This window comes from Bradyrhizobium sp. Rc2d, assembly GCF_900099855.1.
Lineage (GTDB): Bacteria > Pseudomonadota > Alphaproteobacteria > Rhizobiales > Xanthobacteraceae > Bradyrhizobium.
On the sequence record NZ_FNCU01000001.1, the window covers coordinates 800952 to 913979 of the forward strand.

The 113028-nt window shown below is 64.3% G+C and carries 112 protein-coding genes and 1 pseudogene (1 of these 113 cut by a window edge); 25 read left to right on the forward strand and 88 right to left on the reverse strand.

Translation table 11 applies throughout. The annotated features are described in order from the left end of the window. Positions 1–423: the 3' portion of a TetR/AcrR family transcriptional regulator gene (locus BLV07_RS03700; RefSeq protein WP_091880367.1), read on the forward strand. It extends 228 nt beyond the left edge of the window; 423 of the gene's 651 nt are visible here — the last part of the coding sequence; its start codon lies off the left edge, out of view; the stop codon is at positions 421–423. Positions 424–593: 170 nt separating this feature from the next. Here BLV07_RS03700 and BLV07_RS03705 read toward each other — a convergent pair whose 3' ends face one another. From BLV07_RS03705 to BLV07_RS03735, 6 genes are all read right to left on the reverse strand, one after another. Then, positions 594–1379, reverse strand: a complete 786-nt coding sequence (locus tag BLV07_RS03705; RefSeq protein WP_091879773.1) for an ABC transporter permease — start codon at positions 1377–1379, stop codon at positions 594–596. After that, on the reverse strand, positions 1376–2188 hold the full coding sequence (locus tag BLV07_RS03710) for an ABC transporter permease (protein WP_091880370.1): 813 nt from the start codon (positions 2186–2188) through the stop codon (positions 1376–1378). Before BLV07_RS03710 ends, BLV07_RS03705 begins: the two co-directional genes overlap by 4 nt. Positions 2189–2446: 258 nt before the next feature. Then, the gene (locus tag BLV07_RS03720; protein WP_176945320.1) at positions 2447–3493 is read right to left on the reverse strand and encodes an ABC transporter substrate-binding protein; all 1047 of its coding nucleotides are present in this window, start codon (positions 3491–3493) and stop codon (positions 2447–2449) included. A gap of 22 nt (positions 3494–3515) precedes the next feature. Next, positions 3516–4823 (reverse strand): NAD(P)/FAD-dependent oxidoreductase, encoded by a 1308-nt coding sequence (locus BLV07_RS03725; protein WP_176945321.1) that lies wholly within the window; start codon positions 4821–4823, stop codon positions 3516–3518. A 16-nt stretch (positions 4824–4839) separates the two neighbouring features. Further along, positions 4840–5556 (reverse strand): HAD family hydrolase, encoded by a 717-nt coding sequence (locus tag BLV07_RS03730; protein WP_091879782.1) that lies wholly within the window; start codon positions 5554–5556, stop codon positions 4840–4842. A gap of 32 nt (positions 5557–5588) precedes the next feature. Next, positions 5589–6668: an ABC transporter ATP-binding protein gene (locus BLV07_RS03735; RefSeq protein WP_091879785.1), complete on the reverse strand. Its 1080-nt coding sequence runs from the start codon at positions 6666–6668 to the stop codon at positions 5589–5591. A 213-nt stretch (positions 6669–6881) separates the two neighbouring features. Here BLV07_RS03735 and BLV07_RS03740 point away from each other — a divergent pair, with 213 nt between their 5' ends. Beyond that, entirely contained in the window at positions 6882–7820 is a 939-nt protein-coding gene (locus BLV07_RS03740; RefSeq protein WP_091879789.1) for a LysR family transcriptional regulator, read from the forward strand. A gap of 132 nt (positions 7821–7952) precedes the next feature. Here the strand turns inward: BLV07_RS03740 and uxuA are convergent, their stop codons facing one another. The 6 genes from uxuA to BLV07_RS03770 form a co-directional block, all read right to left on the reverse strand. Next, positions 7953–9143, reverse strand: a complete 1191-nt coding sequence (gene uxuA / locus BLV07_RS03745; RefSeq protein ID WP_091879793.1) for a mannonate dehydratase — start codon at positions 9141–9143, stop codon at positions 7953–7955. A gap of 13 nt (positions 9144–9156) precedes the next feature. Beyond that, on the reverse strand, positions 9157–10206 hold the full coding sequence (locus BLV07_RS03750; protein ID WP_091879796.1) for an L-idonate 5-dehydrogenase: 1050 nt from the start codon (positions 10204–10206) through the stop codon (positions 9157–9159). Continuing rightward, the gene (locus BLV07_RS03755; protein WP_091879798.1) at positions 10203–11609 is read right to left on the reverse strand and encodes a TRAP transporter large permease; all 1407 of its coding nucleotides are present in this window, start codon (positions 11607–11609) and stop codon (positions 10203–10205) included. Before BLV07_RS03755 ends, BLV07_RS03750 begins: the two co-directional genes overlap by 4 nt. A 4-nt stretch (positions 11610–11613) precedes the next feature. Continuing rightward, positions 11614–12192, reverse strand: coding sequence for a TRAP transporter small permease (locus BLV07_RS03760; RefSeq protein WP_091879801.1), 579 nt, complete (start codon positions 12190–12192; stop codon positions 11614–11616). Positions 12193–12308: 116 nt separating this feature from the next. Further along, a complete protein-coding gene (locus BLV07_RS03765) occupies positions 12309–13286 on the reverse strand; it encodes a sialic acid TRAP transporter substrate-binding protein SiaP (RefSeq protein WP_176945322.1) in 978 nt (325 codons plus the stop codon). A gap of 70 nt (positions 13287–13356) precedes the next feature. After that, entirely contained in the window at positions 13357–14169 is an 813-nt protein-coding gene (locus tag BLV07_RS03770) for a FadR/GntR family transcriptional regulator (RefSeq protein ID WP_091879807.1), read from the reverse strand. 145 nt (positions 14170–14314) lie between these two features. On the opposite strand from BLV07_RS03770, the gene BLV07_RS03775 reads away from it, so the two are divergent. Then, positions 14315–15799 carry a mannitol dehydrogenase family protein gene (locus BLV07_RS03775; protein ID WP_091880373.1) on the forward strand — a complete coding sequence of 495 codons (1485 nt, stop codon included), beginning with the start codon at positions 14315–14317 and terminating at the stop codon, positions 15797–15799. A gap of 86 nt (positions 15800–15885) precedes the next feature. Next, positions 15886–16293, forward strand: coding sequence for a nuclear transport factor 2 family protein (locus BLV07_RS03780; RefSeq protein WP_091879810.1), 408 nt, complete (start codon positions 15886–15888; stop codon positions 16291–16293). Between the two features lie 71 nt (positions 16294–16364). Here BLV07_RS03780 and BLV07_RS03785 read toward each other — a convergent pair. After that, positions 16365–17075 (reverse strand): annotated as a pseudogene (locus tag BLV07_RS03785) (HAD family hydrolase); the annotation flags it as partial. A 149-nt stretch (positions 17076–17224) separates the two neighbouring features. On the opposite strand from BLV07_RS03785, the gene BLV07_RS03790 reads away from it, so the two are divergent. Continuing rightward, positions 17225–18073 carry an SDR family oxidoreductase gene (locus BLV07_RS03790; RefSeq protein ID WP_091879819.1) on the forward strand — a complete coding sequence of 283 codons (849 nt, stop codon included), beginning with the start codon at positions 17225–17227 and terminating at the stop codon, positions 18071–18073. Between the two features lie 511 nt (positions 18074–18584). Further along, the gene (locus tag BLV07_RS03795) at positions 18585–19163 is read left to right on the forward strand and encodes a MarR family winged helix-turn-helix transcriptional regulator (RefSeq protein WP_091879823.1); all 579 of its coding nucleotides are present in this window, start codon (positions 18585–18587) and stop codon (positions 19161–19163) included. Positions 19164–19176: 13 nt separating this feature from the next. Here the strand turns inward: BLV07_RS03795 and BLV07_RS03800 are convergent, their stop codons facing one another. Continuing rightward, entirely contained in the window at positions 19177–20127 is a 951-nt protein-coding gene (locus BLV07_RS03800) for a hypothetical protein (protein WP_091879827.1), read from the reverse strand. An 823-nt stretch (positions 20128–20950) separates the two neighbouring features. Here BLV07_RS03800 and BLV07_RS03810 point away from each other — a divergent pair. Next, positions 20951–21721 (forward strand): response regulator transcription factor, encoded by a 771-nt coding sequence (locus tag BLV07_RS03810; protein WP_164934354.1) that lies wholly within the window; start codon positions 20951–20953, stop codon positions 21719–21721. A gap of 119 nt (positions 21722–21840) precedes the next feature. On the opposite strand, the gene BLV07_RS03815 is transcribed toward BLV07_RS03810, so the two are convergent. The 37 genes from BLV07_RS03815 to motA form a co-directional block, all read right to left on the reverse strand. Continuing rightward, on the reverse strand, positions 21841–22299 hold the full coding sequence (locus BLV07_RS03815) for a hypothetical protein (RefSeq protein ID WP_091879832.1): 459 nt from the start codon (positions 22297–22299) through the stop codon (positions 21841–21843). Beyond that, positions 22296–22805, reverse strand: a complete 510-nt coding sequence (locus BLV07_RS03820; RefSeq protein ID WP_091879835.1) for a flagellar biosynthesis protein FlgN — start codon at positions 22803–22805, stop codon at positions 22296–22298. Before BLV07_RS03820 ends, BLV07_RS03815 begins: the two co-directional genes overlap by 4 nt. A 42-nt stretch (positions 22806–22847) precedes the next feature. After that, positions 22848–23327 (reverse strand): rod-binding protein, encoded by a 480-nt coding sequence (locus tag BLV07_RS03825; RefSeq protein ID WP_091879838.1) that lies wholly within the window; start codon positions 23325–23327, stop codon positions 22848–22850. Then, complete coding sequence (locus BLV07_RS03830) at positions 23324–23743, reverse strand: hypothetical protein (RefSeq protein WP_091880375.1); 420 nt, start codon at positions 23741–23743, stop codon at positions 23324–23326. The genes BLV07_RS03825 and BLV07_RS03830 overlap by 4 nt, the downstream gene beginning before the upstream one ends. A 5-nt stretch (positions 23744–23748) precedes the next feature. Beyond that, complete coding sequence (fliR, locus tag BLV07_RS03835) at positions 23749–24501, reverse strand: flagellar biosynthesis protein FliR (RefSeq protein ID WP_091879841.1); 753 nt, start codon at positions 24499–24501, stop codon at positions 23749–23751. Beyond that, complete coding sequence (flhA, locus tag BLV07_RS03840; RefSeq protein ID WP_091879844.1) at positions 24498–26579, reverse strand: flagellar biosynthesis protein FlhA; 2082 nt, start codon at positions 26577–26579, stop codon at positions 24498–24500. The genes fliR and flhA overlap by 4 nt, the downstream gene beginning before the upstream one ends. A 69-nt stretch (positions 26580–26648) precedes the next feature. Next, positions 26649–26915 carry a flagellar biosynthesis protein FliQ gene (fliQ, locus tag BLV07_RS03845; RefSeq protein ID WP_027572776.1) on the reverse strand — a complete coding sequence of 89 codons (267 nt, stop codon included), beginning with the start codon at positions 26913–26915 and terminating at the stop codon, positions 26649–26651. Next, positions 26912–27334 carry a flagellar hook assembly protein FlgD gene (flgD, locus tag BLV07_RS03850; protein WP_091879847.1) on the reverse strand — a complete coding sequence of 141 codons (423 nt, stop codon included), beginning with the start codon at positions 27332–27334 and terminating at the stop codon, positions 26912–26914. The genes fliQ and flgD overlap by 4 nt, the downstream gene beginning before the upstream one ends. A gap of 15 nt (positions 27335–27349) precedes the next feature. Next, the gene (flbT, locus tag BLV07_RS03855) at positions 27350–27760 is read right to left on the reverse strand and encodes a flagellar biosynthesis repressor FlbT (protein WP_091879850.1); all 411 of its coding nucleotides are present in this window, start codon (positions 27758–27760) and stop codon (positions 27350–27352) included. Beyond that, on the reverse strand, positions 27760–28104 hold the full coding sequence (gene flaF, locus BLV07_RS03860; protein ID WP_128956043.1) for a flagellar biosynthesis regulator FlaF: 345 nt from the start codon (positions 28102–28104) through the stop codon (positions 27760–27762). The genes flbT and flaF overlap by 1 nt, the downstream gene beginning before the upstream one ends. 67 nt (positions 28105–28171) lie before the next feature. Continuing rightward, positions 28172–29218 (reverse strand): flagellar hook-associated family protein, encoded by a 1047-nt coding sequence (locus BLV07_RS03865; protein WP_091879856.1) that lies wholly within the window; start codon positions 29216–29218, stop codon positions 28172–28174. Between the two features lie 3 nt (positions 29219–29221). Beyond that, positions 29222–30697 carry a flagellar hook-associated protein FlgK gene (gene flgK / locus BLV07_RS03870; protein WP_091879859.1) on the reverse strand — a complete coding sequence of 492 codons (1476 nt, stop codon included), beginning with the start codon at positions 30695–30697 and terminating at the stop codon, positions 29222–29224. A gap of 34 nt (positions 30698–30731) precedes the next feature. Next, positions 30732–31964, reverse strand: a complete 1233-nt coding sequence (locus BLV07_RS03875; protein ID WP_091879862.1) for a flagellar hook protein FlgE — start codon at positions 31962–31964, stop codon at positions 30732–30734. Between the two features lie 90 nt (positions 31965–32054). Next, complete coding sequence (locus BLV07_RS03880) at positions 32055–32636, reverse strand: transglycosylase SLT domain-containing protein (protein ID WP_091879865.1); 582 nt, start codon at positions 32634–32636, stop codon at positions 32055–32057. Further along, positions 32587–33909, reverse strand: coding sequence for a flagellar hook-length control protein FliK (gene fliK, locus BLV07_RS03885; RefSeq protein WP_091879868.1), 1323 nt, complete (start codon positions 33907–33909; stop codon positions 32587–32589). The genes BLV07_RS03880 and fliK overlap by 50 nt, the downstream gene beginning before the upstream one ends. Next, a complete protein-coding gene (locus tag BLV07_RS03890; protein WP_091879871.1) occupies positions 33906–35096 on the reverse strand; it encodes a chemotaxis protein in 1191 nt (396 codons plus the stop codon). Before BLV07_RS03890 ends, fliK begins: the two co-directional genes overlap by 4 nt. Then, a complete protein-coding gene (locus tag BLV07_RS03895; RefSeq protein ID WP_091879874.1) occupies positions 35093–36403 on the reverse strand; it encodes a MotB family protein in 1311 nt (436 codons plus the stop codon). The genes BLV07_RS03890 and BLV07_RS03895 overlap by 4 nt, the downstream gene beginning before the upstream one ends. Before the next feature lie 6 nt (positions 36404–36409). Next, complete coding sequence (locus BLV07_RS03900) at positions 36410–37108, reverse strand: hypothetical protein (RefSeq protein ID WP_091879877.1); 699 nt, start codon at positions 37106–37108, stop codon at positions 36410–36412. Then, positions 37105–38730, reverse strand: coding sequence for a flagellar basal-body MS-ring/collar protein FliF (gene fliF / locus BLV07_RS03905; RefSeq protein ID WP_176945323.1), 1626 nt, complete (start codon positions 38728–38730; stop codon positions 37105–37107). The genes BLV07_RS03900 and fliF overlap by 4 nt, the downstream gene beginning before the upstream one ends. A gap of 295 nt (positions 38731–39025) precedes the next feature. After that, on the reverse strand, positions 39026–39937 hold the full coding sequence (locus BLV07_RS03910; RefSeq protein WP_091879883.1) for a flagellin N-terminal helical domain-containing protein: 912 nt from the start codon (positions 39935–39937) through the stop codon (positions 39026–39028). A 265-nt stretch (positions 39938–40202) separates the two neighbouring features. Continuing rightward, the gene (locus BLV07_RS03915; RefSeq protein ID WP_091879886.1) at positions 40203–41111 is read right to left on the reverse strand and encodes a flagellin N-terminal helical domain-containing protein; all 909 of its coding nucleotides are present in this window, start codon (positions 41109–41111) and stop codon (positions 40203–40205) included. A gap of 240 nt (positions 41112–41351) precedes the next feature. Further along, positions 41352–42092: a flagellar type III secretion system pore protein FliP gene (gene fliP, locus BLV07_RS03920; protein ID WP_091879889.1), complete on the reverse strand. Its 741-nt coding sequence runs from the start codon at positions 42090–42092 to the stop codon at positions 41352–41354. Continuing rightward, positions 42089–42532: a flagellar basal body-associated FliL family protein gene (locus BLV07_RS03925; RefSeq protein ID WP_176945324.1), complete on the reverse strand. Its 444-nt coding sequence runs from the start codon at positions 42530–42532 to the stop codon at positions 42089–42091. The genes fliP and BLV07_RS03925 overlap by 4 nt, the downstream gene beginning before the upstream one ends. Before the next feature lie 42 nt (positions 42533–42574). Then, on the reverse strand, positions 42575–43282 hold the full coding sequence (gene flgH / locus BLV07_RS03930) for a flagellar basal body L-ring protein FlgH (protein ID WP_091880379.1): 708 nt from the start codon (positions 43280–43282) through the stop codon (positions 42575–42577). Next, on the reverse strand, positions 43282–44037 hold the full coding sequence (locus BLV07_RS03935; RefSeq protein WP_176945325.1) for a MotE family protein: 756 nt from the start codon (positions 44035–44037) through the stop codon (positions 43282–43284). The genes flgH and BLV07_RS03935 overlap by 1 nt, the downstream gene beginning before the upstream one ends. 67 nt (positions 44038–44104) lie before the next feature. Then, on the reverse strand, positions 44105–45235 hold the full coding sequence (gene flgI, locus BLV07_RS03940) for a flagellar basal body P-ring protein FlgI (protein ID WP_091879897.1): 1131 nt from the start codon (positions 45233–45235) through the stop codon (positions 44105–44107). Next, positions 45232–45708, reverse strand: a complete 477-nt coding sequence (gene flgA, locus BLV07_RS03945; protein WP_176945326.1) for a flagellar basal body P-ring formation chaperone FlgA — start codon at positions 45706–45708, stop codon at positions 45232–45234. The genes flgI and flgA overlap by 4 nt, the downstream gene beginning before the upstream one ends. A gap of 13 nt (positions 45709–45721) precedes the next feature. Beyond that, complete coding sequence (gene flgG / locus BLV07_RS03950) at positions 45722–46510, reverse strand: flagellar basal-body rod protein FlgG (protein WP_091880382.1); 789 nt, start codon at positions 46508–46510, stop codon at positions 45722–45724. Positions 46511–46528: 18 nt separating this feature from the next. Then, positions 46529–46855 carry a flagellar hook-basal body complex protein FliE gene (gene fliE, locus BLV07_RS03955; protein ID WP_091879903.1) on the reverse strand — a complete coding sequence of 109 codons (327 nt, stop codon included), beginning with the start codon at positions 46853–46855 and terminating at the stop codon, positions 46529–46531. A gap of 2 nt (positions 46856–46857) precedes the next feature. After that, positions 46858–47274, reverse strand: a complete 417-nt coding sequence (gene flgC, locus BLV07_RS03960; RefSeq protein WP_060735083.1) for a flagellar basal body rod protein FlgC — start codon at positions 47272–47274, stop codon at positions 46858–46860. Positions 47275–47285: 11 nt separating this feature from the next. Beyond that, positions 47286–47687: a flagellar basal body rod protein FlgB gene (flgB, locus tag BLV07_RS03965; RefSeq protein ID WP_091879906.1), complete on the reverse strand. Its 402-nt coding sequence runs from the start codon at positions 47685–47687 to the stop codon at positions 47286–47288. 64 nt (positions 47688–47751) lie between these two features. Then, positions 47752–48837, reverse strand: a complete 1086-nt coding sequence (gene flhB, locus BLV07_RS03970; RefSeq protein WP_091879909.1) for a flagellar biosynthesis protein FlhB — start codon at positions 48835–48837, stop codon at positions 47752–47754. Between the two features lie 13 nt (positions 48838–48850). Further along, positions 48851–49891: a flagellar motor switch protein FliG gene (locus tag BLV07_RS03975; RefSeq protein ID WP_091879912.1), complete on the reverse strand. Its 1041-nt coding sequence runs from the start codon at positions 49889–49891 to the stop codon at positions 48851–48853. Positions 49892–49893: 2 nt separating this feature from the next. Further along, on the reverse strand, positions 49894–50283 hold the full coding sequence (fliN, locus tag BLV07_RS03980; RefSeq protein ID WP_091879914.1) for a flagellar motor switch protein FliN: 390 nt from the start codon (positions 50281–50283) through the stop codon (positions 49894–49896). Between the two features lie 76 nt (positions 50284–50359). Then, positions 50360–50674, reverse strand: a complete 315-nt coding sequence (locus BLV07_RS03985) for a hypothetical protein (protein ID WP_091879917.1) — start codon at positions 50672–50674, stop codon at positions 50360–50362. Then, positions 50655–51596 (reverse strand): flagellar motor switch protein FliM, encoded by a 942-nt coding sequence (locus BLV07_RS03990; RefSeq protein WP_091879920.1) that lies wholly within the window; start codon positions 51594–51596, stop codon positions 50655–50657. The genes BLV07_RS03985 and BLV07_RS03990 overlap by 20 nt, the downstream gene beginning before the upstream one ends. Then, positions 51593–52489 (reverse strand): flagellar motor stator protein MotA, encoded by an 897-nt coding sequence (gene motA / locus BLV07_RS03995; RefSeq protein ID WP_176945327.1) that lies wholly within the window; start codon positions 52487–52489, stop codon positions 51593–51595. The genes BLV07_RS03990 and motA overlap by 4 nt, the downstream gene beginning before the upstream one ends. Positions 52490–52631: 142 nt before the next feature. On the opposite strand from motA, the gene BLV07_RS04000 reads away from it, so the two are divergent. From BLV07_RS04000 to BLV07_RS04035, 7 genes are all read left to right on the forward strand, one after another. After that, positions 52632–53420, forward strand: coding sequence for a DUF1217 domain-containing protein (locus tag BLV07_RS04000; protein WP_091880387.1), 789 nt, complete (start codon positions 52632–52634; stop codon positions 53418–53420). A 3-nt stretch (positions 53421–53423) separates the two neighbouring features. Continuing rightward, on the forward strand, positions 53424–54152 hold the full coding sequence (flgF, locus tag BLV07_RS04005; protein ID WP_091879923.1) for a flagellar basal-body rod protein FlgF: 729 nt from the start codon (positions 53424–53426) through the stop codon (positions 54150–54152). A 36-nt stretch (positions 54153–54188) separates the two neighbouring features. Next, positions 54189–55514: a flagellar protein export ATPase FliI gene (fliI, locus tag BLV07_RS04010; protein ID WP_091879926.1), complete on the forward strand. Its 1326-nt coding sequence runs from the start codon at positions 54189–54191 to the stop codon at positions 55512–55514. 844 nt (positions 55515–56358) lie between these two features. Next, the gene (locus BLV07_RS04015; RefSeq protein WP_091879929.1) at positions 56359–56994 is read left to right on the forward strand and encodes a MarR family winged helix-turn-helix transcriptional regulator; all 636 of its coding nucleotides are present in this window, start codon (positions 56359–56361) and stop codon (positions 56992–56994) included. 1022 nt (positions 56995–58016) lie between these two features. After that, positions 58017–59081 carry a ketopantoate reductase family protein gene (locus BLV07_RS04025; protein ID WP_091879932.1) on the forward strand — a complete coding sequence of 355 codons (1065 nt, stop codon included), beginning with the start codon at positions 58017–58019 and terminating at the stop codon, positions 59079–59081. 587 nt (positions 59082–59668) lie between these two features. Next, a complete protein-coding gene (locus BLV07_RS04030; protein WP_091879935.1) occupies positions 59669–60487 on the forward strand; it encodes a YkgJ family cysteine cluster protein in 819 nt (272 codons plus the stop codon). Between the two features lie 104 nt (positions 60488–60591). After that, positions 60592–62103 (forward strand): helicase HerA domain-containing protein, encoded by a 1512-nt coding sequence (locus BLV07_RS04035; protein WP_091879938.1) that lies wholly within the window; start codon positions 60592–60594, stop codon positions 62101–62103. Between the two features lie 28 nt (positions 62104–62131). On the opposite strand, the gene BLV07_RS04040 is transcribed toward BLV07_RS04035, so the two are convergent. The 9 genes from BLV07_RS04040 to BLV07_RS04080 form a co-directional block, all read right to left on the reverse strand. Further along, entirely contained in the window at positions 62132–63208 is a 1077-nt protein-coding gene (locus BLV07_RS04040) for a HoxN/HupN/NixA family nickel/cobalt transporter (protein ID WP_091879942.1), read from the reverse strand. Between the two features lie 185 nt (positions 63209–63393). Next, positions 63394–64134 (reverse strand): ABC transporter ATP-binding protein, encoded by a 741-nt coding sequence (locus BLV07_RS04045; RefSeq protein WP_091879944.1) that lies wholly within the window; start codon positions 64132–64134, stop codon positions 63394–63396. Then, positions 64131–64979: an ABC transporter ATP-binding protein gene (locus BLV07_RS04050; RefSeq protein WP_176945328.1), complete on the reverse strand. Its 849-nt coding sequence runs from the start codon at positions 64977–64979 to the stop codon at positions 64131–64133. Before BLV07_RS04050 ends, BLV07_RS04045 begins: the two co-directional genes overlap by 4 nt. Further along, positions 64979–66802, reverse strand: a complete 1824-nt coding sequence (locus BLV07_RS04055; protein ID WP_091879950.1) for an ABC transporter permease — start codon at positions 66800–66802, stop codon at positions 64979–64981. The genes BLV07_RS04050 and BLV07_RS04055 overlap by 1 nt, the downstream gene beginning before the upstream one ends. Positions 66803–66855: 53 nt before the next feature. Next, on the reverse strand, positions 66856–68013 hold the full coding sequence (locus tag BLV07_RS04060; protein WP_091880390.1) for an ABC transporter substrate-binding protein: 1158 nt from the start codon (positions 68011–68013) through the stop codon (positions 66856–66858). 62 nt (positions 68014–68075) lie between these two features. Beyond that, entirely contained in the window at positions 68076–68660 is a 585-nt protein-coding gene (locus BLV07_RS04065) for an alkylhydroperoxidase domain protein (RefSeq protein ID WP_091879953.1), read from the reverse strand. Between the two features lie 12 nt (positions 68661–68672). Beyond that, positions 68673–69290, reverse strand: coding sequence for a CMD domain protein (locus tag BLV07_RS04070; protein ID WP_176945341.1), 618 nt, complete (start codon positions 69288–69290; stop codon positions 68673–68675). A gap of 38 nt (positions 69291–69328) precedes the next feature. Further along, positions 69329–70363: a putative FMN-dependent luciferase-like monooxygenase gene (locus BLV07_RS04075; protein WP_091879959.1), complete on the reverse strand. Its 1035-nt coding sequence runs from the start codon at positions 70361–70363 to the stop codon at positions 69329–69331. A 120-nt stretch (positions 70364–70483) separates the two neighbouring features. Continuing rightward, a complete protein-coding gene (locus tag BLV07_RS04080) occupies positions 70484–71266 on the reverse strand; it encodes a MetQ/NlpA family ABC transporter substrate-binding protein (protein ID WP_091879962.1) in 783 nt (260 codons plus the stop codon). 539 nt (positions 71267–71805) lie between these two features. On the opposite strand from BLV07_RS04080, the gene BLV07_RS04085 reads away from it, so the two are divergent. Further along, positions 71806–73593: a peptide ABC transporter substrate-binding protein gene (locus BLV07_RS04085; protein WP_091879965.1), complete on the forward strand. Its 1788-nt coding sequence runs from the start codon at positions 71806–71808 to the stop codon at positions 73591–73593. A gap of 296 nt (positions 73594–73889) precedes the next feature. Here BLV07_RS04085 and BLV07_RS04090 read toward each other — a convergent pair whose 3' ends face one another. The 3 genes from BLV07_RS04090 to BLV07_RS04105 all read right to left on the reverse strand — a co-directional run bounded on the left by BLV07_RS04090 (position 73890) and on the right by BLV07_RS04105 (position 76144). Continuing rightward, entirely contained in the window at positions 73890–74192 is a 303-nt protein-coding gene (locus BLV07_RS04090) for a DUF2934 domain-containing protein (protein WP_244550948.1), read from the reverse strand. A 386-nt stretch (positions 74193–74578) separates the two neighbouring features. After that, entirely contained in the window at positions 74579–74740 is a 162-nt protein-coding gene (locus BLV07_RS04100; protein ID WP_091879971.1) for a DUF2934 domain-containing protein, read from the reverse strand. Between the two features lie 327 nt (positions 74741–75067). Beyond that, the gene (locus BLV07_RS04105) at positions 75068–76144 is read right to left on the reverse strand and encodes a lactonase family protein (RefSeq protein WP_091879974.1); all 1077 of its coding nucleotides are present in this window, start codon (positions 76142–76144) and stop codon (positions 75068–75070) included. Positions 76145–76449: 305 nt separating this feature from the next. Here BLV07_RS04105 and BLV07_RS04110 point away from each other — a divergent pair, with 305 nt between their 5' ends. The 3 genes from BLV07_RS04110 to acnA all read left to right on the forward strand — a co-directional run bounded on the left by BLV07_RS04110 (position 76450) and on the right by acnA (position 81427). Then, the gene (locus BLV07_RS04110; protein ID WP_091879977.1) at positions 76450–77334 is read left to right on the forward strand and encodes a GntR family transcriptional regulator; all 885 of its coding nucleotides are present in this window, start codon (positions 76450–76452) and stop codon (positions 77332–77334) included. 118 nt (positions 77335–77452) lie between these two features. Next, positions 77453–78772, forward strand: a complete 1320-nt coding sequence (locus BLV07_RS04115; RefSeq protein ID WP_091879980.1) for an MFS transporter — start codon at positions 77453–77455, stop codon at positions 78770–78772. Between the two features lie 21 nt (positions 78773–78793). Beyond that, entirely contained in the window at positions 78794–81427 is a 2634-nt protein-coding gene (acnA, locus tag BLV07_RS04120) for an aconitate hydratase AcnA (RefSeq protein WP_091879982.1), read from the forward strand. Positions 81428–81436: 9 nt separating this feature from the next. On the opposite strand, the gene BLV07_RS04125 is transcribed toward acnA, so the two are convergent. From BLV07_RS04125 to BLV07_RS04140, 4 genes are all read right to left on the reverse strand, one after another. Continuing rightward, positions 81437–82216 carry a crotonase/enoyl-CoA hydratase family protein gene (locus tag BLV07_RS04125; RefSeq protein WP_091879985.1) on the reverse strand — a complete coding sequence of 260 codons (780 nt, stop codon included), beginning with the start codon at positions 82214–82216 and terminating at the stop codon, positions 81437–81439. 16 nt (positions 82217–82232) lie between these two features. Beyond that, on the reverse strand, positions 82233–82664 hold the full coding sequence (locus tag BLV07_RS04130; RefSeq protein ID WP_210187780.1) for a tautomerase enzyme: 432 nt from the start codon (positions 82662–82664) through the stop codon (positions 82233–82235). A gap of 111 nt (positions 82665–82775) precedes the next feature. After that, positions 82776–83561, reverse strand: coding sequence for a 2-keto-4-pentenoate hydratase (locus tag BLV07_RS04135; RefSeq protein WP_091879988.1), 786 nt, complete (start codon positions 83559–83561; stop codon positions 82776–82778). A gap of 5 nt (positions 83562–83566) precedes the next feature. Next, positions 83567–85318: an acyl-CoA dehydrogenase family protein gene (locus tag BLV07_RS04140; protein WP_244550949.1), complete on the reverse strand. Its 1752-nt coding sequence runs from the start codon at positions 85316–85318 to the stop codon at positions 83567–83569. 149 nt (positions 85319–85467) lie between these two features. Between BLV07_RS04140 and BLV07_RS04145 the strand changes: the two genes are divergently transcribed. The 3 genes from BLV07_RS04145 (at position 85468) to BLV07_RS04155 (ending at position 88197) form a co-directional block, all read left to right on the forward strand. Beyond that, a complete protein-coding gene (locus tag BLV07_RS04145; protein ID WP_091879992.1) occupies positions 85468–86397 on the forward strand; it encodes a LysR substrate-binding domain-containing protein in 930 nt (309 codons plus the stop codon). A gap of 98 nt (positions 86398–86495) precedes the next feature. Beyond that, positions 86496–87707, forward strand: coding sequence for an ABC transporter substrate-binding protein (locus BLV07_RS04150; protein ID WP_210187781.1), 1212 nt, complete (start codon positions 86496–86498; stop codon positions 87705–87707). Positions 87708–87747: 40 nt separating this feature from the next. Continuing rightward, complete coding sequence (locus BLV07_RS04155) at positions 87748–88197, forward strand: VOC family protein (RefSeq protein ID WP_091879997.1); 450 nt, start codon at positions 87748–87750, stop codon at positions 88195–88197. A 198-nt stretch (positions 88198–88395) separates the two neighbouring features. Here BLV07_RS04155 and BLV07_RS04160 read toward each other — a convergent pair whose 3' ends face one another. Beyond that, a complete protein-coding gene (locus BLV07_RS04160) occupies positions 88396–92742 on the reverse strand; it encodes a translocation/assembly module TamB domain-containing protein (protein WP_091879999.1) in 4347 nt (1448 codons plus the stop codon). After that, positions 92742–94763, reverse strand: coding sequence for an autotransporter assembly complex protein TamA (locus BLV07_RS04165; protein WP_244550950.1), 2022 nt, complete (start codon positions 94761–94763; stop codon positions 92742–92744). Before BLV07_RS04165 ends, BLV07_RS04160 begins: the two co-directional genes overlap by 1 nt. Before the next feature lie 426 nt (positions 94764–95189). On the opposite strand from BLV07_RS04165, the gene BLV07_RS04170 reads away from it, so the two are divergent. Further along, complete coding sequence (locus BLV07_RS04170) at positions 95190–95417, forward strand: hypothetical protein (protein WP_091880001.1); 228 nt, start codon at positions 95190–95192, stop codon at positions 95415–95417. Positions 95418–96111: 694 nt separating this feature from the next. Then, positions 96112–97680, forward strand: coding sequence for a site-specific integrase (locus tag BLV07_RS04175; protein WP_091880004.1), 1569 nt, complete (start codon positions 96112–96114; stop codon positions 97678–97680). Here the strand turns inward: BLV07_RS04175 and BLV07_RS04180 are convergent. From BLV07_RS04180 to BLV07_RS04225, 10 genes are all read right to left on the reverse strand, one after another. Further along, positions 97634–97927, reverse strand: a complete 294-nt coding sequence (locus BLV07_RS04180) for a hypothetical protein (RefSeq protein WP_091880007.1) — start codon at positions 97925–97927, stop codon at positions 97634–97636. The genes BLV07_RS04175 and BLV07_RS04180 overlap by 47 nt on opposite strands. A 13-nt stretch (positions 97928–97940) precedes the next feature. After that, positions 97941–98357 carry a hypothetical protein gene (locus tag BLV07_RS04185; RefSeq protein ID WP_091880010.1) on the reverse strand — a complete coding sequence of 139 codons (417 nt, stop codon included), beginning with the start codon at positions 98355–98357 and terminating at the stop codon, positions 97941–97943. 89 nt (positions 98358–98446) lie between these two features. Then, entirely contained in the window at positions 98447–98704 is a 258-nt protein-coding gene (locus tag BLV07_RS04190; RefSeq protein ID WP_091880013.1) for a hypothetical protein, read from the reverse strand. Between the two features lie 815 nt (positions 98705–99519). Then, positions 99520–100194, reverse strand: coding sequence for a DUF8336 domain-containing protein (locus tag BLV07_RS04195; protein WP_091880016.1), 675 nt, complete (start codon positions 100192–100194; stop codon positions 99520–99522). A gap of 1 nt (position 100195) precedes the next feature. Continuing rightward, positions 100196–100465, reverse strand: a complete 270-nt coding sequence (locus tag BLV07_RS04200; RefSeq protein WP_091880019.1) for a hypothetical protein — start codon at positions 100463–100465, stop codon at positions 100196–100198. Positions 100466–100467: 2 nt separating this feature from the next. Beyond that, positions 100468–100857 (reverse strand): hypothetical protein, encoded by a 390-nt coding sequence (locus tag BLV07_RS04205; protein WP_091880022.1) that lies wholly within the window; start codon positions 100855–100857, stop codon positions 100468–100470. A 97-nt stretch (positions 100858–100954) separates the two neighbouring features. Next, entirely contained in the window at positions 100955–101287 is a 333-nt protein-coding gene (locus BLV07_RS04210) for a hypothetical protein (RefSeq protein WP_091880025.1), read from the reverse strand. A 456-nt stretch (positions 101288–101743) separates the two neighbouring features. Beyond that, the gene (locus BLV07_RS04215; protein WP_091880026.1) at positions 101744–102097 is read right to left on the reverse strand and encodes a hypothetical protein; all 354 of its coding nucleotides are present in this window, start codon (positions 102095–102097) and stop codon (positions 101744–101746) included. 49 nt (positions 102098–102146) lie between these two features. Continuing rightward, complete coding sequence (locus BLV07_RS04220; protein ID WP_091880029.1) at positions 102147–103235, reverse strand: ImmA/IrrE family metallo-endopeptidase; 1089 nt, start codon at positions 103233–103235, stop codon at positions 102147–102149. A 63-nt stretch (positions 103236–103298) separates the two neighbouring features. Continuing rightward, entirely contained in the window at positions 103299–103883 is a 585-nt protein-coding gene (locus BLV07_RS04225; RefSeq protein WP_176945329.1) for a hypothetical protein, read from the reverse strand. Positions 103884–104149: 266 nt separating this feature from the next. Here BLV07_RS04225 and ligD point away from each other — a divergent pair, with 266 nt between their 5' ends. Continuing rightward, complete coding sequence (gene ligD, locus BLV07_RS04230; protein WP_244550951.1) at positions 104150–105031, forward strand: non-homologous end-joining DNA ligase; 882 nt, start codon at positions 104150–104152, stop codon at positions 105029–105031. 299 nt (positions 105032–105330) lie between these two features. Here the strand turns inward: ligD and BLV07_RS04235 are convergent, their stop codons facing one another. The 7 genes from BLV07_RS04235 to BLV07_RS04265 all read right to left on the reverse strand — a co-directional run bounded on the left by BLV07_RS04235 (position 105331) and on the right by BLV07_RS04265 (position 109199). Further along, on the reverse strand, positions 105331–105765 hold the full coding sequence (locus BLV07_RS04235) for a hypothetical protein (protein WP_091880035.1): 435 nt from the start codon (positions 105763–105765) through the stop codon (positions 105331–105333). A gap of 90 nt (positions 105766–105855) precedes the next feature. Beyond that, positions 105856–106116: a hypothetical protein gene (locus tag BLV07_RS04240; protein WP_091880037.1), complete on the reverse strand. Its 261-nt coding sequence runs from the start codon at positions 106114–106116 to the stop codon at positions 105856–105858. A gap of 98 nt (positions 106117–106214) precedes the next feature. Next, complete coding sequence (locus BLV07_RS04245; protein WP_091880040.1) at positions 106215–106472, reverse strand: hypothetical protein; 258 nt, start codon at positions 106470–106472, stop codon at positions 106215–106217. A gap of 110 nt (positions 106473–106582) precedes the next feature. Continuing rightward, positions 106583–107098, reverse strand: a complete 516-nt coding sequence (locus BLV07_RS04250) for a class I SAM-dependent methyltransferase (RefSeq protein ID WP_143035341.1) — start codon at positions 107096–107098, stop codon at positions 106583–106585. Between the two features lie 108 nt (positions 107099–107206). Continuing rightward, on the reverse strand, positions 107207–107512 hold the full coding sequence (locus BLV07_RS04255) for a hypothetical protein (RefSeq protein WP_091880046.1): 306 nt from the start codon (positions 107510–107512) through the stop codon (positions 107207–107209). A 739-nt stretch (positions 107513–108251) separates the two neighbouring features. Further along, complete coding sequence (locus BLV07_RS04260; protein ID WP_091880049.1) at positions 108252–108476, reverse strand: hypothetical protein; 225 nt, start codon at positions 108474–108476, stop codon at positions 108252–108254. 81 nt (positions 108477–108557) lie between these two features. Further along, positions 108558–109199 (reverse strand): hypothetical protein, encoded by a 642-nt coding sequence (locus BLV07_RS04265; RefSeq protein ID WP_091880052.1) that lies wholly within the window; start codon positions 109197–109199, stop codon positions 108558–108560. Positions 109200–109901: 702 nt separating this feature from the next. On the opposite strand from BLV07_RS04265, the gene BLV07_RS04270 reads away from it, so the two are divergent. Beyond that, complete coding sequence (locus tag BLV07_RS04270) at positions 109902–110216, forward strand: DUF8317 domain-containing protein (protein ID WP_143035342.1); 315 nt, start codon at positions 109902–109904, stop codon at positions 110214–110216. 270 nt (positions 110217–110486) lie between these two features. Here BLV07_RS04270 and BLV07_RS04275 read toward each other — a convergent pair whose 3' ends face one another. After that, positions 110487–110678 (reverse strand): hypothetical protein, encoded by a 192-nt coding sequence (locus BLV07_RS04275; RefSeq protein ID WP_091880058.1) that lies wholly within the window; start codon positions 110676–110678, stop codon positions 110487–110489. A 463-nt stretch (positions 110679–111141) separates the two neighbouring features. Continuing rightward, complete coding sequence (locus BLV07_RS04280) at positions 111142–112320, reverse strand: hypothetical protein (RefSeq protein ID WP_143035343.1); 1179 nt, start codon at positions 112318–112320, stop codon at positions 111142–111144. Between the last annotated feature and the right edge of the window lie 708 nt (positions 112321–113028).

A 113028-nucleotide genomic window follows, 5' to 3' on the forward strand; every position in this document is an offset into this window, starting at 1 on the left:
CGCGCGCTGGAGGATCAGCTCGACATCGCAAGCTGCGACGCCCGCGAGGGATTGCGCCGCCTGATCGAGGCCACCTTCGACCATGACGAACGCAATCCGGACTTCATCCGCCTCGTCAGCATCGAGAACATCCACCATGGCAAGCATCTGAAGCAAAACCCGCAGCTGCGGCAGCTCAACGCCAGCGTGATCGCGACGCTCGACGGCATCCTGAAGCGCGGCCGCGACGAAGGTGTCTTCCGCGACGACGTCGACGCCATCGACCTGCACCTCGCCATCTCCTCCTATTGCTTCTTCCGCGTCGCCAACCGCGACACCTTCGGTGCGCTGTTCGACCGCGACCTCAGCGAACCCGGGGTGCTGGCGAAGAGCCGCACCCAGATCGTGGAGATGATCCTGGCGTGGCTGGGGGCGAAGGGGTGAGGTTCGGGGTGCGGCGCGCCGCAAACTCAGCTGTCGTCCTGGCGAAGGCCAGGACCCATACCGCGAGGTCTGTCGGTTGCGGGTGGTACTACCCCCGAACGACCAATCTTCGCCAAAACACTCCCTGGGGTAATGGGTCCTGGCCTTCGCCAGGACGACAATAACTCGCCTCACCCACCCTTCTTCTGCCGCGTGCTCGCCAGTAGCACCAGCATGAAGGAAGCCGCCGTCATCAGCGTCGAAATCGCGGCGATGGTCGGGTCGATCTCGTCGCGAAGCGCGGTGAACATGCGCTTGGTCAGCGGCTGGAACTGGCCACCGGAGATGAACAGCGCGACGATGGTCTCGTCCATCGCCGAGATGAAGGCGAAGATGCCGCCGGCGAGCACGCTGGACTTGATCTGCGGCAGCGTCACCGCGAAGAAGCTGCGCAGGCGGTTCATGCCGAGGCTGCGCGCCACCATCTCCTGCGCGGGGTCGAAGCTCTGCAGGCCAGCGAGCACCGAGATGACGACGTAGGGCAATCCCAGCATCACGTTCGCGAGCACGAGGCCGGGCATGGTCGCGACCAGGCCGACCTTGGCATAGACGAAGAAGATGCCGACCGCGGTGATGATGATCGGCACCACCAGCGGCAGCAGCAGCGCCATGTGGATGATGCGCATGATGCGCAGCTTCGACTGGCTGATGGCATAGGCGGCGGACACGCCGAGCGGGGTCGCGATCACGACGGTCAATAGCGCGACCGTCAGCGTCACCCGCGTCGCCTGCATCCAGGCGGAGTTGGCGAAATATTGCTGGTACCAGCGCAGCGAGAAGGACGGCGGCGGGAAAGTCAGGAAGCGCGCGCTGGAGAACGAGATCGGCGCGATGATCAGGACGGGAAGGATCAGATAGACCAGCACCAGCGCGCTGATCACGTAGAGAGCAATCCGTGCGGGCGAGGCGCGCATCATTTCTGCCCCAACACGCGATCGAGCGAGATGAAGCGGCTGACGACGAAGAAGATCAGGAGCACGCTCAGGAGCAGCACCACCGCGACCGCGCTGGCCGCCCCGAACTGGTTGTAGAGCTCGACATTGCGGCTCACCAGCATCGACACCATCACGGTGCGGCCGCCGCCGAGCAGCTCCGGCGTGATGTAGAAGCCGAGGCAGAGCACGAATACCATGGTGCAGCCAGCGAGCACGCCCGGCAGCGACAGCGGCAGGAACACACGGAAAAATGTGAGCGACGGGCTCGCACCCAGGCTGGCGCCGGCCTGCATGAGATCGCCGGGGATCTTCTGCATGGTGGCATAGAGCGGCAGCACCATGAACGGCAGCAGGATGTGCACGGTCGCAACCACCGTGCCGAACGTGTTGTGGACCAACGCAAGCGGCTCGGAGATCACGTCCAGATAGCGCAGGAACTGGTTGATCACGCCGGTGCGCTGCAGCAGCGCCAGCCACGCATAGGCCCTGACCAGCACGCTGGTCCAAAACGGCAGCACGACCAGCGACAGGATCAGGATGCTCCAGCCTTTTGGCACCGAGTTGGCGAGATAGGCCACGGGATAGCCGAGCAGCAGCGCGATTCCCGTGACCGCGAGACTGATCTCGAAGGTCAGCGCAAAGCTGCGCCAATAGACATCCTCGGTGAACACGCGGCGATAATTCTCCAGCGTAAAGCCGTCGTGGTAGACCGACTGCCAGGCGAGCCAGCCGACCGGCAGCACGATCAGAGCCAAGATCACCAGCAGTGCCGGCGACACCAGCGCCAGCATCAGGCCGTGCTCGCGGCGCTGATGCTTCTGCGATGGATCTGACACGGATGTCGTCAAGGCCACCTCGCTCATCTCGGGTGCTGCACCTCTCCCGCTTGCGGGAGAGGTCGACGCGCTCGAAGAGCGCGGCGGGTGAGGGCTTTCTCCTCTTGGGGAGCGTTCATTGCGGAGACACCCTCTCCCCAACCCTCCCCCGCAAGCGGGGGAGGGAGCGCAGCGTCTATGCCGATGCTCCTGCGGTTCATCTCTTCTCTCGTCTCACTTCTGCATGAACGACGCCCAGCGCTTCTCGGCCGCTTCGCCTGCGGGCGAGGACCACCAGGCATAGGACATCAGCGCCTGCTTGGCCGCGTTGGCCGGCTCGCTCGGCAATTGCGCGGCGCGCTCGGGCTTGATCACGCTGGTCTCGAATGCCTTCGGATTACCGGGGCCGTAGTCGATGTGGAGCGGCAGGTTGGCCTGGTGCACGGGATCGACGGCCTCGTTGAGGAACTTCACCGCGGTCTCAAGATTCGGCGCGCCCTTGAGGATGCAGAGCGAAGTGCTCTGCAGGATGCCCTGGTTGTAGGTGAAGGCCACCTTGGCGCCTTCCTTGGCGACCGCGCTGACGCGGCCATTCCAGGCCATCTCCATGTCGACCTCGCCGTCATTGAGCAGCTGCGCCGATTGCGCGCCCGAGGTCCACCACACCGTGATGTGCGGCTTGATCTCTTCCAGCTTCTTGAAGGCGCAGTCGACGTCGAGCGGATAGAGCTTGTCGGGCGCGACGCCGTCCGCCATCAGCGCCGCCTCGAGCGTAGCGATCGGGTGGTTGCGCAGCGCCCGGCGGCCGGGGAATTTCTTGACGTCCCAGAAATCGGCCCAGCTGTTCGGCGCATCCTTCGGGAACGTCTTCTGGCTGTAGGCCAGCACGCTGGAATAGAATTCGTAGGACACCGAATAGGGACTGCGATAGGCCTCGGGCATCGCCGCCGCGTTCGGGATCTTGGAGAAGTCGAGCTTCTCGATCAGCCCCTGCTCGCCGCCGCGCAGGCAATAGCCGGTCGGGGTGTCGACGACATCCCAGATCGGCTTGCCGCTGCCGACCTGGGTCTTGATCGCGGGCCAGGCGTCGGGGATGGAGTCCTGGTTGATGGTGATGCCGAGCTTCTTGGCGGAGGGATCGAGGATCGCCACCGTCTGGGCCTGCTGATAGGCGCCGCCCTGCGAGACGAAGGTGATCTGCTCGGCGGCACTGGCAGCCGTGGTAAATCCGATTGCACCAAGCAATGCGCAGCCAAATCCAAATTTCTGCTTCGTCGTCATCCTCACCTCCTCCAAATAGATCTCACTGACCGATCGCATCGAGAAACTGGTACCAGCCGGCGACCATGCGCACGGCGGGCTCACGCAGCGGATAGAACGGAATCGCCTTCATGCGCCTGATATCGAGCAGGCCGACCTCGGGCGTCTCGCCGCGCACGAAGGCGGCGAGATAGCGGCCCATCAGGCTCGACATTGCGACACCGGCGCCATTGTAGCCCATCGAGACCAACGTGCGGTCGTCGAGCCGGCCGATATGCGGCACCTGGTCCAGCGTCATCGCGACGAGGCCCGACCATTTGTAGGCGAGCGGGATATCGGCGAGATCCGGAAAAATGCCGACCATCGCCTTGCGCAACGCATCAAACGCCGGTTCGGAGTCCTGCTTGCCGAAGGCGCCGCGGCCGCCGAAGATCACGCGATTGTCGACCATGCGGAACCAGCGCATCATGCGCTTGGTCTCGGTATAGGTTCGCCCAGTCGGCATCAGCTTTCCGGCGAGATTGCGCGGCAGCCTGTCGGTGGCGATGATGGCGCTGCGGAACGGGATCAGCGTGCGCTGCATCTGCGCGGTGGCATCGGTCAGATCCGAATAGCTGTTGGTGGCGATGATCGCCTGCTTCGCCCGCACCGCGCCTTTCGGCGTCTCGGCGACGATGCCGCCGTTCTCCCGCCGGAGTTTGAGCACCGGCGACTCCTGGAAGATGGGAACGCCGCGGCGCGCGACGCCGTCGGCAAGGCCGCGCAGATAGTTCAGCGGATGAATGCCGCCCGAACCGGGATTGAGCACGCCGCCGACAAAGATGTCGGAGCCGGTCTCCTCGCGCACGCCGCGCTTGTCGAGGATGCGAACCGCGGCCGAGCCCATCTCGCGCGTCATCCAGTTGGCTTCGTCGATCGCGGCCTTCAGTGTCGTCTCGTTATGCGCCGCCTTGACCTGGCCGGTGCGCGTGAGCTGAGCGCTGGTGATGCCGAACTCGGAGACGAGCTCTTCGACCATGTCGGTCGATTCATGCGCGATCTCGTACATGCGCCGCGCCATGGCGCGGCCGTGCACGGCATCGATCTCGCGGAACGAGAGGCGGAATTTCGCGGTGATCACCCCACCATTGCGGCCGCTCGCGCCCCAGCCGGGGCGGTTGGCCTCTAACACGACCGGCGCGAGCCCGCTTCTGGCGATGTGGTGCGCGGCGGAGAGGCCGGTGTAGCCCGCGCCGATGATCACCACATCCGCCTGTCGCTCGCCCGACAGGACCGGAAACTCGCGCGCCGGCTCGGCCGTGGCGGCCCACAGCGAATTGGCTGACGGCAGCGCGCTCCAGTCCCGTGTCATGCCCGCGCTCACGGACTCAGGCCGCCGGGCCGATGGCGGCGTCGGCGAGCGCCTTCAGCGTCGGATAATGGAAGTCCGGCTTGGTCAGCGTCTCCACCGCCGGCGTGCCGCCGAAGCCGGCAATGCCCTGGCGGCGCTCGATCCAGCACACCTTGTAGCCGAGCTTCCGCGCGATCCCGATGTCGTGGTACTGGCTCTGCGCGACGTGCAGGATGTCGGACTGCTTGTAGCCGAAGGCGGACTGGCGACCCTTGTTGTAGGCGAAGAATTCCGGGTTCGGCTTGGCCACGCCGGTCTCGTCGGCGCAGACCGTGTCGTCGAAGGGATTGCCGAGCGCATGCGCGTAACAAGAGAGCGCAACGCGGTCGGCATTGGTCATCGCGACCAGCCGGAATTTGGTGCGCAGGCGCTTGAGCGCCTCGACCGAGTCCGGAAACGGTCCCCAGCGCAGCACGGCGAGCTGGAACATGTCGCAGGACGCATCGTCGGCCGGCAGCCCGAGCTCCTTGGCGAGATAGCGGTAGACGTGGAACATCACCTCGCTCGAGCGCTCGTAATGCTTGTCACGACCGCGCTTGTAGGATTCGAAGATCTGGTCGTCGCTGAGCTCGGCTGGCGTCTTGCCGGAGATCCTGCGCACCGCGGCGAGCACGCCAGTCTCGAAATCGATCAAGGTGCCGACGACGTCGAAGGTGAGAACCTTGAAATTGCTGAACGCGGCTTGGGTCGACATATCAGTTTCTTCTCTCAGGTTGCAACAAGGCTTCAGTCCACCCTGGGCACCACGATGGTGTCCTCGGGGTGAAGGGTGACGGTGAGACTGCCGCCGAGCGGCGGAATGCGGCTGTAGGCCTGATGGTAGCTCGGCTGGCGCAGGCTGAGCGCGATGCCGCCTTCCAGCGCCAGGAAGACACGCAGGCTCTCGCCCTGATAGACGATGTCGGTGACCGTGCCGGTCAGCCGGTTGCAGGCGGCATCCTGTACGCCGTCGTCGATCAGCAATTTTTCGCTGTGCACGGCGAGCATCAGCGCATCGCCATCCGGAATGGCGCGGGCGCTGCGCAGCAGCGCGTTACCGAGCGCGACGCAGGCCGCATCGACGCGGCGAACGGGCAGCATCGTCGCTTCCCCGATGAAACTCGCGACAAAGGAATTTGCGGGATGATCGTGCAACCGCTCGGGCACGTCGATCTGGATCAGCCTGCCGTCCTTCATCACGGCGACCCGATCGCTCATGGTCAGCGCCTCACGCTGGTCATGAGTGACGTAGATGATGGTGGCGCCGATGCGCTTGTGCAGCGCGCGCAGCTCGATCTGCATGGATTCGCGCAGCTGCTTGTCGAGCGCGGAGAGCGGCTCGTCCATCAGGATCAGCCGCGGCTCGAAGATCATGGCGCGGGCCAGCGCCACGCGCTGGCGCTGGCCGCCGGAAAGCTGCGCGATGCCGCGCGCCTCATAGCCGGCGAGGCCGACCATCGCGAGCGCCGCGCGCACCTTGTCGGGCCAGCTCGCTTTCGGCAGCCGGCGCGCGCGCAAAGGAAAGGCGACGTTCTCGCCGACGCTCATATGCGGGAACAGCGCGTAGTTCTGGAACACGACGCCGAGATCGCGCTTGTGCGGCGGCATCCAGGTGACGTCGCGGCCGCCGAAGAGAATTGTTCCGCTCGATGGCAGGATGAAGCCGCCCAAAATGCCGAGCAGTGTGGTCTTGCCGGAACCGGAGGGACCGAGCAGCGAGACGAACTCGCCCGCGCCGACATTGAGGGACACGTCATCGAGGGCGCGAACCGCGCCGTACGTCTTGCTCGCGGACCTGATCTCGACGCTTTCCGCTCGCTTGTCCAACGATCGACCCTCGCCACGTCCGTGTGATGGCGTGCCTCACTGCGCGCCATAAGCCTGCTTTATAGACAGGGATTCCGAGCACTCACGGACGAAGCGTGCACCGCACCAAATCTTCCTCCGCAGGCCCTGTCTTTTGGGCTGTCATGCCAATGACACCAGACTTGGCAAAACTCGGCAATTGCCAAATTCTCACGCGGCTCATAACATGACGTTATGCCCGAGCTGCGCCGCATGCTGCCGTCCAGCAACGCCCTGTTCGTCTTTGACGCGGCGGCGCGCAATGGCAGCTTCACCGCGGCGGCCGCAGAATTGAACGTTACGCAGCCGGCGGTGAGCCGGATGCTCGGCCAGCTCGAGGAGCATCTCGGCGTTCGCCTGTTCGATCGCACGGCCGGACGCGCGGTGCTCACCGAAGAAGGCGAACTGCTGTATCGCCGCGTGCTCGAAGGCTTCCGCAGCATCGAGAGCGGCCTCGTGGAAATCGAACGGCGGCGCAAGGGCACCGAGACGGTGACGCTGTCGGTCTCCTCCGCCTTCACCACGCATTGGCTGATGCCGCGCATCGACAAGCTCCAGAAGCAGTTTCCGCAGGTCGATCTCCGCTTCCAGCTGATCTCCGGCGCGCTGCGCGGGCCGGTGGACAATGTCGATCTCGGCATGCGCTTTCGCGATCGCGACGAGCCGTCGTCCGGCGGCACGCTGATCATGAAGGAAGTCATGCTGCCGATGTGCAGCCCCGGCTATCTCGGCGAGACCGATCCCGCTGAAGGCAACACCATCATCCGCCTTGCCGAGACGCCGGGCGACTGGGCCGCCGATTATGCATCGCTCCTCACCGGGCGCCGCGGCGCGGCCAAGGCGCTGAGCTTCACCGACTATGCCGTGGTGGTGCAGGCCGCGCTGCTCGGCCAGGGCATCGCGCTCGGCTGGCTGACGGTGGCCTCGCACTGGCTTCTCACCGGCGCGCTGGTGCCGGCCTCCGACACCCTCACCACCACGCGCCGCGTCTGCGAATTCCTGCCGCCGCGCAACCGGCCGATGCGCCCCATCGCCGTCGAGATCCGCGACTGGATCATCGCCCAGATGAAAAGCGAGATCGCGGCGATTGACCGGCTCTATCCGAAACTCGGCGCGATGGCAGCGTGCTATTGAGGACGCGTTGGGGTGAGGCACCACTCCCTCCACGTCATTGCGAGCGCAGCGAAGCAATCCAGAGCCTTTCCGCGGAGCGATTCTGGATTGCTTCGCTACGCTCGCAATGACGATGTGGATAGAGCTTTGGTCCTACCGATGCTCGATCGCGCGGATGGCGCCGCGGAGTTCGGCTAGGCCGCGCAGGCGACCGATCGCGGTGTAGCCGGGATTGGTGCGCTTGGTGGCGGCGAGATCGTCGAGCATGCGGTGGCCGTGATCGGGACGGAATACGATCCTTTTGTCTCGTGAACGCCGCGCGTTCTCCTTTAGCAGCGCCTTGAGCACTGCGACCATGTCGACGTCGCCGTCGAGATGATCGGACTCGTAGAACGACAGGCCGTCGGCCTCGCGCTTGGTCGCGCGCAGATGGGCAAAGGCGATGCGAGGGCCAAAGCGCTCTGCCATTTCAGGCAGATTGTTCTCAGGCCGCACGCCGAGTGAGCCCGTGCACAGGCAGATGCCGTTGGCCTTGGACGGCACGGCGTCGAACAGCGCCTGATAGTCCTCGGCGGTCGAGGCAACGCGCGGCAGGCCGAACAGCGGGCGCGGCGGATCATCCGGATGCAGCGTCAGCGATACGCCGAGCTGCTCGGCGACCGGCGCGACACGGCCCAGGAATTCGGCGAGATGCTGCCGCAGGATCGCCGGCGTGATGTCGCGATAGGTTTCCAGCCGGTCGCGGAATTGCGGGATGGTCATCGGCTCGGTGGTCGAGCCCGGCAGCGCGCTGGCGATGACCATCACGAGATAGTCGATGTCGGCCTGGCTCATCTGATCGAACAGCTTTTTCGCGCGGGCCTGCTGCTCCGGCGAATACTCCTGCACGGCGGCAGGTCGCTTGAGGATATGCAGCTCGAAGGCGGCAAAGCGGTCCTGGTCGAAGCGCATGGCACGGGCGCCGTTCGGCAGCTCCCATTCCAGATCGGTGCGGCACCAGTCGACGACAGGCATGAAATTGTAGCAGATGATCTTGATGCCGGCGCTAGCGACAGCCTCCAGACTTGCGATCCACGCCTCGATCGACTTCGTCGCCTTGCCCCCGAGCCGCTTGACGTCGTCGGGGATCGGAATCGATTCCACCACCGACCAGGTCAGTGGCGAGCGGCCGGGCTGACCCTTCTCGATGAAATTCTTGCGCTCCTCGACCGCCTTGCGCGTCCAGGCTTCGCCGATCGGCACCTGATGCAGCGCGGAGACAATGTCCGTCGCGCCGGCCTGCCTGACATCGTCGAGCGACACGGGATCATCGGGCCCGTACCAGCGCCATCCCTCCAGCATCATGCCAGTTCTCCAATCAGTTCGCGGTCAGCACGACCTTGACGCTCTGCGAGCGGTCGAGTGCCAGCCTGAGTGCGTCGGGCGCGGTCGACAGCGGCCGTTCGGCGGTGACCAGCGACAGCACGTCGACGCTGCCGGCCGCGATCAGTTCCACCGCCGTCATGAACTCGAAGCCAAAGCGGAACGAGCCGCGCAGGTCGATCTCCTTCGCCATCACCGCGTTCGATGGCGTCGGGATCTGCCCGCCCGGCAGATTGCCGATCTGCACCACGACGCCGCCGCGCCGCACGATGCCGATCGCGCTCGCAAGACCCGCGGCCGTGCCGGAGACCTCGAACGCAACGTCATAGGGACGCGAAGCGGCCTGCGCCTTCAGACCCTCCTCCCCGCCCGAGACGTTCTCGACATGCGAGGCGCCGAGCCGGGTTGCGAAAGCCAGCGGCGCCGGCGCGATGTCGGCCACCGTGACATCAGTCATGCCGGCGCGATGTGCGGCGAGCATGGTCAGAAGCCCGATCGGGCCGGCGCCGAAGATGATGCCGCGCTTGCCCTCGATGTTGCCGGCGCGCGCGACCGCATGCAGGCAGACCGCGAGCGGCTCGGCCAGCGCCGCAGCCTGATAGGACACGTGATCCGGGATCTTCACGCACTGCGCCGGGATCGCATCGAAGTAATTGGCGAAGCCGCCCTGCATGTGCGGCGTCTTCGAGGCCGAGCCCATGAAGTAGATGTTCTCGCAGAGGTTCGGCCGGCCTTCGCGGCAGGCGACGCAATGGCCGCACCAGCGCGACGGATTGACCGCGACGCGGTCACCGACCTTCAGGTTCGCCGTGGCACCGGAGATCTCCACGACCTCACCGGAAATCTCGTGGCCCAGCACCAGCGGCGACTTCACCACGAAATCGCCGGTGCGGGCGTGACGGAAATAATGCATGTCCGAACCGCAGATGCCGCCGGCGCCGAAGCGGATGCGCACCATGCCGTCTGCGAGCTTGTCGAGCGGATGCTCGATCATGCGCAGGTCTTCGGGACCGAACAGGGTTGCGGCGAGAGCAGTGGAGGTCATTTGGAGAGTCCCATGTATTTTGGCAGCCAGAGGGTCAGGTCGGGAATGTAGGTGATCGCGATCAGCGCGAGCATCAGCGGTACCAGCCAAGGCAGGATCGCCACCGTCGTGCGCTCGACCGAGAGCCTTGCCACGCGGGCAAGCACGAACAGCACCATGCCGAGCGGCGGGTGCAGCAGGCCGATCATCAGGTTCAGCGTCATGATCAGGCCGAAGTGAATGGGATCGATGCCGAGCTTGAGCACAATCGGCAGCAGGATCGGCACCAAAATGGTGATCGCCGCCGTGGTGTCGATGAAGCAGCCGACGAACAGGATCAGGACGTTGGCGAGTGCCAGGAACACCCATTTGTTGTGGGTGACGCTGAGCATCCAGTCCGACAACGTCTGCGCGGCCTGTGACACCGTCAGCAGCCAGGCGAAGATCGAGGCTGCCGTGACGATAAACAGCACCGAGGCCGTGGTCTCGATGGTGTCGAAGGTCGCCTTCGCCACCGTTTGCAGCGTCATGGTGCGGTAGCGGATGAGGCCGAGGAACAGCGACCAGATCACGGCGGCGACCGCGGCTTCCGTCGGCGTGAACCAGCCGAGCGTCATGCCGCCGATCAGGATCACCGGCGCCATCAGCGCCATCACCGCCGAGAAGTCGAAATACCAGTCGATCACGAGCAGCGTGCCGAGACCGATGACCACGGCCAAGTTGACCGAAAGACCGGCCAGCACCATCAGCCAGATCGCGAGGGGGAACGAGAGCACGATGACGATCTCGAGCCCGGCCGAGCCGAGCTGCGGCCAGGAGAACGGCGTATCGCTGCCCCATTTGTTCTTGTGCGCGAAATAGGTGACGGTGGCCATCATGAACAGGGTCAGGACGATGCCGGGAATGACGCCGCCGAGAAACAGCGCGCCGATCGAGACGTTCGCCATCATGCCGTAGATCACGAAGGGCAGCGACGGCGGGATGATCGGCCCGAGCGTCGCCGAGGCTGCGGTGACGCCGACCGAGAACTCGGTGGAATAACCGTGGTCCTTCATCGCCTTGATCTCGATGGTGCCGAGACCGGCGGCGTCCGCGATCGCGGTGCCGGACATGCCGGAGAAGATCACCGAGCCGATGATGTTGACGTGACCGAGACCGCCGCGCATCCACCCGACCAGCGCGACGGCGAATTTGTAAATGCGCCCGGTGACGCCGGCAATGTTCATGAGGTTGCCGGCCAGGATGAAGAACGGCACGGCAAGCAGCGGAAAGCTCTCGACGCCGGCGATCATGCGCTGCGCCAGCGTGACATCAGGCGTCACGCCGCTGACCAGGATGTAGAGCAGCGACGACGCGGCCATGGCAATCGCCACGGGAACGCCGAGCAGCATCAGGATGAGAAAGCCTCCGAGCAACAGCAGCATGATGTTATATCTCCGATCCGTCGTAGGCACCGGGACGTTCGAGGACCGAATAACCCTGCCGCCAGTGTTGCAGCGCCGCCTGCACCGCGCGAAGGAACATCAGCACGAAACCGAGCAGCACGGCGTAATAGACATAGTTCTTGGGGAAGTTGATCGTGGTCATCTGCTCGTCGCCGATGATCTGGATGTAGACCCAGACCAGCTTGGTGGCGTAGCCGAAGAAGGCGATCCGGATCAGGTCGATCAGCGTCGACAGCGCACGGCCCACGGGCCGCGGCAGATAGCGATAGACGAGATCGACCTGGATGTGCCGCGACAGCCGCACGCACATCGCGGCGCCGATGAAGACCACGCCGATCAGGCAATAGGTCGCGATCTCCTCGGTCCAGGCGTAGCTGTCGTTGAGCACATACCGGGTGAAGAACTGGAGGAAGACGGCGAGCGCCATCACCCAGAAGATCGCCAGCGCCACCCAATCCTCGAACGCGTAGATGCCGAGATCGACCTTCGGTGTCGCCTCCTCCTCGAAGGTGTGGGCGATCTCGTCCGCGGTGATCTGCCGGTGTATTTCGGCGGTCGACATGGGGTTGCTCCTCAAACGTCTCAATCGTCATTCCGGGCGGCTCGAAGAGCCGAACCCGGAATCTCGAAGTTTCCGGATTCGACGCTTACGCGTCGCTCCGGAACGACGGGCATCGGTTACTTGACCGCCTGAATCCGCTCCCAGTCGGCCTTGCGATAACCAAAGGTCTCGAACGCGACGTTCTTCAGCACGGTGTCGCGGAACTCGTTCTTGTCGACCTCGGTCACGCTCAAGCCCTTCTCCTTGAAGAAGGCGACCAGCTTGGCCTCGTTCTGCTTGATCTCTCCGGTGGCCTTGGCGGCGGCTTCCTGCGCCACGTCGGTGAAGATCTTCTTGTCCTCGTCGGAGAGCTTCTTCCACAGCGCGCCGGCCACCACCGTGTTGAGGTGATCGACGATATGGCCAGTCAGCACGATGTGCTTCTGCACCTCGTAGAACTTCTTGGCCTCGATCGTCGTCAGCGGATTCTCCTGCGCCTCGACGGTGCCGTTCTGGAGCGCGAGATAGACTTCGGCGAACGCGATCGGCGCGGTGTTGGCGCCGCAGGCGCGCGGCATTGCCAGATAGGCCGGCACGTCGGGCACGCGGATCTTCAGGCCCTTCATGTCGGCGCAGGTCTTGATTGGCTTGTTCGACGAGGTCTGGCGCACGCCGTAATAGGTCACCGCGACGATGTGGTGGCCGCTCTTGTCCTCATAGCCCTTGGCGAGCTCCTTGAAGATGTCGCTCTTGGTATAGGCGAGCAGATGATCGGCGTCGCGGAAGGTGTAGGGATAGTAGGTCACGCCGATCGGGGGGAAGCTCTTGGCCGCGAAGCTCGAGCCGGAGATGATGATGTCGACCGAGCCGAGTGACAGGCCCTGGTTGATGTCGGCCTCCTTGCCGAGCTGGGAGGCCGGATAGACCTCGATCTGATAGCGCCCGTTGGTGCGCTTGCCGATCTCCTGCGCAGCCCAGACCGAGGCGGTGTGGAACGGCTCCGAGGTCTCATAGACATGGGCCCATTTGAGCTTGGTCTGCGCCATGCCTGCATTGGTCGCAGCCAGCAGCGCAGCGGCGGAGAGTGCCGCGGCAATCGTCATCTTCTTCAACATCGACTTTTCCTCCATCGTTCAAGTCTGCTTCTTGTTCGCCCGCGCCGACAGGGATGCGGGCCGCCCAATCTCATCGCCGCCGCGCGTGGCTGCTCGCAGTCCGCGTCTTCGGCGCATGTTTCGGTTTCGACGGTTTTGCCGCAGGTCGCACCGTGCTGCCGCGTCCGGACGACGATCCTGCCGCGTTCTCGGCGCCAAAATTCTGCGCAAAGCGTTCCTGTGAGCGCGCCAGATGAACGCGCATGGCATCGCGCGCGGCGTCCGGATCATGCGCGACGATCGCGTCGCGCACGGCGCGATGCTCGTCGAGCGCCGTGCGCCACGTGCCCGGGCTCTCGAAATAATGCGCAAGCTGCGCGAAATAGGGATTGAGGCGCTGGTCGAACAGCTCGCCGACCACGCGCACCAGAACGGCGTTGCCAAGACTGCCGGCGATCGCGACGTGAAATGCGCGGTCGTAGACCATCGAGGCTTCGCCGGGATGCTCGACATTCTCCATCGCGACAAGGGACGCATCGATGCGGGCGATATCGTCCTTTGTCGCCACGCGCGCGGCCTGTTCGGCGATGGCGCTTTCCAGGAATTCGCGGGCGCGCAGCAGCTCGAACGGGCCTTCGATGACGGAAGCGGGTGCCGGTGCCGCAACGGCAGCGGGCTCGATCACGTAGATGCCGGACCCGACGCGGATGCGGAGGCGGCCTTCGACCTCGAGCGCGATCAGGGCTTCGCGCACCGTCGGCCGCGACACCTTGAGCTGCTCGGCGAGCTCACGCTCGGTCGGCAAGCGGCTGCCGACCGCGTACTCGCCGCTGTCGATCAGGCCTCGCAATTGATCGGCGACTTGGCGATAGAGCCGTCTCGCCTCCACAGCTTCCAGCGGCACGCTGGTCCTCCCGAAAGGATCGCGCGACGCACCTCAAGCACCCCGCGACCGGCCAATTTTGGAAAATTGGTCTTACCAATTGACCGGAGCATTGACCGAGGACGGGCGCCATGTCAAGCAGCGGCAAAGCAAAGGGGAGACGTCCATGCGCCTTAATTCGACGCGCCTTGGCCGCGCCAATCTCGACCGGCTGCCACCTCGCATCCGCCGCCCGGCCTATGACCGCTCGCGCGTCACGCCCGGAATCGTGCATCTTGGTCTCGGCGCATTTCATCGCGCGCATCAGGCCGTCGTCATCGACGATTGCCTTGCGGCAGGCAGCGCGTCTTGGGGCATCGTCGGCGCGAGCCTGCGCAGCCCGGATACGCGCGATGCCCTCGCCCCACAGGACCACCTCTACACCGTCGCCATACGGTCGGCCGAAGGCACCGAGCACCGCGTCATCGGCGCGCTGCTCGACAGTGTCGTCGCGCGCGAAAATCCTTCGCGGCTGGTCGGGCGGATGGGCGATCCCGCCATTCGCATCGTCTCCCTGACCGTCACCGAGAAGGGCTATTGCCACACGCCGCAGACCGGCGATCTCGACGAGCGGCATCCCGACATCGTGCATGATCTCAACAATTTCGACGCGCCGCGCTCGGCGCCCGGCTTCATCGTGGCTGCGCTGGCGCGCCGGCGCGCACAGGGTCTTTCGCCCTTCACCGTGCTGTGCTGCGACAACCTCGCCGCCAACGGTCACACCGTGCAGCGGATCGTGACGCAGTTCGCCGCGCTGCGGTCGAAGGAGCTCGGCAAGTGGATCGCGGATGCGGTCGCTTTCCCCTCGACCATGGTCGACCGCATCGTGCCGGAAACCACGGATGCCGACCGGGAAGCGGTGTCATCCGCGCTGGGCTTTCACGACGCCTGGCCTGTGATGACCGAGCCGTTTACGCAATGGGTGGTCGAGGACCGCTTCACGGCGGGCCGGCCCGATCTCGCCGCCGCGGGCGTCGAGCTCGTCAGCGACGTCAAGCCGTTCGAGCTGATGAAGCTGCGGCTGCTCAACGCCAGCCATTCGGCACTGGCCTATCTCGGCTATCTCTCGGGCTACGAGACCATCGCCGACACCATGCAGGACCCGCATTTCGCGCGCCTCGCCGCGCAGGTGATGGAAGAAGCCGCGGTGACGCTGACAATGCCTTCAGGTACCGACCTTGCCGCCTATCGCGCCTCGCTGCTCAAGCGCTTCGCCAATCCTGCACTTCACCACCGCACCTGGCAGATCGCGATGGACGGCTCGCAAAAGCTGCCGCAGCGCCTGCTCGGCGCGATGCAGGATCGCCTGCGCCAGGATTTGCCGATCGCAACCCATGCGCTCGCAGTGGCCGGCTGGATGCGCTACGTCACCGGCCTCGACGAGCAGGGCCGCGCCATCGACGTGCGCGATCCCCTTGCCGCCGAGTTTGCAGCGCTGGCGCGCGAGGCGGGTCCCGTCGCCGAACGGCTCGCACCCGCATTGCTCGCCGTCGCGAAGGTGTTCGGGCCGCTTGGCGCCGAGCCGCGCCTGCGCGAGGCGGTGACCGCGGCGCTCGGCCGTCTCTATAAGGATGGCGCACGGCGGGCGGTGGCGACGCACGCCTCGGCGTGACTGGCGAAACCGGTCATGCTGCACTGCGGTCAAAATTGACGGAAGTCGCGCTTGATTTTTGCCTGTCCTTGGCCCACCCGAGAGCCATGGCAAAGGACAGCAAGGTCATCGCCGCGAACGCGGCCTTCTACGCCGCCTTTTCGACCGGCAATTTCGACGAAATGGAGCGGATGTGGGCTGATGATGACGCCATTTCCTGCATCCATCCCGGCTGGCCAGCCATTATCGGGCGGGCCACCGTGATCGGAAGCTGGCGCGACATCCTGCAGAACCCGGAGCGGCCGCAGATCGTCTGCGCCGAGCCGCAGGCGATCATCGACGGCGACAGCGCGCGGGTGCTCTGCATCGAGATCGTCGACGGCACCGCCTTGGCCGCGTCGAACCATTTCCGCCGCGTCGGCGACGGCTGGCGCCTGGTGCATCACCAGTCGAGCCCGATCGCGCAGATTGTCGAGCAGGCTGAAGAGGATAGCCCGAGCCACCGGGTCCACTGAAGACGGCGATCACGCCGGCGTGATCTACTGTGCATGGGGTTGTTTTGCGACTTTTTGTTTGGCGCCTCATCCAAGCCCCGACAATCGTCCAGCACCACCCGCGCATCGCTGAAATCATCGTCCCGGAAGAACATGCTGCGCGTGATCAGAACCGGTATGCCGGCACGTGAGGCCGCGATCAGGCCATTGGCGGAATCTTCGATCGCAACGCAGTCGTGCGCAGTCAGCTTCAGTCGCGCCAGGACCTCGAGATAGACGTCCGGCGCAGGCTTCTTATGCCGCACGTCGTCGCCGGCAACGATCGCGTCGAAATCCCCGGCCCAGCCCGTCCCCAGCGCCTGCGAGAGCAGCGCATCGATATTGCCGTGCGAAGTGGTGGTCGCGATCGCGAGCCGCTGGCCGCGCTCCCTCGCCGCGGCGAGCAGCTCCGCCACGCCGGGCCGTAAGGGGCAGCAGCCGGCCTCGACCAGCTCGGCATAGTGGGCGGTCTTGATGCGGTGAAGCTCCGCGATGTCCGCGTCCGCCAATGGCCGGGCGATCCATAGCCTTGCGTGGTAGGCGCGCATGCGTTCCTTGCCCCCAGTCACCCGCAGCAGGTCTTTGTAGACGGCGCGGTCCCACTCCCAGCCGAGCCCGTGGCGCGAGAAGGCATGATTGAAGGCCTGCCGATGCAGCTCCTCGGTTTCGGCCAGCGTGCCGTCGACATCGAAGATCAGCGCGGCGGCGCGCCGGATCAGCTCGGCGGCCTCGCATGCTAACGCGGCGGGTGCTTCTGCCTGCACGATCGATGATCTCCCCTGACGCCCGGGTGACCATCGCCCGAGGCCGCAGGTGAGACAAATCGCAATATCTTTTGCTGGCCCCAAAAATCTCTTATGAGCGGGGACGCGCGCGGCGGCGCGACGGGAACTCCGACCAGCACGGCAGACGCATGCGGCTCTTCATTCTTGGCTTCGGCTATAGCGCCAGGCACTTCGTCCGCAGGTTCGGCGGCGCCTTCTCGCATATCGCCGGCACCGTACGCGATCCCGCCCAGCGGCATGATCTCGCCGGCATCGAGCTGCATCCCTTTTCCGGGCGTGATCCGGATCGCACCACGGCCGAACGCATCAGCGACGCCGACGTCCTTCTCGTCTCGATCCCGCCCAGCAGCGCCGGCGATCCCGCGCTGGCGGCGTTCGGCAACGTGCTGGCGGCGGGCCGCCGCAAGGTCGTTTATCTCTCCACAATTGGCGTATATGGCGATCACGCAGGCGGGTGGGTCGACGAGAACACGCCGCCGCAGGCTGCGCTCGAGCGCACGCAAATGCGGATCGCAGCGGAGCAAGCCTGGACGGATGCGTCAGGCGGCGACGTCGCGATCCTGCGACTTGCCGGCATCTACGGTCCCGGCCGCAACGCGCTCGTGACGCTACGGGCAGGAACGGCCCGGCGCATCATCAAGCCGGGACAGGTCTTCAACCGCATCCACGTCGACGACATCGCGACCGCGATCATGGCCGCGATTCATCACCAGGGCGAAGGTACGTGGAACGTGTGCGACGACGAGCCCGCGCCGCCGCAGGACGTGATCGCCTACGCCGCGCAGCTGATGGGCGTTGCTCCGCCGAAGGAAGAAGCGTTCGCGACCGCCGAGATGTCGGCGATGGCCCGCAGCTTCTATGCCAGCAGCGCCCGGGTCTCCAACGCGAAACTGAAGCGCGAGCTCGACGTCACGCTCGCCTGTCCGACCTATCGGCACGGCCTCGATGCGCTGTGGCGCGCCGGCGAAGGACGATAGGGCTCCTGAGCGACGGGAATCCCGTATCGGCTCGCCAGGCTTTTCCGGATCTGATCGTGTGCCGGATTTAACTGCTTGGACGCGTTGCGGCGCAATATCCATTAACCGAAAACTGCGGTTCTTCCGCCGCAGTCCATCCGGGAGAGGCCGCCAACGATCCGCGCGCCCGCGCAAATCGACGCGCTCCGTTGCAACAAATGGGCGTCATCATGGCCGGAGCGACACATCATGTTGCTCAGTCATCGCACATCATCGTCAATCCAAGCGCGAGCCGTCGGCATTTGAATGAAATTTTCAGAGGAGTTGAGCCGAGCGATTTACTCGAACTTTCTTTGTGACGCCCTAGTTCCACGGCCGGAAGTTCCATCTCCGGAAACCGGAGAAGGGTCTTCCCTGGCGCGAACTGCCGTCCGGCCAGGACGAAGGAGCGCCCGAGTGCATCATCTCGTCCACCCAGATTGCGCTTGCTCAGGGCTCAATTGAATAAAGCTTTATCCGACCTGGAATTGAAATGAATTTGGCTCGCGAATCGATTGAACTGTTGGAGCAGGTCGCGCGAATCCTGTGGTTCGAAGGCACCAAGCACGGATTGCGCGACCGCGAGTGGATGGCGCTGCGCTTCCTCTCTCGCGCCAACCCGTTCTCCCGGACGCCTTCGGCGCTGGCGAGTTACGTCGGCACCACGCGCGGCACCGCCTCATTCATCATCGGCGAGCTGGAGCGGCTCGGCTATCTCGAGCGGAAGCGCTCGGCCAAGGACAAGCGCTCGGTGATGCTGAGCGTGACGCAGCAGGGCAAGAAGTTCCTGGTGCGCGACCCCGTCACCGTTCTCGTCGAGGCGATTGCCGTCCTCGACGACGACGTCAAGATCCGCTTTCGCGACACGTTGCGGCACGTGCTGGATCAGTCGGACGCAGCCGAGCAGCGGCACCACACCGATGTTTGCAGGCGATGCATCTTCCTCCGGGAAGATCGCACCGCCACGGACAGCAAGACAACGGTGGAGTTCAGCTGTCGCCTGTTTCGCGCACCGATCGCGGAGGCGGAAGTCGATCTGCTATGCACCAGCTTCGAGCATCACCGCCAATAGAAGACTCCATCGATCAGGGCGTTGCCTTGCGCGACGAATAGACGAGGCCTCCGCTTGACTCCACCACCAGACGCCCGTTCTCGTTCCTGATGTCTTCGATACGGCCGAGCCCGGGTACCTGCTGTCCCAGCACAGCCTCGATGACGCCGTTCGGGCTTTGCAGGATCGCAATTCCCTCATAGGCCTGGCGGACCGACCAGCCCTTGATCACCTTGCGCGGCGCCGACGGAGCAACCGAGCCTGTGACCTCGGGCGCAGCGACCGAGGCCATCATCGGCATTGCCTGCGATGACGGCGGCTGCGATGCCACAGTTGCCGGAGCCTGGGCCTGTACCTGAGCCTGTCCTTGGGCGAGCTTGTCGAGCTTCACTGTGGAGGACGAGCTCACCCGCTCGATGCGGTCGAGGTTCTCAGCAAACCTGCCGAAGCGGTCATTGGTCGCCTTGCTCGATTGATCGACCGCGGTACGCAGGCCGTCGAGATTTTCGGACACGCCCGACACCTGCTTGCGCAGTTGCGCGACCGTCTCGCGCAGATTCCTGATCTCCGTATTGGCCGCAACGTTGTTCTGGACGGGCTGAGTGGTGGTGAGATAGGCGATCACGCCGGTGCAGGCGCAGACCACCAGAATGGCGGCGACCGCCAGTGTTGCGAGCGGCGCGACCCATGTCGGGCGCGGCGGCGGTGGCTTGGCCACGATCACGGCCGGCTTGATCACGGTCGGGGCCGGTTTCGGTATCGCCATCTTGTCGAGGCGCGCCTTGGCGCGAATACGCTTCAGCCCCTCGAGCGCTTCTTTCGCCAGAGCTTCATCGCTCGCCGCAGCCGAGACACGCTTTGCGTTCGCTGCGGGCTTGGTTGTTCGTGCCGCATTGTCCTTTGTATCGCGCGCCTCCGGCGCCGGCTTCGCCGCCGCGGAAACATCAGCGCTCGCGTTGGGACGAGCTTGTCCATCGGACAACATTTTGGAAATGCTCCGTTCGGTTCGATCTGTCGAACGGCAACGTTATGTGTCGAAGCTTGCCTGAACCGTGCGCACCGAAAAACTTTTCATGGCGCGCGATGCGACGTCAGATGAGTCGAAGACGCCATGCACGTGGCAAGAGTGCGACTCGAAAGACACACCCTCGCCAAGATTTCGCCAAGCTGGAGTCTCGCCGCTGTACATGAGTCGAATTGTCGCATGTGGAAACAGGGTGGTGGGAGTCAATCCCGGGTTGAAAACCCCTCAATTTGCCTGACGAGCAGCATCACCCAAAACGGCTGTAATTATACGGGGATGCGGAACTTTAGGAATGCCACGGTGCAAAACTAGTTCAACAACCAAATCAACTGATGCGTTTGAATATATCAAGAAACAACTCGAAACGAACCAACAGCATCAAGCACACGTAGCAATCGCTTTGTGGCGCACGCTTGATCGGAAATGGGCAATCGTTACGGTCCTAGTCAAGTGATTCTCGTCAGTTGGCGAGGAGATCGACACAGTTCAGTAGTGTTCGGACGCGATGAGCAACTTGGCGCAACTGTACTAGGTCGTTTCTCAATCCGCTCCGGGAGGTGATCCGTAAGACACCCGCCGGGCCTCACGCAGTAAGCGTTCAGTATCGAGTCGAAGTAGCAGGCCTGCGAGACGCAGGCACTGAATGCGTAGGGCTGCCCGCGAACATCGGAACCATAACAACGATACGCGGGAAGGAATGTCGTCAAACAGCATCGTTGCCGAGCCGGGGCATCACAATAACCAACCGGGCGCGCAACAAGTGCGAAGCAGGGGCGAAAGACTGATGTATATTATCGTTGATGATCGCGAGAGCGTCGCGAACAGCTACGTCGGAGGGCTCGTTCGCGAAGGTGTATCGTCGATCGGCTTCTCCTCCGGAGAATTCTGGGACTGGCTGCAATCTGCGAGTGAATCGGATCTGGCGGCGGTGGACGCCTTCCTGCTCGGGGACTGCGATGCCCGCGGAAGCCTGCCGCGGGCGATGCGCAAGCGCTCCTCTGCTCCCATCATCGCCATGAGCGGCCAGAAGATGCTCAAGAATACGCTGGAGCTGTTCGAGTCCGGCGTCGACGACGTCGTGCACGTGCCGATCCACCTGCGCGAAATCCTCGCGCGAACGGCAGCGATCGCGCGCCGCCGGGTAGGCGAACTGCCAAGGCCCTGCGAGACCAGGATCCAGGTCTTCTTCAACGGTCGCGACCCCGAGATCGCGGGCCACGCCCTCACCTTGCCCCGCCGCGAACTGCGCATTCTCGAATATATGGTAAGCAACCACGGCAAGTGGATCACCAAGACGCAGATCTTCAACGCGGTCTATGGCATCTTCGAGTCGACCTTCGACGAGAGCGTGATCGAGAGCCACGTCAGCAAGCTGCGCAAGAAGCTCCGCGACCGCCTCGGCTTCGACGCGATCGTGGCCCGGCGCTACGTCGGGTATCGCCTCAACATCCCGGCCGGCGAGACGATCGACGTACCGATGCAGGAGCTCGACGAGGTCGGCATCCTCCTGAACAGGGCGCACGCCGCCCCGGCAGCGTATTCGGCAGGTAACTAGCGCGGCAAGACAGCGATACGAAGGCGGCCTTCGCGGAGATATCCCCGCGGAGGCCGGAGTGTTCTGAAGGCTGACGGAAGCGGCAGGAATGCCGCCGAAGCGCAGCAGCGAAGAGCGACCTACGGCTTCTGCTGGAATTCTTCCTTCGACACGTAGTTGAAGTCCTCGACCAGGACGTCCTGGACCACGTCGGCCTGCATCCGCTCGTTGACGCGCTGCTTGATGGCCGTCGTGAGGACGGAGAGGTCGTAGCGGGCGAGCTTCCTGAAATCGAGCCGGTCGTCGGCATAGATCCTGCGGAAGGCCTCGTCGACGACGAACGGCTCCGGCGGAACGCTGAGCTGGTGCATGGTCCGCGCCTCAACCGTGTAGACGAAGCGCGCGACGATGTAGCCCTGCACGTTGCCGTTCTCGACCATGGGCACGCTCAGCGCCCGCGTCTTCTGATATTGCAGCCCATCGAGATATTCGTCTTTCGCCGGCAGCAGGCTGCCGTTTTCCTTCCAATAGGCCACGGCATAGCTCGTGCCTGCGGTGAGGATGCATACCCAGAGCCCGGCCAGCACCAGTCTGATCATTTTCCATCCTGTGTTGCGCGACCGGTATAGGTGCCGTCCGACTCAGCATCCTTGATCGCCTTGACGATGACGGTCGCGACCTCGCGCACCGCGTCGTAATGCATTTCGAGGACGGAGCGATTCCGCTCCAACTTCTCGCGCAACCGCTGGATCTCCTCGGTGATCTCGATCTCGCTGCCGAGATGCATCCGGGCCCGCATCAGGCGGACGAATTCGAGCATGCTCCGGCTCTTGCGGGCGCTGAAATCGTCGAAATCGATCTTCTTTCCGGCCGCGAGCGCAGCCGTCTCCTCCTCGACGATGCTTTCGAGCCGGCGGATCGCCGCTAGGAGGCCGCGCATCTCGTCCGATCTCGCCGCGTCGGTGCCCTCGATCGCCGCGTCGCCGCCGGGATTCGGTAGGAGCACGGGCAGCAGCGCATCGCCTGCTGCTGCTTCCGTCGTCGCCTCGATGTCCGCGACCGCCTGTTCCATCACCAGGGCCGCCGCGCCTTGTTGTGCCTGCATAGGAAATTCACCCTTCAACTTCTGTCACCCATTCCCGGATCGTCATCCGGCCTTCCCCGTAACGTCCGGTCCTGCCGGATGCGCGGCAGCGAGCTGCCTGGCGATGCCAATGCCCTTGCCCTTGGCCAGCTGGCTACCGAGCTGCTCCGCCAGCATCGACTTCCAGACGCCGCCGGCCGTGCCCTTGCCGAAGACCTCCTCCGACTCCTTCGGCAACATCGTCTCGACGAAGGTCTGGAGGATGAAGGCCTCGAACTTCCGGTACACCTCGCCGGAGGCCGGCGCCTTGATCACCTGCACCGGAGCGCCGCTCACTGCGCCCGACTGTGCTTCGGACATCTTCGTCGCGGATTGATCGCCAGCAGCAGCCTTGGCCTTGCCGACCTCCGCCTCCATCGTGGCGGCGAAATCGGCGTCCGATGATTTCAGCGCATCGAGCTTCGCGGTGGCCGCGCGCTGCGCCACGGGGTCGGCGGCTTCGAGGACGTCGAGAACGAGGTCGGGTGTCGCTGTCACGATCATGTCTTGTTCCGGCTAACTGGCCGCGGCGTCCACTCGCGCACGGCTGGGCTTGTGCCCGTCATTTCCTCGAGCGAGCGCTTCTCCGCGTCGCGAAGCTTGTCGGCGAGCGCCGCTTTCGCAACCTGCTCGAGCTGTTTCACACGGCGGCTCTCCGAGCGAACCAGGTCGAGCTGCTGCGATGCCTGCGCCTGAACCGCGCGGGCGCCGACGCTCGTCCTGTTGAGGCGTCGCGCGATCGATTCGCTTGATGATCCCGCCGGCGGCTTCCCTTCGTTCAGGGCCCCGACCAGCCATTCCTGCTCGTCCTGCAGGACGCGCCCCTGCTGGCGCAATTGCGCAAGCTGCCATTCGGACAGCCGGAGCTGGAGCTTCACCAGCGAGACCATCCGACCGAGCTTGTCCGCGCGCGACGTCATGACCATCACTCCGCCAGCCATGACGAGACGCCGAGCATGAACTGCGTCAGCAGCTCGTCGCTGGTGAGATAGAGCAGCAGGAAGCCGCCGAACAGCACGAAGGGCACCGAGATGAAATAGACCGGTATGGCCGGCGTCAGCTTGTTGATCAGGCCGACCGCCAGGTTGACGATGACCGAATAGACGATGAAGGGGCTGGTGATCCGCAGCGTCAGCACGAACGCTTCCGAGAGGCGGCCGACGAGCTGGTCGAGCGCCATGCTGCCGCCGAGCCTGTTCCCGGGATGCCAGAGGTCGTAGGAGTTCATCAGCCCGCGCAGCACCTGCCAGTGCTGGTCGGTCATGAAGAACAGCGTGGTGACGGCCGCCATGATCAGCGGCACCAGGGCCGGCGCCGGATCGGTATCGCCGACCGGCGTGCCCGGGATGTTGCTCAGTCCGATCGCGCTCGCCATCACGGTCGCCATGGTCTGGAGCGCGAGGAAGAACACACGCCCACCGAGGCCGATGACGCTGCCGACCACGAGCTCGGAGCAGATCAGGAGCGCGAGCGTCAGCGGCGCCGCGTTGTCCGTGAGCGGTTTCAGGACCGCGATCAGGATCGGCGTCAACGCGAACGTCGTGACGAGCGCGACGAACAGGCGGACCTGGGCCGGAACATTGACGCTGGAATAGCCGGGCACCAGCATCAGGCAGGCGCCGATGCGGCAGAACACGATGAACGTCACCAGCACGCTGTCGGCGAGGCCGCGGATCACGAGACGGCTCCGAGCGCCCTGATCTCTGCGCTGCGCGCGACTTCGACATGCGACAGGATCGGCAAGGTCGGGAACACCCGCTCCAGGATCATCCGGACATAGGGACGGGCTTCGGGGGTCACCGCCAGCACCACGCTAGTGCCGTTCTCGGTGAACTTGCGGATCGCCGCGCTGGCTTCGGTCGCGAACTGCTCGATCAGGCGTGGATCGGCGTCGAACTCGACGACATCGCCCTTGCCGTCGCGCTTCAGGCTCTGATGGAACGCCAAGTCCCAACGATTGCCGAGGCGGACCACGTTCAGCACGCCGTTGTCGGAGAGATCGCCGCAGATCTGCTGGGCTAGACGCGTCCGCACATGCTCTGCGACCTGCTCGGAGCGCCGAACATGCGGCGCGATCTCGGCGATCGCCTCGAGAATGAGGTGCAGGTTGCGGATCGACACGCGCTCGGCCAGTAGAATCTTCAGGATGGCCAGCAGTCCCGAATAGGAGATCTGCGACGGGCAGAGATCCTCGATCAGGCGCTTGTATTCCGGATCGAGCCGGTCGAGCAAGGCGCGCATGTCCTTGTAGGACAGGAGCTGGGCGAGATTCGCCCGGATCACCTCGCTGAGATGCGTGAGCAGCACCGACAGATTGTCGACCGGCTTGCAGCCCTGACGCTTGACTTCGTCGGTGAAGGCCTCCGTCACCCACAGCGCCTTCATGCCGAAGGCGGGCTCGATCACCTCTTCGCCGGGCACGTCGGGCTTTCCGTCCTTGTCGACCAGCACCAGCACCTCGCCGAGCCTGAGCTCGCCGTGCGCGACGCGCGTGTCATGGATCCGGATCTGGTATCCCTTGGGATCGATCGACAGATTGTCGCTGAGCTTGATCTCCGGAATGACGAAGCCGTACTGCTTGGCGAACTTCTTGCGGATCTTGGCGACGCGGTGCGCAAGCTCGGTGCGCGAGCCAAGGAGATGGACCGAAAGATGGCCGCCGAGCGCCAGCTCGATCTCCGCGGTCTTGAGCTGCTCCTTGACGGATTCCTTGGCGTCGGCCTGCGCACGTTCGTCGGCCTTGCGCGCATCTTCCTTCTGCTTCAGCGCTGCCTGCCGCTTCGGCAGCGAATAGCCGACGAAGGCCATGACGCCGCCGAGCAGCACGAACGGCGCCATCGGCAGCCCCGGCATCAAGGCGAGCACGAACATCATCAGCGCGGCGGCGGATACCGCGCGCGGATAGCTGCCGAGCTGCCGCAGCACAGCCTGCTCCGCCGACCCCCTGGTGCCGCCCTTGGAAACCAGGAGGCCTGCCGACAGCGACACGATCAATGCCGGCATCTGCGACACCAGGCCGTCGCCGACGGAGAGTTTCGTATAGACGTCGGCGGCGCGCGACAGCGTCAGCCCGTGATGGGTGACGCCGATGATAATGCCGCCGAAGATGTTGATTGCGGTGATGATCAGGCCGGCGATGGCGTCACCACGGACGAATTTCGAGGCACCGTCCATGGCGCCGAAGAACGCGCTCTCCTCTTCGAGCTCGCGGCGCCGGCGCTGGGCCTCCTTGTCGTCGATCAGGCCCGCCGACAGATCCGCGTCGATCGCCATCTGCTTGCCGGGGATGGCGTCCAGGGTGAAGCGGGCGCCGACTTCGGCGATACGCGTCGCGCCCTTGGTGATCACGACGAAATTCACCGTCACCAGAATCGCGAAGATGATCAGGCCGATGACGAAGTCGCCGCCCATGACGAACTTCGAGAATCCGGCGACGACGTAGCCCGCGGCCTGTTCGCCCTCCCCGCCCCGCGACAGGATCAGGCGCGTCGTCGCGACGTTCAGTGCGAGGCGCAGGATCGTCGCGATCAGCAGCACGGTCGGGAAGGCCGAGAAGTCGAGCGGCCGCTGGATCCACAGCGCGACCATCAGGATCAGCGCCGAGAGCGCGATGGAGAAGGCGAGGCCAAGATCGATCAGGATCGGCGGTATGGGCAGGAACAGGATCGTGAGCATGGTCACGATACCGCCCGCGAAGAAGGCGTCCGCCCCGAGGCGGCGCGGGCTTGGCAGGCTAGCAGCTAACGTATCGGCCATGGGTCACCGGCAGAGGATCCGCCCGGTAATCTGCCGTGCAAAGCTTACGCGAGGGTGGTGCCCCGGGGATCAGAAGCCGTGCTCGATCCGCGAATAGACCATCTCGGTGAAGGTGGAGAGATGCGCCCCGATGAACGAGCCGGAGACGGCGACGACCAGGAGAATGACGATGATCTTCGGGACGAAAGTCAGCGTCACCTCCTGGATCTGGGTCAGGGCCTGGATCAGGGCAATGACGGTGCCGACGAGCATTGCGGCACCGACCGCGGGCCCGGAGGCGACGATGATGGTCCAGATCGCGGCCTGGACGATGTCGAGGGCGTCCCGCTCGTTCATGATTGGCTGATCGTGAGCCCGGGCCCGACGGCGACCTTCGTGCCGTTCTCGAGGGTCGCGATGGAGCCGTCGCTGTTGATGGAAACCGAAGCGACCTTGCCGCTGAAGCTGGCGCCGGTCGAGTCGGTAAAGCTGACGGTCTTTCCGATCAGCCCGTTGGCCTGCGACAACGACTGTGAGGACAGCAGCGCATCCAGCTTCGTATTGGTCTGCATGGCCTGCTCGACCGTCGAGAGCTGCGCGAACTGGCTCATATATTGCGAGGTGTCCATCGGATTGGTCGGATCCTGATTCTTCATCTCGGCGACGAGCAGCTGAAGGAAGGTGTTGTAGTCGACGCTGTTGCTCGACGTGGCCGTGGTGGAACTGGTCGAACTGGAGGACTTGCCGGTCGTGTCGGTCGCGCTGGTGACGTTCATCTAGCTTCTCCGCTGTCAGGCAGCCTCGAATGGGGTATGGGTCGTGGCGCCGGCCAGGATGGCCTGCTCCACCGGGAACAGCGCCCGGATCCGCTTGAGCGCCTCGAAGTAACGGGTCGTCTCGACCAGCTCGTCGACCGCGGCAAGTCCGTCGAGCATCTCGCCGTTCTCGCACACCGAAAGCAGGGCCGCGTGATGCTGCGCGTAGAGCGCCGACGCATCCCGGACGTCGGTCGGGTTCATCAGCATGAGCTGCACGATGAAATAAAGCTGCCGCATCGCCGTGGTGGCGTCGGACGCCTGCATGACCTGCCCTTCGAGCAGGAACATCACGTCGTTGACGAGCTCGACGGAGACCTTGCGGTCCACGCGCAGCACCGCGCCGTTGATGTAGATCCGTTCGCCCGCCCGCAAGGAGATCTTCATCAAAGAGCGTCTCGGATCAGGCGGTTGATTTCAATGAGCTGCATCACGTCGTTCGATTTCTCTTCGCGAAGGCGGTCGGCTTCCTTGACGACCCACAGGCCGATCGAGATGATGTCGGCCCGCAGCTTGTCCGGCAGTCCGTTCTCCGGATGCGAGAGGTCCTCGATGAAGATCGTCCACAGCCGCCGGACATAGAGCAGGCTCTCGACCAGATCCTCGAGGCGGAATCCGCCTCGCTGAATCCGCTCGAGCCGGTCGATGCCGAGGCTGAGCGCCTGCCGCTCGCGACCCCGCGCCTCATGGCCACTCTCGTCGACGACCGCTTCATAGGCTTCAAACGTCATCAGAACCACTCTGCACGGGAGACCGAATAACAAGACAAGGTTGCGAGCGTTAGCAGCGAACTTTAGCTCAGAGATAGTTGATGAGGCTGATCTTCTGGAGCTGCGAGGTGAGCGCGAGCGCCGTCTGGATCTGGGTCTGCAAAGTGTTGACCCGGACCGACGCCTCGGTCGGGTCGACCGCCTCCATCTTGACGATCTGGTCGTTGAGGATGTCCTTCTGGATCTTCAGCTTCTCGGTCGCGCCGGTGACGCGTTGCTGGATCGAGCCGACCGTGCCCCCGAGCACGGCGAGATCGTTGATGGCACCGCTGACGAGGCTGATGGCCTTGTCGACGACGACCTGGAACGTATCCTTGCTCAGGCTCGTGTTTCCGAGATCGGTGAGCATGGTGTAGGCCTCGGCCAGCTTGCGGAAGCCGGGTTGGTTGGCGCTGACGGAACTGTCGACGACCTCGGTCGTGGAGATGCGGCTCGACAGCGTCTGGTCGGTCGCCGACGACCAGTTGGTGTTCCAGGCCGGGCTCGCGAACTCGGTGTCGAGGGTGTTGTCGAGGAAGTTCTGCATCTGCGCCGGAGTGATGGTGCTCACGCTGGCCGAAGACTGCGCGAAGCCGAAGCTCGCGAGGAAGTCCGCGTCGACCTGGTTCTTGCTGGCCGAGCCGGCGGTGTAATTCGTGACCGGCTGGGTCTGCGTATTGATGCCGCCGAACAGGTACGAGCCGTTATAGGAGACGTTGAGCGCGCCGATGAGATCCTGGAGATTGGCGGATGCGCTCGGCAGGATGATCCGCGCACCGCTGTCGGCGTCGCGGGCGGCGATCAGGTTCTTGAGGAAGTCCGACGCGGTCGAGCCGAGCTGGGTGATCCGGTTCTGCGTCACGTCAAGCCGACCCGCGACGAGCTCGTTGGTATCGACGAGCTGGTCGGCGAAGTTGAATTCGGCGCGCAAGCTCACGTCGCGACCCGTCCCCGTGCCGAGCTCGAGGCCGACGTCCGCGAAGCGACCCGTGGTCGCCTCCTTCGAAGCCTTGCTCAGCGCGCTCTGATTGTTGGTGATCGATGACCTCAAGGACGACGACAGCATCAAGGTCGAGATGTAGTTCGCGCTCATCATGACTTAATTCCCCACGGCGGCCAGCAGGCTCTGCAACATCTCATCGACGGTGGAAATGATCTTCGACGATGCCGAATAGGTGCGCTCGACCTGGAGCATCAGCGACATCTCGTCGTCCATGTTAACGCCGTTGACGTTGGACAGCGCCGCGGTGCTGCGGTCGAGCAACGTGTTCTGGTACTGGACGCTGTCGTCCGCGGCCTTGCGCTGGCTTTCGATCCAGCTCGCCGAGGAGGACGCGAATTCGATCACGCTGCCGCTTGGCTTGCCCTGCGCCGTGGTATCGAACGGCTGCGGCGCGTCCATCTCGTTGATGAGCTGCTGGAGCCGCGCCGAGAAGCCGGCGTTGCCGGTGGTGTTGTAATTATAGGCGGCGTTGCCGCTGATCGCGCCGTCGCGCAGCAGATTCGGGTTGCCGCCTGCGGCCGGATCGACCGACGCGGCAACACTGATCGTGCCGGCAAGGCCGACCGAAATGGTGGCGCTCGCGGGCATCGCGGGCGCGCCGGGATAGGTGAAGAGGCCGGGCACGTCGGGCAGCGCGGCGCCGGACTGATCGACTTCCTTGAAGGCGTCGATCAGACCGCGCGCGACTTCGTCGAGCTGGCTCTGATAGGTGACCGTGGCGTTGTCGCGCAATTCGGCGAGCCCCGCGAGCTTGCCTGTCTTGAGCGGCATCACGGAATTGGCACCGGTGACCGGGACGCCGTCGATATAGACCGCATTGCCCGTGGTGCCCGGCGTATAGACATTGGTCGCCGTGAAGCTCACCGTTCGCGCCGTCTTGTCGAACAGCACGACGCCGCTGTCGGTGTAGAGCGCCGCATCGCCGTTGGCGCGGAGCGACATCGAGACGCCGACCTCCTGCGACAGCTTCGAGACGATGCTGTCGCGCTGGTCGAGATAGTCGGTGACGTCGTCACCGGTGATCGTCCCTCGCACGATCGCGGTGTTGACCTTGTCGAACTGGGTGAGGAGCTGATTGATGTTGGCGACCGACGTCGCCATGTCGGCGTCCGCGCCTTCGCGGACCGACTGCACGGTCTTGGTGGCCTGGTTGAGCGCGGTCGCCATGTCCTTGGCGGAGGTCACCGCGGCCTGCGCCAACGTCGCGTTGTCCGTCGAGTTGGCGTATTGCTGGAGCGCCTGCTTCAGCTTGTTGAGCTGAGCAGTCGGCGATTGATCGAGCTCGGGATCGTCCACCGTCGAGGTCGCGATCTTCTGGAGACCGTCATAGATCGCGCTCTGCTTGGCGGACGCCGACGTCGCGGTCAAGACGTTGGTGAACAGGCCGCCGCTGGCGGCGCGCTGGATCGCCGCGACATAAACACCGGCATTGGGAAGATTGTCCAGCACGGCGATCTTGCGCGAATAGCCGGCCGTGCTGGCACCGGCGATGTTGCGCGAGATCGTCGACGACTGGATGCCCGACGCCATGAGCGAAGCGCGAGCGGAGTCGAGAGCGGCGGTAAGGGACATGATCTGCTCTTCCCCGGGATCAGCGCTCGAGGATTCAGCGCTTCAGGTTGACGACGACGTCGAGCAGATCGGCGCCGGTCTGGAACGATTTCGAGTTCGCGGTGAAGCCGCGCTGCGCCTCGATCATCCCGGTGAGCTCGTCCGCGAGATCGACGTTGGAGTCTTCCAAAGCGCCGGACTGGATCGTGCCGAGCCCGCCAGTGCCGGCATTTCCGGCCTGCGCGTTGCCGGAGTTCATGTTGGTCGAATAGACGTTACCGGGCTCGGGCGTCAGATTGTCGGGGCTCGCGACGTCGGCAAGCATGATCGTGTAAAGCGTCAGCTGCTGGCCGTTCTTGAGGACCGCCGTCACATGGCCTGCCTCGTCGACGTTGACCTTGTCGATGGCCGAAGGGGCACTGCCATTGACGGTCGCCTTGAAGCTGAAGTCCGTGCCGGCTTGCGTCATGTTCGACAGATCCATGGTCAGCGCCGCACCGCCCGGGACAGTCACGGTGAGACCCGTCGGACTTGCCGCAGCCAGGGCGCCCTTGCCGACCGCGGTGGTGTCGAAGGTAAAGGTGGTGGCGGGGGCGAGCGAGGTCCCGGTCGCGGAATCGTAGACCTGGATCTGCCAGGTGTCCGAGCCAGCCGCCGTCGCGGTGTGAGACATATAGACGTCAAGCGTAACGGGCTGGCCGATATTGTTGTAGGCTACGATCGAGCTTTTCGATGAATATGATGCCGGGCCAGGCGGACCGGCAATAACAGCCGCATTCGGATCCAGATTGCCGGCCGTCAGCGTTCCCGCCGTCGAGGGCACGGGCACCTGCGAGACCTGGGAGATGTTCACGATCTGCATGCCGGCCAGACTGTTCTGCGAGAAATTGGTCACGAGGCCAGGCTGACCGAGAAGATAGTAGCCGGCCGCGTTGACCAGGTTGCCCTGGCTGTCCGGCACGAACGAGCCTGCTCGCGTCAGAAACTGCTGCGTGTTGGTGGCGTTCGACACCACGAAGAAGCCATTGCCTTGAACGGCAAGGTCCGTCGTCGATGTGGTGAATTGGGTATGCCCGGCGTCGCTGATGGCGTAGCGGACGGTGGTCTCGACGGCGCCGGAGTCGTAATTGCCCGAGCCGCTCTTCAGGATCAGCGAGGAGAATTCGGTCGAAGCCCGCTTGTAACCGGTGGTGTTGACGTTCGCGATGTTGTCCGAGACCGTCGACAGCTTGTTGGATTGCGCGCTCATCCCGGAAACGCCGGTGCGCATAACGCCGTAGAGGCTCATGGATTGGGCTCCTGTGGTAGGTTGAAGTTACAATGAGGGTTCTTGCTTGCGCGGGGCTGATGATGAGGAACCGTGCACAACTTGATGTCGTCAGGTCGTCTTCGGCTGACAGAACGATCGCGCCTTGTCGGTCCACGCGCCGAAGCCGCTGGAGACGAGATGGGCGACGATGTGACAGACGTAGCGCTTCTGCGCCGGCTGATTGTTGGGCCCTGCATTGTAGCGGGCGACCGCCATGGTCCAACTGCCCTCGCGCTGCTTCAACTCTTTCAGGAAGAGCGCGGCATATTCGACGTTCTTGGCCGGATCGAACATCGCACGCACCGAGGCGAACTTGTCGCCGTGATAATAGTGATTGATCTGCATGCAGCCGAGGTCGATCAGCTTGATGCCCTTGCTTCGCATGGTTTCGAAATTCGCGATCGCATCGTTCATGTCCTTGGCGAACACGGTCTGGCCGTCGGCGCCGAGCGCGTAGGGATGGAGCGCGCCGCGCCGCCCGGTCTCGGTGAGGCCGACCGCATAGAGGATGCCGAGCGGAATCCCGTGCTGCCTGGCCGCACGCGCCATCTCGCGCTCGCAGGGGCGCACGCTGTCGGCAGCCGCCTCCGCAGCGCCGGCGTTACAGATAAACAGGGCCGCGACGAATCTGCGGCGCCACGTCCTGGTCATGACGCGTCTCCTGGTTGGGCTGGCGCTCCTGCCGGGCCTGCCTCGCGTCGCCGTCGGACTGCCCCGACGACGTGCTGGCACCACCGAACGAGCCTTGCGACTGCGATGGCGGCTGCTGCTGGCTCGAAAGCTGCGACTGCGACTGGCCGGAGCCGCTCTGGAATCCATCCAGCGAGCCGTGCTGGACCGGCGCGACGTCCGCGACATAACCGGCCGACTGCATGAGATCGCGGATCGAGTCGCGCTGCTGGTCCAGCATCTGGCTGGTGTCCTTGCGTTCGGCCGCGAGGTGGACCGACACTTCGGTGCCGACGAGACGCAGGCGCACGGTGACGTTGCCGAGCGCCGGCGGCTCCAGATTGATGGTCAGGATCTTGAGCGGCTGATCCGGCGCGTTGGTCTGGGACGCTGCGGGATCGGCGGTCGCAGAGGTCGTCGCGGATTCCTTCAGCTCGGCGACGACAGCGTTGGCGACCTGTTGCGGCGCGTTGAACTGCGCCGGTGGCAGATGGGTCTCCTGCTGCACCACGGTGACCTTGGTCGTCTCGGGCAATGCATCCCGCGCCGAGGCTTTGACGGCGCGTTCCACATTGGCCGTGACGGCCTCGAAGCCGGGTGCCGCCGGCATTGCCTTTGGCGATGTCTCGCTGAATTGCTGTGCGGCCGGGGGCGCCGCATCCTGAGAACGCGTGCCAGCCGAAGCGAGAGCGGACGGCGCGGACTCGGTTGTAGCGATCTTCGCCGAGCCGGCGGCCTGAACCTCACGCTTCGTGGACATGCGCTCGTCGCGTGCAGACGCGTCTTGCTTGTCAACCGTCGCCGGCTGCGGCTTCGCGGCCGGCACGGCGGCGAGCTCGTGTCCGACGATCGCGGGGATGCCCGGCCCATTCGAAACGTCCGGCTTTGCGGTCGGGTCGACCAGATCTTCCGTCTCCGATGATTCGCCCGTCTTCCGGTCGCCGGTCTTGTGACTGGACTTGGGCTCGTCAGCCGCTGAGATGCGGTCGGGCGTCGCCTCGTCCTTCGCCGTGTCTTTCCCCATCGGGTGCGTCAGACGCGAGCGCAGTGCTCCGGCTTTCGCGCTCGTGTCGCTGCCCTGATCGTCGAGCGCGCGCTTGGCGAGATTGGAGACGGTGTGGAGCAGATCGTTGAACGACGAGTCTGCCGACGATTTCGCCCCTGCGCTCTTGCCGGAGCGCGACGTGCTGCGCATGTTGAGGCTTTCCGCGAGGCCCGAGAATGGCTGTCCGGAGGTTCCGCTGAGCTTGGTCATGGACGGCGATCCCGGGTGAGGAGTTCAAGTTCGCCGAGCTGCTTCCGCGCACGCGCGATGGTCGCGGTCGATGACGCGAGGTCGAGGCGCGCCGGCGTTGCCGGAGGCTTGTCGGCTGCGGCCGCGGATCCGCCGGCGAACGGCTTGCGGACGTCGAGCGCGAGCTGCAGCGTCGCATTCAGAAGGGGAACGTCGCGCTCGGGCAGCTTCGAGCGGTCGAGTGCCTTCAGCTCGGCGAGACCGCCATCATACTCGTCGGTGAGCGTCCGCGAGGCGCCACGGAAGAAATGCGCACGCTCGCGATCCGCTGACGCATCGGCGCTGAGCGTCAGCGCACGCTCGCCGGCGAGCCGGGTCACGGCCAGCTGTCCGCGCACCATCGCCGCGCGCGCGATCACGAGATAGAGCTTGAGGCGGCTTGCGCGATCGATCTGCTCCAGCAGGGTTGTGATCCGTGCAAAGCGGCGCTCGTCGAGCGCGAGGCTCGATTGCGTAAGGCCCGTGGAGAAGCGCTGCCAGAAATCGCCGGCATAGATCGAGTTGCGGTAATGGCGGATATAGGCCAGCGTCAGGAACTCGAACTTGTCGAATTCCTCGGCCTGCCCAACCAGCAAGATCTCGCGCCGCAGCGCCGCCTCCTCTACGAGCGTACCGGGCAGGAGCAAGCGCGCGTCGTCGAGGCGCTCGATCGCGAGCGAGGCCTCGGCACGTGCGAAGAGCGCGCCCTGAACCAGCGCGACCTGCCCGCCCAGACCCGACGGAAGCGTGCGCGGCTTGACGTCCTTGAGCAGCTCGCGCGCTTCGTCCTGGCGGCCCTCGACATAGGCCAGCGCACCATCGAACAGTCGCTCGTCGACGTTCAGCTTGTCGCGCGGCAGCTTGCGGACCACCTGCGGCGCGCCGCCGCTGAGCAGATAGATGACGACGGCCTGGCCGTTCCGCGCATTGCTCCACACGCCCGCGTCGGCGGCGAGAAATTTCTCGCCGACCTGCCGGATCAACGCGATGTGGCTGCCATGCGCCGCAGTGTCACCATTGGCGATGCCATCCTGCACAGCCTGCAATGCGCGCACGAGTTCATACGGCTCCCCCGCTGTCGATACCGGGGCTGGCGCAGGCTCGGCCAATGCGCCTGCCATCGTGAACGGCAGCAGCAGCAAGACGGTGCGGAGGAGCGGCCGGATCAAGGGCGCTTCTCCCGGATCAGGATCTCGATCCGGCGATTCTGCGCGGCCGCCGGATCGTTCGGCAGTTTCGGCCGCCGGTCGGCGTAACCTTCCACATGCTCGATCCGCTGCGCATCGACGCCGGAGCGGACCAGCATGTAATAGGCCATCTGCGCACGGGCGGTCGACAGCCGCCAATTGTCGTAGGTCTCCGACTTATACGGCCGATTGTCGGTGTGACCGCGGACGATGATCATGCCGGGCCGCTTCGTCAACAGCGGTCCGATCTTGTCGATCACGCGAACGAGCTCGGGCCGCGGCTCCGCCGAGCCGACCGCGAACATGCCGAAGCTCGCATCGTCGGTCAGGCTGATCAGAAGGCCTTCCTCGACCTGACGAACCTCGGCCGCCGGTCCGGCGCCGGCCTTGACGTCCGACAGCGCGTCCGCGATCGCAGACTGAAGCTGCTTGACGGTCGGCTGCTGCGTTTGCGCCGCATCGCGCGGCTCGTTGTCCTTCGTCGTATCATTGGGCCGCGCCTGCGCGGCAGCATTGGCCTGAGCGGTCGCTTGGGCGCTGCCCTCGCGCGAGGATTGCGACGGCGCAGGCCCGGGCGGCAACAGGAGCGACAGGCTTGCGGACGGGCTATCCGCGTTTGGCGCCACGCTTCCGCCGGCATCATCCACGTTGGCGCGGCGCGCCTGCGGTTCGCCCTGACCCGTGCCGGACGCATCGCGCGCGGAGGCATTCGGCTTCGGCTCGCTCTCGATGATGCGATCCGCGTCCTTCGACACCTGCGGCGCCAGCTTCCAATAGCCGGGATCGAAGGGATCGCGGTAAGCGTCGCCGCCCTTGAGGCCGTCCTCTTCGGCCGATGTCAGGGCGCCGGCGCGCCGCTGGCCCGAAGCCTGGTTCGCACTGTTGGCGATCTCGGCAAGCGTCGCATAGGGATCGCGGAACAGGACCTTCTCTTCGTAGAAGGGCGGCTTCTCCGCCGTCGGCGAGTCGCCGCGACGTTCTTCGTTCGGCCCCGCCGGCTTACGCCTGCCGTCCTGGCCTTCGAATGACGACGGCTCCTTCCTGGAGAGGTCCTTCAGACCCTTCGGAGCAGGTGCATTCTCCGCGAGCTTGATCGGATTGAAATAGCTCGCGACCACCTGCTTCTGGTCCTGATTGAGCGCGTTGAGCAGCCACATGACGAGGAAGAACGCCATCATCGCGGTCATGAAATCCGCATAGGCGATCTTCCAGACGCCGCCGTGCGGCTTCTCGTCGTCGAAGGCGCTGCGCCGGCGGATGATCACGAGCTCTGGCTTGACCTCATTCATGGCGGACTACCGGCGCGCCTCCTTGAGGCGTTGGCTCCAGGCCGAGATCTGGGTCTCGATCACGGTCTGGTCGGCCACGACGCGGACCTCGAAGGTGTCGGCGGCCTCATAAGCGATGCCCGTCCGCCGGGCCTTCTCGAGCTGCGCCTTCACCAGGTCCAGCAACTCGCTCGGGCCGGTGACCTTGAACACCGGCACCGGCGAATTGCCGGTCAACGCCGCGATCTGCTCCACCAGCGACTCGATCGCTTTGTCGCGGACCGCCTCCGTGAGGAACGGTAGCAATATCCGCGCAACCGAGCTCGCGATATTGGTCTCAATCTCGCGGCAAGCCGTCTCGAAGCCGTTGACGATGGTGGCCGCCTGCTGGTCGGACCATTTGGCCCGCTCCTCGCCGAGCCGGATCGCGCTGCGGACGCGTTCCTCCGCAAGCCTGGCCTCGCCTTCCGCGACGCCGGCCGCATGACCGCGACGATAGGCATCGTCGAGAAGGTTGACCGGCGGGGCTTCCGCTGCCGGAGACGGCGGCTGAAGCTGCTGCTGCGAATGGGTCTGTGGCTGCGGCTGAGGCTGAGGTTGCGGCTCGCGCCGAACCTCCCTCGGCCTTGTCAGCACGTCCTGGATCTTGGACGACGGAGGCGGCGGCGACTTGGCCCGGCCGTTCGCGTCGAACTGCGTCAGGAGCTTTCCGATTGCTGCGTTCATGCCGCCTCCTCGCGTCGCATCCAGTCTTTAAGGATCGCGGCCGCCTGCATCTGATCGAGCCGGACGATCTGCTCCAGCCGCTTTTGCGGCGTTCGCTGCATCTTGCCTTCGAGATCTTCGACGAGGTTGAGCTCGGCCTCCTCGCTGTCAGGCAACGCAAGGGTCGCGGCCTCGAGGGCGGCAGCCTCCGCTGCCTCGGTCTGCTCCTGTTCGGCGCGATGGGTGAGAATACCGTTGACCGCCGGCCGAAGCCCGAACCAGACCAGCATCGAGGCAACGGCGAGGATGGTCACCGCGTTGATGACGCTGCCGAGCTGCTTGTTGATCATCTCGACGAAACTGATCGGCGGCACCGGCGCCAGCTCGCGCGAGCCCTCAATGAAGTCGACGGCCGTCACCTGGATCTGGTCGCCACGCTGCTTGTCCAGTCCGCCTGCGGTGGCCGCGAGCTGGCTGATCTCGGCGAGCTTGCTGTCGATGATGGCCTGGTTGTTCTTGTCGCCGAGATCGGCGACGAGGCGCGCGCGGTTGACCAGGACCGCGATGAAGAGCTTCTTGACCGAGTAGCCGTCGCTCACCGTCGTCGTGGTCTTGGACGACACCTCGAAATTGGTGACGTCCTCGCGGCGGGTCTTGTCCTCGCTGGAGTTCTTGCTGCCGCCCGCGTTCACCTGCTGGTCGGGGAGGTTCTGCTGCACAGTTGTCGGCGTCGACCGGTCCGCGTTCTGCGAGGACTCCTTCTCGCGCACGTTCCGCACCGAACGCTCGGCGCGGCTCTCGGGATCGTAGACGGTTTCATTGATCTGCCGCTTGTCGGTGGAGAGCTGCGGTGCGACGCTCACCTCGAAATTGTCGAGACCCAGATAAGGCGTCAGCGCCTTGCGGATGTTCTCCTGCACCATGCCGCCGACCGTCTTCTGGAGGCTTGCCATCTTGGTCGGCGCGGCGCTGGCCTCATCCTCTTCGGCGAGCAGCATGGAGCCGTCGGCGTCCAGCACCGTTACCTTGTCGCGGCTCATGCCCGGAATGGCGGCCGCAACGAGATGACGGATCGATTGCGCCGTGCGCGCCTCGATCGCGCCGTCGGTGCGCAGCACGACCGATGCCGAGGGCGGCAGCTGCGTCGCGCGGAACGAGCCGCGTACGGGCATGACGATATGCACCCGCGCGGCCTTCACGCCCTTCATCAGCTGCACCGTGCGCGCAATCTCGCCTTCCAGCGCCCGGAGCTTAGTGACCTCCTGCATGAATGAGGTCAGGCCGAGCGAGCCGATCTTGTCGAACAGCTCGTAGCCGGAATTGGCACTGGTCGGCAGGCCCTTCTCGGCAAGCAGCATCCGCGCCTGCATGGTCTGGCTCGGGCGCACCGAGACGGCGTCGCCGGCCGTATTGACATCGAAAGCGATGTTCTGCTCGCGCAGCGCGGCGCCCATGCGCGTCACGTCTTCGCGGGTGAGGCCGGTATAGAGCGTCTCGAACTCCGGCCGGCTCAGATAATAGGCACCGCCGACGACGGTCACGAGAACGGCAAAGCCGATCAGTCCCAAGGCCATCAGCCGTCGTGGCCCAAGCTCCAGCAGATTGTTGAGCAGTTGCTGTACCTGCGCACGACTGAGCAGCATATGACCTCGTACCAATGCGAACGTATGAGACACTCCGCCGCCAACCTTGTCTGAAGGTTGCGCGCGGGCGCGAATGTGTCGGTTCGCTGGCGAGACGTTGCAATTTTACAAATGCGGTAGCGCAATCGACATCGGCCATGGACGGCCGGACGCATTGCCGCCCGAGCGGCCGCGACATGTCGCATGAAATCTGACGTCGGAAGGTCGATTTCGGGCACGTCTTGTGCCGTCACGTCCGCCGATCTCGGCGGGGACCGTGCTCCGCGGGGAGCACGGTCGTTTTCGAAAGCGCCGCTTAGCTGCGGAACAGCGACAGGATGCTCTGGCTGTTCTGGTTGGCGATCGAGAGCGCCTGAACGCCGAGCTGCTGCTGGGTCTGGAGCGCCTGAAGGCGGGTCGATTCCGCGTTCATGTCGGCGTCGACGAGCTGGCCGATACCGCGATCCACCGAGTCCATCAGCGACTTCACGAACTCCGTGTTGTTCGAGATGCGGTTCTTGATGGCGCCGAGGTTCGCGGCGGACTGGCTGACGGTGTTGATCGCGGCGGTGACCTGCGCGATGTAGCCGTCGAGCGTGGTCTGGTCGGTCGCCGAGTCGGTCAGCGCAGCGATGCTGATCGTGTCGACCGATGCGGTGCCGCTCACCGTGTCCAGGATGCCGGCCGTGGCCGAGGTGTAGAGCGAGTAGTTGGCAACCGTCACCGTGATGGTGTTGATCGTGGGCGTGCCGCCGACGCGCGAGAACGACGACACCAGGTTCACCGTCGCCGGGGTGGTGGCGTTGGTGCTCAGCCAGTTCACGCCGTTGAACGTCGCCGCGTTGGCTACGTTCTTCATGTCCTGCTGGATCTGGGTGATTTCGGCCTGGATCTTGGTGCGGTCGATGCCGGCGGTCTTGGCTTCGACCAGCAGCGCCTGGAGCTTGGTGAGGCCGGAATTGCTGTCGCCGATGACCTTGTTCAGAGCCGTGTATTCGGTGTCGACGGTCGCAGCCGACAGACCGAGCGAGTCGGAGACGGCGGAGAGCGCGGCGTTGTCGGCGCGCATCGAGGTCGCGATCGACCAATAGGCCGAGTTGTCCGAAGCGGTCGCGACGCGCTGGCCGGTCGAGATCCGGTTTTCGGTCGTCTGCAGGCTGGCGCTGACATTCCGCAGGGTCTGGAGCGCAGTCATTGCAGCGGAGTTGGTAAGCAGGCTGGAAGCCATCTTTGATGTCCCTTTGAAAGCAGATTGGATTTTGGGGACATACCGGGCTTGCACCGGTACGACAGGGCGGCATCATGCCTTTGGGGTGCGGAAATGCACGTGGACCCAACCCGTCGTAGCGGCGAGACTAGCCAGCGAAGCTTGTGCGAGGCTTGCGGCTCTGTGATCCCTCGGCAACAGGGTAGCCGGAATCATGGCGCGCGGCATCACGCCAAACGAAAGGGCCGCGCTTCGCGAAGCGCGGCCCTCCCAGCTCTTTTGTGGCTTAGCCGCGGAACAGCGACAGGATGCTCTGGCTGTTGTTGTTGGCGATCGAGAGCGCCTGAACACCGAGCTGCTGCTGGACCTGGAGGGCCGCCAGGCGGGTGGACTCCTGGTTCATGTCGGCGTCGACGAGCTGGCCGATACCGCGATCAACCGAGTCCATCAGCGACTTCACGAACTCCGAGTTGTTCGAGATGCGGTTCTTGATGGCGCCGAGGTTGGCGGCACCCGAGGAAACCGTGCCGATCGCCGCGGTGACCTGCGCGATGTAGCCATCGAGCGTGGTCTGGTCAGCCGCCGAGTCGGTCAGCGCACCGATGTTGATGGTGTCGACCGATGCGCTGCCGCTCACCGTGTCCAAGATGCCGCTCGTGGTCGAGGTGTAGAGCGAGTAGTTGGCGACGGTAACGGTGATCGAGCCGGTGGTCGGCGTGGCGCCGACGCGCGAGAACGACGACACGAGATTGACGGTCGCCGGCGTGGTGGCCGTGGTGCTCAGCCAGTTGACGCCGTTGAACGTCGCCGCGCTGGCCACGTTCTTCATGTCCTGCTGGATCTGGGTGATTTCCGACTGGATCTTGCTGCGATCGATACCGGCGGTCTTGGCTTCGACCAGCAGCGACTGGAGTTTGGTCAGGCCCGAGTTGCTGTCACCGAGAACCTTGTTCAGAGCGGTATATTCGGTGTCGACGGTCGCGGCCGACAGACCGAGCGAGTCGGAGACGGCGGAGAGCGCGGCGTTGTCGGCGCGCATCGAGGTCGCGATCGACCAGTAGGCGGCGTTGTCGGAGGCGGTTGCCACGCGCTGGCCGGTGGAGATCCGGGTCTGCGTGGTGGAGAGTTGCGAGCTGACAGACCGCAGGGTCTGGAGCGCGGTCATGGCGGACGAGTTCGTGAGCAGGCTTGACATTGCGAATGTCCCTTTATGTACGCGTTACATTTTCACTTTGGGACATACCGGGCTTTCACCGGTACGGAGGGGCGGCATCATGCCTTTGGACTGATGTGGGTGGGGTCCAACCCGCCGTGACGCCTTGCTAGCACACCGAATCTTGCCGCCGGATTAAAATCGCCTTGAATATCATCGCTGTAGCGGCGGTATAGGGTTACCATCCGCTAACCATGATGACGCGGTCCGAGCCGCGCTCTTTCAGGAGAACGACCGCACCAGTCCGGAGGCGAGCAGGTTCCAGCCGTCGATCAGCACGAAGAACAACATCTTGAACGGCAGCGCGAGGATCGTCGGCGGCATCATCATCATGCCCATCGACATGGTCAGCGTCGCCACGATCATGTCGATGACGAGGAACGGCAGGATGATGAGGAATCCGATCTCGAACGAACGCCTGAGTTCGGAGATCATGAAGGCCGGAATGATGACGCGCATGTCGATGCGCTTATCGTCGAACTTCTTGCGAAAGCTTTCCGCGGCGAGCGCCTCGAAGGTCTGGAGATCCTTGTCGCGAACGTGGGCCAGCATGAACTCGCGGAAGGGATCGGTGATCTTCAGATAGGCCTCTTCCTCCGAGATCTCGTTCTTCATCAGCGGCTGGACGCCGGTCTCCCAGGCGCGGTCGAATGTCGGTGCCATCACGTAGAAGGTCATAAACAGCGCGAGGCTGATCAGCACCAGGTTGGCCGGCGTGGTCTGGAGGCCGAGACCGGCGCGCAGGAACGACAGCGCCACCGCAAATCGCGTGAAACTCGTCACCATGATGAGCAACCCTGGCGCCACCGACAGCACCGTGATCAGCGCCATCAGCTGGATGATGCGGCCGCTGGTCGAGCCATTGCCGGGTGGCAGCAGCGAGTTGAGGTCCGGAATCTGGGCCAGCGCCACTTCGGGCAGCACGACCAGGATCAACGCGAGCAGCAGGACTTTCACTCTCACTGGATCACCAACGTCTCAATGATCAATTCGCGGACCTTGCCCGACGAGCGGATATTGGCGCGCTCGGTCAGGTCGTCGCGCAGGTGCTGGAGCCCGCGCGATCCCTCGAACTGGCCAACCGACGCCGACCGCAGATAGGTGATGATGTCCTCGCTGATGTGGGCGGCCAGGATGCCGGCATCCTCGTCGCTCATGCTCTCCGTCACCATGGAGGCCTCGACGCGGGCCCAGTTGTTGGCCGGTGCGGCGAGATTGGTCACGATCGGGGACAGTTTTCGAAGCCGCGCGCTGCCGGCGTAGCTCGACGCAAGGGGCGGCGGCGTGGCGCTCTTCTTCGCGTCGGCCACGCGCTCGGCGGCCGCAAACAGATGCAGGCCGGCAAGCGCGCCCGCACCGATCGCGACAAGGGTCAGCACGACAATGGCCGCAATCAGGCGCATCACGTCCCCTGCCCTCGCGACGCGGCCCGGCCGGTGCGAATCTCAGAATGGTGCCACGGCGTCATAGATCCGGTGTCCCCATCCAGGCTGCTGCACGTCAGACAGATTTCCACGGCCACCATAGGACACGCGCGCCTCGGCGATCTTGTCGTAGGAGATCGTGTTGGCCCGCGAGATGTCGCGCGGACGCACGATGCCGCCGACATTGAGCACGCGCATCTCGGTGTTGACGCGGAATTCCTGCGAGCCGCTGATCATCATATTGCCGTTCGGCAACACGTCGGTGACGATGGCGGCGATCGAGAGCTTGATATCCTCGGTGCGGTCGATCTGGCCATTGCCCTTGATCTGGGTGTTGGTGCTGAGATTGGCGTTGGCCTGGCCCTTGTCGCTCCATCCTGCGACGTCCATCAGCCAGTCGAGTCCGAACTTGACCTGCGAATCGCGCGAGCGGCCGGTCTTGTTGTCGAGCTTGGCCTTGTCCTGCATCGAGATGATCACCGTCACGACGTCGCCGGTACGCCGGGCGCGGGGATCGCGGTAGAGATCGGTGCCGTCGTCCCAGGTCGATCGATAGCTGACGGGCGTACGCATGCGCGGCGTCACCGGGATCGGATCGGCCTGGGTCCTCAAGCCGCTGCCGACCGGCGACATTTGCGGGCCGGTCAGAACCTCGGCCGGATCATGGAAGCATCCGGCCAGGAACACGGACGCCAGTACGAGCGGGAGGATGAGGATCGGCTTCTTCATCATTTGGTCTTTCCGTCATCCACACGGCGCATCCCGCCGAGCAGGTCGGCGAGGTGCGCCGCACGGGCCGTATCCATCTCGTTGAAGATTGCGCTCGAACTCCTCGGGCTGAGCTTGGCGAGCACGGCGGCGGCGGTCTCGTCGGCCATGCCGGCAATCTGGGTCGCCGCAGCCTCCGGCTTCATGCGCGAATAGATCTCGACGACGCTGGCTTCGGCCTTCTTCAGGAAGTCGTCGCGCAGCGCCATCCACTTCTCGTATTCGGCACGCTTGGCCTCGACCTCGGCGATCCGTTCGCGGAGCAGGTTCTCTGCCTTCTCCAGCTCCTTGAGCTGCCAGGCCAGCCTTGCATCGGCGGCGGGGTCGGCCACGTTGCTGCAGAACAACGCGACGTCATTGTCGGCGGACACGGCGGCCTGTGGAGGTGTGGGCTTCGGCGGCGCCGTGACGCTGCCGGGTTTGGCTGCACGTACAGGTGCCGGCGCCGGCGACTCGGAAGCCGGCACTGCGCCCGTGATGGCCGGACCTGAATCTTCCGCCGCCCACGCCGTGGCACGGACGGAGGCGCTTGCGCCCGGAATCGGGGTGGCCGGCGTGCCCGGCTTCTGCGGTCCGGACGCGCGGGCACGCGCGAAGGAGAGCAGGTTGAGCGGCTTCGTCGGTTTCGCCTCGTCCAGCGCCAGCACGGGCGAAGCGCCCGCAAGCGTCCACACCGCGACGAGGAGGAGTTTGGCTTTGTGATCCAGCTTCAGCATCGGGCCGCGTGCGATTCTCAGTCGAGACCAGAGCATTGAGCGACCAAGCTTGCACGACGCTTGTGCATCATTGCACGATGACATCGGCCTGGAGCGCGCCGGCCGTCTTGATCGCCTGGAGGATGGCGATGATGCCTGATGGTTTCAGGCCGATCTGATTCAGCCCGCGTACCAGGCGCTGGAGATCGACGCCGCTCAGGATCGCCACCTGCGCGCCGGCCTCGTTGGCCTCGACCACAGTCTGCGGAACGACCACCGTCTGACCTCGCGAGAACGGCGCCGGCTGCGACACCACGGGAAGCTCGGTGACGCGCACCGTCAGATTGCCGTGCGTCACGGCAACGGTCGATATCCGCACGTCGCGCCCGATCACCACCGTGCCCGTGCGCTCGTTGATCACCACCCGCGCGGGCGTGTCCGGCTCGACCGTCAGCTCGCCGATTTCGGCCAGGAATCGGACCGGGCCGATGTTGCGCGGCTTCGACAGCACGATCGTGCGATAGTCGCGCTCGAAGGCGATCTGCGCGCGATAGCGGCCGCCGGCGTAGCGGTTGATAGCATCGAGAATGCGCGTTGCGGTGACGAAGTCCGGATTCTTGAGTTCCAGCACCAGGAATTCCATTTCATGGAGGCTTCCCTGCACTTCGCGCTCGACCAGCGCGCCGTTCGGAATGCGCCCCGCGGTCGGCGTGCCCTGGCTGACGTTCTGCGCCTGGCCGCCGACGCTGTAGCCGGCGACCGTGATCGCGCCCTGCGCAACGGCATAGACCGCACCATCCGCCGCTCGCAGCGACGTCATCACCAGCGTGCCGCCGAGCAGCGAGGTCGCATCGCCGAGCGAGGACACGGTCACGTCCATCCGCTCGCCGGCTCCGATCGAGGGCGGCAGGTCCGCGGTCACCATCACGGCCGCGACGTTGCGCGTGCGCAGCGTCGTCGGACGCGTGGGATTGTTGGTGCTCGTGGTCTCGTTCCTGACATTGATGCCCATGTTCTCGAGCATCGATTGCAGGGACTGTTCCGTGAACGGCGCATTGCGGAGCGTGTCGCCGGTGCCGTTCAGGCCGATGACGAGGCCATAGCCGACGATCTGGTTCTCGCGCAGTCCCTTGATGTCCGCGATGTCCTTGATGCGGACCGCGGCCTGAGCGCTGGCGGTAGCGAGGAGGAGGACGAGCGCAAGCAGGACTCTGGTCATGACCCATCCACGACCTTGACCGTGCCGTCCGGCTGGACGATGCCCCTGATGATCACGCCGGTGTCGGTGTTTCGCACCGGGATGAGCGCGCCGGCCGCGCCCGATTGCATCGCCGAGCCGTAGGTGACGATGGACAGGCCGCTGTCTTCCACCACGACCTTGACCATGGCGCCGCGGGCGACCGTCCAGGGATCTTCCACCGAATTGGTCGGGATCGGCTGGCCCGGCAGCAGCGTGCGCCGCGCCATGCGACCGACCAGGACCTGACGTCCTTCGATGAACATGGCGACGCCGAGCAGGCTCGGCGCGAAGGCGCGCTCGGTGATCATGTCGTCCCGGATCAGCTCGCCCGCGCGGATCGAGACGGCCGGCACGGGAAGCCGCTTCTCTTCGGCCGCCGCGAGGCGCGCCGAGACGAGAACCAGCAGCACGGCGGCCAACCCGCGCATGATCAGGCCCACCCTGTTCAACATCGAGCCACCCGAACTAGCGCATGCCCTTCGAGACAGTCGAGGCCATTTCATCCGAGGCCTGGATGACCTTGGCGTTCATTTCGTAGGCACGCTGCGCCGAGATCAACTCGGTGATTTCCTTGACGGGATCGACGTTGGAGGCTTCGAGATATTTCTGGTTGATCTTGCCGTAGCCGGAATCGCCCGGCAGCCCGACGACCGGCGTGCCGGACGCGGTGGTCTCGCGATAGAGATTGCTACCGAGCGGCTCGAGGCCCGCCTCGTTGACGAAATTGGCGAGGTTGAGCTGGCCGATCTGCCGCGGATTTATTTCCGTGTCCAGCTTGGCGAACACCTGTCCGGTCTGGTTGACCGTGACTTCGACCGTTCCCTGCGGCACCGTGATCGCGGGGTCCAGCAGATAGCCGTCGATCGTGACGAGCTGGCCGTTGGCATTGGTGTTGAACGAGCCGGCGCGGGTGTATTGCACCTCGTTGTTGGGGCCCAGTACCTGAAACCAGCCGCGACCGTTGATCGCGAGATCGTAGGGGTTGCCGGTCTGCGTCAGCGCGCCCTGGATGTGCAGCTTGCGGATCGCCGCCGACTTGACGCCGAGGCCGAGATTGGCACCCTCCGGAATCGGCGAGGAGCCGTTGACATTGGCGACGCCCTGCATGCGGTCCATCTGGTAGAACAGATCGGTGAATTCCGCGCGCGCCCGCTTGTACGACGTCGAGTTGATGTTGGCGATGTTGTTGGCGATGACCTCGATGTTGGTCTGCTGGGCGTTCATGCCAGTGGCCGCAATGGCGAGCGATTTCACGATCGTCACTCCTTCAGATCAAATCGACATCCGAACGACTTCTTGGTAGGCCTGCACGACCTTGTCGCGAACCGCGACCGCCGTCTGCAAGGCCTGTTCGGCCGACATCAGCGCCTCCACGACGCGCCGCGTCGATTCCTTGCCCTGCATCGCCGAGATCGACGCCGCTTCGCCCGCCTTCAGCGTTCCGATCGCGTCCGTCGTCACCTGCTTCATCACCGATTCGAAGCCGACATCGTCACCGGCCTGGATCGCGGTCGCCGCCGGCGAGATGGCCTGCGTCTCGGTCGCGCGGCTCGCCGCCTGACCGGCGGAGATCGCCGTGGATGAAATTGCCTCAAGCATTATCAGCTCCTCAAGAGGTCGATGGTCATGCCCAGCATCGACCTCACCTGCTTCACGACCTGGAGATTGGCTTCATAGGACCGGTTGACCTCTCGCATGTCGGCCATCTCGATCATCATGTTGACGTTCGGCAGCTTGACGTAGCCGGCCTTGTCGGCGGCGGGATGCCCCGGGTCGTACTCGACGCGGTACGGCGTGGTGTCGACCCCGATCTCCTTGACTTTCGCAAGCTGCGCACCCGAGGCACGGTCCATGGCGGCATCGAAGGTGATGGTCTTGCGCTGATACGGATCAGCCCCGGCGGTGCGCCCAGTCGACGTCGCGTTGGCGAGGTTCTCCGAGACGATGCGCATGCGCGTCGATTGCGCTTCGAGCCCGGAACTTGCGACCGTCAATGACGACTGTAGAGAGTCCAGCATATCAATTCACCTCAGGCCTTCGCACTCGACAGGACCATGCGGTGAAACGACCGCACGATCGCCGAGTTCATCGAATAGTCGCGATTGACGTCGTTGCCCTTGATCATTTCCTGCTCGAGACTGACCGAATTGCCGGAGTGAACCACTTCCCAGCTGTCCTTCTTGGCGATCTTGCGCGTGTCGGTCTCGGCGGCGGACAACTGCATGTGCGAGGGCGACGTCGTCGCGAGCCTGACCGGCATGCCGTCGAGCACCTTGTTGAAGGGCTCGACATCGCGCGCCTTGAAGCCCGGCGTGTTGGCGTTGGCGACGTTGGTGGCGATGGTCGACTGGCGGAGCTCGAGGTAGCGCGCCTGCGACGATGCGAGTTCGAAGAGATAAAGCGGTCCCACGACAGCCCCGTTCTGGTCCATTCGGGAGAACCCTAGGGCGTTAAGCTTTCGTCAAGCTGTTGCGCGAAGCACCATCCTCGGAAATCTACTGGACCTTCTCGGGCCGTGCCGCCTGCTTGGACTGGAGGAAGTAGATGATCTCGGCGACGGGGCGGAAGAATTCCGCCGGAATCACCTGGTCGACCTGCACCGCCTCGTAGAGCGCGCGCGCCAGCGCCCTGTTCTCGATCACGGGAATCCGATTCTGCTCGGCGACTTCGCGGATCTTCAGCGCGATCACGTCCATGCCCTTGGCGACCACCAGCGGCGCCGCATTCTCCTCGCGCTTATAGCGCAGTGCGATTGCGAAATGCGTCGGGTTCGCGATCACCAGCGTCGCGCGCGCGGCGGATGCGATCATGCGCTGGCGCGAGCGGTCGCGCGCCAGCGAGCGCAGGCGCGCCTTGATCAGCGGATCGCCCTCGGCCTGCTTGTGCTCGTCCTTGATCTCCTGCCTGGTCATGCGCAGCTCGCGCCGCCAGTGGAAGCGCGACCAGGCGAGATCGATCGCGACCAGGACGATGGTGGCGATGCAGATCGCCGAGACGATCCGCATCGCGATGTTGAGGATCATCTCCGGCAGCGCAACCGGATCGGTGTACATCGCCTCGAACGCCTTCGCCTCGGACGAGCGCAGCACGAAGGCGACGACGGCGGTCACCGAGGCGAGCTTGAACAACGACTTGGCGAACTCGACGAGTCCTTGCGTGCCGAACAGCCGGCTCCAGCCGCTGACCGGGGAGATGCGCGACACGTCCGGCTTGATGCGCTCCAGCACCAGGCGCGGCGCATTTTGCAGCAGCGAGGCGGCGAGGCCGAATACCATCATGATGACGACCAGCGGCACCAGAAATCGCAGCGAATGAAGTCCCACCACGGTGAGCAGGTTCTGCGCGTCCGCCGCGGTGCTGAGGGGAAAGCCCTCGGGATCGTCGAGAAAGCTCTTCAGCATCGGCGTCAATTGCTGCACGCCCTGGCCGATCAGGAAGGCCTGGATCACCATCAGCGCAGCCATCGAGGCGAAGATGGACGCCTCCCGGGAGACCGGGATTTTGCCCTGTTCGAGCGCATCTCGGACTTTCTTCTCGGTCGGCTCTTCTGTCTTGCTCTCCTGATCGGATGTTTCTGCCATGCCCGTTCAGCGGTCAGCGGAAGACCAGCTCATCCTCCTGCTCGGGGTTGAGCTCGATTTCACCCTTCTCCGCGAGCTCCAGCGCGAGATCGGTGATCACGCGGCGCGCCTCGAGCACATCGCGCTGGTTCGACGGCTCGCCGATGGCGAGCTCGTGTTCGACGACGCGGCGGACGCGCGAGGCGACCGAGGACAGGATCAGCTCGCGGAAGCTCTTGTCGGTCCCCTTCAGCGCGACGACGATGCGATCGGTCGGCACCTGGTCGAAGATCATGGTGCGCGCCTTCGGCGTCAGGTTGATGACGTCGTCGAACGTGAACAGCAGCTCCTTCAGCACTTCGGCCGACTTCGGCCGCTTCTCCGACAAGCTCTTCAGCATGTCCTCGATATGGCCGCGCTCCATCTTGTTGATGATGTCGGCGACGCGGGCGTAGGTGTCGGCGCCGAGATTGCGGGCGAAGTTGAGCGTCAGGTCCTCGTGCAGCGTCTTCTCGATGATGCGCATGGCGTCGTCGACGATCGGCTTGAGGCTCAGCACGCGCCGCATCAGCTCGTTGCGCAGGCTGGATGGCAGCTGGCTCATGACCTTGGCGGCACAGGCCGGCTTGACCTTGGACAGGATGAGCGCCGCGGTCTGCGGGTGCTCCTTGGAGAGATAGCTCGCGAGCGAGTTCTCCGACACCGAGGAGACGCGATCCCAGACCGACCGGCTCGAATTGCCGAGCAGGTCCGACATGATCTGCGAGACCTGGTCGGCCGGCAGCACGTCGCCGAGCACGGCCTCCAGGCCGCCGAGCGTGCCGAGGATGTTGGCGCCCATCGAGAATTGCTGGGCGAACTCCTCGACGATTCCCTCCAGCTCCTGCGCCGTGATCGGCCGCAGCTCCGCCGCGGCCTTGGTGACGATGCGGATCTCCTGCGGCTCGAACTGCTGAAGCACGCTCGCGGCCGCCTGCCGGCCCATGGCCAGGAGGAGCGCCGCGACCTTTTCCGTTCCGCCCAGCGTGGCGACGCCTCGCTGCTTGACGGGAGCGATGCCGACCTGTGCCGCCATGGTCAGGTATCACCCTGCCCCAGCGGACCGACGATCTCCGTCAGCGAGACGCCGAAGCGGGAATTGTCTTCTTCGACCACGACCACCTCGCCGCGGGCGACGATGCGGCCGTTGACGACGACATCGACAGGTTCGCCGACCCGATGATCGAGCGGCACCACGGCGCCGCGCCCGAGCTTCATCAGGTTCGCCACCGGAATGGTCGCCGATCCCAGCACCACCTGCATGGTGACGGGAATGCGCAGGATGGCATCGACATTGGCGAACTTGCCGGTCTCCTCCGCCGTGCGCGCGGCAATCTCCGCCAGCCGCTCCAGTGGAGATGCGTCGGTGTGCCCCTCGTCGGATGCCGATGCGCGAGTGGCAGACTCATAGTCAAAGGATTGCGCCATTTGGTATCGCCTCTTGGTATTTCCGCTCCCGGAGCACCGCCGCGCTCCGACCGTATCGTTTTCGCCGGCTTCGGCTTCAATGCTTGTTCACGTCGGCACCGCCTGCAGTCGCGACGGGCGCGAGCCCGGTCCTTGCATCGAGCGCCGCGATCGCTTCGTGGGCCTGATCGATCTTCGTGCTCAGCACGTTGGCGAGCCGTCCGAGATTTGCGGTGGAATCGTGCGCCGCGTTGATGACCGTGTCGAAGGCGCCCGCCGTCTCGTGGACGATGGTCGAGAATTCACCCTGGTAGCTGCGCAGTCGCGCCAGTTCACGGTGCATCCGGGTCACCCGCATGCTGGTGAAGGCGAGCGCAATCAGCAACACGGCATCAACGAGATAGGATATCATCGACGAACTCCCGTTTCTGATCGACGGGATCTGCCACCTGCATGGCGTAATAGCCATCAAGCTGGCCGATCTGACACCAGAACAGCACCTGGTTGTTGCTTTCGAGCCGGGCGAGCGTGCGCGGCGTGGCTTCGAGCTCGAGCACCTGCCCGACCTGGAACTTCACGACGTCGCCGAGTGATATCATCTTCTCGTCGAGCACCGCGCTCAGCGTCACCTCGGTGCGGTGAACCTCGCTCTCCATCTGCTCGCGCCAGCGCGGATCGGCCGCGCGGCCGTCGCTGACGACGACGTGCGCGAGCTTCTGCCTGAGCGGGTTGAGCGCGGAGTGCGGAATGATGAGGAACATCTGGCCGCCGCGATAGAGCGCCTGCAACATGATGTTCGCGCAGATCGACATGTTGCCGCTGCGTCCGATCGCCAGCGAGGCCATGGCGGTCTCCACCCGCTCCACGCGGAAGGTGACGTTCGAGGTGCCGGCAAAGGCGGATTGCAGCGCCTTGGCGAACCGCTCGAACAGCGCCTGGACCAGGCGGATTTCGATGTTCGAGAACGCGCGCTCAACGTCGAGCGGCGGTTCGGCGCCGTCGGAGCCGAACATCGCCTCGACCATGGTGAACACGAAATCGCGGTCGAGCATGATGATGACACGGGAGTCCCACTGCTCGGCATAGAGCACCGCCGCGACCGCGTTGGCCTCATAGTCCTTGATGATGTCGCCGACGCGGTCATTGGTGATGCCGTTGACCGAGAAATAGCACGGCGTTCCGGCCATCGGCTGCAGGCTGTCGGTGCACGATGCAGCCATGCGATCGAAGATCACATTGAGCATCGGCATGCGTTCGATCGATATGCCGGCGGCGTCCAGCAGGTAGTTCGGCAGCTGCTTGCGCTGATCGACGTCGACGTCTTCCATCATCATGCGCGGGCAGCCTTCGGTTCAGCCTCGGTGACGACGGCCTTGGGACCTGCAATCGTCTCGTTCTCGACGACGTCGATCGACGGCCGTTCGGTGCTGGCGATCATCTTGCGGCCGTGCTCGACGGCGATCTGCGGCATGGCGCCGTTCATGAATGCCAGCAGCGTCTGCTTGACGATGATGTAGGGCCGGCACTTCTTCTCGCGCGTCATCTTGATCTTCAGCGCGAAGGGCGAAATGATGCCGTAGGACAGGAAGATGCCGGCGAAGGTGCCGACGAGGGCCGCGCCGATGAAGCCGCCCAGCAACTTCGGCGACTGGTCGAGCGCCCCCATGGCCTTGATAACGCCGAGCACCGCGGCGACGATGCCAAGCGCCGGCAGCGCCTCGGACACCACCACCAGCGCATGGTACGGCGTCAGCTTGCTCTTCACGATGGTGTGTATCTCCTCGTCCATCAGCGCCTCGATCTCGTGCGTGCGCGCATTCCCCATGATGATGAGGCGGACATAGTCGCAGATGAACTGGAGCAGTGCGGAGTCGGAGAGCACGCTCGGAAACGCCTTGAAGATCTCCGAGGAGGAGGGATCATCGATGTGCGCCTCGACCTCGTTGCGGCCCTTGCCCCGCAGCTCGCGCATCAGGGCATGGAGCGCGCCGAGCAGATCGAGATAATAGCGCTCACCGGGCACAGCGCCGGTGATGGCCTGCATGCAGGCAACGCCGGTGTCCACGACCGTCTTCCACGGATTGGCCACGATGAAGGTGCCGACGGCGGTGCCCATGATGATCACGAACTCCCACGGCTGCATGAGCACGGCCAGATGCCCGCCCATGGCGGCAAATCCGCCGAGCAGTGCCGCCACCGTGATGAAAATCCCCACGAAACTGCCCAACGCGCCGCTCCATCGCCGATCCCAGCGGGAATATCTAGTCGGCGACGCTTGCGCGAAGCTGGCTTCGCAACCGCCAGCCCCGCGCAAGCAATTCGCGGCAGCTTGAGACGATCTCGCAAGAGCGGCCAGAGGGACGCGTGTCATGCTATCCACCATCGCGGATTACACCAGACTGACCAAGGACATGGGCAAGTCGCTGACACAGGTCGCGAAACAGCCGGACGTCAGCCGCGAGACCGATTATTTCCTCAGCCATATCGGCAACGTGAAGACCATCGACGATTTCCTGAAGGACTACCGGCTCTACTCCTATGCGATGAAGGCCTATGGCCTCAGCGACATGACCTATGCCAAGGCGTTCATGCGCAAGGTGCTGACCGAAGGTGTCGCCAACAAGAACACCTTCGCCAACAAGCTCACCGACGTCCGCTATCGTGAATTCGCCACGGCGTTCAACTTCGCCGCCCTCGGCAGCAACGCCACCCAGACCACCCAAGCCACGACCGGGACGGCGACCCAATATGTCAGGCAGACGATGGAGCAGAAGGCCGGCGACCAGAACGAGGGCCTGCGGCTGGCGCTGTATTTCACCCGCAAGGCCTCCACCGTCACCACGGCCTACCAGATCCTCGCCGACAAGGCGCTGACGCAGGTGGTTCAGACCGCGCTCGGCCTGCCGTCGACGATCAGCTCGGCCGACATCGACGCCCAGGCCAAGATGATCACGGACAAGATCAAGCTCACCGATTTCCAGGACCCGGCCAAGGTCACTAAATTCGTGCAGCGCTTTGCCGCGATGTGGGATGCGGCCCAGGCCCAGAGCGACAACTCGACCAACCCCGCGCTGGTCCTGATCGGCGGCGCGTCGTCGATGGCCAGCATGGATACCGACATGCTCTCGAAACTTCAGTCCATCCGCTTCGGAAAGTAAGTCATGCAATCGGCCCTCTATGTGGGATTGTCGGCGCAGGTCGCCCTTGAAAAGCGCCTTCAGACGATCGCCAACAACGTCGCCAACGTCAACACGGCGGCGTTCCGCACCGACGTGGTGAAGTTCGAGACCGTGCTGTCCAAGGCGGGCGCGAACCCGGTCGCCTTCTCCTCGCCCGGCGACAACATCATCTCCCGCGAGATGGGCAACATCACCGAGAGCGGCAACCCGCTCGACGTCGCCGTGGTCGGACAGGGCTGGATCGCCTTCGCCGGTCCGAACGGCACGGTCTATACCCGTGACGGCCGCCTCCAGATCGCCCCCAACGGCGACCTTCAGACCGTGTCCGGCTTTCCCGTGATCGATTCCGGCGGCGCGCAGATCACGCTCGATCCCAACGGCGGACCGATCTCGATCGCGCGCAGCGGCGCCATCACCCAGGACAACAACGAGATCGGCACCATCGGCCTGTTCAACATTCCCGCTGACGCCAATCTCGAGCGCTACGGCAATTCCGGCGTCACGCCCGATCGTCCCGCGACCGCGATCGCCGATTTCTCCCGCGACGGCTTCAAGCAAGGCTACGTCGAAGGCTCCGGCGCCAATCCGATGATGGAATTGACCAAGCTGATCGCGGCCTCGCGCGCCTTCGACGGCACCAATTCGATGATCGAGGGCACCGAGAGCTCGCTCCAAAATGCAATCCGGACGCTGGGCGAACCCGGCAAATAGGCTGCGCCTCGCGCGCAATGAGGTTGGACGGTTTCCTTGAACGCTCTTCGGCAACTCGAGTGGGCGCTGCTGGAGCTTCAGCAGAGCACGCCCCTGGCAAGCGTCAGCGGCGCGATCTCCGAGATCGCGCCGACGCATTTCCGCGTCTCCGGCCTGTCGCGCTTCGTGAGGCTCGGCGAGCTCATCGGCGTCAATTCGGCCGGCAGGCCCCAGATCGGCGAAGTGGTGCGGATCGACAGCGAGGGCATCATCGCCAAGCCGTTCGATCGCCAATTCGCCGGCGGGCTGGGCTCGGTCGCATACCGGATGCCGCCGCTGTCCTTTGCGCCCGATCCGAGCTGGAAGGGCCGCGTCATCAATGCGCTCGGCGCGCCGCTGGATGGCCAGGGGCCCCTCACGCCGGGATCGCGTGCGGTCTCGGCGGAAGCCGAGGCACCTTCGGCCATGAAGCGCGCACGCGTGCACAAGCCGCTGCGCACCGGCGTGCGCGTCATCGACCTGTTCTCGCCGATCTGCGCCGGCCAGCGCGTCGGCATCTTTGCCGGCTCCGGCGTCGGCAAATCGACGCTGCTGGCGATGCTCGCCCGCAGCCAGGCTTTTGACACGGTCGTGCTGGCGCTGGTCGGCGAGCGCGGCCGCGAGGTGCGCGAGTTCATCGAGGACGTGCTGGGCACCGACCGTCACCGCGCCGTCACAATCGTGTCGACGGGAGACGAGAGCCCGATGATGCGGCGGCTGGCGCCGAAGACGGCGATGGCGGTCGCCGAATATTTCCGCGACCGCGGCGAATCGGTGCTGCTGATGGTCGATTCGATCACCCGCTTCGCTCATGCCGCCCGCGAGGTTGCACTCGCTGCAGGCGAGCCCGCGGTCGCGCGCGGCTACGCGCCGACGGTCTTCACCGATCTGCCGCGGCTTCTGGAGCGCGCCGGCCCCGGCGAGGAGGGATCTGGCACGATCACTGGAATTTTCTCCGTGCTGGTCGACGGCGACGATCACAACGAGCCGATCGCCGACACCATCCGGAGCACGCTCGATGGGCACATCGTGCTCTCCAGGCACATCGCCGACCAGGCGCGCTATCCGGCCGTGGACGTTCTGGCCTCGGTCTCCCGCCTCGCCCATAACGTCTGGGACCCCGAAGAGCGCGAATTGGTGAGCAAGCTGCGCGCCATGATCGCCAAGTACGAGGACACGCGCGACCTTCGCCTGATGGGCGGATATCAGTCGGGGCGTGATTCGGGTCTCGACCAGGCGGTCGACATGGTTCCGAGAATCTACAGCGCGATGCGGCAGGACGCGTCGGCCCCACCGAGCGCCGATCCATTCCGCGAACTCCGGGACATGCTCAGGGGCGAGTAGCAGGTTGCGCGGTGAGATGGCGCGCGACGCCGTCGTGCCCTGCCCGTTGTTTTCGACAGCCGATTGCGCATGCGGCCACGCTTCCAGCGCATGCGCACGCGCAGCCATGACCGACTTCCGTCGCGGGAACGTCAGTCGATCGGACGAGAGGAATCGAGCGGAAGCGACGAACGGGCCATTTCTGCGACCGCGACCGCAACAACCGCCGCGTGCAATTCCTGTGAGTTCCCTCAAGTGATTCCCCGACGGATCGTACAAGTTGTGGATGACATGCCGACGCACATCGTCGTCATGCACAAGCTTCGATCAACTTGCATCAACGACAGACAGCAACGTGGCGTGCACAAACCGACGTATAGTTGCGTGCATGCTGCTCATCGGGCAGCGTATTGCGTTCACTATCATGTGTCCCGACGAGCGAGATTGTCTTGAACGTTACATTCGCCTGCAACGACATCCAGTCTTGGAGAGCGTCTGTACTTGATTTTGTTGAGAAGCTCATTCATCGTTTCGATGGATACAAGAAACGTCTGCTTGCGACTTGAACTTTAGGGGCCTCGGTTGAACTACTCCGATCCATCGTCTGCTGGCGACGGCAACTCGGGCTCCCGTGCGACGACGACGCTATTGGTATGCCCGCAGCGACGCAGGCTTGCGCTTCGAACGACGCGACGCCCATCGGTCCGGGTCGGGCGCGTTGCAGTCCGTGCCTTCGCGCGAGAGTTGGACACGACGTGCTCGTCGGGCACCTCCAGCGGTCTGACGCCTCACGACGGATTCGCAAGCCAGGGCGCGAGGCGGCTTCGGAACGCCACACACGAAGTTCCGGGGACGAGGTAGATTCATGCCATTGGCGCGAGAAGCCGTCGAGCTGCTGGTTCAGGCGGCGCGGGCTTGGTATTTCGAAGGCAATCAGCATGGATTGCGCGATCGCGAATGGATGGCGCTGCGCTTTCTCGGCCGCGCCAACAGGTTCTCGCGCACGCCGTCCGCACTTGCCGGCTTTATCGGCGCCACCAGGGCCACGGCATCGCAGATCGTGAAGACGCTCGAGGGCAAGTCCTTCCTGGTGCGAAAGCCATCGCACGAGGACAAGCGTTCGGTCGTGCTTCACGTCACCGCGCAAGGCGAGAAATGCCTGAGCCAGCACGACCCGATCAATCACGTGCTGAACGCAGTCACCTCGCTCGGCACTGACGAGTGCATCAGACTGCGTGACTCGCTGCGGGAGATCCTCAATCATCTCGATGCAGCCCATCAGCGCCTCGACGCCAGCATCTGCCGGGACTGCATGTTTCTTGCCGAACGCGGCCCGGGGACCGGCAAGGGACGCGCGACCGCCGAGTTCATGTGCCGGCTGTATCGCGCCCCTGTTTCGCTCGAGGAGACCGAGCTGCTCTGCACCAGTTTCGAGCGCACCCGCGACCGCCCGAAGATCGAGGCACATCTCGACCGCGCGCGGGTGGCGAGCCAGGGGTGAGCGCAGCGCGATGGGCCGCCCCGCGAGAGCGTAATGCGCGCGTATACTCTCTCCACATCGTCATTGTGAGCCGCCGGGTCCGCGCGAAGCGCGGCCCGATGACAGGCTCCGCGAAGCAATCCAGAATCTTTCCGAGGCGGGATTCTGGATTGCTTCGTCGCAAGGGCTCCTCGCAATGACGGAGCAAGGGGCAATGGCGTCGCTCTCCAATTCGCATCTGCGTTGCAAACACACCTTCCCGTTCTCGCGGCGCATTTCGCCCGAGTTTTGCTGCGTCGCTCCACCCTCCAAAGCCAAGAGGGCGCAGGGAAGGCCGGGTGCCGGCGGCACCCGCGGTCCGCTGCGCGAAACGCACACGCAGAGAAGACCGCACAGCAGCATACAGGTGAAGCCCAACACACGGCCTTCCCTGCGCAGTGGTTGGACGGCTTATGCCGCGCTCTCCCGGGAGCCGAATTCCTTCTGGCCTCCCTCGCCCTCGTAGAAGTCACGGCACCCGCGCCGGTTGACGCCAATGCCGCATCCGCCAGGGCTTGACCGTAGCAACGACGGTCAGGACCACACGGTTTTGCCGTACGCGCGGTTCGCCTGCGCCACAGGGTTCGACGGCGTTGTGCACGTTGCCATCGAAATGCTGGCGCGACGAACCTGACAGCGCCGTCCGTCCGCGCGAAGCCTTAGGGCTCACGGAGAGCAATCCGCCCTGCCCGCAGCTCTCGCGCCCGACGCTGCCGCGTCCACCGCTCCCCGGCTCTGCGATCATCACGACATATGATCGCCCCTCAAGGGTGAGCCGGGATGAGCGACACATACGACAAATCCGAATTTCGGTAAAGTGGAATATTTTCGCACGATGGGATTGACGGGGAGGCGACACAGGCGCGGATGGGATGGGGTATCGGCACTTCCTTGTATGCATTATCCCAGTTGCCATCCCCGCGCAGTTCGCTTTAGATGCCGGCAACTCACCCGCGGTGACGGCCGGGGCTCAAAAATCACACACATTGTCAAAGGGACGGAGCATGGCGCGCAACATATTGATTCTCGGAGCTTCTTACGGCTCCCTGCTGGGCACGAAGCTGCTGATGGCAGGCCACAACGTGACCCTGGTCTGCCGCGCCAAGACCGCGGAGCTGATCAACCGGGACGGTACCGAGGTGCGCATCAAGTTGCGCGACGAGGCGGTGCACCGGGCGATCTTCTCGCGCGACCTGCCCGGCAAGCTCGACGCCGTGACACCGGCCAATGTCGACCTCTCCCGTTACGATCTGGTCGGGCTCGCGATGCAGGAGCCGCAATACACCAACCACACCGTGCGCGTTCTCATGGTCAAGATCGCCGCGGCGAAGCTGCCGTGCCTGTCGATCATGAACATGCCGCCGCTACCCTATCTGAAGCGGATTCCGGCGCTCGCGGACATGGATCTCGAGGAGGCCTACACCAATGCGCAGGTGTGGGAGCGATTCGAGCCAGGGCTGGTGACGCTGTGCTCGCCCGACCCGCAGGCGTTCCGTCCGCCGGAAGAGGCGGCGAACGTGCTCCATGTCGGCCTGCCCACGAACTTCAAGGCATCGGTGTTCGCAGACGAGAAGCACAACAAGCTGCTGCGCGAGCTCGAAGCCGACATCGACGCGGTGACACTCGACGGCCACGACGTGCCGGTGAAGCTGAAGGTGTTCGACTCGTTATTCGTGCCGCTGGCGAAATGGTCGATGCTGCTGACCGGCAATTACCGCTGCATCACGCCGAATGAGCCGCAGTCGATCCGCGACGCCGTGCACGGCGACCTCACGCGCTCGCAGACGATCTACGACCATGTCGATGCCATCGCCCGCCGCCTCGGCGCCGACCCGCAGGACCAGGTGCCGTTCGCGAAATATGCCAAGGCCGCTGAAAGCCTGCTCAAGCCGTCGTCGGCCGCCCGCGCGGTCGCGAGCGGCGCGCCCTTCATCGAGCGCGTCGACTTGCTGGTGAAGCTGATCTCGCATCAGCTCGGCGTGCCCAATGCCGAGATCGACCGCACCGTCGACACCGTGGACCAGAAGCTGAACGAGAAGATCGTGCAGGGCGGATCGGGCGCGCAGTAGCGCGCCGTTTCCAGCGACGTCGGCCCTCGCGCATTCCAGAGCGATTGAATCCGGATCACGCCGGTCATGGCGACCGGCGTGACCGCGCCGGTGCGCGTGACCATGTCGGGCAGCCCGAGCTGGCAGACGCCGCGGCCAAGCGTTGCGCCCAACGTCACCCACGCCGCGCCGCTGTGACGATCTGAACCAGCGCTCACTGCAGGTCCGGCGTACGGCACTGTTCCCGGTGTGGCGCAAACTCAACGACAGTCGTCGCGCCCCGTTGGTCACGCGATCGGGTCGCCCTCGCATCGCGCCCACGCGCGGTCCGCTGATATCACGACTGCGTGAGACGACGGCATGCCGCCCGTCATATCCCGGCGCTACGCAAGCAAAGCGAGCCGATTCGACGCGAATGGGCTCCCCTCACGTTCAGGCCCTTCATTCGCGCAAACGTTGCATGCGCGCAGAACGGGTCCGGCTTCTTGCCCAGCCGGCAGAGAGGTGAGCAACATATCTTTTTAGGTCAGGTGTCTATGACCTGTTTTGCCGGGTCGGTTGTTCCGGCGAAATCGCAATGCACGGCCGAGAGAACAAGAACAACAACAATGGATCAGGCGATGCTGAGCGTCGTCCGCGCGGTCGAGGCAGGCGCGACGACGATGAAGAGCGTGATCGACGCCACCGGACTGTCCCGTCTCAAGATCGAGCGCGCGTTGACCGCACTGGAGAAGCAGAAGCTGCTGGTGCGCGACGGCCAGGGTTTTCGTGCGACCGGCCTGCCGAAGGCGGCCCGCCCGGTCCGGCAATGCGGCTCATGCAACGCCTGCTGCGATATCCTCGAAGTGGCCGGCCTCGACAAGCCGGTGAACCAGCTCTGCAAACATTGGCAGGCCGGCATGGGATGCACCATCTACGATCGCCGCCCGCAGATGTGCCGGTCGTTCGTCTGTGCCTGGCTGCAGGGCCATCTCGACGACGACTGGTTTCCGGCGAAGTCGGGCATCGTGGTGCATTTCAGCCAGGACGCCGTCAACGTCACGGTCGACGATGATTGTCCCGACCGCTGGCGCGAGGAGCCGTATTTCAGCAAGCTTGCCGAATGGTCGCTGAATGGGATCAGGCGGATCGGAAACCGCGGCTATGCGACCCTTGTCGTGTCCGGCACCGAGCGGTTCCTGCTACTGGGACACACCGTCGTTCCCGATCCGACGCTGTTCGGCACCGCATTCCTGCCGCTCACCGCCGACACCTTCCGGTTCTGGCGGGCGACGTCGCCCGAGCATTTGCAGCGGCTGCATGAGCGCATCGCCGAGATCGAACGGATCAGGCAGGAATTCGGATCCTGCGCCATCCCCGAGATCGAGGACGACGATCCGCAACCGCCCTATCGGCCCGCGCTTCTACGGTTGTCGCATCACGCCTGAACTCCGCCGTGGGCAACACGGCCTGATTCGCGCGGTAGCGCTCGACGCGCCCCGGCCGGGTTGATAAGCCCCTGTCCGCGAATGACGGGACTTGAGTCGGGGACATGACGGTTGCGATCGAGATGGGGCAGACCACGGCGGGTGCCGCGGCGGCCATGGACCTCGAGGAACTGCTGGCGACCCGCCTCCTGGTTCAGGGCAATTCGGGCTCCGGCAAATCGCATCTGCTGCGGCGGCTCCTGGAACAGAGCGCGCCCTGGGTGCAGCAGGCCATCATCGACCCCGAAGGCGACTTCGTCACGCTGGCCGAGCGCTTCGGCCATCTGGTGATCGAGGCCGAGGATCACACCGAGCGCGGCCTTCAGGTCGCCGGCGAGCGCGCGCGGCTGCATCGCGTCTCCACCGTGCTCAATCTCGAAGGGCTCGACGCCGAGAACCAGATGCGGCGCGCCGCGGCGTTCCTCGGCGGGATGTTCGACGTGGACCGCGATCATTGGTACCCGATGCTGGTGGTCGTCGACGAGGCGCAGCTGTTTGCGCCGGCGGTGGCGGGCGAAGTCTCGGACGAGGCGCGAAAACTGTCGCTCGGCGCCATGACCAATCTGATGTGCCGCGGCCGCAAGCGCGGGCTCGCCGGCATCATCGCGACCCAGCGTCTGGCCAAGCTCGCCAAGAACGTCGCAGCGGAAGCCTCCAACTTCCTGATGGGCCGGACCTTCCTCGACATCGACATGGCGCGCGCCGCCGACCTGCTCGGCATGGAGCGGCGGCAGGCCGAAGCTTTTCGCGATCTCGAGCGTGGCCAATTCATGGCGCTGGGACCGGCGCTGTCGCGGCGTCCCCTGCGTTTGAACATCGGCCCGACCGACACGAGCCCGCGCAATTCCACGCCGCGGCTGATGCCGCTGCCGGAAGCGACGCTGGAAGATGCGCGCGCCGTGATCCTGGCGGCGCCGCCGCCCGATGCCAGCCGCCCGCAACGCCGACCCGCGCCGGATCTGCTCGAGCAGCTGCGCGCCGCAAAGGCGGCTGCACCGGAAGCGCGCGCGGAACCGATTGAGCTGCCGGTCAGCGCCGAAGAGCTCGCGGAGCGGCGCGAGCGCGTGGATCGTACCCTTCGTGCCGTGCTCGCGGAGCCCGACGCCGGCTTCCGCGCCATCGGCGTGCTCTATCAGGAGTTCGTGGTCCGCTGCCGCATCGAGGGGCTCGGCGCGGCCGTGCCTGATCTCAACGAATTCCGCCGCATGCTGACGCATGCGCGGGCCGGGCTCGGCACTGACCTCGCCGACGACGACGCCTGGCAGGATGTGTCGCTGCGCGCCTCGATCCTGCCCGACGACATGCAGGGCGTGTTCATGATGATCGCGCGCGCGGCGAAGGAGGGCTGGCCGTGTCCCGGCGATGCCGCGATCGCCCGCGCCTATGGCTCGCACTCGCTGCGCCGCGCGCAGCGCCTGCTCAGCTATATGGAGGAGCAGGGCCTGATCGTCTGCCAGCTCGACGGCGGCGGCCGCCGGATCGTGACGCTGGTGGAGCTGGCCTGGGCGACGGCGCCGGGCGATCCCAATGGCGATGATTTGCCGGCGGAGCCCGCGCAAAGCGCGGCCGCGCTCTGAGCCGGCGGATTCAGGGGCGTCTCCTCACTTACGCCGCCTCGGTCGCATCGAAGCCGCGGGCCGCATCCGGCGAGCGTCGCGCGTCATCCGAGAACATGCGGCGATAGAGTACGACCGAGACGAGCCAGGTGATCGCGAACAGCGCGATCACGACGAAGCCGACATTCGCCAGCGATTCGTTAAGGCCGTCGACCACCGCCCACGGGCCGCCGGAGAGATCGAGCCGATCGCTGATCAGGCCGAGCGCCTCGATGCCGCCGATGAAGAGCGCCACTGCGACCGAAGCCCCGGTGATCGTGAGGTTGTACCAGAGTTTTCGCAGGGGATCGACGAAGGCCCAGCGATAGGCGCTCACCATCAACGCGGAGTCGGCGGTATCGACGAGCGCCATGCCTGATGCAAACAGCGCCGGAAAGACCAGAACATCGGCGAGCGACGAACCCCGCGCGGCTTCGCTGGCGGAGATGCTGAGCAGGCCGATCTCGGTCGCAGTATCGAAACCAAGCCCGAACAGGAAGCCGAGCGGATACATATGCCCCGGCTTCGTCACCAGGCGGAACATCGGCCCGAGCAGGCCCGCCAGGACGCCGCGATTGGCGAGCAGCGCATCGAGGCCTGCGGCGTCGTGAACGCCCTGCTCTCGCGCCGCGCGAAACGTCCGCCACAGGCCGGCGAAGATGGCGAGGTTGATGGCCGCGATCACGAGCAGGAACAGCGCCGAGACCGATGTGCCGATCAGCCCGCCGATCTCCTTGAGCAGGCTGTCGCCGCCAAGACTCACGACGCCGAGCGCGAGCAGCATGGTCGCGACCACCACGACAGTGGAATGGCCGAGCGCGAAATAGAGGCCGACGCTGCGCGGCGCGCCGCCCGCCTGCATCAGCTTGCGCACGACGTTGTCGATGGCGGCGATGTGGTCGGCATCGACGGCGTGGCGGAGGCCGAAGACCCAGGCCAGCAGCGCGGTCGCCATCACCGTCGGCCGGTCACCGAACCGCGCGAAGGCCCACGCCCAGGCGGCGATGTTGGCGGCGATGAGCGCGCCGAACAACAGCGCCGCTCCGGGCTCGACCGCCCGTAAAGACCATCTCGTCACCACAATCATTCCGTTGCACGCCCCGTCGCACCCAGCGGTATGATTTTTTCATAGAATCATCACACTGACTAGCCCCGGAGAAAGTCGTCATGCCCGGGCTTGTCCCGGGCATCCACGTTCTTCGTGCCGCAAGACGTGGATGGCCGGGACGAGCCCGGCCATGACGATGGGGAGACGACGGCGCGCTCGAATTACTACGCAGCCTCGGAGCCGCCGAGATAGGCGTCGCGGATGCGGGGATCGTCTTTCAGTGTCCGCGCCGGGCCGGAGAGCACGATCTTGCCGGTCTGGAGCACATAGGCTTCATGCGCGATCTCGAGCGCGAGGCTGGCATTCTGCTCGACCATGAACACCGAGACGTCGTCCTGATTGATGGTGCGGATCAACTCGAGCACGCGATCGACATAAAGCGGCGACAGGCCCATGGTCGGCTCGTCCATCACGATCATGCGGGGACGGCTCATCAGCGCGCGCGCCATCGCCACCATCTGCTGCTCGCCGCCGGAGAGCGAGCCGGCGCGCTGCGACAGCCGCTGGCCGAGCTTTGGGAACAGCGTGAGCATCCTGTCGAGATCCTGGGCGATCGTCTCGCGATCGTTGCGCACGAAGGCGCCCATCAGGATGTTCTCGCGGACGCTCATGTCCGCGAACAGCCGCCGCGCCTCCGGCACCGAGGCGATGCCGCGGCGGACGATCTGCGGCGTGGTCAGCCCGATCAGCGAGGCGCCGTCGAAGGTCACCTCGCCCGAGCGTGGTTTCACCAGGCCAAGGATGATCTTCATGGTCGTCGACTTGCCGCTGGCATTGCCGCCGAGCAGGCAGACGATGTGGCCGCGTGCGACCGATATCGACAGGTCGAAATGCACCTGGGCCTGGCCATAGAAGGTGTTGACATCAGACAGCGCCAGCAGCGGTGCGGGAGAAAGGTTCGTCATGCCGCACTCTCCTGCTCCGCCGTTGCGGAGAGGCCGTGGCCGAGATAGGCCTCGATCACCTTGGGATCGCTCCGCACCACTTCGCCCGGCCCTTCTGCGATCTTCTTGCCCTCGTCCATGACGATGACGCGGTCGGACAGGCGCATCACCATTTCCAGCTTGTGCTCGATCAGGAGGATGGTCAGCCCCTCCGCCTTCAGCTCGGCGACGAGAGCCTGCATCTCCGCGGTCTCGGTCGGGTTCATGCCGGCGGTCGGCTCGTCCAGCAGCAGCAGGCGCGGCTTCAGCGCCAGCGCACGTGCAATCTCGACGCGGCGGCGGTTGGCGTAGGAGAGGCTATAGGCGGGCTGGTCGATCCGCGGCAGCAGCCGCTCGCCGAAGCGAGCGAGGATCGATTTCACCTCCTCGCGCAGCCGCTCCTCCTCCGTCTTGACGCTGGCGGGACGCACCAGCGCCAGCCCCAATTCCAGCAGCGGACCGATCACCGGCACGACCGGCTTCACCGCGCGCAACCGCGTGTGGGCACCGATCAGGACGTTGTCCATGACGCTGAGATTGCCGAAGACGCGGCCGAGCTGGAAGGTGCGCGCGATACCTGCGGCGGCCAGCCGTTCCGGCGAGAGACCCGTGATGTCCTGCCCTGCGAAGCGGACAGTGCCGGCATCGGGCCGGTCGAGACCGGTCACGAGATTGAACAGCGTCGTCTTGCCGGCGCCGTTCGGGCCGATGATGCTGATCAGTTCGCCCCTGGCGAGATCGAGATCGATGGCATCGACCGCGGTGAGACCGCCGAAGCGGCGCGTCAGCCCGCGCAGGGACAACATGGGGATGTGCTGCTCGGACATCAGATCGTCCCCAACAGGCCCTGCGGCCTGAACCGCACGAGCAGCAAGAGCACGATGCCGTAGATCAGGATGCGATACTCCGCCGCGATCCGGAACATCTCAGGCAGGCCGACCAGCGCCACCGATCCGAGAATCGCGCCGACGACGTTGCCGAGGCCGCCGAGGATGACGACGGTCAGCGCCAGGATCGACTGCTGCGTATTGAAGGTCTCGTGGTTGATGTAGGAATAAAGATGCGCGGCGATGCCGCCGCTGACGCCGGCGGCGAAGCCGCCGAAGATGAAGGCCAGCGATTTGTAGCGGTTCAGGCTGAGGCCATAGGCGCGCGCGGCGATGTCGTCGTCGCGGATGGCACGAAAGCTGCGGCCGAGATGCGAGGCAAGCAACCGCCCTTGAAGCAGCGCCAGCACGACCATCACCGCAAGGCTGAACCAGTAGACCGACGCCGGGCTGATCAGGTCGTAGCCGAACAGCGACAGCGGCGGGATGCCGGAGATGCCGATCGGGCCACGCGTGACGCTCTCCCAGTTCAGGATCACCAGCGACACGATCTCGCCGATGGCAAGCGTTGCGATCGACACGTAATGCCCGCGCAAACGGAACGACGGCGAGATCAGGAGCGTGCCGAGCGCGGCGCTCATCAGGCCGCCGCCGATGATGGCGAGGCCGACCGGAACGGAGAACGCCAGCGACAGCAGCGCGGCGGTGTAGGCGCCGATCGCGAGCAGCGCGGCATGGCCGAGCGAGACCTGGCCCACCGTGCCCGCAACCAGCGTGAGGCTGAGCGCGAGCATGCCGAGCAGCCAGGCGTTGATCAGGGTCTGGAGCACGTAGAAAGACACCGGAAACAGCGGCAGGATCGCGAACCCACCGACTGCAACCAGCAACGCCCAGCGCGGAATGCGCACCGGGCGGCTCGGCGCGATGAAGGTGCCGGTGAGCGGCTCCGGCGGCGCCTGCCGGGCGCTGGCGAACAGGCCGTTCGGGCGCAGCACGAGCACGGCGACCAAGAGCAGGAAGGCGAACAGATTGCGGTAGCTGGTGCCGAACGCGGCGACGCCGTAGCTCTCGACCAATCCGAGCAGCAGGCTGCCGACCACCGCGCCCGGCACGTTGCCGGCGCCGCCGACGACTTCCGCGACGACGCCCTTGAGCGTCGCCTGAAGGCTCATCGCGGTGTCGATCTGGTTGTAGTACATGCCGACCAGCATGCCGGAGACGCCGCCGAGCGCGGCCGCAATGCCGAACACGGCCTGATTGACGCGGTTGACGTCGACGCCCATCTGCATCGCGGCGTCGCGGTCCTGCGCGGTGGCGCGCACCGCCCAGCCGAGCTTGGTGTAGCGCAGGAACACGAACAGCAGCAGCGCGCTGGTGATGCCGACGCCGGCGATGAGCAGATCAAGCGGCCCGATCGTGCCGTTCCCGACCTGGAAGCGGACGTCCGGCAACTGGCTCGGCAGCGCGCGCGGATTGGGCGAGAACGTCAGCATCACCAGCTGATCGAGCACGAAACTGATGCCGATCGTCGCCAAGAGCGGCGCGATACGCACCGAATTCTGCAGCGGACGGAGGCCGAACCGCTCGATGATCAACCCGACGATCGCGGCAGCAACCGCGACCACGATGATGGTGAGCGGCAGCGGTGTATGCAGCTGCACCACCGCGACCCAACCGATATAGGCGCCGACGAGATAGATCGAGCCTTGGGCAAAGTTGATCAGCCGGCTGACGCCGAAGATCAGCGCGAGCCCGACCGCAACGAGGGCATAGACATTGCCGACGATCAGTCCGTTGATCGTGTAGTCGAGCCAGGAAGCCACGCGATGGTCCCAAGTTGAGAGAAGCGGCCGGAGCGGATGCTCCGGCCATCGTGTCAGGTCGGCTTGCCGTCCCAGAGCGCAAACTGACCCTTGCGCACGACGAGCTCGGCGTTCATGGCGCCCTTGACGCGGCGGCTCGCGACGTCGAACGTCGCCGAACCGAAGATGACGCTGGAGACGTCCTTCACCTTGGCGAAGGCATCGCGGATGGCGCGGCGGTCGGTGCCGCCGATCTTGAGGACGGCAGCGGCCATGTTCATCGCGTCGTACGAATAGGCGTTGAAGGCGTCGGGCTCCTGCCCACCATATTTCGTCTTGAAGCCCGCGATGAATTTCTTCACCTCGGGCCGCGGGTCTTCGGGAAAATAGCGCGTGCCGAGATGGACGTCCTCGACCGCCTCGCCGCCGAGCTCCAGGAATTTCGGCGAGTAGACCGAGCTTGCCGCGCAGATGGTCTGCTTCAGGCCGACCTGGCGCGCTTGGCGGGCGATCAGCGCGCCATCGGAATAATAGGAGATCAGGATCAACCCGTCGGGATTGGCGTCGCGCACGCGCACCAGGGTGGAGCGAAAATCGCGCTCCTCCGCGATGTAGCCTTCGGTCACCGCGATTTCGGCGCCGTATTCCTTGGCCGCCTTGACGAAATGGTCGCGGCTGGTGCGGCCCCAATCGGTGTTGAGGTGCAGCACCGCGAGCTTCTTCAGGCCGAGGCGCCTGACGGCGTAGGACGCCAGCAATGGCTGCTCGTCGGCCTGGCTCACGGACGTGCTCCACATGAAGTCGCCGCCTTTGGTGAAATCGGGATGCGAATTGGTGAAGCCGAACTGAACGAGGCCGCCGCGCTGATAGATCGGCGAGGCCGCCATCGAGGCGGGACTCGAGAAGTCGCCGAGCTCCATGACGATGCGGGGATCGGAGACGAATTTCTGGGCGATCGCCACCGACTGGCGCGGATCGCTCTGGCTGTCCTCGAATTGGTAGGCGAGCTTGCGGCCGTTGATGCCGCCGGCAGCCATGATCTCGTCGAGCGCGAGATCAAAGCCCTGCTTCCACTGCGCGCCATATTGCGCGTTCGGGCCGGTCAAGGGACCGCTGACGCCGAGCAGGATCGGCTCGGAGGATTGCGCGAAGGCCGCGCGCGAGAAGGCGGCTCCCGCCATCATGGTGGCGAGCGAGCCCTTGACCAGGGACCGACGATCGATGTTGCTCATGCACGGCTCCATCCATTCAGGTGTTACGAACAAGCGGCAATTTCTGTGCCAGTGAACCCAGCCTATTTCGAGGGCTCACCCAGCGACAGCATCAGTCGGTTGGCCCAGTTGAAGAACGACGCGCCGTTGATGACGTCGACGATCTCGGCATCATCGAGACCGGCGCGGCGCAGCTCCTCGACATTATCGGGGCCGAACGCGATCGGCGTTGCGGCCAGCGCCACCGACGCCTTGACGACGGCATTCCAGCGCTCGCCGAGATCAGCCTTGACGCCCTCGTCAAGCAGACGCTGCACGTCGTCGCGGCGCTTGGAATAGGTGCTGGCGAAGCGCGCATGCACGGAGGCACAATAGATGCAGCCGTTGTAGCGCGAGGTCGCGGCCGCCGCGAGCTCGCGCTCCGCGCGCGGCAGGCCGTCGGCGACGCTGTAGAAGATGTCCTTGTCGGTCTTGGTGCGGGCTTCCAGCACCTCGGGATCGCGCACCAGGAGGCGGAAATATTCCGACTTGGCGCGGGCGCGATCGACGAGGCCGGCGAAATGACGCTCGGTCAATTCGGCCTCGGGCAGCGGATCGATCCACGACACCCAGCCGAGCTCGTCCTGGGTGAAGACGACGGGCGGATTGACTTTGTTTGCAGCGCTCATGATGCGATCTCCTTACGCGCCGGCCGCGGTGCGCCCGGGTGAGGCGCCGAGCACGCGCAGGCCAGTGACGACGCGCACCTGGAACGACAGGAACGCAACGAGCTGGGAGAAAGTGACGATGCCGGTGCTCGACCAGCCGGCGGCGAGCAGCGCCTTCATGTCGGCGGAGGCGGCATCGCGGGGCCGGAACACTAGGAGATGCGCATGCTCGAGCGCCGCAACAAGCCGGGCGCCGAGATCGGGCTTACGCTCCGCGCTCACGCGATAGATCAGGCCGGCCTTGTTCTCGATCGACAACGGGCCGGCCGGAAAGGCGCCGTACGGGCCAGAGGTCTGGCCGCGCTCGATCTCGACCTGGATCGCCGCGAGAAGCGCCGCTCCATCCACATTCGCTGCAAGCTTCTCGCGGTAGAAGGCCGCGACGGGAGACTCGCCATGGAGCCCGGTCACGAAGGCCGCGACCGCCGCGCGCTCCACAAGCGAGAACTCACTGACGTCGATCGGCTCGAACAGTGAAAGATAGCTCTTCTGGGCGTTCTCGCGCGCCTGAAGGCGGCGTGCGCGGATGGCATCCAGGGCCGATCCCGGTTCGATCCCGGCAAGCGTGTCGATGATATCTTTTGTTGCCATCATTCAGCCTCGTGCAACGCCATCCTGTCGGTTCCGGGTTAGCCTGCCAATGCCACACCAGGCGCCGTCCGAGTCCAACCCAGCGCCGGCGCGACCTTGTCCGCGACCAGCTCGATCGAACGCAGGATATAGGGATGCGGCGCATCGACCGAATGCGCCTGGAACACCAGATCGGTCACCCGTTCCAACGTGGCATCGGTGCGGAGCGAAGCGATGACGTCGTCGGCCGCGCCGACATGGGTGTCGAACGCGGTGATCATCTCCTCCAGCGTCTCGCCGGGCCTGGCGTGGCCGCCCTTGAGGAATTGCGGCAGCGCGCGCCGCAGCCCGATGTCGGCAAGGCGCATCGCCTCAGCCCGGTCGTCGGCGACGAAGACGCTGCGCGAGGCCATGATGCGCGGCTCGCGTCCCCGTGGAAGCGCGTCCAGATAGGCGTCGATGATCGGATTCTGGATCTCGGCCAGTGTTGCACGCGGCGCCTCCTTGGCCCGCGGCTGGGTGCGCGACAGCAACAAGCCATCGCCGGCCTTGCCGGCCCGGGCACCGCCCGCGACCGAGAATGTCGCCTGCCAGATCCGCTCGCACAATTGCGGCCGCTGCGGATAGAGCGTGTCGCCACCATCAAGCGGCTTGCCGGCCAGCGCGATGCGGACGAGGTCGAGATTGCGGGCAAAGATCTCGTTGCGCTGCGCACTATCGAGACCGAAGGCGGCGAACGCCGACGGGTTGCCGCCGGTGCCGACGCCGAGCTCGAAACGGCCATTGCAGAGCAGATCGAGCACCGCGGCATCCTCCGCCACTCTCACGGCACTCTCGAGCGGCAAGGTAACGATGCCGGTGCCGAGCCGGATGCGCGAGGTCTGCGCGGCGACGTAGCCGAGGAAGGCGAAGGGCGACGGCAAGCCGCCTTCGCGCTCGTGGAAATGGTGCTGCGCGATCCAGGCGGAATCGAGCCCCGCCTTTTCCGCGCGCACGATCTGCTCGGCCGCGAAGCGATATCGCTCGGCTGGGGGAGCCTCGTCGAGCAGCCGCGTGAAAAATCCCAGTCGTTTCAGGTTTGCAAAGCGTTTCATACGACCCCTGCCGGGCGAGGATGGGCCCCGATGATGTCGGTTGCCGCAGCTCCAGACAAGCGGGCATTGCGCAGGGCTGCCCGTCGGCATCGCCCCTGCGCTGAAGCCCGGGCAGACTGCCTACCAGCTCGGCAGCACCGCGCCCTTGAACTTGGTCAGGACGAACTCCTTGACCTCGGGCGTGTGGTAGCTGTCGACGAGGGTCTTGACCCAGGGCTTGTCCTTGTCCGCGCTGCGAACGGCGATCAGGTTGACATAGGGCCCCTTCGGGTCCTCGCGCAGGATCGGATCCTTGACGGGATCGAGTCCCGCCTGAGTTGCATAATTGGTGTTGATCGCGGCAGCGTCGACATCGTCGAGCGCGCGCGGCGCCTGCGCCGCATCGACCTCGATGAATTTCAGCTTCTTGGGATTCTCGGTGATATCGAGCACCGTCGGCTTGAAGCCGGTGCCCTCCTTCAGCTTGATCACGCCCTTGTCGCGCAGCAGCAGCAGCACGCGACCACCGTTGGTTGGATCGTTCGGAATCGAGACCTTGCCGCCCTCGGGAATATCGGCGAAGGCCTTGTGCTTCTTCGAATACACGCCGATCGGGAAGTTCACGGTGAGCGCGACGGCCTCGATCTTGTAGCCGCGGTCGGCCTTCTGGTTGTCCAGGTAAGGCTGGTTCTGGAATGAATTGGCCTGGATCTCGCCGGCATCGAGCGCCGCGTTCGGCACGACATAGTCGGAGAACTCGATCAGCTGGATGTCGAGGCCCTGCTTGGCGGCGATCGGCTTCACCGCTTCCAGGATCTGCGCGTGCGGTCCCGGCGTCACGCCGATCTTGATGGTCTCGGCGGTGGCTGCGGCCGACCAGGCAGCGAGCACGGTCGCGAGGATCAGGGGAAGGCGAAACGACATCTTGGTCTCCGTAGGTCTTCGGCAATGATGGAACCGTATTCGCTTCTCTGCCGCGCGAAATCAATGAAATTGAAATCCATATTGGCAGGCGGTGGCGGGCGCACTTTCTCCATTCGGCACCAAACAGGAAACGAAATCACGGCGGCGACGGCGCCTTCCGCAGGGTGTGCGGCGCGTCACGGTGCTGGCGATTGGCGCTGTCAGCATCCGCTAAGGCCAGCGCTCCGAGGGGTCATGTGTGGCAATTTCCTGGCGGCTGCAATGAATCTCCGGCTGGGGCAACATCACGAAACTTGATGCGCCAGCAGTGACCGGGTTAGCGTTTCGGCGCGGCCTTAGAACTTCCCCAAGTTCACGTAAGTTCGCACTGGATCGCCGCCTGGGTGCTCTCGGGCGGCGATCCGGGTCGTCACCCGCAGGGGTGCTCCACATCGTCATTTCGTCGCAGGGCCTTGCGGCCTTGCCGGCATTGCCGCCTTGTGCATCATGCAACATGATGGCTGCTGGCGACGATTTGTCTTCGAGGTGGAGGTCATCCGATGAACGAGAACGAAATCCGCAATCTGGTCGCGGAAGTGAAGCAAGGCACGCTGTCGCGACGCTCGTTCATCCAAAAGGTGGCTGCGATCGGAATCGCAGCGCCGATCGCGAGCCAGATCCTGGTCTGGAACGATGTGGCGATGGCGGACGCCACGTTGCCCTACAAGCCGGCCAAGGCCGGCGGCGGCGGCCCGCTCAAGCTCCTGTTCTGGCAGGCCCCGACCCTGCTCAATCCACATTTCGCGATCGGCACCAAGGACCAGATGGCCTCGCGCGTCTTCTTCGAGCCGCTCGCCGGCTGGGACAAGGAGGGCAATTTGATCCCCTGCCTCGCCGCCGAGGTCCCGACCAAGGCGAACGGCAGCCTTGCGGCCGACGGCACGAGCGTGATCTGGAAGTTGAAGCAGGGCGTCAAATGGCACGACGGCAAGCCCTTCACCGCCGACGACGTCGTCTTCACCTGGCAGTACGCCGCGGATCTCGCAACTGCGGCCTACACCACGGGATCCTACAAGGACATCAAGGTCGAGAAGATCGACGACCACACCATCAAGGTGATCTTCAAGGCGCCAACGCCGTTCTGGGCCGATCCCTTCGTCGGCTCGGTCGGCCAGATCCTGCCAAAGCATCATTTCGGCGACTATACCGGCGCCAAGTCGCGCGAGGCACCGGCCAATCTGAAGCCGGTCGGCACCGGCCCGTACAAATTCGTCGAGTTCAAGCCCGGTGACCTGATCCGCGCCGAACGCAACCTCGACTATCACGTCAAGAACCAGCCGCATTTCGACACGCTCGAGATCAAGGGTGGCGGCGATGCGGTGTCGGCGGCGCGCGCGGTGCTGCAGACCGGCGAATATGACTTCGCCTGGAACATGCAGGTGGAGGAGGAGGTCCTCAAGCGCATGGAGGCGAGCGGCAAGGGCAAGCTCGACATCACACCGTCCGGCAATGTCGAGTTCATCATCCTCAACACAACCGACCCGTGGACCGAGGTCGACGGCGAGCGTTCGAACGCCAAGACCAAGCATCCGACGCTGTCCGATCCGGCCGTGCGCCGGGCGATCAACCTCCTGCTCGACCGCGATTCGATCCAGAAATTCATCTACGGCCGCGGCGGTGTCGCCACCGCGAGCTTCGTCAACGCGCCCAAGCAGTTCAAGTCGCCCAAGCTCAAATACGAGTTCAGCATCGACAAGGCCAGCAAGATCCTCGACGAGGCCGGCTGGAAGAAGGGCGCGGACGGCATCCGCGAGAAGGACGGCAAGAAGCTCAAATACGTCTTCCAGACCTCGACCAACGCCCCGCGCCAGAAGACGCAGGCCATCATCAAGCAGGCCTGCGAGAAGGCCGGCATCGAGATCGAGATCAAGGCGGTCACCGCATCGGTGTTCTTCTCCTCGGATGTGGGCAACCCCGACACTTACTCGAAATTCTACGCCGACATGGAGATGTACAACACCACGCAGCCGCAGCCCGATCCGGAGCGTTTCCTGAACCAGTGCGTCTCCTGGGAGATCGCCAGCAAGGACAACAAGTGGCTCGGCCGCAACATCTCCCGCTATTCCGATCCCGAAGCCGACAAGGCCTACAAGGCCGCGCAGAACGAGCTCGACCCGGTCAAGCGCGCCGCACTGCTGATCAAGGTCGACGAGACCTTTTGCGAGGCCAACGTCTTCCTGCCGCTGCTCTCCCGCAACGTCGTCAACGCCAACGTCAACAACCTCATGGTCGACATGTCGGGCTGGGACGTCACGACGTGGAATTTAGCGAGCTGGTATCGCACCTGACGCCGCAGGCCAGCGAGGGCGCCACGGACACCTTGCATCCGGCCCCCATCATCTTCCCACTGTGTGATTCAGGTCACAGCAGAATCAATCGCCCTCGCCTACAACAATCGTGCATGGCCGCAAACAAGGTAACGGCGGTACGCACGGGGCTGGGGAGGCGATCAACAGCTACGAACTTTCGAAGCCGCCATGGTGAAGACCTCGGCGGCTTTTTTCTATGGCAGGGCGGCCGGCGCCAGCGCCATGCGGCCAATGCGGGACATCACCAGCGCCAGCGGCGATCGTCGCTATGACGGTCAAAAGCCTTTCTTTTGTTCGCGCTCTTCCTCCACCTGCCGCTCAGCTTCGAGCCAAAAGTCCAAGTCGCGGTTGGCCGGACGGCCGGCCTGCTCCCAGAGCTCATAGGCGCGTGCCCGCACCTTGCCGCGCCGCATCATGCGGAGGAGCTTTTGCGTCAGCTCCTCGGCAAAGCTCCTGAATCGCGTGACAGTGGTTTCGTCCTTGGCGAGCACCGCCGCTCGCGTTGCGAGCTCGATCTGGTGCTCTATCTTTTGCTGCTCGTCCACGGTGAACACCGCGCCCTGCGAACGGACCCGCACCACAGCTCATGCTGCTTAGAGCCTCAATTCATTCTCGAGAGTTCCGTTCCGCGTGCAGTGCAGACGCAGACCACCATTTCGAAGTGAGCCGGCCGTGACGGTTCTAAAGCGCGATGAGATTTGGATGAATCGTCATCGCGCTTCAGGTTTCTGTTTACGCATGATTTTTCCGGAAAACCGCTTCGCACTTTTCCGGATCATGCTTTAATGCCACGTCGTATCCGCTTCGACGATCACGGCCCTTGTTTCGGGATCTTCGGTCGTGTTGCAGGTGCAGGGCATCCCCTCACCGCACCGGCAGCCGCCCAGCTTCTCACTCCAAGGCCGGAGCGGATGGTTTTCGCAGACCCATCCCAGACCGTGGCAGAAGGGACATTTCTTGCGAGTCACAGCGTATCCGGCGTCCGCGTGGTGTTCGACTTGTCCTCGTTGCGCAACTGCTGCTCGGCCGCCTGCCAAAACTCGTCCTCACGGCCTTCGGGCTTGCCAGCTTGCTCCCACAGTCGGTGCGCGCGCTCTCTGATGTCCTGCTCGGTCGGCTCAGGCATGGGCACCTCCTGCTATAAAGCACGGCCCCATCCTTGGGGAGTATGGGGGCTTGGAGGCGGGGCCGTGCAGACCAGCAATCGGCGGCGACGCTGGCCCGCGGATTCAAGCCGCGATCATGCGCAAGAGTTCCTTTCCTCCCGCGAACTCGACCACGCGGCGTGGACTTGGCCAGAAGTCGATCGATGATGCGCTTTGAAGTCGTCGGTAGCGGGGGAGGGATCCGCCACCACATTCAAAAAAAGGAAATCCCTAGTAACTCCAGAAGCTTGGTTGCATGAGGAGCGAAGCTGCGCGGGCTGGCTTGAATATTTGAGATGAGCTCCAGATCAACCTGGCCTGACGAGAATGCAAACGGAACTTCCAATATGGATGGCCTGCTCTGTAGCAACGAGGCCGCCGCTGGTATGGTCGCGCTTGAACAGCTTGATCGTGTCGGTGTCCTCGTTCGCCGCGAACAGGAATTTGTCCGACAGTGCCAGCGCAAAGAACCGAGGCGTCTTGCCGCCAGTCGCGGTCCAGCCGATCGGCGATAGCCTGCCGCTCGCCGGCTCGATCGCGAACGTTGCGATGCTGTCGTCGCCGCGATTTGACGCGTAGACAAAACGTCCATCTGCCGACACCGCGATCTCTGCCGCCCGGCTATTTCCCGTGTAGGCATCAGGCACCGCCGACACGATCTGGAACGGTGCAAGCGTGCCGGTTGCAGGATCGAAATGATAGGCCGTAACGGTCGAGTCGAGCTCGTTGACGACATAGGCGAGCCGGCCGCCGGGATGAAACGCCACGTGGCGCGGGCCTGCCCCTTCACGCGCCCGCGCCGGCTTGCCGACGAGCACGAGCTTTCCTTGTTCGCCGTCGATCCTGTAGGTGAAGACGAGGTCGAGCCCCTTGTCGGGCACCACGATAAACTTTCCCGACGGATCGAACTCGACTTGGTGCGGCTTGGCGAAAGGCTGCTCAACACGATGTGGCCCGATCTTGCCCTCGAGCTTGACCAGATCGATCACGGCGCCGAGCGACCCATCCTCGTGCCGGGACAGCAGAGCAAGCGTGGAGGTGATGTGGTTGGCGACCACCACAAACCGGTTGCTCGGGTCGATCGCGAGGTGGACCGGGTTCTTGCCTTCCGTGCTCTGACGGTTGATCACGGCAAGCTTGCCGCTCGCGGGATCGATCGCCATTGCCGTGATGTCGCTGAGATCGCCATGCACCGTGTAGAGGAAGCGGCGTGTCCGATCGAAGGCGAGGAACGACGGATTGACGAAATCGCCGAGAAGCTGGACGTGCCGCCAGGCGCCGGTCGCGTTGTCCATCTCATAGACGTTGAGCCCGTCGCCGCGGGCGTTGCGCTCCTTGGTGGTGCGCGCGCCGACATAGACGAAAGAGCGAGAGCCTTCGAGCATGTTGTCCTCCTGGTGGGACGTCTGTGTTCGGGATGACGCGGATGCGCCGGGCCACGCTGCGCTCACCGCGCCTGCAGCGACGAGACGTGCGAACAAGCGTCGCGACAGGAGTGCGCCGTCAGCTTGGAGTGGCGACGCGGGGCGTGCAATCGACTTGCTGGGCGTCATGCCTCTCCCCAATATTGCTTTTTATTTTTTAAAACACAATTATGGTCCCGACGCAAGGACCGGCCCTACGTCCCGCTTGTGCCGCCCGCGCCGGTAAGCGACATCTCCTTGAGAGGATCAACCCGAGTCGCCGCCCCATGCCCCGCCCCAATCTCGCGACCCAGATGACCGCGCGGATCCTCGACTACATCCGCGCCAATGGCTTGCAGGCCGAGCAGCATCTGCCGAGCCAAACGCTGGCCGATGCCCTCCGGGTCTCGCGCGCCCCGATCAACGCGGCCCTGCAAATGCTCGAAGAGATGAAGGTCGTTCGCTCCGAGCCCAATCGCGGCTTCTTCCTGGTCAAAAGCGCAGCCGAGCTTCCCGACCTGCCGGATGCGGAGGAGGCCGAGCCGGAGCGCGAGGACGAGTGGTACTTTGCCATTGCCGAAGACCGGCTTGCAGGAAAGCTCCCGGATAAGGTCAGCGAGAACGAGCTGATGCGCCGCTATGGCCTCTCGCGCACGCGGCTCCTAAAGATTCTCACGAAAATAGCAGAGGAAGGCTGGATCGAGCGCCTGCCCGGCAATGGCTGGGCTTTTGGCCCTCTTCTCACGTCGCGCGAAAGCTATCAGCAGGGCTATCAGCTGCGCGTCGCTCTGGAGCCGCAAGCGCTGCTGCTGCCGAGCTTCGAAATCGACCCGGCGGCGTTCGCGGCGGCGCGCGAGCAGCAGCAATGGCTGCTCGACGGCGGCTACAAACGCGCCTCGCGCTCCGAGATCTTCGCCGCCAACGCCGAGTTCCACGAAATGCTGGTCGGCTGCGCGCGGAATCCGTTTTTTGTCGATGCGGTCAAGCGCGTGAACCGGCTGAGGCGGCTGGTGGAGTACCGCATCACGGTGGACCGCAGTCGCCTTCCCATCCAGTGCCGCGAGCACATCAACATCCTGACGTTGCTGGAAAAAGGCCTGCGGCAGGAGGCCTCGGACTTCCTCCGCGTCCACATCGAAGGCGCCGGCCTCATCAAGGTGCCGAAGGTCTAAACCCCAGCCATATTGCATTTTATAAGATAAAATGCATAACTGCCCGCAACGCGCCGGCCTGCGGGGAGGTTGGCGTTGCCCGACAAGCCCCCGCGGAAACGCAGCAAGGGAACGCCAAATGTCCGCAACGGCAGCGACCATCGAGCAATCCACCATGCGCAAGGTGTTCTGGCGCATCGTGCCCTATTGCTTCGGCCTCTACGTCATCTCCTATCTCGACCGCGCCAATATCGGCTATGCGGCGCTCCAGATGAACAAGGAGCTCGCGCTGTCGAGCGAAGCCTTCGGCTTTGCCGCCGGCATCTTCTTTATCGGCTATTTCCTGTTCGAGGTGCCGAGCAATGTCGCGCTCAACAAATACGGCGCCCGCATCTGGATCTCGCGAATCCTGATCAGCTGGGGGCTGGTCGCAACCGCAAGCGCCTTCGTGCAGAGCGCGATGCAGCTTTATGTGCTGCGCTTCCTGCTCGGCGTCGCCGAGGCCGGGTTCTTTCCGGGCATCATCATCTATCTGACCTATTGGTTCCGCGCCAAGGAGCAGGCGACGACGGTGGCGCTGTTCACGGCGGCCATTCCTGTTTCCTATCTGATCGGCGCGCCGCTCAGCACCTGGATCATGGATCATGTCGCCGGCTTCGGCCTCAGCGGGTGGCGCTGGATGCTGCTGCTGGAAGGCGGCCCCGCCGTCATTGCCGGCATCCTCAACTATTTCGTCATGACCGATCGCCCCGAGCAGGCCAAATGGCTCTCCTCAGAAGAGCGCGATTGGCTGACCGAAGAGTTGCGCAAGGACCACGCCGAAAGGCGCAACGTGCAACATCTCGGAATCATCGCGGCCATCACCAATCCCAAGGTACTGTTCCTGTCGGCGATCTATTTCATCTATCAGGTCGGCAATCTCGGCATCGGCCTTTGGATGCCGCAGATCATCAAGGGACTGTCGGCGTCGCTGAGCAACTTCGAGGTCGGCCTCGTTGCGATGCTGCCTTACGCCTTCGCGACCCTCGCGATGGTGCTTTGGTCGCGCAATTCCGACCGCACCGGCGAGCGGCAGAAGCACTCCGCCATTCCGCTGCTTCTTGGCGCCGTGGCGCTGGCGCTCTCCGGACTGGTGGCGCAGCCGGCGATCGCGATGGCGCTGATCTCGCTGGCGCTGGCCGGCATCTACGCCTTCAAGTCGCCGTTCTGGTCGCTGCCGGGCCTGTTTCTCACACGCTCGACCGCCGCCGTCTCCATCGCCGCGATCAACTCGATCGGCAATCTCGGTGGTTTTGCCGGACCCTACGCGATCGGCGCCATCAAGGATGCAACCGGCAGCACCTATGGCGGGCTCCTGCTCCTCAGCGCCTTGCTGCTCGCCTCGTTCCTGATGACCTGGTTCGCCAGGATGGAGAATCAGGGCAAGGCGCAGACGCAACCGGCCGAGCAACATGCCTGACCGGACAGACAGGATACAGGGATGACTGAACTCGCGACGCTCGTCAGTGGCGCACAAGCCTATCGCATCGCCGATATCGCGACTGTTGCAGGCGACGAGCTCCCTCGCCTGCCCGTGATCCTGCGCATCCTGCTCGAAAACGTGCTGCGCAACGGCGGCGAGGACCGGCAGGCGGCAATCGATGCCATCCTCGGCTGGCTCGCGCATGGTTGCAGCGAGCGCGAGATCGCATTCCAGCCTTCGCGCGTTCTGATGCACGATACCACCTGTGGCCCGGCGCTGGTCGACATCGCGGGCCTACGCGCCTCACTTGCGGAAGCCGGCGGCGATCCCAGGCGGCTCAACCCGGTGCTGCCGGTCGACGTTTCGACCGATCACTCGATCGGCGTCGACGTGTTCGCTCGTCCCGACGCCGTGAAGCGCAACATGGCGCATGAGATGAAGCGCAATGGCGAGCGGTATCGGTTCATGAAGTGGGCGAGCGCCGCGCTCGACAATGTCCGCATCCATCCGCCAGGGACCGGCATCATGCACACGCTCAACCTCGAGCGGCTTGCAAGCGTGGTCACGACGTTCGAGCGCGATGGAACGGCATGGGCTGCCCCGGACACCTTGATTGGCACCGACAGCCATACGCCGATGATCAACGGAATCGGCGTGCTGGCCTGGGGCGTCGGGGGACTGGAAGCCGAGAGCGTCATGTTCGGCATGCCGGTCACGATGCGCGTGCCCGACGTGGTCGGTGTTCGCCTCATCGGGCGCCTGCGCGAGGGCGTGCTTGCAACGGATCTTGCTCTTACCGTCACCGAGCGGCTGCGGCGGATCGATCTTGCGGATCGCTTCGTCGAGTTCTTCGGACCCGGTGTGTCGAGCCTCTCCGCCGGCGAGCGCGCGGTCGTCGCCAACATGACGCCGGAGTTCGGCGCCAATTCCGGCTACTTTCCCATCGATGCGCGCACGCTCGAATATCTCGCGCAAACCGGCCGCTCGCCTGCGCAGCTCGAGCTGATCGAGGCCTATGCACGCCGCCAGCGGCTCTGGCTCGATCCGGACGCAACGCCTCGCTACACCAAGACTGTCTCGATCGATCTCGGCGAGATCGAGATCAGCCTGGCCGGGCCCCGCCGGCCGCAGGACCGCATTTCCGCCGACAAGGCCGCCGATGCGCTGTTGCCTCTGCTGGCAAGCAAACCCGACACGACAACGCCGGACTGTCAGGATCCGGATGGGCCGGCGGACGGGGCGGTGGCGATTGCCGCGATCACGAGTTGCACCAACACGTCGGATCCACGGCTCCTGATCGCCGCAGGGCTCGTTGCGCGCAAGGCGCGACGGCTGGGACTGAAGCCTCCGGCATGGGTCAAGACCTCGCTTGCACCGGGTTCGCCCGCGGCAGAGCGCTATCTGCAACGCGCCGGCTTGCTCCCCGATCTGGAAGCGCTCGGCTTCGGCATTGTCGGCTATGGCTGCACGACCTGCATCGGCAATTCGGGACCGCTCGCACCTGCCATGACCAAGGCCATGCAGGACCCCGAGCTCGCTCCCGTCGCGGTGCTGTCAGGCAATCGCAACTTCCCGGGCCGCGTGCACGCGCAAATCGAGCTTGCGTTCCTGGCATCGCCCCCGCTCGTCGTTGCCTATGCGCTTGCCGGCGACGCGCGTCGCAACATCCTGCATGATCCCATCGCGCGCAATGCCGCCGGCGCCGACATCCGGCTCGCCGATATCTGGCCGACGGGGAAGGAGATCGACGAGGCATTGATGCTGGCACAGAACGCCGGCGACTACGAGGACGCCTATGGCATCGCGGAAGCGAGTGCCGATTGGGCGGCTTTCGAGGCGCCAGGCACAGCGCTCTTTCCATGGAATGACGCCTCCACCTATATCCGGCGCCCGCCATTTGCGGGACTCGGTAGCGGCACGCGGCTAGGTCGCTACCAAGCGGCGCCGCTGCTGGTGCTGGGAGATGACATAACCACCGATCACATCTCGCCAGCCGGCGCGATCGCAGCAAGCAGCGAGGCGGCCGAATATCTCGTTGGCCATGGTGAGGACGCGCACGATCTCAACGTTTTCGCCTCCCGCCGCGGCAATTGGGAGGTGATGCTGCGCGGGCTGTTCACCAACAAGAGCGTACGCAACCTGCTTGGCCCCGATCTCGTACCGGGAACAACGATTCACGCCGGCTCCGGCGAGTGCATGTCGTTGCGGCGGGCTGCGGAGCGTTATGCGCAAGAAGGCCGCTCCGTCGTCATCGTCGCCGGCGAGCGCTATGGCATGGGCTCCTCGCGCGACTGGGCAGCCAAGGGCGTGGCGCTGCTCGGTGTCCGCGCGGTCCTCGCCCTGAGCTTCGAGCGCATCCACCGCTCCAACCTGATCGGCATGGGAATCCTGCCGCTCCGCCTGCCCGCCGACCGTCATCCGCGGGACCTGGATCTCCGGCCGGATGACAGCCTCGAGATCGAAGCTCTGGCGGAGATGGTGACCCCGCGCGCGGCCATCAACGTGCGCATCTTGCGGAATGGCGCGGAGACCGACCGGTTCGTCGCGACGGCTGCGGTCGAAACCAATCTGGAATGCGAAATTCTCCGCGTCGGAGGCTTGCTGCCGCTCATCCTGCGCAACGCCATGCCTCGTTCCGGCATCGAACGCTGAGGCTGTCCCTCACCGCCCCTGGAAGACCGCCGGACGCCGTTCGATGAAGGACTGGATGCCCTCGCGCGCGTCGGCGCTCTTGAGCACGCGATCCCGGATCATCGGGATGCAGGCGATCGCAGCCGCCTCGCCCTGCTCGGCATATTTCGCGGCCGCCTCCTTGGTGACCTGAATGCCGAGCGGTGCGTTGCGGGCGATGATCGCCGCGATCTCCATGGCGCGGGCGACCTGCTGGCCCGCCGGCACGACCTCCTGGACGAGACCGATCTCACGGGCGCGCTGCGCGGTGAATTCATCGCAGAGCAAGAGGTGGTACATGGCATTGCCCCAGCCGGCGCGGGACAGGTAGCGGAAGTGCGCGCCCCCGAGCGGCGCGATGCCGCGCTTTGCCTCCATCTGGCAGAACCGGCTGTCGTCAGCGGCGACAACGATGTCGCCCGCCAGCATCAGCTCGATTCCAACGGTATAAACGATGCCTTGCGTCGCCGTCACGATCGGCTTCTTGCAACGCTTGGTGAGGCCGAACAGGTCGACATTGCCTTCCCTGACGTTCCGCTTCTCTGCGTTCGGCCCGAAGAATTTCGGCATGTCGAGACCGGCGGTAAAGTCCTTGCCCTCTGCGCAGATCACGCCGACCCAGAGGCTATCGTTGTTGTGCAATTCGGTCAGCGCGTCCGACAACAAATCCATCATCGCCGGCGAGAACGAATTCTTCTTCGCAGGATTGTCGATGACGATCTTCAGGATGTGATCGTGCGCTTCGGTGCGGATCGTGCCCTCGGTGGTCATTTTTAGCGTCTCCTGTCTACCTGTCGTTCTTGATGGCAAGTGCGGTACGGATGGCTGCGGCCCGCTCGGGCGGGAAGGCTGCGGCGCCCTCCCGGAGAATATCGAGGAACGACAGCACGCCGCCGCGTGAGCCCCAATTGCCTTCTTCGATGATGCGGAAATTCACCCACCAGCCCGGAGCAGGCTCCTTCATCTCGCAGGCATCCGCGAGGGCTCTGAGAACGTTGCGAATGACTGTGGCGCGGTCGTCCCGGGTCCAGCAGCAATCCATCACGACGACGTCGACCACCATGACGTCGCTCGGCTGGTCCGACAGCAACTCTCCACCGTGTGCGATCATGTCGAGCGGCCGCTCGAGGAAATGCACCTGGTAACCTCGCCGCGCCTGGGGGACGAGCCGGCCGACCTCCGGCACCAGCACGGCATCGGTCAACGTCTTGGCCAGCATCCGGCGCTACTCGCCGTTCAATCGTCCCTGCGGGGTCATCACATGGATAAACGTCATCGCAATCTCCCGGCGCGGTCACGGCTCACTATGTCACGCGTCATACTTCACACCTCATGAATAGGTAGCGCTGACGCTTCCAAACGGCCCGAAGTCGCCGACGAAAGTCTCGCCTCGCTTCGGCCGCAGCATGCCTGTCAGCGTGCCCGTGCTGATCATCTGCCCTGCCTTCATGCCGATGCCCGTGCGCGAAAGCTCGTTGGCAAGCCAGGTCAGCGGCACGACCGGATGATCCAGCAACTCCGCGGCCCTGCCCTTGCTGCGTACTGTGCTGTTGCATGTCAGGGTGACCTCCTGCCCGGCGATGTCGCTATTCTGCCAGTTCGCAATGGCGGGACCATAGACGATCGTGCCGGAGCCGGCGCCGTCAGCGAGAATCGCCGGCAGTGGCGGGAACGCGGCGTCATGAACGAAGCGGCACTCCGCCAGCTCGATTCCGGGATGCAGCGACGCCACGGCCTCGGTCACCTCCGGCACAGTGTAAGGCCTGGCGCGCGGCGGCAGATCAATGCCGAGCACCGCCTGATACTCCACTTCGGGAATCGGACTGCATTGGCTGGCGTGTTCGACGATGCCGGGCGACTCCACGACGAGCGGCGCATATACCCGGCCATAGATCGGCGAGTCCGTACGCAACTCCCGCTGCAAGCCTTCCTTCATCGCTGCGATCTTCCATCCCGCGACGGTCCAGCCGAGCTCCTCCTCGACCATGCGCGCGATGCGATAGGCAGTCGCCTTGTCGGGCGGCACGAGACGCTGGTCGAGGCCGCTCTGCTGACGTCCTTCGCGGCGCAGGGTTGCGAGCAGTCGCGCGAGTTCACGTTGGGCCGACTGATCCATCGCGATTACCTCACCAGCAGCGCGGCCGCGCGCGACAGCGGCACCGGCGCCTCACCCAGCAGCAAGTCGATGGCCTCATCCTCCCAGCGCTGACTCTCCAGGTTCAGCGTGTTCGGCTCTTGCAAGCGGTGCTCCAGCACGAAGCGCGCCAATAGCAGGCGGCGGGCATCGCCGCCGGATGTACCCAGGCGCGAGCCCTCCTGGATGAACAGCGCGGCGGTGACGGCATGATAGAGCTTGCCCGCCGCGGCACGGCAGAAGCGCTCGTTCTCCTTGCGTGCCGCGACCTCTTCGGCAAAGCGCAGCGCGCCATTGATCGCGCCGTCGAGCCGCGTGCGAAACTGACCGGGAATGCCCTGTGTGTCGCCGAGCCGGGTCGCGAGATCGTCGCGCAAGGCGGCATGCGCGCCGACTTTTCCGACGGCGCGCTGCACGGCATCGAGCGCGTTGATGTTGCTGGTGCCCTCCCAGATCAGGCCGAGATGGGCATCGCGCACCAGCCGTGCATTCGGCCAGTCCTCAATATAGCCGTTGCCGCCGCGCGCTTCCATCGCACCGGTCGCCACCGTGACATTGTCGCGGCAGGCGCGGTATTTGACAACAGGCGTCAGCAGCCGCAGCACCTTCTCGGGCGCGGTCGCCGAATAGAGCAGCGCGGACAGCGCCTGCTCGGTCGGCACCATCAGCTTGACGAGTTGTCGGCGCATCAGGGGATGTTCGATCACCGCGCGACCGAAGGCATTGCGGTGACGAGAGGCCTGGAGTGCTTCGTTCAGGCAGCGGCGCATCATGCCGGCGGCACGCGCCAGATGCGAGACGCGGCTGGAATTCACCATTACCAGCATCTGCTTCAGGCCCTGGTCGAGCGCGCCGAGCTGGTAGGCCACGGCGCCCTCGAACACGATCTCGCCGCTCGCCATGGTGCGGCTGCCGAGCTTGTCCTTGAGACGCACGATGCGATAGGCGTTGCGGCTGCCATCCGGCAGCGTCTTCGGCATCAGGAACAGGCCGAGGCCACGCCCGCCCGACGGCGCACCTTCGGGCCGCGCCAGTAACACGGCCAGTTCAGCATCTGCATTGGAGCAGAACCACTTCTCGCCATAGAGCCTCCACTGCGCTCCGTCACGCACCGCGGTCAGATCTGCCGCGCCGACGTCGGACCCGCCCGCCTTCTCCGTCATGAACTGCGCGCATTTGAGCAGCGTGGCCGGATCCTGGCTCCACATCCGCGGAAGATAGCGCTCATGAAGCTCAGCACTGCCGAAGCGACGCACCAGCTCCGAGGAGCTGTCGGTGAGGTTCACCGGGCAGAGCAGGCCGAACTCGGCCTGCGCGAACAGATAATGAAACACGTATTTCGCGATCGGCGGCATCGCCGAGGGCCAGCCCAGCACGCCAGCGCGGTTGCACATCGCGTGCATACCGAATTGTCCGAACGCGATCCGCTCCATCTCGCGATAGGCGGGGTGGTACTCGACCCACTCCTCGTCGCGGCCGTAGCCATCACGGGGATGCAGCACGGGCTGGTGGCGCTCGGCCTGATCGGAGAGATCGTGCAGCTTGCTTCCGGCGAGCGCGCCGAGCTCGGCAAGATGCGGCTCCAGATGCGCCAGCAGCGGCGCCTCCATGTACAGGGGAAGCAAACCCTGAAGGCTCGGGTCGATGGCATAGTAATTCAGCCCACGGCAGGTCGGCGCTAACGCCATCGATCGCCGGGACGACGCTTCGCGGCTCGCCAAACCGACATGAATTGTCATGAGCTTCCTCTCCGGATGGGCATATCTTGGGCTGGACGAACCTTGGGCCAGCTTGGGGGTATGACTTGACACGGTCGCCCGCAAACGACTTCTTGGGAGGGCGCCTTGAGCCAAACTCAAGGCGCGAATAACCCGCGGGGCGGACTATCATGGCGTCACGACGACTTCCTCCGCTCCATGCCGTCCGGGCATTCGAGGCTGCCGCACGCCATTTGTCGATCACGCGCGCCGCCGACGAGCTGAACGTCACGGTTGGCGCTGTCAGCCGGCATGTCCGCGCACTCGAGCTGCGCATGGGCACGGCCTTGTTCCTGCGCGGATCGCGAGGCCTGGTCCTGACCTCGGCCGGCAAAGCCTTCGCCGATTCCGCGCGCGAAGCGCTGGACCGCATTGCGGATGCGGCCGAAGGCCTGCACCTCCGGCAATTCAGGCGGCTCTCCGTCGGCGTCTACGGATTCTTCCTGTCGCGTTTTCTCCTGCCGATATGGCCCGGCTTGAGGGCAGCACATCCCGAGCTGGAGATCGATCTGCACACCAGCGCGAATCCCGTGGACCTTCTCGCCAGCCGCTACGACGCCGTCATCGCTGTCTCGGACGGACAACCCAGGGCCGGCCTCGTCACCCACCCGCTGCTGCCGATCGCGACCGTGCCGGTCTGCTCGCCGGCTCTGCTGAAGGACGGCGCGCTGGACTTCACGTCCGTTCCGCTGCTGCACAACAGGCCGCGACCGGATGATTGGCGGCGCTGGCTCGACCATGCGCAACTCGGCAAGGTCCCCATCCGCGGCGGGAGCAGTTTTGAGAACCTTGGCCTCGCCATCGAAGCTGCGGCGGCCGGGCTCGGCGCCGCCATCGCGATCGAGAGCCTGCTCGCTCCGGATCTTGCGCAGCTCAATCTCGTCAAGGCGCATCGCATCGTGCGGCCGACGCGACGTTACTTCGTGCTCGAATACGAGCAGCGCATGGAGGACGACACCGCCGTCGCGGCCTTTGCCAATTGGCTGTGCAATGCCTGCAAACAGCAGGGCAGCAACAAGGCGGCAACCAGGACATCCACGCGAAAGCGTGCGGCCGGCTAGTTGAGTTTCGCTCAAGGCGCACCGAAAAAGCCTCGTTTGCCAGTCTGAACCGGCTCTGACACAGACCCTTTCATCAAATCATGATGGGGGAACGCTGGATGAGGCTGGTATTGGGGATGCTCGTCGCAGGACTAGCGATCGGCGCAAGCGCGCCTGCTGGCGCACAGATCTCCGGCGACATCGTCAAGATCGGCGTGTTGACTGACATGTCGGGCATCGTCTCCGATGCCACGGGCGAAGGCTCGGTCGTCGCGGCGCAACTGGCTGCGGAGGAGTTCGGCAACCGCGTCGCCGGCAAGCCCGTCCAGATCGTGTTCGCGGACCATCAGCTCAAGCCCGACGTCGGCGCCAGCATCGCCCGCAAATGGTTCGAGCAGGAGGGCGTGGACGCTATCGCCGACGTTCCGAACTCGGCCGTCGCGCTGGCGGTTCAGGAGGTCGCCCGGACACGGTCGCGCGTCATGCTGTTCTCGTCGCCCGGAACGACCGCGCTCACCAACCAGTTCTGCGCGCCGACCAGCGTGGCCTGGACCTTCGACACCTACGCCCTCGCCCGCGGCACGGCCAAGGCCGTGGTCGAGGGCGGCGGCAAGAGCTGGTACTTCGTGACCGCGGACTATGCTTTCGGTCATCAGCTTCAGAAGGATGCCAGCGCCGTCGTTGATGCCAGCGGCGGCAAGGTGCTGGGAGCCTCGGCGCACCCGCAAGGCACCACCGATTTCGCGTCCTTTCTTCTGAAGGCGCAGGCTTCCAAGGCTGACATCGTCGGGCTCGCAAATGCCGCCGGCGATACGGTCGCAACCATCAAGCAGGCCGAGGAGTTCGGCCTGACCGCCGGCGGGCAGAAGATGGCCGCGATGCTGCTGCTGCTCACCGACGTCCACTCGCTCGGCCTCCAGGCGACACAAGGCACCTTCCTCACGACGCCGTTCTACTGGGATCTCAACGAACAGACCCGCGCCTGGTCGGAGAGGTTCGCGGCGCGGCGCAAGGGACAGCGACCGACCTTCATGCAGATCGGCGTTTATGAGGCCGTCCGTCACTATCTGCAGGCGATCGAGGCAACCGGATCGGACGACGCAAACAACGTGATCGCGAAGATGCGTGCAACGCCGATCGAGAGCGCCTTCACGCACGGCGCCACGATCCGCGAGGACGGCCGCGTCGTTCGCGACATGTATCTCGCCGAGGTCAAGGTTCCCAAGGAGTCCAAGGGGGAGTGGGACCTCTACAAGATTCTGCGCACGATCCCGGCTCGAGACCTGACCATCCCGCTGACTGAGAGCACCTGCCCGCTCGTGAAGCACTGACGCGATATCAGACATCCGATTTCAACATCCGAGGACAACAATGACACCCGAAAACGAATGGCAGTACCCCTACGGCACCAAGCAGCGCTACCACCTCCAACACGTGCATCTGTTCGCATCCAACGTCGATGCCACCATCGATTTCTATAGGACATGGTTCGATGCCGTGGTGATGTGGGATGGTGATGTCGCAGGTGCGCGGAACGTCTTCATCAAGGTCGGTATCGGCGCCCTCCATCTCTACGACCAGCTGCCGCGCGGCGAAGGCAAGAACGCCGTGCATCATCTCGGCATGCAGGTCGTCGGCATCGACGAGCTGTACGAACGCATGAAGGCCGCGGGCCTGCATATTCCCAATCCGATCCGCCGCCTGGGCGGAGGTGGCGGCTATTTCATGCTCGGCGCGCCCGATGGCGTCGTCATCGAGGTCTTCGAGCCGGGCAAGCTGCGCGAGCCGGTGGTGCGCGACTATTACGGCTTCGGGGGATGAGCCCATGGACACCGCGCCTCCGCTCGACGCAATCGCCGACTCGTTGCCGCTCACGCTGCGAGAACGTCGAGCCAGGGGATATCGATTTGCCATGCGCTTCGATTTTCAAACAGCAGACGCGCCTTCGCGTTCTCGCGGCACGACACATGATCGCCCCTCTCGGATGAGCCGGGATGGGTCGAAGAAATCGCTTTTGCGTTACCATTCGAATCGCGTGCCGACCCCGACGGATGTCGAGCCCTTCGCATCAACATCCGACTCGACGCGGATGTGGCGCGTCACGTCGACATTGGCCGACACGCCTGACTGGCTGGGGCTCGCGCCCGTCCGCACACCCACGCTCAGCCTGTCGCCGATCGCGCGCGAGGCGCCGACCATCGGACCGCCCGCCCCGGCGCCCACGTCCAGATTGTCGACGCCAAGCGAGCGGCGCATGCGATCCACCGTTCCCTCGCCACCGCTTGCAAACTGAGCCGCGGCCCCTGCGAGCTGTACGGCCTGCGAGGTCGTCAGGCTGCCCGAGGCCTTCTGAAAGAGAATGCGCGACAGGATCTCATCCTGCGGCAACTCGGGCTGCGAATGGAAGGCGAAGACCGGCGCGGCCGCCGGTCCCGAGATTCCGACCTGTGCGGTGATGTCGGAAGCCTGTATCTCTGCCGCGAAATCGAGCTCGGGCGCGAGATCTCCGTTGAAGGAGAGATTACCCTTGGTGAAGTTCAACGTCTTTCCGAGCACCACCAGCTTGCCCTGGAACAGCGAGAAGGCGCCCTTCGGCACCGGACCGTTGGTCGTGCCACCCACGTGAATGGAGCCGCCGAGCTCCGCAGTCGCCCCGCGGCCATGGATGAAGACGTGGTTCGGCGCCGAGACCGTCACGTCGAGCGACGCGTTGAAGAGCGCCGGGCGTGCCTTGCCGCCTTTCAGCGTCTCCGCCTTCTCCGCCGCAAGGCGTGCGGCGGCCTGGCCCGAGGCGTTCACATGGTTGATGCCGTCGATCGGCTTGAGCGTCGAAGGCAGGCGGTCCGGAATATCGACACTGACGCGGGTCAGGTCGATGCGACCGGCAATCCGTGGATCGCGCGCCAGGGCGCCCGTGACGTCGAGGGCGAGATTGGCCTGAGCGGTCGCCAGCGCGCTGGCGGCGAGGGTCGCCTGCTGGCCACGGATCGAGACCGTGCCCGGGAAGCCTGCATCCGGGGCGACCCGCACCTGGCCGGAGCCGGACAACGTGCCGCCGTTGGGCGTCACCGCGGCCAGGCGCTCCACGACGATCCGCTCTCCTTCGGCGGTGATTTTCGCCTCGATGGCATCGAGGCGCGTGCCGAGCATGCTGTCACGGAAGGTGCCTCCGCTCATGGTGGCGACACCGCCGATCTGAGGCTTCGCGCGCGTGCCGCTGACACGGGCATCGAGCGCGACGCTACCGGACACGGTGCGGCCGGAGGCGGAGAGCATCGCATTGGCGACGGCGGCATCGAGACGGCCCTTCGCGGTCAGCGCAATCGGGCCCGTGGCGTCGAGCGGCAGCGTGCCCGACGCCGTGAACGTGCCGGCTTTTCCCGCGGCAACTGTAGTGTTCAAGCTCGCGCGGCCTCCATCGAGCCGCCCATTCGCGGCAATGTCGATCGGCGGCAAGCCCGCGCTCCTGGTCTGCGGCGCCGCGAGCTGCTTGACGGCCACGTTGTACTGACCCATCGCCGCGCTCGCGGAGCCGGCGATCGCGGCTGAAGCGTCAAGCGTCCCGGTGAGCCCCAAACCGGGCATCGCGACATCGGCCGCGCCGAGCGGAATCGCACTTGCCACGGCCTTGAGGTCGAGCGCCTTGCCGGCCTTGCCATCGACGGTGAAGCGGCCACTGCCAATTCCGAGCGCCAGATGCTCGATCAGCACCGTGCCGTCGTCGAGCGTGAAGCCTGCGGGCCCCTGCAATACGATCGCCTTGGCGCCGCGCCGTGCGGTGAAACGATTGAGATCGAACCGCGTCCGTTCCTTGGACGTCAACGCACCCGCGGCATCGAGATCGAAGCCGGCAGCCTTGGCGGAGAGACCGATCGTGCTCGTATCGGCATTGCCCCTGGCCGTCAGCGCGATGTTCGAGACGGTCTGACCGCCGAACGCGGCATCGTTGACCCGGGCATCCGCATTGAGCACCGGATGGTTGTAGAGATCGGCGCCATCGGCGCGCAGATCGAAACTGCGGATGGCCATACCGGCGGCACGGATTCCTGCGCCCTTGCCAACGAGACGGACGGACTGCTGGCCGCCATCAGCCGAAGCGGCAAGGTCGAGTGAGGCCGAACCGGCGAGTTCTGTGAGAACAAGCGGTGAGAGGTCGGCGAGCGCCCCAGCAGCGAAGCGAATCTGCCCGCTTGCGAATCTCTGCGCGTCGACCGTTCCTGCGCCCTTCAGAGACACCGAGCCGATCGCGATGTCGAGAGTCTTTGCGTGCCATCCGGCAAAGGCGGGAGCTCCGCGATCCTCACGCGCCGACGATCGGCGGCTCACCTGAACAATCCCGCGCGCCGGGTTGCCGTCGACGGAGCCGTTGAGCTTGGCGTCGATGGCACAGAGCCCGTTGATGTCGTTGACCGTCGCGGCCAGCTCCAGATGCGGAATGGGGCGCCGCATCGCGGTGGCGCGATCCACCGAGGCCCCGAACGAAACGCCGGGATGCGCGAGCCCGCCGGTCATGCCGACGTCGAGAGCTCCCGCACCGGTGAGGCGCGCATCGGCCGCCGAGAGATCCGGCAGGTCCACACGGGCCGACAGGTCGCTCGAGTCGCGCGTCACCGTTCCCTTGACGCGAACCGCGACATTGGCTCCATCGAGCGACGCGCCGCGGACCGTGTAGGTGTCGCGGCCATCGGCAGAGAGATCGGCTGCGAGTGCGAGCCGCGCTCCCGCGAGCCCATCGAGCGCCGCAAGTCCCGTCGCAAGCTTCTCGCCGGTGCCTGACATTCGGGCGTCAAAGCTGCCACGCTGGAGGTCCGCGTCGAGATCGAGGCCGAACGCCGCCGAGCCCTTGAGCTTCAGCCCGGCAAGGTCGGCAAAGTTGCCGAGGTCGGGCACGGTTCCGGCAGCACGGCCATGCAGGCGATCGGCGCTGACATCACCTGTATAGGTCGCCTGAACCGTGGAGGTGCCGATCTCGAGACGCTCGATCCTGGCGCGTCCGCCCAGGTCCGTATCGCCGTGGAGCACGAGCGATGCGGTGCTGCCGATCGCGGCCGCCAGACTCGCGTCGCGCGGCGCAATGCCGGAGGCGCGCAGGTTCGCGTCAAGGATGATACGCGTTGCGGGATCGCTGGCTTCGGCGCGAGGGAGGGCCGTGACGGAAGCGTCAAGCGTCTCGACGTCTCCATCCGGCAGATGAGCACCCGACAGCGCGAGCTTGACCGATGCTGTGGGAGCCTTGATCGGGCCGGTGACGTGGCTATCGAAGACGAGGCTGCGGATCGACCCGTGGTCGGTTTCGGTCACATCGCCGTTGCTTGGCAGGGCGCGGATGGAAGCCGCGAAATCCACGACCTTGTCGGCTCCGAGCAGGCCCTTCGCGTCGAGCCGGGCGAGACGGCTCGTGAGCGTCAGCCCGTTTAGGGCGACGCTGCCGTCGTCACCAATACGCGTCGTGCTATCGAGCTTGGTTTCACCGGCAAAGACCGGCGCGGCAATTGCCGGCAACAACGGCCCGAGATGGCTAGTAAGGCGCGTTGCAAACACTCGGCCCGCCCCGTTTCGGTCAAGCGTCATCGTGCCGGTCGCATCGATCGTGGGGCCGGCCTGCAACTTCAGGGCACCACGAAAGCTGTCGAGCGTACCCTGGCCGCCCAGCGCGAATGTGACGGGCGGCTCGCCCGGCAAATGGCCGAGCTTCGACATGAGTCCATGGGCCGGCTCGTCAAGCGTGACGTTGAGGGTCAGCGCATTTCCCTGCGGAACGTAGGCGAGAGCGGCCTTGAAGCGGCCCGGAAAATCCTTGCGGATGGCGTCGAGATTGAAGACGAGCCCTTCGGCGGGCGAGCCGAGCTCGGTATTGCCGGTCGCCGCGACACTGAGGGCTTCACCCAGAATGGACTGCCCCAGCGTCAGGGCTCGCAGGTCGAAAGCCTTCACCTGCACCTTCACCGGAAGGTCGGGCAGGATCGACTGGTCGGACTCGGCGACAGGCTGGTCGGATGGCAGAGGCTTTCGCCTGATCTCAAGCGTGCCGATCTCGAGACGGTCGATCTCCAGTCGCCCCAGCAGCAGTGCGCTGCGTCGCCAGACGAGGCGCGCCTTGTCGAGCGTCAGCCAAACTCCGTCCTTGTCGGTGATGCTGACGTCGCGGACCGTGGCATCCGAGGACAACGCTCCATCGACGGCGCCGACATGGACCTGGGTCGCCGGCGTCGAGAGCGTCCGCGAGACAAGACTGGCCAGCACATCCTGCTGGTTCTCGCCGCTCCCGCCCACCATTCCGTAGCCTACGATGCCGAGCAACGCGACGCAGACGAGCCCGAGGGCGGCAACGGCGGAACAAACGATGAGCGGTCGTCGGATGCGCATCAGAATGCTTGCCCAATGCTGAGATAGATTGCGTAGCGGCTGTCGCCCGGGCGTGGATTCAGCGGCGTCGCAACATCGAGGCGGATCGGGCCGACCGGCGTGAGATAACGCAAGCCAAGTCCCGCCCCATAGCCCACATAGTCGTCGAAGCCTGGCACGGATGATCGGGAGGCGGTGCCAAAGTCGAAGAATGGCACGAGGCCGATGGTGGGCGTGATCCTCACCCGCACCTCGGCGGAGCCCTCGATCAGGCTGCGACCACCGGTGATTTGGCCGAACATCATCGGCGAAATGGTGTTGAAGCCGTAACCGCGCACGGATCCGCCGCCGCCAGCGAAGAAGCGATGCGCATCCGGGATCTCGGCGAGCGGCGCTCCCGCAAGCGAGCCTGCGGCCAACCGGCCCGCCAGAACGTAATTGGCCTGCTCGTCGAGCGCATAGTAGGCCGAGCCCGCGATCCGCCCTTCGAATAGATCGATGGTGGAGCCCATCAGCTTCGGATAGGCATTGACGGTCGCCGAGAGGCGCACACCGCGCGTGGGGTCGAGCGGATTGTCGGTGGTGTCGTAGCGGCCGGTCGCGGTGAAGCCGATCAGCGTCGCGTCGACCCGCCCCAGCACGTCCAGCGATTTCGATTGCTCGACCTGAAGACCGGCCTGCAGCGAAGCCGCCTCCGAAAAGCGGTGGATCACGCCGAACGTGCCGCGCACCGTATCGTCGGCGTAACCGCCGAGGTCGTTGTTGCCGACACGCTCGCGGAACGCAGTGGCCTCGACCAGAAGATCGTTGGCCGTACCGAACATGCCCGGCTTGATGAAGGTAGCGGTCAATCGCGCGCCGAAATCCGAGGCGTGGAGATTATTGAAGCCGTTGAAGGACGTGCCGTCGAGCCGTTGCAGAAGCGAGGCCGAGGCTTCGAGCCTCAGGCGCTCGCCGCCGCCGAATATGTTCCGATCCTCGTAATAGCCTGCAATGCCGGGACCATCGACGGTGGAATATTTCGCCGAGAGACCCACCGCGTGCCTGGGCCTTTCCGTCAAATCGATGAAGACCGGCAGGTTGCCATTGGCATCGAGCTTGTCGGCCTCGCGGATGCGAATTCCTCCAATGGCTGGGATCCTGGCGATCGAGGTCTTCGTCAAGGCAAGCCGCTCGGGCGAATAAGGCTCGCCTTCCCTCAGGTGGACATGCGTGGCCACCACCCTCGGGTCGACATCTCCGCCCGAGATGGTGACGGCGCCGATGCCGGCTTTGGGGCCCGCTTCGACCCGCAGCCGAAAGTCCATTGCGGCGGCCGCATGATCGACGGTGGCCTTGACGTCGGCGATCTTCGCAAGCGGATGTCCGTTGCTGCGGAACCAGTCCACGAGCTTCACCTGCGCGGCACGTAGGTCGGCCGAGATCGCTGGATCGCCGGACTTCAGCGAAAAGGCGCGGCGCGGCAATCCATGCGGCGCTTGGTCGTGCGGGTAGTCCACATCGACGGTGCGCAGCTTGAACAAGGGACCGAGCCGTGCGGTGACCTTGATTGGAACGACCGACCGATTGCGAAAGGTGTCGGCCCGACGCGCCGCGGCGGCGAGCCCGGTCTCGTCGGGGGATACGGGAACTCCGTCCACGGTTACATCGATCTGGCCATTATAGCGGCCAAGCCCCCAAAGGGCATCGAGCAGCGGATTGATATCGGCCTGAAGCCGGCGCACGAGACCTTCGCCATCCGGCGGTGGTTCCTGTCGGAGGCGATAGGTGCCGGAGGCATCGCGCAACACCTGCTCGGCGTCACTATCATTATCATTCTTGCCATCCAGCGTCTTGGCTTCGATCTCCAGCCGATAGGACAGCGTCGTGGCGCTGACCGGCGGCGGATCGTCGGAACCGAAAAGGCCAAAGAAATCGAGCGCGTGAGCCTGCTCGCACAGCGACCAACTGACGACGGCGACGCACCCCGAACGCAGGATACCTCGCGCCGCAGCGACAAAATATCCTCGCCTTGCCCGCCGCAGCGGCAGGCATCGCAACACGATTTGCTTGATTGTTCCGCTCCGTACTCGCCTGTTGACACAACTCGAGCCTCTGCAACTCAGGCCCGGCGATCCCCTGTCTCCGCATTCAACAGGCACCACACGCGAAATTGATAGACATCATGATGGACAATGTAGGGCACAGAAAAAATCGTCTTCGTGATCTTCTATTGATTGAACAAAGACCGCGACGTTCAAGAAAGCTCCACTGTTCAGGTACGCTCCACGAAAAAATGCTCTAGAAACTGTGTGCCCCATCCGAAGAGTTCCGCACGCGACTCTTTGCCATTATTGTGTTTGGACGGCATTCCGGTGGTAACGAGTCCTCACAGAATTTCTTGCAACGGGGAACATCCACATCGGACTCATGATCGGGAAATTTCAAGGCGTGATTCCAGCGTCCCCTTGAGTAGCTGCGGAGCAGCCATGGCAAGTTCAAGCGCCCCTATCCGCGCTGCACTTCCCCAAAGGCGTCCCGGCTATCGCCTGCGGCGATGCGCGAGCTATTTCGATCATGACAAGTTCAAGCTCTTCTCACGCTCGTCTCACACCATCGACGTCGCTGAGATGATCCAAACAAAGATCCTGAGTGCGTTTGGATTGGGAAAGCGATCGATGAAAAAACGTGCCCGCTTCGCCATGAACTATCGCTAGACATGCGTAGGCTCCTCGGCCTCGCCAGGGCGCGTTTGACGTGGAGATCAAAGGCTCCTTGCGACCGGGCTCTCGACGGTTGCGGCCTAGGGTCAACAACCAGAAGAGTCCTGTCGATTGGTGAAGCCCGATGGCGGCGCTTCGTGCGGCCTTCGATTGAAGCCGGGCGCGTTTGATGTCGCAGGAGCGTTGGGCGCTTCTGGTCGACACTCCCAAAGTCGGAGCTTCAAATCGGTGACGGCGCTTGGTCTGGAGATTTATTCGCCGTTCTACGCCTCGGCTTTGGCGATCTGCCGATCAATGTTCGTCCGGCCGCCTTGGATACGCGTTCGGAGACGGTAGAGGCGACGGCGCGGCCTTGTTATCAATCGACGCGTCAACGGTATCGGCTCAACCGCCATTGATCCGGCGCTGGCGACCACCCATGTCGCCGGCCCGAAGCGCTACCTTCGAGCGCATGGTGTCGCGGAAAATCGTAGCTTGGCGGAGAAACTCGTACGATTGGTAGCGGGGGAGGGACTCGAACCCCCGACCCCAGGATTATGATGCAAGTGGCTTAACCTCTCCGGCGTTCACCCATTAACTTTGCTGGGGTTTTTTCAGGGAAACCCGCTCTCCTCGCACCACGAAACGCTTTCTCCGACGAGGTCGAGCCCATATCGTTTGTACGGCTTGTTTGTACGGAGTAGCCGACGTGGACGCGAAAGTCGATGAGAAGGAGGCGGAAAAGAAGGGCGAGCAGCACCGGCGCCGGATCGGCCCGGGCGACGTCACGGCGGCCGTAGCCGCAGCCAAGACGGCAGAACCGGGCGACGAGAAGATCTACGACCTAAACGACGATGAGCAGACCTACCTCACGCTGCGCAGGCGCGGCAAAAGGGTCAGTTGGGTAGTCAGGGCCTACAAGCAGACGAAGGTCATCGGCTCTGCCACCGGCATCCACGTCGACCCGCGCTATCTGAATCTGCGCGACGCTCGCGAGGTTGCCAAGCGCGTCTACGCCGAACTCTCCCAAACAGAACCGAAGAGGAAGAAGCCGGCTCCCGTGCCGGAGAAGCCGAAGCCCTGGACGACATCCGAGGTCTGCCTGAAGTTTACGGCGATGATGGCGCGGGGCCGCTGGCTGAACGGGCGCACGAAGCCGCCGTCCCCGGCGACGGTCGACGACATTCGGCGCGCCTTTTCGCACGGCTCACTGCACGTCCTCGGTCCGATGCTGGTAACCGATCTGAACAGAGAGATCGTCGACGCTGCCCGCGACGGCATAGTGGCGAAGCGCGAAGGATCGGGGGTGCACCATGCGCGCATGAAATTCGTCGTATGGTTCCGGTCGGCGATGAGCTGGGCAGCGACCAAGCACCCCACCAAGAGCGGCTTGGTGGATGGTACCGACAGATGGTGGGAGCGGCTGACCACGGATGACCCGTCCGACGAGGAGCAGCGTGCGATCGCAGCCAAAAAGGCCGTGCGCCTGCAGCGCAAATCCGACATCAACGTCGAAATCATCGGCGCCGTGCTCGCGCGTCATGAAGAATACTGCCGGGGCCGCACCGGCCGCGACATGGTGGGTCCCGGCGTGAGATTCGGCCTCTGGTGGGCCAATTGCACCGCAAATCGGAGATATACGACGGTCAAGCTGGAGCGTTCGAACTTCCAGGAGCAGGACGAGTTCGGCGAGCTCGGCTGGGGACGCGCCATGTGGGAAGAAGACCAGATGAAAGCGAAATCAGTCTTCTGGCTGCCGCTGCCGCCGGTCGTCCGCGACATCGCCTTGCACTCCATGCAAGACTGGAAGCAGCTTGTCGCGAACGAGCACGGCGACATGAAGACGAGGTGGGTGTTCGCGTCCACACGCCGCGAAGGCCGGGACCCCGGGAACGAGGACGTCTCGGTCTACCCCAATTCGCTCAACAAGCACGTCGCCCGCATGCGCACGGATGGCGCCCTTGACGGGCTTCACTACTATTCGCTGCATCTCGCTCGGACGGCGATGACCAAATTCATGGAGAAGCACGTCTCACCGCGTGCGGCGTCGCTGACGCTGGCGCACGCGTTCAAGGATTCGACCGACGAAGAAATGGCACCGACGACGCGCGACTTCTACAGCGTCAGCCAGCACATGGAGGAGAAGGCCGTCGCGATGCGCGCCTGGTCGGACGCGCTGATCGAAGCGTTCCTGAAAGCCGGCGGTACGATGCCGGCGCCGGCGGCGACGATCAGGAAGCCGAAGACGCCATCTCGGCGTCTCGCTTCCAGCGTTTGAAGCCGGATTTCTCGATCGCGTCGACGAGCTTTTCGATCTGAACTTCGACATCTCGCTTGGCTGTAGTCACGATACCATGGCCGTCGACGAAGAACGACACGTAGGGCCATGAGCGCTTGTCGTCCTGGTCATCACGACCAAGAACGAACAGGCCCTCGCGGCAGCGCTCGATATGGAAGCGAAGCGGACAGTATTTGCCGCTTTCATTGAACCCGGCATCCTCAATCAGCCCGATGGCTTCTGACATTATGAACTTCTTCTCAGGCACAACTCACTCCTCCCCCGCCGCAGATCCGCGAGACCGGGCTCTGACAGCCGCTGTCGTCGAACAGCAGCTTGCCGGCGGCGATGACGCGGACGGCGCGGTTCAAGAGCTTGGCTATCACGCGTCTACTCCCGGAACAGGGCGGCGACGGTGCGCTGCATACGCTCGCGGGCGCGGGCGGCGCGGAAACTTCGCGGTCGCGTTTGGCACGGGCGAGGTTCTCATGGAACGCCTTGGCTTCGGAGATCCGCAGGCGCGGTTCCGCGGTGAAGACGAAATGGTCGACCGGGTCGCGGTTCTCGCGGACGGCGACGATGACGCGCGGGTCGACGAAGTCGCCGAGCGGCAGGGCGACACACTCGAACCCGGCCTCATGGCAGGCAAGAACGGCGTCAACGAGCTTCATGTTCATGGACAAGTCTCCTAGGGACGAGCTGCCCCTCTGATGCCCCGGGCCCGGTAGGCCTGAAGCCGCCGGGCGCAAGATCGATGTCGGCGCTGTCACTCGATCTCAACGCCGTGCTGCGCGGCCAAGGCCACGCCAGCATCGGTGAAGTGGATCACGTGGTTGTCGATGTCCACCGCATCGACGAACAGGAGATCGTTCTTCTTCAATTGCATAAAGCGGCCCTTGTCCTCACGGGAGAACGGCATCAGGCCCTCGATCGGCGGCGTCCAGTCCCAATGCTGTGCCTCGCCGGCGATGTACAGGAAAAGCTCGAGCGTCTTGGGCTCGATACGCACGGAAACTTCGCTCATCTATTTTCCTCCTGCGACGCCACGGCGGCATCGCTCCTGACGAGTGCACAATTGGACGCAGTCGCTTGTGAAGCATCGCGCCCTTTCGGACCGACGCCTTGATGCCGCGAAGCCGCTCGTTCTGTCGAGTCTGCTCTGCCAGACGAAGGAAACTCACGATGGAGAGAAACGCCCCCGAGATCGACCCGCAGCCGAAAGCACGTTCGCGTCGGCGGAAAGGCCTCTTTCAAGCGTACGGCGGATGCCCACCTCAGAATCGTCGCTGGGCGCAATTTTCGTTCCGAACCCGCGTTAGGTCGGACGCCAGGGCCATCGCTTTGGCTGTGGAAAACATGCCTGTATTCCGGACGCAGTTGGCGTTAACCAAAATATCTCGGTCTTTTGCCTAGCTTCGCACCCGCTTAATCACGCGGCCGAGCTATAAGTGGTAAGCGGCAGTCGCGCAGCATCGCCCCTTTCATCGTGAACCCGGGCATCCGCGCCGCGATCTAGCATCACAGTCGCAATTGTCGGCCTCGCCGATGAGACCTTCATGCTGGCCATCAGGCACCTTCGAGAAACGCCGTGATCGGGGCGTTATGGTTGGAGAACTCGCTATAGATACCGTGCTCGCAGCAGACGCCGGGCTCGATCCAAACAAGATAGGTCGTAACCCCCTTTTTCTTCGTAGCCTTGCGAACCGTACCGACCGTTCCCTTCGGCTGTTCGATGAAATTGTACGGGCCCGCCGCGCGAGGAGCGGCGCAAGAGCAAGATCAAGCGAACTCCACGCAGCGGAACCGCTCCGCGATCCGGAGGCAGGACGCGCACGTCACCTAGAGGATGGGATCGCTATCTTTGCTGAACCAGTACGGCCCCGTGGTCGATAGGCCTTCGCGACCGGGCTTGGCGCCGCACAGCAGATCCTTCGCTTCGCGCTTGATGCGGCCGATCGTCAATGGCTCCATGACCTGGACGTGGTCGACGGAATTGCGCCGCCGACCGTTCGCCGCACCGGTATCATACATGGCGTTCAGCGCGATCTTCTCCGCCGGCTGCCAACGGACCGGGATCCGGAGGGAGGCATTGAAATCGCGGGCTTCGTTTTCGTCGATCGCACGGTCGACGAGATTCTGCCATGTGTGCTCTTCTCTCGCGATCTCCGAGCGATGGATTTCCCATGCTTCGAATGCGAGCAGTTCGGCCAAAACAACGACCGATCCAGACGCGAAGCGATCGCCATCGAAGCGGTGCCACTTAAAGCGCATCATCGTTCCGGGCGGGGGCGGATCTACCACGGTCTCGCCCTCGAACTTTCCGTCAGCCGTGATCGTCCCCTCGACGGTGCCATTGAAGAACCTTGGCGACAGCATCCGATCGTTGACGCGGTAGTGGCGCGGCGGGGCCACTTTGGTAAGAACGACAGGCGGCGGCGGTAGCGTGAGGTCGAGCTGCACCGGTTCGACGGGCGCGGCTGCCGCCTTCATAGCGGCTTCGAGCAGGAAGCCCATGTCACTCCTCCATCTCGCGCAACATCTGCAGCGCCATCTTGTCCAGCTTCACCGCGACCGCACGCATGCGATCGGCCTCCCTCGCCAGCGCCTCGGCGACGCGCAGGTAGACGTCGTCAGTGACCTCGCGCTCGTCGCCGACGATGAGGCTCAGGAGCTGCTTCGACAGCTTCGGCTTCGCGGCCGCCGCCAGCTTCGTCAGGCCGCGCGGTCCGAACGCGAGCCCGGCGGCCGACTTGATGCGGGCGGCGCGGGGCGAGAGCTTGGCCATTGTTAGAAGCTGTAGTCGTAGTATTCGTCGCGGACGCCGAGCTTCACGCGACCGGAGCTCTTGTTCCAGCGACCGGTCTCGTCATTCAGGTAGCAGCCCTCCCAGCGATGCGAGGCGTCCGTCAGCTTGCGGCGATAGGTCTCGGTACGGCCGTTCGGATCGGGGGTGTATTCGTACGACTGGACTTCGGACTGGTAGTTGCGATCGACGCGCTTGGCGTGGTCATGCTGGACGGTGACGTATTCGTAGCGCTTGTCCTGCCAGACCTTGATCACGGTTGCGGCATGGCGGTCGGTCCAGCAGAGGATGGTGGCGCCATCGCCAGCCTTGGGCGACAGGTTGGCGCACTGGCTGTAGAGCAGGTTGACGAGCGATCCGGTGGCGTAGCTCATAGCGATGACTTTCTCCTCGACGCCGCGACAGCGGCGTTCCTGACGCCTAAGGCCCGGTACGCCGAAGCCGCCGGGCGTGGGGTCGATGTTGGCGTGATCAGTCGAGCATGGCCATGTCGGGCGCGGTCAACTGCGCGCCGCCGCTCAACGCATCGTGCAGTCTGGCGAGCTTCGCCGCGTGCTCGTCCCGGAGCTTGGTGCACATCGCCTCGGCGCTGGCGACCGCGCACGCGTACGCGCAGCGGTCGGTCTTGCCGACCGACTGCGGGCCGTAGTGGCGCACGATGCGGCGGACGCCGCGGGCGCGCTCGCTGATCATCTTCGGCACGATGCCGGCCTTCTCGATCTCGATCACGGCAACGTTGCGGTAGATTCCCCTGCAGTTGCTCGGCATCGACGCGCTCGCGGTCATCACGATCCAGTCACGCATTGTCTTCTCCTCTCGACGTCGACCATCGCGCCGTACTTAGTAGACAACGTGTCCACTCGTTCAGAGGAATTCAACAGCTCATTTGTTGACAGTCTGAAGGCTTAGCTTCCCTATCGCGTTAACCACGCCGCCTGGCCGAGGGAATGTGGGCGCCATGGTCGCTCTCCGACGGCGGCGGCGCATCGAGCGAGGCCTTATTTTGCAGGAGTTTCTTGATATTCACTCGGACTTTCCCTCAGCGAGTGAGGTGAAGTCTGAGGGAAAGTCAGCCGATCGCGAGTGATTTGCTCTCCACGAAACACACAGGCTGTGGATTGCTGGCTTCGATGAGCTTGCACAATGTGCTGGGCAAAATAGCCGCGATCGCCGGAATTGCACTTGGCAATCAGCGCTTCGGCCGGATCGAAAATACGAAGACGTGCCGCTGCGCCGTGCCGCCGTCTGGCGTGCGCACGGTCACCGGCACGGCGTCGCAGCGCATATGCGGCGCGCTCTCGTCGATGCGCCGAGCGGGGCCCGGCCCATGGCGTCACCGAGCCGCCCGGCCCCGTTGACGTATTGGCGGCAACGCGAGTGGATGTCCTTCTCTCGAGAGCGCGTTTCATCTGGTCCAGCGCCTCGATGATTTTTCTTCGGCAGCTCCTCGCCCTTCTCTTCGTAGTGGTGGCTGCAGATCATGGAGAGCATTTGCACCGCCTCCCGCATGCTCTTCAGCCTGGCCGAGGCGCGCCAGCCGCGCACGACTGAGACCGCCGCAATGACCATCGCGATGCCGAACAGGATAGAAATCAAGGTCTGGTTGTCGTTCATCCGCCTCTCCGTCCGAGCATCGTGGACGGGTCGGCGTCGAGCAATCAACTCACTGGATGATGCGCAGGTGCGACGTCCGCTTCTTGTCCTGGCCGGGTAGATCGATCGAGTAGGTCCGCGCGATCTCGGTCTCGTTCATGATCAGCATCTTCGACAGGTCGCCGAGGGAATACCCCATATCGTTGAGATGCAGCGAAACGAGGTCGCTCACCGTACGCGGCTCCTCCGGAGCGAAGTCGAGTTCGGGCGGCTCGCGCAGCTTGATCTTGTGGATGTTGAACTGCTTCCAGATGTACTGGGCCTGGGTCTTGTTCAGGGCGCCGGCCCGCTCGGCGGCGAAGACAAGCGAGGCCATGGAGACCTTCCACTCCGGCTTCAGCGCCGCGAGCAGGCGCAGGTCGACGCGGCGGCCAGCGAAGTACGGCTTGATGTCTGCCGTCGGCACCAGGAAGCAGGACGCGAACGTGTTCGCCTCCTCTTCCATATTCGGCGTCGGGAAGCTGTGCATGATCACGTGCCCGAGCTCATGGCACAGCGTGAAGCGCAGCCGGTCGGCCGACTGCTGGCGGTTCAGCACGATGATGTGCGGCATGCCGGGCACCGAGAAGCGGACGCCGGAGACGGAGGAGCCGCCCAAGTCAGAGTGCGCGACCAGGATGCCGGCCTCCTCGACCAGCGCGGTCACGTCCTGGATCGGGCCGTCCGGGAGCTGCCAGAAGCGGCGGACCAGGTCGGCGATCTTCTCGGCATCGTTGCCGTACTCGTCGGAGTCGAATGTCGGAATCTTCCGGACCGGCTCGACGTCCGTCGCCTCGAGCAGCTTGCGCAAGTGCATGACGCGTACATTCAGCTCGGCGACGATGCGGTGGAGCTCCGTCGCCGACACGCTCGCCTTCTTGCGCCACATCGGATGCACGCTGACGGGCGCGCCGTAGATGGCGTCGGTCTGTCCGAAGAACTCGACCGGCACCGAATAAATCTCGGCCGCCGCAGCGAGCAACTGTTCGCTCGGCTCCTTCAGCAGATTCTCGACCCGAGACAGCTCCGCGTTCGGCACGCGGAGGCACTCCGCCGCCTCGTTCTGCGGGAATCCCCTTAGCTGCCGCGCGAGGCGCAGCATGTTCCCTGGCTTCGACATTCGTATTCCCTCACCGCATCGGCGACGATTCGAGTTGACGATCCGTTAACCGCCGACCGGCGGTCAGGACGCCTCGCCGCCCTTCTTCTTGGTCTTGGCCGAGTCCTTGAGCTTCGCCACGCTGCGGCGGCGGGGCTGGGGCGCGGCGATCTTCGGAAACTCGATGACGCCCTGCTGGCTGCCGGGAAGCTCATAGCTCCAGAGCTTGCCGTCGCCGTTGCGGGCCGTCACATGCACGGAATCGTAGCCCATGCCGAGCGCGTTCACCTTCCAGCAGACCTCGACCTTCATCGCCTGCGGCGCATCCGCGAACGGAATGGTCGGATCCAGGAAGTTGTCGTTGGCGCCAGTCGGGATGTTCGACCCGCGTCCCTTGCGGCTCGCCTTCTTGAACCGCACCAGCACCTTGCCGCCGAACAGGAAGCGCGCCGTCGAGCCAGTCGGGAAGACCACGACGCCCTGCGCGTTGCTGAACTCGGCGAGCGCAGCGCGGATGATGCCGTCGAACACATCGGCGGCGTCGGTCCGCTTGTACATATTCGCGCCCCTCTGATTGAAGTCGCGGAACGCCTTGTCCAACACCTTCCGGATGCTGCCGTTGTACGGCTCAAGCGCTTCGCGGACTTCGTTCTCGACGGGCACGGTCATGCAGGCAGATCTCCAAGGTGAATCGGTTCGGGAACTCTATCACTGAAGTGCCAAAAATGAAGAATTATTTTCAATTCTGTTGCTTGATTTATCTATATAATTGATTTTACTTGCATTTTTAAGTATATAAACCGACGACGAATTGAGCTTAGCGGACGAAGAAAGGATTCGATTCTGCGCTCCGTGAGCCTTATATCCGGACTCCGATGGCTGGCAGGCGCAAGCGTTCAGGGAAAAGTCCGGATTTGCGGACCGTCGAGGGGGCGGTGCCAGCCGCGATGCCTGGCTTCATCCAGCCCCAGCTCGCCACCCTGAAGCCGAAACCGCCGGCAGGCGAGGCCTGGATCCATGAGATCAAGTTCGATGGATACCGCAGCCAAATCCACGTTTCCGCCGACGGCACACGCATCTTCACGCGCAAGGGCTTGAACTGGACGAAACGCTTCACCGGCATTGCCGCCGCGTGGGCCGGCATCGGCCAGGCCGTCGTCGACGGCGAAATCGTCGTGGTCGTGGACAGCAGGACGGACTTCGGTGCCCTGCAGGCCGACCTGGCAGCCGGCCGGCAGGGTCGACTCCTCTACTATGCCTTCGATCTGCTGCACCTCGACGGCTACGACCTGCGCAAGGTGCCGCTGCGCGAGCGCAAGCGGCTGCTGAAGGAGATGATCGAGCGCACTGGCCTGGGGCCGCCGATCCTCTATAGCGACCACATGGACGACGGCGTCGTCATGTTCGCCGGCGCCGAGAGGCTCCGATGGGAAGGCATCGTCTCGAAGCGCGCCGACGCGCCCTACAGGAGCGGAGATCGCAGCGATAGTTGGCAGAAAATCAAGACCGCGCGCCGTGAGCAGTTTGAGATCGTCGGCTTCGTGCCGGCGATGGGCGGCATCGCGGCCCTGCACCTGGGCAAGCGCGAGGCGGATGGGATCCGCTACGTCGGGAAGGTCGGCACCGGGTTCACGATGAAGGTCTCGGCCGACCTGCGCCGGCGCCTGGATGCGCTACCGGCGCCGAAGACCAAGCTCGGAACCAAACGTCACATCCGCTGGGTCGAGCCGGAGCTCGTCGCCGAGGTCGAGTATCGCGACATCACCGGCGACGGGCTGCTACGGCATCCGTCGTTCAAAGGTCTCGCCGAGGACTAAAGGGGACACGGCGGCTGCGGAAAAAGCATTACGCCCGCAGAAAAGACGTGATTCCCGGCTGCCGCCGGCAGAAAAAAACTGTTTCCGGCGTCGTAATCCGTTACGGCCGTCGAAAATCCACTATCGGGACGGCCTCAGGTCGAAAATCGCTTACGCAAAATTTCCGGTACGCGCGCAAAAAAAGAGCGAATTCGGACGCAAGGATGCGTCTTCCGCCGACAGCTCGCGAGCAGCGCCCTCCGGCCCTGCAACGCTTGCCGACGTCGACGACACGGGGGCCCCGGTCGATCTCTTCACCATCAGGCCTCGTCGAACGCCGGCATCAAGGCAGTTCCGATACCCAAGCCGCGCAGCGTCTGCACTGCGTCTTCGATCTCTCGGTAGCGCTCGTTGCGGCCTTCGCGATGACCCATGGCACGCCCCGCTACGAACCAGTGCACACAATCGCGGATCTGCCTTTCACTAGTCTCGGAGGCGAAAGAGAGCAGCGGCTCCGGCAGATCGCAGTCGTAGCCGTTCACATCATAGACATGCCAGCGATGCTTGCCGTCGGTGTCCGGAACGATGCGCGTGCGAGTTTGCGCGCCATAAAGATCTGGATGCCGGTATTGATATTCTTCCAGCCTGGTCTCGACGGGCACCAGCAAGGCGACGAAGCCCTTCGCGACGTTGTCGAGGATCAAGGCATAGTCCTTAGCCTTGGCGTGCTTGTAGAGGTCTGAAACATTACCCATCGTCGATCTCCTATGTCGGAGCGCAATGCTCCTCTGGCGCCCCGAGCCCGGTAGGTCGAAGCCACCGGGCGTGAGGTCGAAGTCAACGGGTCAGTCCTCCGGATACTCGATCTGCTCGTCGTCGACCGTGTGGTTGCAGATGTCGCTGAACCAGAGGCGCAGGTCGGCCACGGCGTCCTTCAACTGGCCCTTCTTGTAGTCCATGCCGGTGAACATGCTGGCGGTCGCAGCCAGATTTTTCTCCGTGTAGGCGGTGTTGATCGGATGGCCCGTTTTGAGCAGAAACTTGATACCGTGCAGAACGACCAGCGCCTGATACTTCTGGATCTCCGTCGGGTTGTTGATCGCCATTGTGTCGCTCCTGTTAGACGCCGCGACGGCGTCGCCCTCTACGCGCCCGAGCCTGGTGGGCCGGGAGGCCGCCGGGCGTGAGCTCGATCTCGCTCCTGTCACTCGATCTCGAGGCCATGCTGCGCGGCCAAGGCGATGCCGCCATTCGTGAAGTGGATCACGTGATTGTCGACGTCCACAGCATCCACGAACAGCAGATCGTGCTTCTTCAATTGCATGAAGCGCCCCTTGTCCTCACGAGAGAACCGCCTCAGCCCCTCGATCGGCGGCGTCATATCCCAGTGCTCGGCCTCGCCGGCGATGTACAAGAAGAGCTCGAGAGTCTTCGGCTCGAGGTTCGCGGAAACTTCACTCATCTACTTCCTCCTACGACGCCGCCACGGCGCCCCTCCTGACACATTGAGCCCCGTGGTCATTTCCGGCATCGGGCGTCGATGAGATGTTCTGCCTGGTAGAAGATCGCCGCCTAGGCGAAGGGGCGCACCGAACGGGCCCACGGATCGAAGCCCTCCGGATTCTCCTCCATCATCTCGCCGTACACGTCGATCACCACCTTCGCGAACTGCGCACCCACGAGCTTCATGCCCGCCACGTCCGAATGCGTGCAGATGACGGCGACGTCACCCCTGATGCAGCCGAGGAATTCGTCGGCCGCCCCGCACAGGAACGAGACGTTCCTCGGCTTCTTATGGAGCAAAAACCGTGCATACGTCATCGACCAAAGCGGATTGGCCTCGATGCAGTAGACGCGCTGCGCGATTGATCCCATCGCAACCGACAGCAATCCGATGCCGCCTCCGATCTCGACGACAACCTTGCCCTGTATCCGCGGCGCGAGCCGGTCTGCGATCATGGCGGCCGTCTCCCACTCCGTCACGGTGAGATAGGGCGCCGCGCGGATATTGTGCCTCTCCGCAAACTCTTCGTAAGACGTCGATTCTTCGTCGTTGATCACTGAAGCACTCTGTTGGTCAACCGGCACGAGAAGGCTCCTCTCTTCCTAGGTTCTCGAAGTCTCCTCTCGCCCTCAAGCGACCCTCAAGCGGGGGGTGCCCGCGCGGCGAGGATGCGCTTCGCCATCCGTTCGGCGCTATTCGATTTCGACCACCTTGAACGCGACATCCTCACGCGGCACGAAGGCACTGATCTCGAGTTCGTAGAGCGACGGCGAGCACTTTCCATTGGCGCCAATGATCACGGTGCGATAGGCCGACCGGTACACGTCCTGGATCTTGGTGTGGGCCGCGTGCAGCTTGCTCCAAATCTCAGGATCGTTAAGGAACGCCCAATGCACGACGGCCCTCATATCGCTGATCGCAGCGTCGAGCTGCGCCTCGGAAATGAGACGGTGGGCCCCGTTCTTCAGAACGGCGACCTTCACCTTTGTCTTATTCATGCTGCGGATCCTTCCGGTTGGCTGTCTCTTAAGGCCACTTCTAGGCCATGCCGTTTGATTGAACGTCACCACTATCGACGCCGCTACGCCGCTGAAAGTCAAGCGCGCCTTGGCGACTTAGCTTCCCGCCGGCGTTAACCAGGCCACGTCGCGTGAGGGATTACTTGGTTCTGGCCACGCGTCACCGGGCATCGACACATTGCTCGATCCTTATTTGGCAAGGCTTTCTGGAATTGCCTCGGACTTTCCCTCAGCGCACGAGGGAAGGTCTGAGTAAAAGTTGACTAATCCCGAGGGTTAGTTGTTCGTCGGCTATCCACCGAAAAGAAGGCCGGCACCGGCGCCCAAAGGCTTCCAGTTGGCGAAACTCCTAGTGGATCAGTGTTCCTCGATGTGAACAACGAGAAGTCCCTCCTGACGACGTCGGGGCCCGCTGACGAACCAGTTCGAGTAAACGCTTTGGCGACGGCGCGAGGGCTCTCGAGCGAGAAAAGTGCGGCCGTCATGCTTCGGAATTTGAAGACCCCGACAGCTTAGCGTTCGCCGTCTGTCCCTGCTTTCCCGACGCTCCCCCCGAAGCAGATCGAGAAGCTGGCCACTGGGGCTGCGATCGGCAGAAGCGCGCCTGCAGCGCTTCCGATAAGTCCGATAGACGCGATCACGTCCGAATGTGACACCATCTTCATGAGTAGGCACTTCGACCTTCTTGACTTCACCTTTCATTTATACTGCTCCTGTTTTAGCTTGCGGCCGACGTCGGCCGGATACGAAACTTGACCCAGTGCTGGAAGATCACCTGCGTCTCGCCCTGTTTGATGCTCTTCGAAATGACGTGATTGCCCTTGTCGTTCTCACCGTGATCGAGGGCCGGGAGCAAGATCTTGTCGAATTCCTCGCGGCTCGATACGCCGACGTAAATCAAGGTAGGCGTGACCACACCAACGAAATCGCTATGTTCTGCCATTCTGTTCCTCCATCTCGCGCGAACGATTTTCGACCTTCCCAAAACGGCCTCGGTTCGGCGCAGCAATAACGGGTTCAAGCATCAGAAGACCGCCAGGCTGGCGAGCGCGGCGTCCTCTTCCTCCGTCAACGTAGTGCTCGCGGGCTGCCGTTCGGGACGGGGCGCCACGAACAACATCGTCGCCTCGGGATGCCAGGTGTTGCGGCCGGGCCTCGCCAAGCCGGCGGCGGCGAACGCCTCGTGCGCGATGGCGCGACGAGCCCACGTCGACCTGGCCCACCGCCCGCGTGGCTCGACCGTGTATCCGTCGCGCGTCACCCAATGCGTCGCTTCCGACCAGCAGTCGCGGTCTGCATCGCTGCAGGGACGAATGCCATGGCCACGCATCTGATCGCAGACATAGGCGAACGCCGTATCGAAATGGGCAACACCGAGCCGCTTCCCATACTCGTCAACGGCAGCCAGCTTGCCGCGCCCGGCAGCAATCTCGGCAATCGCGTACGCGCGCCACACCAGCGCGCCAGCGACTTCGGAAAGCGCGATCTTGTAAGTGCCGTCCTGCTCCGCGGGCCAGGCATCGACGACCGCGGCGAGCGACCCCGGGAGCTCGTCGCGCCTGACCTTCACCTTGAAGCCGCCAGCCATCCGCGGGTCATCGTGATGCAGGCGCAGCACGGCGGTCACGTTGTCGCGGACCGCCTTAGTAATAGTATAGATGATCATGCTCAGACACTTTCCTCTGATTTCGAAACGTCCACCGCATCGCGACCGCGTCCCGCAATCGGAGCTTTGCGCGTCGGATAGACGTCTCAGGGACGCCGTTTCAGGTGATTTTCAGGGGTGCATGAAGCTTTGGACCGGGCGAAGGCTGCACATCGGAGACGCCTTCAGTCGGCACGTCCCTGCCCTCTCCATGGGCCACAAACCGCCCTCAGGGGCGATGGACACATCAAAGATAACATCGACTATTTCGCCGGCAAGCCCTCAGGCCGTGCGTGGTTAAAGCGTGTTAACTTCTGCGAGCTCGCGGTCGCCGAAAGCGACGGCGCTATGTCTTCTACGCTCGCTGGTCCGATCGGCCTCGATCTCCGCAAGGATAGCGCCGCGCCAGGCGATCTTTCCCGCGATGCCGGAGACGGCGATTTGTGGGATGTCTGGTGCTACCCGAGCAGGGCGGCGTTAAAACGCCGCAAGGCAATTTCGCAGTACTGACGAAAGCTGCGAGGCTAACGTCTCTCGGCGAGAACTCCGATTAGAAGCCGAATAATTTACAAGGTCCTGATCCGCAATGCGATGTATCAGCAGCAAGAGCAAGACGCGGGTCAAGATTTATTAACTGATCGTTTCGACACTGCGCTCGCTCAGAGCGCAGCACGAAGCAATCCGTGCTTCATCAGGGCAGCAAGCAAGCGCGGGAGGGCTAAAATGGGACTTATAGCTCACATTTACGACAGGCCGCTTGGCAACTGCTCGAATGGCGGTGTGAGCGCGAAACACAGACAGGTTTGCGTTGTCAACGTCGATGGCCCGTTCGAGCCGACTCAGGATGGCCCAGCGGTTCGGCTGATCAAACGCAGCACCGGCAACTTAGTGTGCGAGCCGCTTGGCTTGGAAAACAGGTGGACCATGTTCGGCGGCGCGTACGTTTACACGTCAGATAGCCGGTTCACTGAGGCGGTGGAAAAATTGTCTGGTTATAATCACGCGTTTCCGGTCGCCTTGCACAATCGCGTTGAATGATCATTGCCATCTTGTCAGCGTCTTGCTCTGGGCGAATCCTCACCGGCGAGACCTTCGGATCGGCCGCAGTACCGCGGGTGTAATAGCTCGGACGTCGGCCGGGCTGCACCGACAACATCCACAGATGTCCGCTTTCCCCTGAGAGCGCCGCTCCGCCGGCTCGTGACATTGAGGCAGCCGCCTCAGGCCATCGCGGCTTGCGGCGGGGACACCCGCCAGGCAATCAAGTCGCCTTTCTTGAGGCGCAGCTCGAGGGGCTCAGCGCGTCGATCAAGGAGTCGATCGCGACTGCTTGGCCTCGTCGGCGCCAGCCTCGACGACCGCGCGCTTGATGCTGACCAGGCCGCGTTCAATGGCCACCGTCTGGGCGCCGTCAGCGAAGATCTTGAGGAAGCTCTGCCAGTGCTTCGCCGGGATGCTGGACAGCGACAACGACATCAGCTCGACGATGAAGTCCGACATCAGACCGCCTCAGCCGACGGGGTCGAAGTTGCCACCGGGGTCGTCGGCTGCCTCGTCGTTGAAATTCTGCGCCTTGATCGGATACCGCGCCTGGTGGGAGCTGTGTTGACGGCGGCCTGCGGTCTGGCGACACCGCGCAGCTCGATCCAGTAGTAGTTCCGGTGCTCGGCGTAGCGCGCCTCCTCGAATGAATGGGCGCAGCAGCTTCGGTTTACCAGAGACCACCTCATCGAGCGCCAGGGGGGGGGACCACCATGACGTCCTCGGGAGCGGAGACCGCGGGCGAAGCGCGGTACCGGAACGACGGCTCGCTGGCGAGAACGAACCAGCCCTTGATCTCGATGCCCATCAGGAGCCCCCGGCACTTCCGGCGCCGTCGTCTCCAGCCGCACGTCCGGGAGGACCGGCACCTGACTGTCGTCCGCCTACTGCATATGACAACCCTCTTGTTGTTGACTGGCAGTCAGGCAAAAGCCGCAGAGCAGACGCCTAACCTCTTGCGGCACCGCCAGTCGACGATCATACCAACGCCGACGGCAAACAACGCAGTGGACGAGAACAGACCAACCGCCGCCGCCGTCTCCGCGGTCGTAAGGACGTTGCGAACGGGCATGAGCCGCGTGTACTCAAACACCAACACCGCGAAGACGAGCAGTGCTGTTGTCAGCAATGTCAAGCGCTCCGGGATCGTGTGCGGGGAAGACCTCGGACTCTGTTCCGCTTTGGCGATTTCTACGATCTCGGTGCGTTTATCTTCGATCTGGCGGGAATCGGACGTGCTTTCGGCAATGAGCGAGCGAACAACATCATCCATGTTTGGAGGCTTCTGGCCACCGTACCTGCGCCAGTCTCGCTCCATGGTGTCGATCTTTGTCTTTATAAACTGTCGCGCGGGGACCGTTGCCGCGGCTTGCTGAGCGATTTCGTGTGCCAATTCCTGCGTGCTGCGGGGCTTGCCTCTCCAAGTATTCTGGGATGGACTTGCAGGCTCACAATCGTCGACCGGAATATCCTCCGGCCGCAAAATGGGCCTGGGCGAGACGGTCGCCACCCAGGTCATCAGGGACGGCCATCGCACTCCTTCTTCCAATCGTCCAAAGAGGTCTGGAACAAAACCGTCGCGGAGCAGGCGATTCCAGATCGGCGCTTCCAATTTGCCGACCTCTTCGGCTTCGTAGTGCTGGGGCTCATCATCGGGCTCCTTCTCGTCTCCCGTGCCATCTTGATTCAGGTCCAGCGCCTTTGCGATGTTTGCCGTTATCACACAGCTCCTCGTGCCAGGCATCGTCTTGGCATACTCCATCCAGAGTGCCCGCATCTTCCGATCGCCGCAGGCGGCGCGTTCCGCGATCTCGAACGGTACAAGCGACCAGCGGACCTCAGTCCCGGCCGAGCTCTTCGAGTTTGTGCCTTTTCCAATGTATGAGCCCGCACTTTGAACATCCCGTGCTATGCCTATGTGCTGTTGTTCGCAGACGGCCGTATAGCCTTGAGCCCGGATTGCGCTGAGATATCGATCAACAAGCGCCGAACAGCCCGCGCTGGCCGCAGCCTCGTCAGTCGTCGACATCAAGAAAGCAAGGTGTTGGTGATAGTGCCAACCCTGAGTTTCCGAGTAGGTCACCTCCGGCGCGGAGATCACTCCAATTCCGGCGACGTCTGCTTGGATCCTCTTCCACGCTCTGCCTGCCCGAGCGTCCCGGCTCGCCTCTGATATGGCAGCCTTCAGCTCAGCTAGACCGTGGCCACGATTATGGCTAACGGTCAGCACAATCGTTGCAACCAGGCCGCCCTTGGCGATGGTCGCGTCGAAAGCTCGTAGTACGCGAGCCCGTCGCTCTGCAATCGCCTTGTCTGAGCAAACAGGGCAAAGCCACGGCGACCCGCACCGGTATATCCCGGTGGCGAACGCTTTCGTTCTGGCTCTGAGCTTCCGTACGTGAAGGGTGACAAGGTCCTCAGAAGACGAGGCGTACCCGCAGCCACAGACAGCGGGCCCCCTCTCTCGCGCCCCCGTTGCATAGGCCGGGGGACGAAGCATCGTTTGGATCGCACGATGGAGCTTCCATCTTTCAGATGTGGACGCCTTTGATTTGGCTCGGGTTTCTCTCTGCTCATCCTCTCGGAAACGTAGCCCCTCTACTCCCAAGTGCCCATCGTGCTGCTCATAGTTGCGCCGCCCCGTAGCAGGGAGCTTTCGTACGAACTTGCCATCATTTGCTGAGGTAGGAGGGGCAGGATCTTTCGGCGGGATATTTGCCCGCCCGGCGTTCATCCGCCGATTATGATATGCGCGGCCACTTCGGCCATCCAAAACCCTCGATTTTCGGTCATCTAGGGTATTGCAGCG

Excerpts from the sequence above, each read along its gene's own strand:
- BLV07_RS03800 (WP_091879827.1), bottom strand. The coding sequence starts at position 20,127 with ATGTTGTCCGATGGACAAGCTCGTCCCAACGCGAGCGCTGATGTTTCC.
- fliE (WP_091879903.1), bottom strand. The coding sequence starts at position 46,855 with ATGCTTGAGGCAATTTCATCCACGGCGATCTCCGCCGGTCAGGCGGCG.
- BLV07_RS04105 (WP_091879974.1), bottom strand. The coding sequence starts at position 76,144 with ATGCTCGAAGGCTCTCGCTCTTTCGTCTATGTCGGCGCGCGCACCACC.
- BLV07_RS03865 (WP_091879856.1), bottom strand. The coding sequence starts at position 29,218 with ATGATGAGCGCGAACTACATCTCGACCTTGATGCTGTCGTCGTCCTTG.
- BLV07_RS04075 (WP_091879959.1), bottom strand. The coding sequence starts at position 70,363 with ATGAAACGCTTTGCAAACCTGAAACGACTGGGATTTTTCACGCGGCTG.
- BLV07_RS03875 (WP_091879862.1), bottom strand. The coding sequence starts at position 31,964 with ATGAGCCTCTACGGCGTTATGCGCACCGGCGTTTCCGGGATGAGCGCG.
- BLV07_RS03760 (WP_091879801.1), bottom strand. The coding sequence starts at position 12,192 with ATGTCGACCGCCGAAATACACCGGCAGATCACCGCGGACGAGATCGCC.
- BLV07_RS04070 (WP_176945341.1), bottom strand. The coding sequence starts at position 69,290 with ATGGCAACAAAAGATATCATCGACACGCTTGCCGGGATCGAACCGGGA.
- fliQ (WP_027572776.1), bottom strand. The coding sequence starts at position 26,915 with ATGAACGAGCGGGACGCCCTCGACATCGTCCAGGCCGCGATCTGGACC.
- flhA (WP_091879844.1), bottom strand. The coding sequence starts at position 26,579 with ATGGCCGATACGTTAGCTGCTAGCCTGCCAAGCCCGCGCCGCCTCGGG.
- BLV07_RS04255 (WP_091880046.1), bottom strand. The coding sequence starts at position 107,512 with ATGAATAAGACAAAGGTGAAGGTCGCCGTTCTGAAGAACGGGGCCCAC.
- BLV07_RS03705 (WP_091879773.1), bottom strand. The coding sequence starts at position 1,379 with ATGATGCGCGCCTCGCCCGCACGGATTGCTCTCTACGTGATCAGCGCG.
- BLV07_RS04240 (WP_091880037.1), bottom strand. The coding sequence starts at position 106,116 with ATGGCGATCAACAACCCGACGGAGATCCAGAAGTATCAGGCGCTGGTC.
- BLV07_RS04025 (WP_091879932.1), top strand. The coding sequence starts at position 58,017 with ATGGCGCGCAACATATTGATTCTCGGAGCTTCTTACGGCTCCCTGCTG.
- BLV07_RS04000 (WP_091880387.1), top strand. The coding sequence starts at position 52,632 with ATGCTATCCACCATCGCGGATTACACCAGACTGACCAAGGACATGGGC.
- BLV07_RS03910 (WP_091879883.1), bottom strand. The coding sequence starts at position 39,937 with ATGGCTTCCAGCCTGCTTACCAACTCCGCTGCAATGACTGCGCTCCAG.
- BLV07_RS03740 (WP_091879789.1), top strand. The coding sequence starts at position 6,882 with ATGCCCGAGCTGCGCCGCATGCTGCCGTCCAGCAACGCCCTGTTCGTC.
- BLV07_RS03880 (WP_091879865.1), bottom strand. The coding sequence starts at position 32,636 with ATGACCAGGACGTGGCGCCGCAGATTCGTCGCGGCCCTGTTTATCTGT.
- BLV07_RS04170 (WP_091880001.1), top strand. The coding sequence starts at position 95,190 with ATGGCAAGTTCAAGCGCCCCTATCCGCGCTGCACTTCCCCAAAGGCGT.
- BLV07_RS03755 (WP_091879798.1), bottom strand. The coding sequence starts at position 11,609 with ATGCTGCTGTTGCTCGGAGGCTTTCTCATCCTGATGCTGCTCGGCGTT.
- BLV07_RS03900 (WP_091879877.1), bottom strand. The coding sequence starts at position 37,108 with ATGAACGCAGCAATCGGAAAGCTCCTGACGCAGTTCGACGCGAACGGC.
- BLV07_RS04145 (WP_091879992.1), top strand. The coding sequence starts at position 85,468 with ATGGCGTCACGACGACTTCCTCCGCTCCATGCCGTCCGGGCATTCGAG.
- BLV07_RS04080 (WP_091879962.1), bottom strand. The coding sequence starts at position 71,266 with ATGTCGTTTCGCCTTCCCCTGATCCTCGCGACCGTGCTCGCTGCCTGG.
- BLV07_RS03830 (WP_091880375.1), bottom strand. The coding sequence starts at position 23,743 with ATGACGTCGCGCGCGGACAAGCTCGGTCGGATGGTCTCGCTGGTGAAG.
- BLV07_RS03775 (WP_091880373.1), top strand. The coding sequence starts at position 14,315 with ATGCGCCTTAATTCGACGCGCCTTGGCCGCGCCAATCTCGACCGGCTG.
- BLV07_RS04270 (WP_143035342.1), top strand. The coding sequence starts at position 109,902 with ATGGGACTTATAGCTCACATTTACGACAGGCCGCTTGGCAACTGCTCG.
- BLV07_RS03790 (WP_091879819.1), top strand. The coding sequence starts at position 17,225 with ATGCGGCTCTTCATTCTTGGCTTCGGCTATAGCGCCAGGCACTTCGTC.
- fliK (WP_091879868.1), bottom strand. The coding sequence starts at position 33,909 with ATGACCAAGCTCAGCGGAACCTCCGGACAGCCATTCTCGGGCCTCGCG.
- BLV07_RS04220 (WP_091880029.1), bottom strand. The coding sequence starts at position 103,235 with ATGTCGAAGCCAGGGAACATGCTGCGCCTCGCGCGGCAGCTAAGGGGA.
- BLV07_RS03985 (WP_091879917.1), bottom strand. The coding sequence starts at position 50,674 with ATGATATCCTATCTCGTTGATGCCGTGTTGCTGATTGCGCTCGCCTTC.
- flgK (WP_091879859.1), bottom strand. The coding sequence starts at position 30,697 with ATGTCCCTTACCGCCGCTCTCGACTCCGCTCGCGCTTCGCTCATGGCG.
- BLV07_RS04210 (WP_091880025.1), bottom strand. The coding sequence starts at position 101,287 with ATGCGTGACTGGATCGTGATGACCGCGAGCGCGTCGATGCCGAGCAAC.
- BLV07_RS03820 (WP_091879835.1), bottom strand. The coding sequence starts at position 22,805 with ATGCAGGCACAACAAGGCGCGGCGGCCCTGGTGATGGAACAGGCGGTC.
- BLV07_RS04040 (WP_091879942.1), bottom strand. The coding sequence starts at position 63,208 with ATGATTGTGGTGACGAGATGGTCTTTACGGGCGGTCGAGCCCGGAGCG.
- BLV07_RS03780 (WP_091879810.1), top strand. The coding sequence starts at position 15,886 with ATGGCAAAGGACAGCAAGGTCATCGCCGCGAACGCGGCCTTCTACGCC.
- acnA (WP_091879982.1), top strand. The coding sequence starts at position 78,794 with ATGACTGAACTCGCGACGCTCGTCAGTGGCGCACAAGCCTATCGCATC.
- BLV07_RS04110 (WP_091879977.1), top strand. The coding sequence starts at position 76,450 with ATGCCCCGCCCCAATCTCGCGACCCAGATGACCGCGCGGATCCTCGAC.
- BLV07_RS04180 (WP_091880007.1), bottom strand. The coding sequence starts at position 97,927 with ATGTCAGAAGCCATCGGGCTGATTGAGGATGCCGGGTTCAATGAAAGC.
- BLV07_RS04185 (WP_091880010.1), bottom strand. The coding sequence starts at position 98,357 with ATGAACATGAAGCTCGTTGACGCCGTTCTTGCCTGCCATGAGGCCGGG.
- BLV07_RS03710 (WP_091880370.1), bottom strand. The coding sequence starts at position 2,188 with ATGCTGGCGCTGGTGTCGCCGGCACTGCTGGTGATCTTGGCTCTGATC.
- BLV07_RS03730 (WP_091879782.1), bottom strand. The coding sequence starts at position 5,556 with ATGTCGACCCAAGCCGCGTTCAGCAATTTCAAGGTTCTCACCTTCGAC.
- BLV07_RS03750 (WP_091879796.1), bottom strand. The coding sequence starts at position 10,206 with ATGACCTCCACTGCTCTCGCCGCAACCCTGTTCGGTCCCGAAGACCTG.
- BLV07_RS04085 (WP_091879965.1), top strand. The coding sequence starts at position 71,806 with ATGAACGAGAACGAAATCCGCAATCTGGTCGCGGAAGTGAAGCAAGGC.
- BLV07_RS04140 (WP_244550949.1), bottom strand. The coding sequence starts at position 85,318 with ATGACAATTCATGTCGGTTTGGCGAGCCGCGAAGCGTCGTCCCGGCGA.
- flgH (WP_091880379.1), bottom strand. The coding sequence starts at position 43,282 with ATGAAGAAGCCGATCCTCATCCTCCCGCTCGTACTGGCGTCCGTGTTC.
- BLV07_RS03975 (WP_091879912.1), bottom strand. The coding sequence starts at position 49,891 with ATGGCGGCACAGGTCGGCATCGCTCCCGTCAAGCAGCGAGGCGTCGCC.
- BLV07_RS03795 (WP_091879823.1), top strand. The coding sequence starts at position 18,585 with ATGAATTTGGCTCGCGAATCGATTGAACTGTTGGAGCAGGTCGCGCGA.
- BLV07_RS03990 (WP_091879920.1), bottom strand. The coding sequence starts at position 51,596 with ATGATGATGGAAGACGTCGACGTCGATCAGCGCAAGCAGCTGCCGAAC.
- BLV07_RS04190 (WP_091880013.1), bottom strand. The coding sequence starts at position 98,704 with ATGAGCGAAGTTTCCGTGCGTATCGAGCCCAAGACGCTCGAGCTTTTC.
- BLV07_RS04125 (WP_091879985.1), bottom strand. The coding sequence starts at position 82,216 with ATGACCACCGAGGGCACGATCCGCACCGAAGCGCACGATCACATCCTG.
- flgA (WP_176945326.1), bottom strand. The coding sequence starts at position 45,708 with ATGTTGAACAGGGTGGGCCTGATCATGCGCGGGTTGGCCGCCGTGCTG.
- BLV07_RS04200 (WP_091880019.1), bottom strand. The coding sequence starts at position 100,465 with ATGGCCAAGCTCTCGCCCCGCGCCGCCCGCATCAAGTCGGCCGCCGGG.
- BLV07_RS04035 (WP_091879938.1), top strand. The coding sequence starts at position 60,592 with ATGACGGTTGCGATCGAGATGGGGCAGACCACGGCGGGTGCCGCGGCG.
- BLV07_RS03895 (WP_091879874.1), bottom strand. The coding sequence starts at position 36,403 with ATGAATGAGGTCAAGCCAGAGCTCGTGATCATCCGCCGGCGCAGCGCC.
- BLV07_RS04265 (WP_091880052.1), bottom strand. The coding sequence starts at position 109,199 with ATGATCATCTATACTATTACTAAGGCGGTCCGCGACAACGTGACCGCC.
- uxuA (WP_091879793.1), bottom strand. The coding sequence starts at position 9,143 with ATGATGCTGGAGGGATGGCGCTGGTACGGGCCCGATGATCCCGTGTCG.
- BLV07_RS04160 (WP_091879999.1), bottom strand. The coding sequence starts at position 92,742 with ATGCGCATCCGACGACCGCTCATCGTTTGTTCCGCCGTTGCCGCCCTC.
- BLV07_RS04275 (WP_091880058.1), bottom strand. The coding sequence starts at position 110,678 with ATGTCGGACTTCATCGTCGAGCTGATGTCGTTGTCGCTGTCCAGCATC.
- BLV07_RS03725 (WP_176945321.1), bottom strand. The coding sequence starts at position 4,823 with ATGACACGGGACTGGAGCGCGCTGCCGTCAGCCAATTCGCTGTGGGCC.
- flgI (WP_091879897.1), bottom strand. The coding sequence starts at position 45,235 with ATGACCAGAGTCCTGCTTGCGCTCGTCCTCCTCCTCGCTACCGCCAGC.
- BLV07_RS04195 (WP_091880016.1), bottom strand. The coding sequence starts at position 100,194 with ATGGGCTTCCTGCTCGAAGCCGCTATGAAGGCGGCAGCCGCGCCCGTC.
- BLV07_RS04050 (WP_176945328.1), bottom strand. The coding sequence starts at position 64,979 with ATGTCCGAGCAGCACATCCCCATGTTGTCCCTGCGCGGGCTGACGCGC.
- BLV07_RS04100 (WP_091879971.1), bottom strand. The coding sequence starts at position 74,740 with ATGCCTGAGCCGACCGAGCAGGACATCAGAGAGCGCGCGCACCGACTG.
- BLV07_RS04235 (WP_091880035.1), bottom strand. The coding sequence starts at position 105,765 with ATGGGTAATGTTTCAGACCTCTACAAGCACGCCAAGGCTAAGGACTAT.
- BLV07_RS03925 (WP_176945324.1), bottom strand. The coding sequence starts at position 42,532 with ATGCGCCTGATTGCGGCCATTGTCGTGCTGACCCTTGTCGCGATCGGT.
- BLV07_RS03935 (WP_176945325.1), bottom strand. The coding sequence starts at position 44,037 with ATGCTGAAGCTGGATCACAAAGCCAAACTCCTCCTCGTCGCGGTGTGG.
- flhB (WP_091879909.1), bottom strand. The coding sequence starts at position 48,837 with ATGGCAGAAACATCCGATCAGGAGAGCAAGACAGAAGAGCCGACCGAG.
- BLV07_RS03815 (WP_091879832.1), bottom strand. The coding sequence starts at position 22,299 with ATGATCAGACTGGTGCTGGCCGGGCTCTGGGTATGCATCCTCACCGCA.
- BLV07_RS03720 (WP_176945320.1), bottom strand. The coding sequence starts at position 3,493 with ATGACGACGAAGCAGAAATTTGGATTTGGCTGCGCATTGCTTGGTGCA.
- BLV07_RS04015 (WP_091879929.1), top strand. The coding sequence starts at position 56,359 with ATGCCATTGGCGCGAGAAGCCGTCGAGCTGCTGGTTCAGGCGGCGCGG.
- flgD (WP_091879847.1), bottom strand. The coding sequence starts at position 27,334 with ATGAACGTCACCAGCGCGACCGACACGACCGGCAAGTCCTCCAGTTCG.
- flgC (WP_060735083.1), bottom strand. The coding sequence starts at position 47,274 with ATGCTGGACTCTCTACAGTCGTCATTGACGGTCGCAAGTTCCGGGCTC.
- BLV07_RS03825 (WP_091879838.1), bottom strand. The coding sequence starts at position 23,327 with ATGATCGTGACAGCGACACCCGACCTCGTTCTCGACGTCCTCGAAGCC.
- BLV07_RS04205 (WP_091880022.1), bottom strand. The coding sequence starts at position 100,857 with ATGAGCTACGCCACCGGATCGCTCGTCAACCTGCTCTACAGCCAGTGC.
- BLV07_RS04215 (WP_091880026.1), bottom strand. The coding sequence starts at position 102,097 with ATGAACGACAACCAGACCTTGATTTCTATCCTGTTCGGCATCGCGATG.
- BLV07_RS03765 (WP_176945322.1), bottom strand. The coding sequence starts at position 13,286 with ATGTTGAAGAAGATGACGATTGCCGCGGCACTCTCCGCCGCTGCGCTG.
- BLV07_RS04045 (WP_091879944.1), bottom strand. The coding sequence starts at position 64,134 with ATGACGAACCTTTCTCCCGCACCGCTGCTGGCGCTGTCTGATGTCAAC.
- flgF (WP_091879923.1), top strand. The coding sequence starts at position 53,424 with ATGCAATCGGCCCTCTATGTGGGATTGTCGGCGCAGGTCGCCCTTGAA.
- fliF (WP_176945323.1), bottom strand. The coding sequence starts at position 38,730 with ATGCTGCTCAGTCGTGCGCAGGTACAGCAACTGCTCAACAATCTGCTG.
- BLV07_RS03810 (WP_164934354.1), top strand. The coding sequence starts at position 20,951 with ATGTATATTATCGTTGATGATCGCGAGAGCGTCGCGAACAGCTACGTC.
- BLV07_RS04115 (WP_091879980.1), top strand. The coding sequence starts at position 77,453 with ATGTCCGCAACGGCAGCGACCATCGAGCAATCCACCATGCGCAAGGTG.
- BLV07_RS04060 (WP_091880390.1), bottom strand. The coding sequence starts at position 68,013 with ATGAGCAACATCGATCGTCGGTCCCTGGTCAAGGGCTCGCTCGCCACC.
- flgB (WP_091879906.1), bottom strand. The coding sequence starts at position 47,687 with ATGGACCAGAACGGGGCTGTCGTGGGACCGCTTTATCTCTTCGAACTC.
- BLV07_RS03915 (WP_091879886.1), bottom strand. The coding sequence starts at position 41,111 with ATGTCAAGCCTGCTCACGAACTCGTCCGCCATGACCGCGCTCCAGACC.
- fliN (WP_091879914.1), bottom strand. The coding sequence starts at position 50,283 with ATGGCGCAATCCTTTGACTATGAGTCTGCCACTCGCGCATCGGCATCC.
- BLV07_RS04030 (WP_091879935.1), top strand. The coding sequence starts at position 59,669 with ATGGATCAGGCGATGCTGAGCGTCGTCCGCGCGGTCGAGGCAGGCGCG.
- BLV07_RS04130 (WP_210187780.1), bottom strand. The coding sequence starts at position 82,664 with ATGCTGGCCAAGACGTTGACCGATGCCGTGCTGGTGCCGGAGGTCGGC.
- BLV07_RS04155 (WP_091879997.1), top strand. The coding sequence starts at position 87,748 with ATGACACCCGAAAACGAATGGCAGTACCCCTACGGCACCAAGCAGCGC.
- BLV07_RS04245 (WP_091880040.1), bottom strand. The coding sequence starts at position 106,472 with ATGAGTGAAGTTTCCGCGAACCTCGAGCCGAAGACTCTCGAGCTCTTC.
- BLV07_RS04135 (WP_091879988.1), bottom strand. The coding sequence starts at position 83,561 with ATGGATCAGTCGGCCCAACGTGAACTCGCGCGACTGCTCGCAACCCTG.
- flbT (WP_091879850.1), bottom strand. The coding sequence starts at position 27,760 with ATGAAGATCTCCTTGCGGGCGGGCGAACGGATCTACATCAACGGCGCG.
- flaF (WP_128956043.1), bottom strand. The coding sequence starts at position 28,104 with ATGACGTTTGAAGCCTATGAAGCGGTCGTCGACGAGAGTGGCCATGAG.
- BLV07_RS04065 (WP_091879953.1), bottom strand. The coding sequence starts at position 68,660 with ATGAGCGCTGCAAACAAAGTCAATCCGCCCGTCGTCTTCACCCAGGAC.
- BLV07_RS04150 (WP_210187781.1), top strand. The coding sequence starts at position 86,496 with ATGAGGCTGGTATTGGGGATGCTCGTCGCAGGACTAGCGATCGGCGCA.
- BLV07_RS04260 (WP_091880049.1), bottom strand. The coding sequence starts at position 108,476 with ATGGCAGAACATAGCGATTTCGTTGGTGTGGTCACGCCTACCTTGATT.
- BLV07_RS04225 (WP_176945329.1), bottom strand. The coding sequence starts at position 103,883 with ATGACCGTGCCCGTCGAGAACGAAGTCCGCGAAGCGCTTGAGCCGTAC.